A 113738-nucleotide genomic window follows, 5' to 3' on the forward strand; every position below is an offset into this window, starting at 1 on the left:
CTGGAGCGTCCATCGTCCGCACACCGTGACCGGTGTCGCCGTCGGCAACGCGATGAACATGGCGACGACTCTGGCCGTTTACGCCTCGATCTGTAAAGCCACGGGCCGACCTTTCGTGTTCCCGGGCTCCCGTGTGCAGTGGGACAGCCTGACCGACATGACCGATGCGCTGCAGCTGGCCCGCCAGCAACTGTGGGCCGCGACCACACCTGCAGCGGCCAATCAGGCGTTCAACATCACCAACGGCGATGTGTTCCGCTGGAGCTGGATGTGGGGACAGATCGCCGAATACTTCGGCTTGCAGCCAGCCGATTTCCCGAGCGAGCCAGCCCCGCTGGAAACGCAGATGGCCAACGATCAAGCAATCTGGGATGACATTGTTCGCGAGCATCAGCTCAAGGAAAGTGACATCAACCGCTTGATTTCGCCATGGCACAGCGATGCCGATCTCGGCCGTCCGATTGAAGTAGTCACTGACATGTCGAAGAGCCGCAAACTGGGCTTCACGGCATTTCAGGCCAGTGACGATGCGTTCTTCGACGTGTTTGAAAAGCTGCGTCGTGACCGCCTGATTCCCTGAAGCTGCTCACGCTCTCGTGCCAATGCTCGCATTGGCACGAGAGCTGGCACTTTCTACGGGTAACGCAAGCACAACAAAAAAGGGCCAACCTTTCGGTTGACCCTTTTTTTACCGCCCAGCAGAGCGGATTTTGTTTGGTAGGCGCGATTGGACTCGAACCAACGACCCCCACCATGTCAAGGAGAGGAGCAATACCCCCAAGCCCATACAGGCTATGGCCTTGAGAGAACGCCCATTCACATCATGAGGCGTCAACATGGCTAACATCCGCTCCCTACCATCAGGCAACTGGAACGCTCAGGTCAGATTGAAAGGGAAACCCCCTCAGTCGAAGACATTTTCTACACAGGCTGAGGCTCAGGCATGGGCTGACAAGCTTGAGGCTGTCATCAAAGACCATAAGCACCACACCATCTTCACATTGGGCATGACCTACTGTGACTCCCACCTCAAGGGCAAGGGTTCCTACACCCATGCTGTCCAGATAGTTGAGCAACTAGCTCACGCCTTCCCTCAGTCAATTCATGACATAACCCCCAAGCTAGTGAACGATTTCAAACTGATGCGCTTACAGACCGTCAAGGCAGCCACATGCAGACATCAACTAGCGTTCCTCTCTCGGTTCTTCAAGTACGCTAAACGTGGCTTGCTGATAGACATACCTAACCCTGTCTGTGATATCACCCTACCTAAGGAAGGTCTGAAGTAGGCAGACTTTTTAACCCTCCCGTTGCTTCAAAGTTTCAAAAAACGTCGTTTCAATCGAAAATCAGACCTTTGCCTCGCCCAACTCCTCTTTTTTCTTCGGACAAGCGCTTTTTAGCGTCAATTGTCCACATTACAGGCGCACCTCTCCTGTATTCAGCAGTCGTTTTCGCATCATCCACAGATTGGACAGAGCAAATAGCGTGGTCTGCTGCGCAGTGTTTTTCAGCAGGCCTCGGAAGCGTACTTTCGTATAACCAAACTGGCGTTTGATCACTCGAAACGGATGCTCAACCTTGGCGCGCAGTTGAGCTTTCGCGTATTCGATTTTGCGACGCATGCGCCCGATCAGACTTTCCTTTGCATGCTTTTTATAACTGCTGGGCCGCGCTGCAATCGACCATATCATTTGGCGATTTTGATGCTCGGGACGCTTTTCGACACCGGTGTAGCCCGCGTCGCCAGAGACGTAAGTTTCTTCTCCGTGCAGTAACTGGTCGACCTGAGTTACGTCAGCTACATTCGCCGCCGTGCCCACCACGCTATGCACCAAACCGGATTCGGCATCGACACCGATGTGCGCTTTCATCCCGAAGAAATATTGATTTCCTTTCTTCGTCTGGTGCATTTCAGGGTCACGTTTTCCGTCCTCGTTCTTGGTCGAACTCGCCGCATGGATGATCGTTGCATCGACCACGGTGCCCTGGCGCAGCAACAAACCACGGTCGCCCAAATAGCCATTGATGACCTGCAAAATCCCACCGGCCAGCTCATGTTTCTCCAGCAGTCGGCGGAAATTGAGGATCGTGGTTTCGTCCGGAATCCGATCCAGGTGCAGTCCTGCAAACTGTCGCAGAATTGTGGTTTCGTAGAGCGATTCTTCCATGGCCGGATCGCTGTAGCCGAACCAGTTTTGCATCAGATGAACCCGCAACATCGCCATCAACGGATAGGCAGGGCGACCACCTTCGCCCTTTGGATAGTGTGGCTCGATCAGTTTGACCAAGCCATTCCAGGGCACGACCTGATCCATCTCGATCAGGAAGCGTTCACGGCGGGTTTGTTTGCGTTTGCCAGCGTATTCGGCGTCAGCGAAGGACATCTGCTTCATCGGGACTCAACCGTTCAGTGCTTGGGACTGGCGTATTTCACCAGATTTGGAAGTCTTTTTCAGAGTTTCCTTAAGAGAAACTGGGAAACCTTAACGTCAGCAAGCTGACAGATACTACTCTCTTCTTAGCACACTAAGTAAGACACCATCCTTAGACTACCATCTATCGATGGACCTTCCTTAAAAGCAAAAGCAACGTCAGCGTAGCTGACAAGAGCACGCATAAAAGAGAGAATCAAAAGCGGACTACCAACCAGTATGTATCGCTCTTGATCTTTCTTTATTGCGTATGCCACTACGTGGCGTGCTCTTGCTTCTGCTGTCACGCAGTGACTCCTGCTGAAAGCCCACTACTATACTCACACACTTAAAGAGAACAACATGAACATTCAAGAAGAACACAAACAGCAATACGTAGAAGCTTACTCACACATTGAGCTAGCCAAGACACTTGGAGTTAGTCTAGCCCTGCTAGATAACCATGCAGAAAACCAAGGATGGAAAGAGGAGCATCGACTCTACTGGTTTGACAAGTCACTTGAGCCATTGAAGTATGCGCTTAACGAAGGAAGCATACCAGCTGTCAAGGAACTGCTTAAGATTGCTGGCGTAACCAGACCAGTGGGCAGACCAAAGAAACAAGACATTGAAGGCCATCTAGCTAAAGAAGCCAAAGTGACCGAGGAATGGGAAGCTGACTTCCGAAGACTGACCCTAGTGTCACCAAACTGAGAGAATTATTTATTAAAAGAGGTGGGGTGCATTACCTCCTCAGACCTACGACCACTTCTCTAGCCAGCAGCCCCCTTATTTTCTTATGACTTCCACATCAGTCACAATCAGCTCGACATTCTTGAGTAAAGCCCTCACCTGTCGGACCTCGTTTATCGCACCAGACAACGAGACCGTCTCAAAATCTTGCTCAACGGACGCATTCAGTGAGGCTTCTTTGCTGACAGCAAATGCCCTGTCCGAATAGCATGCAGACTTCGTTTCCAAAGGTAATAACACCAGAGGGAACCGGTAATCTCTACCCGACAGAATGTTAGTGCTGTTGCCGTTTCTCCATGCCTCCAAACTTATAATCACACTGCTTACACGACTCAAGGTGTAATTAGAAACAATGATGGCTATAGGGGAATCAGGACTGCACCCATTTCCTCCGCCCAGAGAGGCATGCACCTGCACACCTGATACTCCGTAGGCAGTCACAGCTACAACGCCACCCCCAGCTAATAACATCAACCCCAACCGGCGCGCCTTCAGCTTCATTCGGAACCCCGCACATCTAAAAGCTTCAGACTCTTGGCCTTCACAAAAAGCAAGACCCTGCGCCATCGTAATTTTTAATGTCGCATTGCACCACTTTGAATTTAGCACTTTCAGTAAGTGCCTGAGGGCCGATTGCCTGCTCTATGCATACCAGCCCTGCGAACAGAAACTTGCATGAATCATGTGCGATCAGCTCCAAAGGAACGCCCATTTTTTTCAGGTGATACAGCTTCATCAGATGCAACTGACATCCCCCTTCCTCCATAGCGCTATGGTATAAGCTCGGGCGAATCTCCATAAGCCTCGCTACCTTGTTCCCCACTCTCCTTCCCTGCCACGTCCAGTACATAACTGTTACGACATTCCTGATCATGTGCACGCTCTCGTCAGCGATTGAATACTGCAAGATGACTTTAGCTATGGTGCTAGCCAAGCGCCAGCATTTCTACCAGAAATTCCTGACCAGCAATGCATAAGAAAGGACAGCCCCTAACCCCCTGCCTACCCCTCTCGCCTTGATGGCCCCACGCACACAGAAATTGGCCCTTGCCTTGAGCGTCAAGAAAATTCCACAGAGGGGTTGGGTAGCGTCCAGCCCACAGCAGGCACGTAGCTCAGTTGGTTAGAAGCTTGCCATTGTGAGGCCACGAACAATGAGCACCACCTTAACAAGAAGGTGATCAGGCTATACAGATCAGTAGGTTAGCTATGGTCGTTCACATTTACTCGTGTGAATGCCAGTGTGAATGCTTGTGTGAACGACGATTTGAACGAGAACGGACGTTCCCATTGCGGTGTGTGAACGATGCCTATAGATTGTGAACGTTTTCTCAAGAAACAAAAAAGGGGAACCCTTTCGGATTCCCCCTCTCGACCGCCCAGCAGAGCGGATTTTGTTTGGTAGGCGCGATTGGACTCGAACCAACGACCCCCACCATGTCAAGGTGGTGCTCTAACCAACTGAGCTACGTGCCTGCTGTGGGTCGGCATTCTACGGATATTCGATTGCCTGTCAAACGCTTTTTTGCAGTAACTCTCTGAATACGTGAATTTTTTAAGGCTCCTGCCAGTGATCACGCGACATCGGATTCCTTTCGCCTTACCGGTACGCTGATCGTGCGGCCTTCTTGTGTTCACCCACCTTTTGAAACCTTACCTAGCACATTTACCAGTATCACTCATCATCCAGCCCCAATAACGCTTGCTAGCGTCATAGGCGTCGACCTATGCATCACTCAGGAGAAAAAATCATGGACGATGACGTGGCCGCACTGGTGGTTGATAACGGGTCAGGCCCGGTTCAAAGCGACAATGAAAGCAACGCTGCCTCCGAAGACGGGCCCGCTATCACGAATCGCTATGCAAGGCTGAGAAGTGACGGAATCGTCATTATGATTCAAGACATCCTGGGCCCGCCCCCGACGCCGGACTGGAAACTATGCAAGGCAGATACAAAGCCAGCCAGAGACTCGCCGAGCGGGTCGGATTTGAGTACGAAGGCACGCTTAGACAGGATCGTATGAGCATTCAGGGAGGACTGCGCAACACGCGCGTTTACTCGATCATTGGCAAAACAAAAAAGGGCCAGCCTCTCGGCTGACCCTTTTGATACCGCCCAGCAGAGCGGATTTTGTCTGGTAGGCGCGATTGGACTCGAACCAACGACCCCCACCATGTCAAGGTGGTGCTCTAACCAACTGAGCTACGTGCCTGCTGTGGGTCGGCATTCTACGGATATGCGAATACCTGTCAATCTGTTTTTTTGCTAACCCTATGAAATACAGCGTTTTTTGCCAAACTACAGGCAACGACTCTTTTCGCCTGCTGCTGGCAGAGCTTTTATATCTCGGGTACGATTGCCGCCATCGTCAAGAATATTAAACGGAGTCTCAGGATGGCAAACACGCCCTACCCGCAGTCCTTCTATGCGGCTTCAGCCAATGCTGCCCCGGAACGTCCCGCGCTGCAGGGCGAAGTCGAAACTGACGTGTGTGTCATCGGAGCCGGTTACACAGGCTTGTCCAGCGCGCTGTTCCTGCTGGAAAACGGATTTCGGGTCACGGTGCTGGAAGCGGCCAAGGTCGGCTTCGGCGCATCAGGCCGTAATGGCGGGCAGATCGTCAACAGCTACAGCCGCGACATCGATGTCATCGAGCGAACCGTGGGGCCACGCCAGGCGCAGTTGCTCGGGCAGATGGCCTTCGAAGGCGCATCCATCATTCGCGATAGGGTTTCCCGTTACGGCATTCAGTGCGACCTGAAAGATGGTGGTGTATTCGCAGCGCTGACCAGCAAGCAACTGGCGCATCTCGAAGCCCAGCAGCGGCTCTGGGAGCGCTATGGGCACACCGGCCTCGAGTTGATGGACAAGCGCCGGATCAATGAAGTCGTGGCTTGTGATCAGTACATCGGCGGGTTGCTGGATATGACCGGTGGACATATTCATCCCCTCAACCTGGCGCTGGGTGAAGCGGCGGCCGTTGAAACACTGGGTGGCACTATCTACGAGCAATCAGCGGCCATTCGTATCGAGCGCGGGGCAAACCCTGTGGTGCATACGGCGCAAGGCAGGGTCCGGGCCAAGTTCATTATCGTGGCCGGCAATGCCTACCTGGGCAATCTGGTCCCGGAGCTGACGGCCAAGTCGATGCCGTGCGGCACTCAGGTCATCACCACCGAGCCGTTGAGCGATGAACTGGCCAAGACACTTCTGCCGCAGGATTACTGCGTCGAAGACTGTAATTACCTGCTGGATTACTACCGCCTCAGCGCCGACAAGCGCCTGATCTTCGGCGGCGGCGTGGTGTACGGTGCCAGAGATCCTGCCAATATCGAAGCCATCATCCGGCCGAAAATGCTCAAGGCGTTCCCGCAGCTCAAGAACGTGAAGATCGACTACGCGTGGACCGGCAACTTCCTGCTGACCCTGTCTCGTCTGCCCCAGGTCGGACGACTGGGCGACAACATCTATTACTCGCAGGGCTGCAGCGGACACGGTGTGACCTACACCCACCTGGCCGGTAAGGTACTGGCCGAGGCGCTGCGCGGTCAGGCAGAGCGCTTCGATGCATTCGCCGACCTGCCCCACTACCCGTTCCCCGGCGGACAGCTGCTGCGCACCCCGCTGACCGCGCTGGGCGCATGGTATTACAGCCTGCGTGACCGACTCGGCTTCTAGATTTGCTGAACGTAAAACGGCACCTTCTCGGTGCCGTTTTTGTTCCTGCCGCGTTGATTTCATTTAACGCCGCGTGCCAACGTTCTTTTCGCCTCGCCCGCCGCCTGCTCCTGTCCTGATGTCGATAACGCTTCGGCCGCCTGCAGCCAGCGCTGCGCATCGACATTGGCCGGCAACTGACGGGGCGACTGAATCAGCACCGCCCAACTGCCCGAGTCCTTCCAGGCCGACGCGAAGCTGCTGAAACTCATTGAATAGCGACGATCCATGCCTGCGTTGAGCAGCACGGTCTCCTTGATGCGGTTATAGCCGATCAACACCGCATAACGCGGCCCTTTCCACAGCGCAGAGCCCTGGGCAAAACGCAGCATGACCGGATAACCCGCCGAGACCTGAGTCAGCAGGTCCTGTAATTGGCCATCAAGCGGGTAAACCATGAACCCGTATTCACGCGCGACTTTCTGCATGTTCTGTTCGAGCCGGTCCTCGGCGCCCGGCAGTTGCAGCGGCTTGTCGAGCAAACCGGGCGTTGTCTGCACCTGCTGGTTGGCCAGCATGCTAGCCAGCACCATCGGGCCGCTTTGATAGGCATTACCCCGAAAGAACGGAATCGACGTCAGCTCGACCCGGTCCGGAAGGCGTTTCATCTCCGGCGTAACCATCGACGAACAACCAGCAAGGCCCGTCAGCAAGGCCGCAATCAACCATGAACGCAGTGCACCGGCAGTACCGGTATTGAAAGAAACCGACAGCATGTTCACTCACTTCAACTGTTATCGGGCAACCCGCGACCCGACCTGAGCACCGATGATAGAGCCGACCGGGTTCCGGGTATAGCCGCGCGCAGCACCCCGGTCAGCGGAATGGCGAAAATAATTCATAGCCCGATGCCACTGGTCAATTAACCGAAACATGCCCCGTACTAGACTGTCAGTTATCAAGACCGCAACAAAAAGCAGGAATGTGGAGGCACTTATGAGCCTGGAATTGACAATCGTGATGCTGATCGCCTCTTGGCTTGCCGTTGCCAGTGCGATGCTGTGGGGGGTGATGCGCGTATCCCGTCGCCATCACCAGCCACGCAGTGTCGAGTCGCGCGTGGCAAAGCGGCCAGTCCTTGCAAAACATCTCAAGGCTCCCGCTGTAGCAGCCAACTGACTTACAAGGGCGTGAGCAGCGTTTAGCTGATCTGCCCTCATCAGCGTATTTGCCAGCACCTTTTTTACAGTTTCGCCAGCTATCAGTGCGTGGACACCTGAGTAGCGGCTTTCTTGCGTCTTGCCCTGCGTACCAGCATGTTCAAGGCTTCAACGGCTGCCGAGAAGGCCATGGCCGCATAGATATAACCCTTGGGCACATGGGCGCCGAAACCTTCGGCGATCAGCGTCATACCGATCATGATCAGGAAGCCCAGGGCCAGCATGACCACCGTCGGGTTGTCGTTGATGAACTTGGCCAGCGGGTTGGCGGCGACAAGCATCACCACCACAGCAGAGATGACCGCGATGACCATGATCGGCAGGTGCTCGGTCATCCCCACGGCAGTGATGATACTGTCGATGGAGAACACCAGGTCCAGCATCAGGATCTGCACGATAGCCGCGCTCATGCTCAGCGCCACCACCGAACCCAGGGCTTTCTCTTCCTCGGTCTTGACGTCCATGCTGTGGTGAATTTCCGTCGTTGCCTTCCAGACCAGGAACAGGCCACCGGCAATCAGGATCATGTCTTTCCATGAGAACGCCTGACCGAATACCTCGAAGACCGGCTCTGTCAGTTGCACGATGTACGCAACGGTACTGAGCAGACCCAGACGCATCACCAGCGCCATGCCGATACCCAGCTTGCGAGCCTTCTCGCGCTGATGTTCAGGCAGCTTGTTAGTGAGAATCGAGATGAAAATCAGGTTATCGATGCCCAGTACAACTTCCATCACCACCAGTGTCGCCAGCGCGATCCAGGCGGCCGGACTTGTTGCGAGTTCCAATAGGTATTCCATAGATCACTGCCCTGCCTGCGCCAATAGTTATAAGTCAGATTTCTTTATCAGACGTGTTTTCGGTTTCAGCCGAGTTTGGTGGTGGCTCCTGCAACGAAAGTTCCTGCCTGGCCTCGTCCAGTGCCTGGGTCGCGGCTTTATGGGTGTCATCGACCACCTGTTTTGCACTGTCGGCGGCGGCGTTCACCACCTGCTTGGTGGAAGACTCTAGCTGATCGCATCCCGCCACTACCAGCAGCGAACCGCTCAGTAATACAGCGTAAAGGGCTTTGTTCATGGGCTCCTCGGTCGGTGAAGCCGGGCGGCCTGTTCAGCCCGGCATTGGAGCGGATTCTAGACATCTTGAAACATAAGGAAAATTCGATTTTATAAGGCATATACTTCGGTTTTACCGAATCGGCAGAAAATATGCTCAATTACCGCCAGCTTCACTACTTCTGGGTCGTGGCCAAGACCGGCAGCATCGTGCGCGCCTGTGAACAGTTGAATCTGACCGCGCAGACCGTCAGCGGGCAGATCAGTCTGCTGGAGGCGTCACTGGGGGTCGATCTGTTTCAGCGCGTCGGTCGGCAACTGGAAATGACCGAAGCAGGTCGCCTCGCCCTGCCCTACGCCGAACAAATGTTTCAGTTGGGCAATGACCTGGAAAACCTGCTGCGTTCGCAACCGGATGAACAGCAATTGCTGTTGCGCATTGGGGTGGCCGACGTCGTGCCCAAGTCGATTGTCTACCGCCTGATCGCCCCGACCATGACGCTGGAAGAGTCAATCCGCATCACCTGTCGCGAGGACAAGCTGGAACGACTGCTGGCAGACCTGGCCATTCAGCGTCTCGACCTGGTGATTTCCGATAGCCCCATGCCGCCGCATCTGGACATCAAGGGGTATAGCCAGAAGCTGGGCGAATGCGGGGTCAGTTTTTTCGCCACGCGTGAAATGGCGGAGCGTATCGGGACGGATTTTCCGCAGTGCATGCATGGCGCACCGCTGCTGATTCCAGGCCAGGAAACCGTGGTTCGAGGCCGACTGATGCGCTGGTTTGCCGAACAGAGCATTCAGCCGCGCATCATTGGCGAATTCGATGACAGCGCGCTGATGAAGGCGTTCGGCAAATCCGGCAGCGGCGTGTTCGTGGCGCCCAGCGTGATCGCCGACGAAGTGCAGAACCAGTATGGCGTACAAGTGGTTGGCCATACTGACGCGGTGACCGAATCGTTCTACGCCATTACCGTGGAGCGCAAGGTCAGGCACCCCGGCGTTGTCGCCATCGCCGAAAGTGCTCGGAACCAGCTGTTTACCGATGCAGGCTAAGCCGGGAGCGGCCCCGGATCACGCTTGATCAACAACAGCGCCAGCACAAGCGCCAGCACAATGATGCCCGCAGCGGCAAAACCGACGTTGCCCAGCCCCAGGTGATCAATGACCCTGCCGCCAATCACCGCGCCGATGCCAATGCCAAGGTTGGCGCCGGCGATGTTCAGTGATGCCGCGAATGCAGGTGCTTGTGGCGCTGCCTTGATCAGCCGCACATGACTGACCAGAAACAAGGCCGCCTGGGTAATGCCCCAAACGGCAAGCGCGAGTGGCAAGGCCACCACCGAATGAATGCTCGGCACCACCGCGACCATGCCGACGACCATGAAAGCGCAGAACACCAGGCTGGCAATCAACGGATGGCGGTCGACCATGCGCCCGCCCAGCGAGTTGCCCAGCAAGCCGACAGTGCCAAAGCCCATCAGACACCAGCCCACCAGAGCGCCGTCGAAACCGGCAAGACGCTCGAGCATGTCCGCCAGGTAGGTATAGGCCGTGAACATGCCGCTGAACACCAGCACCGAGAGCAGCACGTGCCCCTGCATCATCCGGCTGCGCAAGATGCCGAACTGTTCAAGGATCGAGACCGGGTTCGGCCGGGCAACCGTTTTCGGCAGATAGACCGTCAACAACAGTGCCTTGGCGAACGCCAGACCGGCCAGCACCAGAAAGGCCGTGCGCCAGCCGAACGCGTCGGAGATCAGGGTACCGATGGGGATGCCGAACACCGTGGCGCAAACGATGCCGAAACCGATCCTGGCAATCGCCCGCCCAGCAAACTGCGGACCGACAATGTCCACGGCGGTCTCGCTGGCCAGCGCCCAGAACACCGGCAAGCCCAACGCGGGAATCAGCCGGGCGATACCCATCACGGCGATATTGGGCGCCAGCGCCGCCAGCATATTTGCAAAGCCGAACAGTACCAGGATGCTGACAAAAAGGCGCTTGCGCTCGAAGCGCGAAAAGTAGGCGGTCAGAAAGGGACCAAAGGCGGCGACGGTGAACGCGAACAACGTCACCAGCAGCCCGGCCTGCGAGACCGTGACATTCAGGTCGCGGGCAACGGCTGGCAAAAGGCCAACGATAACGAATTCTGTAGTCAGCACGGTGAACCCGGCGGCTGACAGCAGAAGGATGGGCAACAACATGAATACTCCAGAACAACATCAATACAGCCCGCTGCAACAGCGCGGCCTGCGGGAGGAAAATTAAAGCGGCTTGAAGATGAGTGTCACGCCAATGCTGCGCATTGGCGTGCATTTCGTGAGGTTCTGCGTCGAAACTTCTCAATCCGGCAAGGCAGTGACTAAACAGTGCATCCTGTACGACCCGAAGCTCACGCCAAAGCTCAGTGAAAGCGTAACGAACTGCACCCACACGCTGAGCACGCGTCGGTGTAAACCAGTCCGCTTTTTATTCTGGCCGAAGGCCGTGGGAGCGGGCCTGCTCGCGAAGAGGCCGGTACAGCCCTCAGGAAAGAGGGCGCTCGATGCATCGACTTCGTGAGCAATACGGACGCCGCCCCGGTCACTCCAACGCCCTTCGGGCAGAAGCCTGTAAGCCCTTTATTCCGGGCGTTTTAGAACTTGCCCATGAAATCACGCTTGCCGATTTCAACGCCGTTGTGGCGCAGCAGATCGTAGGCAGTCGTGACGTGAAAGAAGAACTGCGGCAAGGCGTAGCTGAGCAGATAGGCCTGACCGTTCAGGCGCTTTTCCTTTTCAGTGCCGGGACGCAGGACGATTTCGATGCCTTCCTTGCCGTCGACCTGGTCAGGGGTGATGCTGCCGATGAACGCGAGTGTCTTGGCAAGCAGAGCCTGCAACTCGGCAAAGGTGGTTTCGGTGTCATCGTATTGCGGGATCTCGACGCCTGCCAGGCGCGCGGAAGCACCCTTGGCAAAATCGACAGCGATCTGCACCTGACGGGTGAACGGCAGCATATCCGGGAACAGACGTGCCTGTAGCAGGGCTGGCGGCTGAATTTTCTTCTCGGTCGCGTAGGCTTCGGCTTTGGTCAGAACGTCGCTCAGCGCGTTGAGCATTTGCTGAAAGACAGGAATGGAAGCGGCGTACAGGGAAATAGACATGACATATCCTGATTGAGAAAGGCGCAATTATAGACCCACATGACGCCAAACGCCGTGACACTTTTCAGCGCCCCTGCAGATCCGTGCAGCAGACACTGGCAATAATGTCCGCCACGCCCTACGCTGATCCACCGCCATCACTCAGGGAAGCGCCATGTCCATCGAATCGTCCTCCACCGAATCCTCCCCGAATGCCGAGGCGTTACAACTCAACGGCGTTGAAGTGCGCATTCTGGGCTGCCTGATCGAGAAACAGGCGACCAACCCGGAAACCTATCCGCTGACCCTCAATGCACTGGTGATTGCCTGCAACCAGAAGACCAGTCGTGACCCGGTCATGAACCTCACCCAGGGTCAGGTCGGCCAGAGCCTGCGAGCCCTGGAAGGCCGCGGTCTGTCACGGCTGATCATGGGCAGTCGCGCCGATCGCTGGGAACACAGGGTCGACAAGGGGCTCGAGCTGGTCCCGGCGCAGGTGATACTCACTGGCCTGTTGCTGCTGCGCGGGCCACAGACCGTCAACGAGCTGCTGACCCGCAGCAACCGCATGCACGACTTCGAGGACAGCGAGCAGGTCGTGCACCAGCTGGAACGTCTGATCGCCAGAGGTCTGGCGATGCTCGTGCCGCGCCAGTCGGGCCAGCGCGAAGACCGTTACATGCACCTGCTGGGCGACCCGGAATCCCTGCAGGAGCTGCTTGCCGCCCGCCAGCACGCACCGGAGCGACCTTCGGCAAGTCCGGCGGCCAACTCGCGTATCGATGAGCTGGAGGCACGGGTCGCGGCCCTTGAAGAACGACTGGCCAGACTGGAGCACGCCGAGGAGTAACGCGCCCTGCCCGACCTGCCGGCTAGCCGGCTCTGGCGAAGGCTGCCACCTGCTGATACTGCTCGTCGGTCGGGCGCACCCCGGTATAGAGCACAAACTGCTCCAGTGCCTGGATCGCCGCCACTTCATCACCACTCACCACACGCTTGCCCAGGCGGCGTGCAGCCTGGATCAGCGGCGTGTCGGCCGGGGTAGCCACCACATCGAAAACCGTTTCAGCGGCGTCGATGGCTTGCAGGTCAAACGACAGCTCGTCAGCTTGCGCGCCCTGCATCCCTAATGGAGTGACATTGACCAGCAAGGGTGGCCGCGCGCTGCCCAGCTCCGCTTGCCAGCGAAAGCCGCACGCCTCTGCGAGACGCCGGCCGGCCTGCTCGTTACGGGCCACGATCAGCCCCTCGGTGAAACCCGCATCACGCAGCGCGAACGCGACTGCCTTGGCCATTCCCCCGCTTCCACGCAGGGCAAACGCGCTGCGCGACACCGCATGGCTCTCCATCAGTTGAGCGACAGCGATGTAATCGGTGTTGAACGCCTTCAGATGCCCGTCGGTGTTGACGATGGTATTGATCGACTGGATAGCGGCAGCCGAGGCGTCCAGTTCGTCGACCAGCTCGATGCAGGCCTCCTTGAAGGGCATCGAAACTGCGCTGCCACGAATCCCCAGCGAGCGTATGCCGGCCACGGCGGCGGCGAGGTCTTTGGGGGCGAAAGTCTTGTAATAGAAGTTCAAGCCCAACTGCTGATAAAGATGATTATGGAAACGCACACCAAAGTTGCCGGGACGGGCGGCCATGGACATGCACAATAATGTCTCCCTGTTAGCAGTGACGGACATCGGGTGTTTCCTCCAGACGGTAATGGCTTGAATCTTCGATAGAAGCGTATGCTACGCACCAGCGAGCGCGAGGACATATGCGGCACACCTTACATAAAATTTACTCAGCACTTTCGCAGATTCTTACAATTTCGGTGTCATAGTGTTATCCCGTGGCAGTGCTTGAGAGTGATGCAGGCGCGCGACAACGGGTTGAGAGCGAGGAACAGTCATGATTCGTCAAATCCCCAAGATCGCCTTGTTTGTAGGTGCCCTGGCCCTTGCTGGCCAGGCGAATGCTGACCGTGGCTGGGGTGGCCCTGCCGTGGTAGGTGCTATCGTTGGCGCTGCCGTTGTCGGGGCGGCGGTATCTTCAGGTCGCGACAGAACGGTGTACGTCGAGCGCGAGCCGGTATACGTGCAACAGCAGCCGGTCTATTACGCGCCGCCACCGGTCTATTACCAGCCGGCCCCGGTCTATCAGGTTGTGGAGCGCTACCCACCGCCTCCACCGCCAGGCTACTACCACCGTTACGGGCCACCGCCAGGCCCCGGCTATTACTACGGTCCGCCACGCGGCCGCTGGTAACAGAACAAAAAACCCGCCTTTTCAGGCGGGTTTTTCGTTGCTGTGCTCACATAATTGGCTGCCAATGCAATGCGCCAAACCCTCGTTGTTATCAATGACCACTATTGAGAGCGTCGATTTCTGACTTGCCCGCCTGCCCTCTACAGTAGCGCCATGGATTGAGGAGGCACTTATGACCAAGGTACACATCATGTCCGTCGTCGGTAGCGCAGTTCCAGCCCCGCTCAGAGAGCGCGGCCTGTTGGCCTGCTGGTACCTGATTCAGGATGGCGAACCCGTCAGCGGCCCGCTCGCGTCATTGCCTGTTGCAGAGGCCCTGTCGCGGCAACTGCAGTGTCAGCCCCTCAACAGCTGACTTCTTCTGCAAACCTCGTGCGTTGCTCCGCACATCCCTTGCCCGCCTCTTCGATGGCGGGCTTTTTTTGCCATGGAAAAAGCCGGTGACCAGACTCAGCCGCGCTCGGCCATGGCCGCGTTGACCTGACAGCGATGGGCCAGTTTCTGCAGGCGTTTCTCCAGCGCCATTAACACCACACGATCGGTACGCCCACTGTCGAGTTCATCGATCAGGTCATTGGCGACCTGACGCAATTCGTAAGCCAGCACCACGCGGTCATCGTTGAGGTCCTGTTTATGCGACTCGAACAGGCGATGCAGGTAATCCTGCAAGGTGTATTTCAGGCTATGCCGGTCACTGGCGCGCAGATGGGTCAGGTTGAGGCTGATACGGCCCTGCAGTTCGCTCAGCTCGCCGCACAGGTACTGCATGCGCCGCGCGTAACCCACTTCCCGGTCACGTATCTGCCTGTGCGCCAGTTCCGCTTCCTGCTTGCGCTGGATGGCCGGTACTGCCACAGCGGCCATCAGCCCGACGATCAGACCGATCGCCTGCATCCAGCCGGCCCAGTCACTCGGACGTGAGGTAAAGCCGACACCCAGCAGCAGAATGACGATCAATGAAGCGCTGATCACCAGTACTGCGTAATCCTTGCTGACAAACCCCTTGAGCATTGCATGACTCCTGAATCGGTGACCTGAATGGCATGGAATGCTAATCGGTGCGGGCCTTGCGCACCACGAATATTCAATTCAGATGTGGTTTTTGGCAGGTTCCAGAGCAGAAAGCGACTTAACAGCAACTTAATGAATGACCGATTGCGTCATTTATTGCGCAAACGCCCACCCCAGCCCATCGACATACAGCAAAGTCTGCTCATAAAATGCAGCGTTTTGACGCGATCCCTTCCATTTACCACCTTTTATCGAGTGAGCCTTGCTCTTGAAAATCCGTCTGTCTCTTTTGGGCCTATTATTTGTACTTACCGGCCCGGTGCTTTCTACCCCTACGCTGGCAAATGAACCCGCCGTTCTGAACCGTGATCCTTCCAACCTGCACCTTGCCTCGGGCAGCGCAATGGTCATCGACCTGCAGACCGACAAGGTGCTGTATTCCAGCAACCCGGATGTGATCGTGCCGATTGCCTCGGTCACCAAGCTGATGACCGCGATGGTCGTGCTGGATGCCAAGCAGCCGATGGACGAAGTCATTCCGGTGAACATTTCCCAGACACCGGAAATGAAAGGCGTCTTCTCTCGAGTCAAGCTCGGCAGTGAAATGAACCGTCGGGACATGTTGCTGATCACCCTGATGTCCTCGGAAAACCGCGCGGCGGCCAGCCTGGCGCACAGCTATCCGGGCGGCTATCCGGCGTTCATTCTGGCGATGAACGCCAAGGCCAAGGCGCTGGGCATGAAGCACACGGCCTACGTCGAACCCACCGGCCTGTCGGTGTACAACGTGTCGACCGCGCGCGACCTCACCAAGCTGGTGATGGCAGCGCGCAAATACCCGCTGCTCAGTGAACTGAGCACCACCGAGCAGAAGACCGTGACCTTCCGCAAACCGACCTACACCCTCGGTTTCAGCAACACCGATCATCTGGTGCGCAAGGATAACTGGGACATCAAGCTGACCAAGACCGGCTTTACCAATCAGGCCGGTCATTGCCTGGTGCTGCTGACCAGCATGGCCAACCGCCCGGTTTCAGTGGTGATTCTCGATGCGTTCGGCAAGTACACGCACTTTGCCGACGCCAGCCGCATACGCAAGTGGATGGAGACCGGTCAGAGCGGCCCAGCGCCCGAAGTGGCCCTGCAGTACAAGAAAGAAAAGAATCTGGTCATGAGACAGACCGGTATTCAAGCCAGAGACTGAGTCACGCTGGCAACGAAAAACGGTCGCGATGCTTGCACATCGCGACCGTTTTTTATTTCCTCGAGCGACACTCAGTTGTATTGAGTGACCAGCTTGGTATTCAGGTAGGCCTCAATGGCCTCGGTGCCGCCTTCGGAACCGTAACCGGAATCCTTGATCCCGCCGAACGGTACTTCCGGCAAGCCGATGCCCTGATGATTGATCGACAGCATCCCCGCTTCGATAAAGGTACTCAGCGCTTGCGCAGTCTTCATCGACGTGGTGAAGGCATAGGATGCCAGCCCGAACGGCACGCGGTTTGACTCGGCAATCGCCTCCTCTAGCGTGTCGAAAGGCACCAGCAACGCGACAGGGCCGAAAGGCTCCTCATTCATGATGCGCATCTGCGGCTTCAGGCCACTCAACACGGTCGGCTCGAAGAAATAGCCCGCCCCCTCGACAGCCTTGCCACCGGCAGACAGCGTCGCGCCACCACGCACCGCGTCATCGATCAGATCGACCAGCGCAGGAATACGTCGATCATTGGCCACAGGGCCCATGGTGGTGCCCGCCTCCAGACCGTTACCCACCTTGATTTCGCGAGTCAGGCCAACGAATTTCTCGGTGAACGCGTCGAGTACCTTGCGCTGCACCAGAATCCTGGTCGGCGACACGCAGACCTGCCCGGCGTTACGGAACTTGGCGGTGGCCAGCACGCGAGCGGCGAGGTCGATATCCGCATCATCGAACACCAGCGCCGGTGCATGACCACCCAGTTCCATGGTTGCCCGCTTCATGTGCTTGCCAGCCAATGCGGCCAGTTGCTTGCCGACCGGCGTAGAGCCAGTGAACGTGACCTTGCGAATGACCGGATGCGGAATCAGGTAGCCGGAGATTTCTGCCGGATCACCGTAGACCAGACCGATGACGCCAGCCGGCACACCGGCATCGGCGAAAGCGCGAATCAGCTCGGCAGGCGACGCTGGCGTTTCTTCCGGGGCCTTGACGATGATCGAGCAGCCCGCAGCCAGTGCCGAGGACAACTTGCGCACCACCTGGTTGATCGGGAAATTCCAGGGCGTGAACGCAGCGACCGGGCCGACCGGCTCCTTGATGACTTTCTGTTCGATGGACACGCCCCGCGACGGCACGAGACGACCATAACTGCGACGCCCTTCTTCGGCCAGCCAGTCGATGATGTCAGCCGCCGACAGGGTTTCCATGCGCGCTTCGGCCAAGGGCTTGCCCTGCTCCTGCGTCATGATTCGGGCGATGCCGTCCGCGCGCTCACGAATCAGGTTTGCCGCTTTCTGCATCAGCTTGTAGCGATCATAAGCCGAGGTGGCACGCCAGGTGGCACGCCAGGTGGCAAAGCCACGCTCGGCCGCCGCCAGAGCTTCGTCAAGGTCGGCGATACCGGCATGCGCCACAGTGCCCAGCGCCTCGCCCGTCGCCGGGTTGATGACTGACAACGTGCGATTGTCGCGGCTTGCGCGCCATTGACCATCGATATAAAGCTGTACGTCTGGATACATGAACAATTTCTCCATAAGTCGCTGAAAGGAACGGTGTGACCGACGGATCAGACTCGCTGATCAGCACCGGCCATCGGCAAAAATGACAAGCGCTACGGCTCGTCGATTTTGCGACGCGTCATGACGCGCGTCGACAGGCTCACAACACGTTTGAAGCCGGTGGTCTCATCGGCCTGCGCTATGCTGCACTTACGACGATACTTTACTTACATAGCCTGGACTCAAGTCACCAGTCAGGGATGACGTGATCATGAACGTACAGTCTGCCGCATTGCATCATCATACGCCCCGCCTGAGTGTCATTGAGCCACGCGGCCTGGAGATTCGCGCGATTGATTTTTGGCGCAACCAGGCCACGGACACGCCGGCAGTTCTTATAAACCGCGTGGCTCATGATGCTGCCGGGCATCCGGTCAACTGCTGGGATGCAAGGCTCTGGGAAAGCCAGGCTGCCGTCAATCTTGCCACTGTGTTTTCCCTGAGTGGTCAGGCGCTTCTCAGCGACAGTGTCGATGCCGGTTGGCGGCTGATGTTGGCCGGTGACAGCGGCGCGGTCGTGGCCGGATGGGATGGCCGTGGGACTGAGCGGAGCGTGCAGTATGACGCTCTACTCAGACCCGTTGCCATCATTGAAAACGGACGCTGCGTCGAGCGGCGGCAATACGGTGGTCCGGATACTCAGGGCCATAACCATTGCAACCAATGTATACGCCATGATGACCCGGCTGGTTCGCGAATGGATACCGAGTTCGCCCTGACGGGTGGCGTGCTTGAACAGACGCGGCATTTCCACTTCAATCCCGAAAATGTCGATTGGCCAGAACCGCTGGCAGAACGTGACGCCTTGCTCGAATCTGGTCCAGGCGCAACTACGCGCTGGGCACACAGTCCGCTTGGCGATGTCATCTCGCAGACGGACGCCCAGCGTAACGTCCAGACCTTTGCCCATACTGTGGCAGGTCATATTGAGGCCATTTCACTCAGCCTCTCCGGGCAGACAAAGCGAGTTCTGGTTCACAGTATCGATTACGACGCTCAAGGCCACGTAACCTCGGAAACGGCTGGCAACGGCGTTGTGACCAAGGCGGTGCACGACGCCGCAGATGGCCGTCTGATTGAACTCAAAGGCACACGGGCAGATGGTCAACTGCTGCAACATCTGCTCTATGACTACGACCCGATGGGCAATGTCCTGCGTATCGAGGATCGCACCCAGCCGACACGGTGTTATGCCGGTCAGCGCATCGAGCCGGTGTCGACGTATCAATACGACACGCTGTATCAGTTGATCCAGGCTACCGGCACGGAGTCTGCGAAACTCAATCAAGGCCCTGTTTTTCCATCCTTCCAGGCTCCCCTCGACCTGACGCAGCTGGCCAATTACACGCAAACCTACCGCTATGATGCGAGCGGCAATCTGTTGCAACTGACCCACACGGGCAACCAGTCCCACTCGCGCACCCTGATCACTTCGCAAACCAACAATCGCAGCCTGCCGGTTATCAAAGATCGACCGCCGGATGAAGCGGCCATCGCTGCCGCGTTCGACGCCAATGGCAATCTGAATGAGTTGCAAGCCGGGCAAGCGATGAGCTGGGACTGGCGTAATCAGTTGCAGCAAGTGCGGCCGGTGGTTCGGGCAGCGGGTGACGACGACAAAGAGCGCTACATCTACGACGCCAGTGGGCAACGCCTGCGCAAAATCCATACGACCAAGGCGAAAGCCGTTGTCCACAGTGCCGAAGTGCGCTACTTACCAGGCCTGGAGGTGCACAGCAACAGCGCCACAGCCGAGACTTTGCACGTTATCGTCACCCAGGCCGGGCGCAACGAGGCTCGGGTATTGCACTGGCAGACGGGTCAACCCGAAGGACTTGAAAACGATCAGGTTCGCTACAGCTTCGCCGATCATCTGGGGTCCGGCACCCTGGAGCTGGATAACAACGCGCGCATCATCAGCCAGGAAAGTTACTACCCGTTTGGTGGTACCTCGTGGTGGGCAGGGCGCAGTACGGTTGAAGCCAGCTATAAAACCATTCGTTATTCCGGCAAGGAACGCGACGCGACGGGGCTGTACTACTACGGCCTGCGCTATTACGCGCCGTGGTTGCAGCGATGGATCAATCCGGACCCGGCGGGCACAGTGGACGGGATGAATCTGTATCGTTTTGTCAGGAATTCGCCTTTGCGGTTTGCCGATCAACAGGGGGCTGCTCCCTACGACGTACCTATTACAGTTGTCGTTGCAAAGGACCTTTCCGAGTTCGCGGCTGAGCAGCTATCCAAAATGTATGACGTTAGGGATGTTGCCGTTTCGTTATTGGAGTTCACGCGTTCCGAGCTGCTAAAAGCATCACCGAGGCGAGACGTAAACAAGGCTTTCGACGCAACCTTTGGCGCGCTGGATCCGAGCGCCCGCGCCGCTACGAGCATCGACGTGGAAGATTCGTTACGGCAGATGCAGGAGCTCATTGAGTCCATCGGCAGTCCAGACTCTGATCTGACGCTGTTTCTTTTTAACGGACCCGAGGACATTCTCGCATCGACTGATTTTCAAGGCGAGTTTCAGGAATCGGTCGAACGGATTGGGGTGTCAACCTCTCTTCTTGCCAACTACGATGTGCTGGAAGTTGCACGATCCCTTATTCACGAGACCTCCCATGTCCGCCTGAATACAGTGGATGCGTTTTATTATCTGACGGATGCCAGTAAGCGCCTCGTTAATGGAGCGGATGCCACACAGGTTAAGACGTGGTCAGGCGAGTTCCGAAAGTCGTTAAGAAAAATCTCGACGCATGGCCCCAGGGAAAACCGATTCGATCCAGCCAACTATATATTCGCCATGCAGGCGTTGACCGAGAATGCGCGCACCCGAGCAGAGCGAAAACAAGAGTTCTTGAGCAACACAACGACCCGAACTTCATTATTGCTGATGAATGCCGACACGCTTTCGTCGCTTGTCATGGCGACCGGACAGCCTGCCCGATATGCGCAGACACGGATGAATCAGTCTGGAAATTAGACAATCAATGGCAGTACCCGCTTGAGCAAATACAGAGTGTCATTGACGCCTGAAAAAACGGTGCCTGTTTGAGCACCGTTTCAACAAAAAAGGCGTTGTCGGGGTAATTACAGAATCGGCTTGCCGCCCGTCACTGCATAGCGCGAGCCGGAAATGTAACTGGCTTCGTCAGAGGCCAGCAGCACATAGATCGGCGAAACTTCCACCGGCTGCCCCGGGCGCCCCAGCGGTGTCTCGCTACCGAAGCTTTTCACATCTTCGTCGGTCATGGTCGCCGGGATCAACGGGGTCCAGATCGGACCTGGAGCAACGCTGTTCACGCGGATGCCCTTCTCGCCCAGCAACTGCGCCAGACCACCGGTGAAGTTGGCGATTGCGCCCTTGGTGGTTGCGTAGGCCAGCAACGTCGGCTTGGGCATGTCCGAATTGACCGAACTGGTATTGATGATCGAACCACCCCGCGGCATATGCGGAACCGCAGCCTTGCAGATGCGAAACATCGCCGTGATGTTGATATCGAAGGTTTTGACCCATTCTTCGTCGGAGATTTCGTCCAGCGTTTCATGCGTCATCTGGAACGCAGCGTTGTTGACCTGCACATCGATGCGACCAAACTCTGCAACGGTCTTGCTCACGATGTCTTCGCATTGCTGCTTCTGTGCCAGGTCGCCCGGCAACAGCAAACATTTACGGCCCGCCTCTTCGACCCAGCGCTTGGTTTCTTGCGCGTCTTCATGCTCGTTCAAGTAGGAGATCGCGACCTGCGCGCCTTCACGTGCAAAGGCGATCGCGACTGCGCGGCCGATGCCGCTGTCGGCGCCGGTGATCAGCGCGATCTTGCCCTGCAGACGTCCGGAGCCCTTGTAGCTTTTTTCACCGCAATCGGGATAGGGGTCCATCTTGCCCTGCATGCCTGGAACATCTTGTGGCTGGCTGGCAAATGGCGGCTTTGGGTATTCTTCGTTCATCTGAATAAATCTCGTTGAATAAAATGTTGTGACTGAAGTGCTGACGCCCTTGTCGATCGCCTATGGCAGATACGACAAGGGCTCTCAGGCAAGGCCTGGTCAACTGCGCTTATCACGCACCTGGCTTGAGCACGACCTTGGTCCAGCCTTCATCACGCGCATCGAAGTGCTTGTAGGCGTCAGGGCCTTCTTCAAGTTTCAGGCGATGGGAAATGATCTGCGACGGCTTGGCGCGACCGTGGTGTATTAGCTCGGCAAGGCGACGGTTGTAAGCCTTGACGTTGGCCTGGCCGGTGCGGATCTGCTGGCCCTTGAACCAGAACGAACCGAAGTCGAAGGCCATCTTGCCTTCCTTCGCGAGGTCGCTTTTGGCGCCCGGATCCTGCGGCACGAAAACGCCCACGACGCCGATTCCACCTGTCGCCTTGGTCGAGGCAACGAGATTGTTCATGGTGACGTGGTTGGCCTCGTAACCATGACGGTCGCAGCACTGATAACCGACGCACTCACAGCCACGGTCGGTGCCTTTGCCATCGGTCAGATTGAGGATCTGATCCACTGCGCCCTGCTCCAGCGAGTTGATCGGCGTCGCGCCCATCTTCGCCGCGAGTGCCAGACGATCTGGATGGTTGTCGACCACGAACACCTGCGACGCGCCCTTGATCATCGCCGAGTGGGCAGCCATCAGGCCGACCGGACCGGCACCATAGATGGCAACGCTTTCGCCAGGCAGCAGCCCGGCCAGTTCGGTGGCATGCCAACCGGTAGGAAAGATGTCCGAGAGCATGACGTAATCCTCTTCACGCTCGGCGGCATCTTCGGGCAACAGCAGACAGTTGAAGTCGGCATACGGCACACGCAACAGCTCGGCCTGGCCACCTTCATGATCGCCCATGTCAGCAAAGCCGTAAGCCGCACCCGCGCTGCCCGGGTTGGCAGTCAGGCAATAACCGGTCAGGCCCTTCTCACAGTTTTCGCAAAAGCCGCAGCCAATATTGAACGGCAGGCACACCCAATCGCCCACTTTGATGCGGTCGACGCCGGCGCCGACTTCGATCACCTGGCCGAGGTTCTCATGGCCGAAAATGCGCCCGGTCTCGAAAGACGTGCGGCCTTCGTACATGTGCAGGTCCGAGCCACAGATATTGGTGGAGGTCACTCGGACAAGAGCATCTGTTGGCTTCTGGATCTTCGCATCCGGTACGTTTTTGACACTGACGTCACGCGGACCGCCATAGACGATAGCTTTCATGTTCTGAGTCTCCTTGGGTGAAAAATTCGACATGGCCTTTTATGGCTCACCGAATATCTGTCACGACCAGAAGACGCCTGTTCAAAGCGATTGCCTTCGTACCTGACGAATGGTCATTGATGAACGCGTGTCAACGCTGCGCGCTCGCAGTGATTCGGGCAAATGAGGCGAGTCCCGGCCCCTGTATTCACTGCAAAGAAAGCATTTGCACGCACGATCTTATGGTATACCATCAGACGAAATACAAAAGCACTCGCTCCGGGAGTCGTTCATGAGTTTTGAAATTCGCAAGATCGTCACGTACACCGAAGAAACCTTTATCGAGGGCGGCAAGGCCGTCGACAAGCCGGTCACCATGATCGGGCTGGCGGCCGTGATCAAGAACCCTTGGCTGGGCCGTGGTTTCGTCGAAGACCTGAAACCGGAGATTCGCGCCAACTGCTCCGCACTGGGCGAGTTGATGGTCAAGCGCCTCACCGATGCGATTGGCGGCGCGCAGAACATCGAGGCCTACGGCAAGGCTGCAGTGGTCGGGGCGGAAGGCGAAATCGAACACGCTTCGGCCGTGATCCACACCCTGCGCTTTGGCAATCATTACCGTGAGGCCGTCAAGGCCAAGAGCTACCTGAGCTTCACCAACAAACGCGGCGGCCCAGGTACGTCGATCCAGATTCCGATGATGCACAAGGACGATGAAGGGCTGCGCTCGCACTACATCACCCTGGAAATGCACATCGAAGATTCGCCGCGTGCCGACGAAATCATCGTAGTCCTTGGTGCCGCCAACGGTGGACGCCTGCACCCACGAATCGGCAATCGCTATATAGACCTGGAAGAGCTGGCGGCCGAAAAAGCCCAGTAAATCATGAGGGGCTCGTCGCCCGATCACCTTTGTCATCTGCGCAGGAGCGATCCATGATTCAGCTCACCGCTGAACACACCCCGGCGGGTACCAGCTATCTGGCTACCGGCCAAGGTCACCCCGTGGTGTTGATTCACGGGGTGGGCCTTAACAAGGAAATGTGGGGCGGCCAGATCGTCGGGCTGGCCACGCAATATCAGGTCATCGCCTACGACATGCTGGGCCACGGTGCCAGCCCTCGCCCCCACCCGGATACGGGCCTGCCGGGCTATGCCGAACAACTGCACGAGCTGCTGACGCACTTGCAACTGCCGCAGGCGGCGGTCGTCGGTTTCTCGATGGGCGGACTGGTGGCGCGTGCGTTTGCGCTGGAGTTCCCCCAGCACCTGTCGGGGCTGGTGGTGCTCAACAGCGTCTTCAATCGCAGCGCGGAACAGCGTGCCAGCGTCATTGCGCGCACCACTCAGGCTGCCGAGCATGGCCCGGACGCCAATGCGGGCGAAGCGCTGTCACGCTGGTTCAGCCGCGAGTATCAGGCGGCCAGCCCGGCCCAGATTGCGGCCATTCGGCACAACCTGGCCAGCAACGATCCGCAGGGTTACCTGACCACGTACAAGCTGTTCGCCACTCAGGATATGTACCGCGCCGAAGATCTGGGCGATATTCGCGCACCGACGTTGATCGCCACGGGCGAACTTGACCCGGGATCGACGCCCGAAATGGCCCGCGAAATGGCCGCGCGCATCCCTGGTGCCGATGTCGCGATATTGCCCGATCAGCGTCATATGATGCCGGTTGAATCGCCACGTCTGGTCAACCAGGTATTGCTTGGTTTCTTCGAAAAGATCGGCCTCGACAAACCGGCGTCCGCTCACCATTCGATCAAGGGGATTGTTGCATGAGCCTTACCCGCTTTCAGATGTGCATCGACGGTCAATGGGTCGATGCGTTGTCCGGCAAGACCTTCGACAGCCTCGATCCGGCGCTGGCCGAACCCTGGGCGCAACTGCCGGATGCTGACGAAGCTGACGTCGAACGGGCCGTTCAGGCCGCCCAGAAAGCCTTCGAGGGTCAGGCCTGGCGCGGCCTGACGGCCACGGCACGCGGCAAGCTGCTGCGTAAACTGGGCGACCTGATTGCCGAAAACAAGGAGCAACTGGCACAGCTGGAAAGCCGCGACAACGGCAAACTGATTCGCGAAACCCGCGGGCAGGTCGGCTATCTGCCCGAATTCTTTCATTACACCGCAGGGCTGGCTGACAAACTCGAAGGCGGCACCCTGCCCCTCGACAAGCCCGACCTGTTCGCCTACACCGTGCACGAACCGATGGGCGTAGTGGCCGGGATCATACCCTGGAACAGCCCGCTGTACCTGACCGCCATCAAGCTGGCCCCGGCACTGGCGGCAGGCAACACCATTGTCCTCAAACCCTCGGAATACGCCTCGGCCACCGTGCTTGAGCTGGCGCGTCTGGCACTTGAAGCCGGCATTCCACCGGGCGTGGTCAACGTCATCACCGGTTACGGTCCGACCACTGGCGCGGCCCTCACCCGGCACCCGCTGGTGCGCAAGATAGCCTTCACCGGTGGCGCGGCTACGGCGCGTCATGTGGTGCGCAGCAGCGCGGAGAACTTCGCCAAACTGTCGCTGGAACTGGGCGGAAAATCACCCAACATCATCTTCGCCGACGCCGATCTGGACAGCGCCATCAATGGCGCCGTCGCCGGCATCTATGCGGCGTCCGGGCAAAGCTGTGTTTCCGGCTCGCGATTGCTGGTGCAGGACGAAATCTACGACGAGTTCGTCGAACGCCTGGCAGAGCGCGCCAGTCGTATCCGCATCGGCAATCCGCAGGATGAAGGCACCGAAATGGGTCCGATGGCCACCGCTCAGCAACTGGCCGTGGTAGAAGGCCTGGTGGCCGACGCGCTGGCCGAAGGTGCACGCCTGCGTCTGGGCGGCAAGCGACCGACGCTGGACAGCAAAGGCTGGTTCTACGAACCTACGCTGTTCGAGTGCGATCACAATTCGATGAAGATCATGCAGGAAGAAGTATTCGGCCCGGTGGCATCGGTGATTCGTTTCAAGGACGAAGCCGAAGCGCTGGCCATCGCCAACGACTCCCAGTTTGGTCTCGCCGCCGGAATATGGACCCGCGACCTTGGCCGGGCACACCGTCTGGCGCGGGATATTCGCTCAGGTATCATCTGGGTCAATACGTATCGAGCCGTGTCGGCCATGGCGCCCATCGGCGGTTTCAAAAATAGCGGCTACGGTCGTGAGAGCGGGATAGACTCCGTGCTGGCCTACACCGAACTGAAAACGGTGTGGATCAACCTTTCGCAGGCGCCCATGCCTGATCCATTTGTCATGCGTTAACGAGGCCGCTGCGATGATAGAACCCGGTATTTACAAAGAAGTCATGGCGTCATTCCCTTCGGGCGTGACCATCGTCACCACCCTCGACCCTGAGGGCAACCTGTTCGGTATTACTGCCAGCGCATTCAGTGCGCTGTCCATCGACCCGGCCCTGGTGCTGTTCTGCCCTAACTATGAATCGGACACTTACCCGGTGTTGCGTGACAGCAAAAAATTCGCGATTCACCTGCTGTCTGCCGACCAGCAGACAGAAGCCTATGCCTTCGCCAGCAAGGGCAAGGACAAGACCAAGGGCATCGAGTGGCAGTTGAGCGAGCTGGGCAACCCGCTGCTGAGCAAGGCCACGGCGATCATCGAGTGTGAGCTGTGGCGGGAATACGACGGCGGCGATCACGCGATCATTGTCGGCGAGGTGAAAAATCTGATCCTGCCCGCGACACCGGTCACGCCGATGGTCTATCACCGGGGCAAGATGGGTGCACTGCCAGCCATCGTCTGAGGTAGCTCAGGGCAGTCTTGGTGGTTGCAGGCACGGGCGTGATAAACTCGGCCGCGACCCGGGTTCATCCATCCGGGCCATGCAGCAGCCCGCGCGGTTTGTGGGTTGCCGACATGAGCGAGACGTTATTTCCAGTCACGTTTTTACTTTGACAGCCCCATTCCGAGCACACCCGATGAAACGCCTGCCTCTCGACGACACCTTCAAGGTCAACCGCAACCCCGTCACACTGCGCGAGATCGTGCTGGACAAGCTGCGCAGCGCAATCATGAACTTTCAACTGCTGCCGGGCGATCGTCTGGTCGAGCGTGATCTATGTGACCGCCTCGGGGTAAGCCGCACGTCGGTTCGCGAAGCACTGCGCCACCTGGAATCCGAAGGCCTGGTGGAGTTCGCCGATGCCAAGGGCCCGCGTGTTGCAATCATCACGCTGGCTGATGCCTGCGATATCTACGAACTACGCTGCGTGCTGGAAGGCCTGATCGTTCAACTGTTTACCCTGCGGGCCAAGCCCAAGGACATTCGCGCTCTGGAAAAAGCCCTGGAGGAAAATCGTCAGGCGCTCAAGGAAGGCGAACTGCAGCAGGTGATCGACTCGGTCCAGGGTTTCTACGATGTATTGCTGGAAGGCTCGGGCAACCATGTGGCCGCGACCCAGCTACGCCAGTTGCAGGCGCGCATCAGCTACCTGCGCGCCACCTCGGTATCCCAGGAAAATCGCCGCGGTGCCAGCAACAAGGAAATGGAGCTCATGGTCGAAGCGATCAAGAGCGGCGACCCGCTGGCCGCGCACCAGGCGTCGGTCGATCACGTACGCAACGCCGCACGTGTGGCGCTGGAATACCTCAAATCCAAGCAGGACGAAGACAGCAAAGTCCGTGACATCATCGCCCCCGTTGCGCTGAAAGAACCTCGCATAGGTCGCTGAAATGGCCACACCGCGCTTCTGTCCTCAATGCGGTAGCGCTGATCTGGCTCAGCGTGTCCCGTCTGGCGATACGCACGTGCGGCTGGTCTGTGGCGGCTGTCAGTATATTCACTACATCAACCCGAAGATCATCGCGGGTTGCATCATCGAGCAGGAAGGCAAGTACCTGCTTTGCCAGCGCGCCATCCCGCCGCGCCCGGGCACCTGGACACTGCCTGCCGGTTTCATGGAAAGCGGCGAAACCACCGAGCAGGCAGCGCTGCGTGAAGTCTGGGAAGAAACCGGTGTACGCGCCGAGATCCTTTCGCCCTACTCTATCTTCAGCGTGCCGCGCATCAGCGAAGTCTACATTGTGTTCCGCGCCATCGCGCTGGAGGTGACCGGCCAGTTCGGCCCGGAAACCCTGGATTACAGATTCTTCGCCCCCGAAGACATCCCGTGGGACAGCATCTATTACCCCGCCATCCGCCAGATACTGGAACGCTATATCGAAGAACGTCAGGCGGGTGTCTACGGTATTTATATCGGTAACGACGACACCGGCAAGGTGCACTTTATCCGGTGAATGCCTGAAGCTTTCAGCTCGCAACTGAACGCTTAAAACTGCCCCTCGACGATCACGATCTCGGCCTTCGAAGCACCCTGCCTGTGGCTCATCGCATGCTGGTACTCGGGCGACCGATAACAGGCCAGCGCCTTCTCGTAGGATTCAAATTCGATAATCACCGTGCGCTGCGGCGTATCACGCCCTTCGAGCGCCTCGGAACGCCCGCCGCGCGCGAGGAACCTGCCACCAAACAGCTCGAAAGCCGCGGGGGCGCGCTGGGTGTATTCGCTGTACTGCTGAGGGTCGGTCACATCAACGTGTGCAATCCAATAGGCTTTCATCGCGATCTCACTGTTTCATTGATAGGCAATCTGTGAAATATTCTGTCTTATGGTATACCACGATTCATCCACCCATAAAACCGGGAAACTGACTATGGCGTTCGATCGCATCGAAGACATCATCGAAGACTACCGCCAGGGCAAGATGGTGTTGCTGGTCGACGACGAAGACCGGGAAAACGAAGGCGATCTGCTATTGGCTGCCGATTGCTGTTCACCACAGGCCATCAGCTTCATGGCCCGCGAAGCGCGCGGTCTGATCTGCCTGACGCTGACCGACGAACACTGCCAGCGTCTGGGCCTGGAACAGATGGTACCCAGCAACGGCAGCGTATTCGCCACCGCGTTCACGGTGTCCATCGAAGCGACCACAGGTGTGACCACCGGCATCAGCGCGGCAGATCGTGCGCGTACCGTTCAGGCTGCCGTCAACCCGCACGCAGTACCGGAAGATCTGGTGCAGCCGGGCCATATCTTTCCATTGCGCGCGCGTGACGGCGGCGTCCTGACCCGTGCCGGGCATACCGAAGCGGGCTGCGACCTGGCCCGGCTGGCCGGTTTCACGCCAGCGTCGGTCATCGTTGAAGTCATGAATGATGACGGCAGCATGGCCAGAAGACCTGACCTGGAAGTGTTTGCCAAAAAGCACGGCATCCGCATCGGCACCATCGCCGACCTGATCCATTACCGCCTGAGCACCGAACACACCATCGTCAGGATTGGCGAGCGCGAACTGCCGACCGTGCACGGCGCCTTCCGTCTGTTCAGCTACGAAGACCGCATCGAAGGTGGCGTGCACATGGCCATGGTGATGGGCGACATCCGCCGTGACGCCGCCACGCTGGTGCGCGTGCATGTTGTCGACCCGCTGCGCGACCTGGTCGGTGCCGAATACAACGGCCCCGCCAACTGGACGCTTTGGGCCGCCCTGCAACGTATCGCTGAAGAAGGTCACGGCGTGGTGGTGGTGCTCGCCAATCACGAATCCTCCCAAGCGCTGCTGGAGCGCATTCCACAGCTCACCCAGCCGCCACGCCAATACACGCGCTCGCAATCACGTATTTATTCCGAGGTCGGTACGGGCGCACAGATCTTGCAGGATCTGGGCGTCGGCAAGCTGCGCCACCTCGGCCCGCCACTGAAATACGCAGGGTTGACTGGCTACGATCTGGAAGTGATTGAAAATATTCCGTTTCCCGGCTGACCAGGCAAACGCTTGGCGCGCGAGCCTGATAATCCACCGCCTTTAACCGAAGGCGCTGACCAAAAAAGCCACCGTGAAGGCGTTTTGACAGGGCAAAACGCTTGCAGAAAGTTTGGAATACCATAATATGACATTCCATAAATACAAGATCTGGTCAGACGCGCCCGGCGAGGGACAGCACTAATAACAGCACCTGACCTGTACAAGGTTTCAAGGCCCATTGGACCTACTGCTCCCGATTACGCGGGCAAGAAAAGCCCGCTCAAAACACAACAAATGAGGGCGTAAAAATGGTGTTGAACAAACGTGCAACAGCAGTCCTGGCCGCTGGCGTGCTGGCTTTCTCGAGTGTCGCCGCTATTGCCGCCGAGAGCGTCAACTTCGTGAGTTGGGGCGGCTCCACGCAGGACTTTCAGAAGGAGGCCTGGGCGGCGCCGTTCAGCAAGGCCAGCGGCATCACCGTCGTGCAGGACGGTCCTACCGACTACGGCAAACTCAAGGCCATGGTCGAAAGCGGTAACGTGCAGTGGGACGTTGTCGATGTCGAAGCCGACTTCGCCCTGCGCGCCGCCAGTGAAGGCCTGCTGGAGCCTCTGGACTTCACCGCCATCAAACGCGACGAGATCGACAAACGCTTCGTGACTGACCACGGCGCCGGTTCGTTCTTCTTCTCCTTCGTGCTCGGCTACAACGAAAGCAAAGTCGGCGGTAAGGCGCCTGGTGACTGGGCCGCGATGTTCGACACCAAGACCTACCCTGGCAAGCGCGCGCTGTACAAGTGGCCAAGCCCCGGCGTGCTGGAACTGGCTCTGCTGGCCGATGGTGTAGCGCCTGACAAGCTTTACCCGCTGGACCTCGACCGCGCCTTCAAGAAACTCGACACCATCAAGAAGGACATCGTCTGGTGGGGCGGCGGTGCGCAGTCCCAGCAACTGCTGGCTTCCGGCGAAGTGTCGATGGGGCAGATGTGGAACGGCCGGGTCTACGCCCTGCAGCAGGATGGCGCGCCGGTGGGCGTGAGCTGGAAACAGAATCTGGTCATGGCTGACTTTCTGGTCGTACCCAAGGGCGCAAAGAACAAGGACGCTTCGATGAAATTCATCGCCAATGCAACCAGTGCCAAAGGCCAGGCGGACTTCTCCAATCTCAGTGCCTATGCCCCGGTCAATACCCAGAGCGTTGCGCGCCTGGACTCTACGCTGGCACCTAACCTGCCGACCGCGCACGTTGCCGATCAAATCACTCTCGACTTCGCATACTGGGCCAAGAACGGCGCTGATATTGCGACACGGTGGAACGAATGGCTGGTCAAGTAAAAATGACAGCGGTTGCTCCTCGTCAATCCATGCCGGCCGGGGGTGCTTCCAGCACCGCTGGCACGGCCAGCCAGAAGGCGCCGGGCATGCAGGCATCCCCTTCCCTCGCACAGCGCTGGCGTGGCAGCCGCAATCTGCTTCCGGCGCTGATCTTCCTTGGACTGTTCTTCTTCGCGCCGCTGATTGCCCTGCTGCTGCGGGGCGTGCTGGAACCGGTGCCGGGCCTTGGCAACTATGAGCAACTGTTTGCCAACTCGGCCTACTCGCGGGTGCTGCTCAATACCTTTTCCGTAGCCGGTCTGGTGACGCTGTTCAGCCTGCTGCTGGGCTTCCCGCTCGCCTGGGTGATCACCCTGGTGCCGCGCGGCTGGGGACGCTGGATTCTGAATATCGTGCTGTTGTCGATGTGGACCAGCCTGCTGGCCCGTACCTATTCGTGGCTGGTGCTGTTGCAGGCCTCAGGGGTCGTCAACAAGGCCTTGATGGCCATGGGCATCATCGATCAACCGCTGGAAATGGTGCACAACCTGACCGGTGTGGTGATCGGCATGAGCTACATCATGATTCCGTTCATCGTCCTGCCGCTGCAGGCGACCATGCAAGCCATCGACCCCATGGTGCTGCAGGCGGGTTCGATCTGCGGCGCCAGCCCATGGAGCAATTTCTTCAGAGTGTTCCTGCCACTGTGCCGTCCGGGGCTGTTTTCCGGAGGCCTGATGGTGTTTGTCATGTCGCTCGGTTATTACGTCACCCCGGCGCTGCTCGGCGGCGCGCAGAACATGATGCTGCCCGAATTCATCGTCCAGCAGGTGCAGTCGTTCCTCAACTGGGGGCTGGCCAGTGCCGCCGCTGCGTTGCTGGTGCTGATCACGCTGGTGCTGTTCTACTTCTACCTGAAGCTCCAGCCGGAATCACCGGTCGGCGCCAGCAATGCGAGGTAAACCGCCATGCTCCTGACACCCAATGCCATGAGCCCCGGCTTGCGTACGGGCCTGTACCTGACCACCGCCCTGATCGCGCTGTTCCTGTTGCTGCCGATCCTGTTCATCGTCCTGCTGTCGTTCGGTTCGTCGCAGTGGCTGGTGTTTCCGCCGCCCGGCTGGACGCTGAAGTGGTATCAGCAGTTTTTTTCCAACCCGGACTGGATGGCCGCGGCCATGTCCAGCTTCAAGGTCGCGATCCTGACCACCCTCGCCTCGGTGGCACTGGGCCTGCCCACTGCATTCGCACTGGTGCGTGGCCGGTTTCCGGGGCGTGACCTGCTGTACGGCGTCTTCACACTGCCGATGATCGTGCCGCTGGTGATCATCGCCGTCGCGGTCTACGCGCTGTTTCTCAAGCTCGGCTACACCGGCACGCTGTTTTCCTTCGTCGTCAGCCATGTGATCGTTGCCTTGCCGTTCACCATCATCTCGATCATCAATTCGTTGAAGCTGTTCGACCAGTCCATCGAGGATGCAGCAGTCATCTGCGGTGCCTCACGCTTGCAGGCGATCTACAAGGTGACCTTTCCCGGCATCCGCCCGGGCATGATGGCCGGTGCGCTGTTCGCGTTCCTGGTGTCGTGGGACGAGGTGGTCTTGAGCGTGATGATGGCAAGCCCTACCCTGCAAACCCTTCCCGTGAAAATGTGGACCACCCTGCGTCAGGACCTGACGCCAGTCATCGCCGTCGCCTCAACGCTGCTGATCGCCCTGTCGGTGCTGATCATGTTCATCGCCGCGACCCTGCGTCGCCGCAACGAAGCCAGGAGTACTTCATGAGTGCCGTGATCAAAGACCCCGCCCATCAGCGACAGAACACACTCGTCAGCCTGTGTAATCTGAACAAGCACTACGGAAGTTTCGCCGCCGTCGACGACATTTCCCTGGACATCCAGGACGGCGAATTCCTGACCTTCCTGGGCTCCAGCGGCTCGGGAAAAAGCACCACGCTGTCGATGCTCGCCGGCTTCGAAACGCCCAGCTCGGGCGAGATTCTGGTGGGCGGCAAATCGCTGGTGAATGTGCCGCCGCACAAGCGTGACATCGGCATGGTGTTCCAGCGCTACTCGCTGTTCCCGCACCTGTCAGTCCGCGACAACATTGCCTTCCCGCTGGCGATCCGCAAGATGCCTGCGGCCGAACGCGAGAAGAAAGTCGATGCGATGCTCAAGCTGGTTCAGCTGGAAGCCTTCGCTCATCGTCGCCCGTCGCAACTGTCAGGCGGCCAGCAGCAACGGGTCGCCATCGCCAGGGCGCTGGTTTACGAGCCGCGCATCCTGCTGATGGACGAGCCTCTGGGCGCACTGGACAAGAAGCTGCGCGAAGACTTGCAGGACGAACTGCGTCAGTTGCATCGCCGGCTGGGTATCACCATCGTTTACGTGACCCATGATCAGGAAGAAGCCATGCGCCTGTCACAGCGCATCGCCATTTTCAGCCATGGCAAGATCGTCGGTCTGGGCTCGGGCTATGACCTGTACCAGGATCCACCGAATGCCTTCGTCGCCTCGTTTCTCGGCAACTCGAACTTCCTCAGGCTCAAGGCTCAGGGCAATGCCGTGGCGACGTTCGAGGGCAGCACACTGGCGATTCGCCTGACCGCAGGGCTGAAGACCGATCAGGACGTGCTGCTGATGGTGCGCCCGGAGAAAGCCCAGGCGCTGAGCGTGTCCCAGGCTGAGGCCATGCCACTCGAAGCAGGCTGGAACGAGGTGAGCGCCACGGTCCATGAAGTGCTGTTCCTTGGCGAGAGCCAGACGTGCTCGGTAGTCACTGCCGGAGGCACTGCCATGACGGTCAAGGCGCTTTCCGCGAACGGCATGTCGCTCAAGGCCGGCGACCCGGTGCGCGTGCGCTGGGCCGCCGCAGACGCATGCATCTACACCGAGTGGACCGAAAGCGACCTGAACAAGGCGGCTGGCACCCACTGACAGTGCGTGGCGTGTCTCAGTGGTTGACCGGCGAAGGATGCAGGGCAAGGTAGTCGCGCAGAAACTCCACCGTGACGCGGACCTTGGCCGAACTCATCAGCGGCGAGGTATGCACCGCCCAGATGTCTGCATCCTGACGGTAATCCGGCAACACCTGAACCAGCCGGCCCTCGGCCAGGTCAGTGCGCACATCCCACAGCGAACGCAGCAATACCCCGCGTCCGTCCAGGCACCACTGGCGGGCGATTTCGCCGTGGTTGGTGGACAGGCTGCCGGTCACCTTGACGGTTTCGGCACCTTGCGGCCCGTTGAGGTGCCAGATGCCGAACGGCCGGTCGCGCTCCTTGATCACCAGGCAATCGTGATTGGCCAGTTCGCCAAGATTGAGCGGCGTGCCATGAAGGTTGAGGTAGCCGGGGCTCGCGCACAGAACCCGCCAGTTGCTGGCCAGATGCCTGGCGCGCAAGTGCGGAGCGATTTCGTTGCCGACGCGGATATCCAGATCGACGCCCTCCTCGATCAGATCGACCAGCCGGTCCTGAATGTCCAGACGGATATCCAGCTTCGGATAACGCGCGGCCAGTTCCGACAACGCCGGCGCGACGAAACGACGGCCAAAGCCCTGGCTGCTGACCACGCGCAACAAGCCACTCGGTTCGCCATGCAGTGCCGCCACTTGGTCGCCCATCTGCTGCACTGAGTCGAGCATACCCCTGGCCCACTCGTAGACGCGCTCGCCATCTTCGGTAATCGACACCTGCCGGGTCGAGCGGTGCAGCAACACCACGCCCATGCCCTGCTCCAGCAAACGGATGCGCTTGCTGACGTAGGCAGCGGACATGCCCAGCTCATCCGCAGCCCCGACGAAGCTTGAGCGCCGGGCCACATGAACGAACACATTCAAATCATCAAGACTGGGGTATTTATTCACGATTCGTGTTTTCTCAGTCCATTAATAAGCTGATTATCTTTGTATCGTGTGCTTATAGCATGAATGGCCTGTGCAACTCATTCATCGCACACCCGTAATGGATCGATTCAGAGAGAGCGCCACCATGAACAACAAGAAACTGCGTATCGCTGCCCTCGCCGGTGACGGCATCGGCCTGGAAGTGCTGCCCGAAGGGGTACGTGTGGTGCAGGCCGCTGCCGCGCGGCACGGGCTGGACCTGGAGTTCGAATACTTCGAATGGGCCAGCTGCGATTACTACCTGAAGCACGGCAAGATGATGCCGGACGACTGGTTCGAACAGCTCGAAGGCTTTGACTCGATCTTCTTCGGCGCCGTCGGCTGGCCGGAAAAGGTGCCGGATCACATCTCACTGTGGGGCTCGCTGCTCAAGTTTCGTCGCGAATTCGACCAGTACGCGAATATCCGTCCGGTGCGGCTGTTTCCAGGAGTGCCCTGCCCGCTGGCCCATCGTAAACCGGGCGACATCGACTTTGTCGTGGTCCGGGAAAACACCGAAGGTGAATACTCGTCGCTGGGCGGGATCATGTTCGAAAATACCGACAACGAATTCGTGTTGCAGGAATCGGTGTTCACCCGTCGCGGCGTCGACCGCATTCTCAAATTCGCCTTCGAGATGGCCAGCAAACGCGAGCGCAAGCACGTTACCTCGGCGACCAAATCCAACGGCATGGCCATCAGCATGCCGTATTGGGACAAGCGCACCGAAGCGATGGCCAGCCAGTACCCCGGCATCAGTTGGGACAAGCAACACATCGACATTCTCTGTGCACGTTTCGTGCTGCAACCCGAGCGCTTCGACGTGGTGGTGGCGTCCAACCTGTTCGGCGACATCCTCAGCGACCTCGGCCCGGCCTGCGCAGGCACCATCGGCATCGCGCCTTCAGCCAATCTCAACCCCGAGCGTCACTTCCCGTCGCTGTTCGAACCGGTTCACGGCTCGGCCCCGGACATCTTCGGCCAGAACATCGCCAACCCGATCGCCATGATCTGGTCGGGTGCGCTCATGCTCGAATTCCTCGGCCGGGGCGATCAACGCTTCACCGCGGCCCATGACGAAATCATCACCGCCATCGAGCAAGTGATCGCCAACGGCGACGTCACGCCGGATCTGGGCGGCACGCTTTCGACTCAACGAGTCGGTGCGGCGATTGCCGAGCGGGTTTGTGCAGGCCGTTAAACGCTCGCTGGCTCGTTGCGCTGTTCCAGCAACTCGACGAAGCGAGTCAGGCTGCGTGACACCGTGCCGCGGCGCCAGATCAGCCAGGTCTGCAGGTAGCGAAACTTCTCGGACAGCGGCCAGATACTGACCGTGGCGCAGCCGGGCATGCTTTCCAGCATGCTGCGCGGCATCAGCGCCAGCCCGGCACCGGCGCTGACGCAGGCGAGCATGCCGTGGTAGGACTCCATTTCATGGATCTTGCCCGGCACTGCCGCATCATCGGTGAACCAGCGTTCAAAGTGATGGCGGTACGAGCAGTTGGCACGAAACGCATAGATACTCTCTCCGCTGACATCCCGCCCGCGCTTGACCGGCGCATGATTGAGCGGCGCGATGATGACCATTTCCTCTTCGAAGACCGGCACGCCATCAAGCGATGGATGCTGCACTGGCCCGTCGACGAACGCAGCGACCAGTCGACCGGCCAGCACGCCGTCGATCATGGTTCCGGACGGGCCTGTGGACAGGTCCAGCTCGACCTTGGCGTTCTGCTGGTTGTAGGCGGCCAGCAGCGCAGGAATCCTGACTGCAGCCGTGCTTTCCAGCGAGCCCAGTGCAAAAGGCCCCTGTGGCTCCTCACCGGAAACGGCGGAACGCGCTTCCTGCACCAGATCCAGGATGCGTCGCGTGTAGTCGAGAAAATTCCAGCCTGCGGGAGACAGACGCAAGCGGTGCTTCTCGCGAATGAACAGGTCGACGCCCAGATCCTGCTCCAGTTGCTTGATGCGCGTGGTCAGGTTCGAGGGCACCCGGTGGATGTGCTGCGCGGCGGCGCTGATGCTGCCGTGTTCAGCCACCGCCTTGAAGATCTCCAACTGAACCAGATCCATATCATTCTCCAAACATGAACGTTACGCTCATTATTATTCAGTTTTACAAAGCATTGCACGCCTATATTCTGGCCCCACTTCCACCTCAACAGGATGGCGCAATGACTACTGTCACCAGCAACACCCATGCAATCTCGATCAACCCTGCCACCGGCGAGCAGATCGGCCACTATGCCTTCGAATCCGCCGCCGCGCTGGATCAAAGCCTGTCGCGCGCGGCGGCCGGTTTTGCCGGCTGGAAACGCACTTCGATTCAGCAACGTGCGCAACTGATCATCGCCATGGGTCAGGCCCTGCGTGATGACGTCGACAACATTGCACGCATGATCAGTCAGGAAATGGGCAAGCCCGTCGCTCAGGCCCGAGGCGAGGTCGAAAAATGCGCGCAGCTGTGCGACTGGTACGCGGCACAAGGCCCGGCGATGCTGGTGGCCGAAGCAACTCAGGTCGAGAATGACAAGGCGCGGATCGAGTACCGTCCGCTGGGCCCGATTCTCGCAGTGATGCCATGGAATTTCCCGATCTGGCAAGTGCTGCGCGGCGCGATTCCGACCCTGCTGGCCGGCAATACTTACGTGCTCAAGCACGCGCCCAACGTAATGGGCTGCGCTTACCTGATGCTCGACGCGTTCAAGCGTGCCGGTTTTCCGGAGGGTGTGTTCGAGGTCATCAACGTGACCCCGGAAGGCGTTTCAAGCGCCATTGCCGACCCGCGCATCGCAGCCGTCACCCTGACCGGCAGCGTGCGTGCTGGCCAGGCCATCGGTGCCCAGGCCGGTGCGGCTCTGAAGAAGTGCGTGCTGGAACTGGGCGGTTCCGACCCGTTCATCGTGCTCAATGACGCGGACCTGGATCAGGCGGTGAAGGCGGCGGTGATTGGCCGCTTCCAGAACACCGGGCAGGTCTGTGCAGCGGCCAAGCGCCTGATCATCGAGCAAGGCGTGGTCGAGGAGTTCACCCGCAGGTTCGTCGAGCAAACGCGTCAACTGGTGACAGGCGATCCTCTTTCCAGCGAAACCTACATTGGCCCCATGGCGCGCTTCGATCTGCGCGACGAGCTGGATGCCCAAGTGCAGGACACGCTCGCCGAAGGCGCCACGCTGTTGCTGGGCGGCAAAAAGGCTGAAGGCCAGGGCAATTATTATCAGCCGACCGTGCTCGGTAACGTCACCGATAAGATGACTTCGTTCCGGCAGGAGTTGTTCGGCCCGGTAGCGTCGATCATCACCGCCAGAGACGCGCAGCACGCGCTGGAGCTGGCCAATGACAGTGACTTCGGCCTGACCGCGACGGTTTATACGCGCGACCTGCAGCTGGCCGAGCGCATGACCGAGGAACTGGAAACCGGCGGTGTGTTCATCAATGGCTACAGCGCTTCAGACCCGCGCGTGACCTTCGGCGGCGTGAAGAAAAGCGGCTTTGGCCGTGAGCTGTCGCACTTCGGTGTACGCGAATTCTGCAATGCGCAAACCGTGTGGCGGGATCGTCACTGAGGGTTCAGCAGGTACACAGCCGTTACGGGAGTGACCGGGGCGGCCATCTGCGTTGCTCGCGAAGGCCGCTGAATGTCTGCTGATCAGTCAGTCCGCCTTCGCGAGCAAGCTCGCTCCCACGGAGGCGGTGTGTGCTTGCTCATGAAAAGGCTGGTGCAGCCGCTGACTATTTGCGGAGCAGTCAGTCCGCATTCGCGAGCAAGCTTGCTCCCACGGGAACGATGAGTGTGCTTGTGTGGGAGTGAGCTTGCTCACGAAGAGGCCTTTACGGCCAGTGGAGATCGTCAGGGCCAGACATCGCGATCATTCCTCGCCCGTTTCCACCACCGCAGGCTCACCAATCGTGTAGAAATGCCCGCCCGCGACGTAATGCAGGCTGCGCCATTTCGGGTCGGCCTTTTCGAATTCCCAGTGTCCGTCGTTGAACACACGGGTATCGGCCCAGGCACCCACCACTTCACCAATGAACAGGTCATAGGTCTGTTGATTGTGCGGCTCGGGAATGACCTTGCAGATCAGCCACGCCGAGCAGCCTGCGACCAGCGGCGAGTCGTGGCCGTCGATGCGGAACAGGTCCACATTGGCCTTGTCCAGCTTGTCCGGGGTAAAGACCTTGCTCTGGGTGCCGACGTCGAAGGTCATCTGCAATTGATCCAGATTGGGCACCTGCAGGGCAAAGTAGCCACTCTTCTCAACCAGCTCGCGGGTCTTGGTCATCTTGTCGATGACCAGCGTCACTTTCGGCGGCGAAAAGTCCAGTGCACAGGCCCAGGCCGCAGCCATGACGTTATGCGTGCCCTCGTGGCTGGAGGAGACCAGCACGGTCGGGCCGTGGTTGAGCAAACGGTAGGCTTTTTCCAGATCGACAGGACGAATATGATTGTCCACTTGAAACCCTCGAAAACATGATTCGTGCCGCTACCGGCAAGGCAGCGAAATAAGGCATTGTGCGTGCATCAGCAGAACTGCAGGCTGCGACGGGCAAGCCGCGGGCGCCCTCTCCTTTCACCCACTCATAAGGTTTCGGATTGAGCAGCATAGACAGCCAGATCCCAGAAGTGTTCGCCCTGGTCCTTGCAGCGGGGCGCAGCAGACGCTTTGCCGGTGACAAACGGCAGGCGCTTCTGCCTTGCGGGCGGACCCTGCTCACGGCAAGCCTGGAAAACGCGCAAAACGCATTCGGCAAAACGGCGGTGGTAGTGCGCCCTGATGACCAGGCGGATGCGCTGGGGATTGCCTCGAACGTCACGATCATCCGCAGCGAACAGGCCGAACTGGGAATGGGCCACAGCCTGGCGAGCGCCGTTGCGGCAGTGATGGACTCCTTTGCCGATGCGGTTGCCATTGTTCTCGCGGACATGCCCTGGATACAGCCGCAGACCCTGCATGACCTGGCCAGAATGGCCGATTCCCAGCGCATCGTCCTGCCCATGCACAAGGGCCAGCGCGGCCACCCGGTGATTATTGGCCGCCGGTTCTGGCCAGCGCTGCTCAAGCTGGAAGGCGATCAGGGCGCGAAAGCCCTGATCATCGATAACCCCGAGGCATGTGACGTACTGCACTGCGATGACCTTGGCATCCTGCGTGACGCCGACACCCCGTCAGCGCTGGCAGAAGCCTGCCGGCAACACCTTACACCTCGGCACGACTGACACCGTTGGCCACCCGCAGGATATCGGCCATTACCGCAATGGCGATCTCGGAAGGGGTCTTGCTGCCCAGGTTCAGGCCGATGGGCGCGTGAATCCGGTCCAGGACCTGAGCGTCCAGCCCGCCAATCCGCCCCAGACGCTCCAGACGTTTGCTGCTGGTGCGCATCGAACCCATCGCGCCTATGTAAAACGCCTCGGTACGGACCGCCTCAAGCATGCTCAGATCGTCCAGCTTCGGATCATGCGTCAGAGCAAGAACGGCCGTCGAACTGTGGCAGCCGCCCTCGGCAATGAACACCGCAGGCAGCACGCCACGCACCTCGACACCCGGCATCGAGAACCCGGAAGTGACCTCGACACGAGGGTCACAAACGATCACCTCATACCCCATCGCAACGGCAAAACTGGCGCAGAACTCCGCCACCGGCGACAGTCCGGCGAGCAGCACGCGATACACCGCACCCATGCGGATGCTGATCCGCTCACCGTCGACCTGTACGCGTGACTCGCCCATCGTCGCAGGCCCGATCTCCCTCTGCACGCCGCCCAGTTGCACCTGCCTGCTGACCAGCTCGCGACCGGCCAGCGCCTGCTCGATGGCCGCCAGATGAGCATCGGCTTCAGGGCCGGGTGCAATGAACTCGATCAACACATCCAGCACACCACCGCACGGCAAGGCCCGCGTCGGCGCGAAGCCGCCGTCGCCGTAACGAACCACCTGATTGACCGGCTCGAACTGGCTGGCAGCAACGCGCTCGAGAAAATCCTCTTCCACGCAGCCACCTGACAGAGAGCCGCGATGCTCGCCGCTGCCCAGCGCCACCAGCATCGCCCCCGGCCCGCGCGGGGCCGAGCCGAATGTGGAAAGAACCGTACACAGCCAGACGGCCTTGCCGCCGGCCAGCCAGTCGCGCGCCTGTTGTACAACCTGCAAATCAAGTTGTTTCATGACTACAACCCTGCCATCAGTTTTTCCTTGCTGATCGGCAGGCTGCGTACCCGTTTGCCCGTCGCGTGATACACCGCATTGGCCACTGCCGCCGCCAGCCCGGTCACACCAATCTCGCCGATACCACGTGCGCCGAATTCACCCAGGTTGTAATCCGGATAATCGAGCAGCAGGACGTCGATGTCCGGCTGATCCGCATGCACCGGCACAACGTACTCGGCATAGTTGTTATTGACCGGCATGCCGCTGCGCGGATCGTATTCACCGGCCTCGAACAAGGCCATACCGATGCCCATCACAATTGCGCCTTCCACCTGATTGCGTGCTGCCAGCGGGTTGACCACTTTGCCCACGTCAATGGCACTGACCACCCGCGAGACGCGCAGGCTGGAAATGCCCGGATCCCAGCGCACCTCGACAAAATGCACACCGAACGAGCGGAACGAGTACTTGCCCGCTTCAGGCATGCCGCTCTGGAAAGTGCCCTCGGCACGCGACAGGCGCTGACCGTTCAGCACATCGACGAAGCTCGCACGCTGCTCACCCATGACCAGTTGACCGTTCTCGACCTTGATCGATTCGGCGTCCTGTCCGGCGAACACTGCATCCTTGCTGACGGCGTACTGGCGCAGCTTCTGCAACGCTTCGCGGGTGGCACCGGCAATCGCCGGCATGACGCTGGCGGTGACCCAAGAGCCGCCGGATACCGGGCCTGCCGGGAACGACGAACTGCCCAGTTCCACCTCGACGCGCTCCATGGGAATGCCGGTCAACTGGCTGACGGTCTGCGCGACGATGGTGTAAGTGCCGGTGCCGATGTCCTGCAAGCCGCACTGAGCCAGGGCCGTGCCATCGGAACGCAGAATGACCCGCGCATCGGTAGGCACCTGATAGGCTTCCCAATTGCAGGCGCCCATGCCGTAACCAATGATTTCATCGCCTTCGCGCATCGAACCGACTTCAGCCTTGCGCGCCTGCCAGCCAAACCGTTCGGCGGCCTTGTCGATGGCTTCAGGCAAGTGATTACTGGACCACGGCAGGCCCGCGCTCTGATCCTTGTCAGAGAGGTTCAGCTTGCGGAATGCCAGAGGGTCCATGCCACTGGCCAGGGCCATTTCATCAATGGCCGACTCCAGTGCAAACAGGCCCGGGGCCGCGCCCGGCGCGCGCATGGAGGTCGGCGTGCCGCGGTTGATGGGGCTGATCTTGTGGCTGACCAGCACGTTATCGCAGGCATACAGGCTTTTGGTCACGCCACCGCAGTTTTCGGTGTAGTCATCGAGCATCGAGGTGTTGTTGAACGACTCGTGACGAATCGATACCAGCTTGCCGCTCGCATCGGTGGCCAGACGCAGGCGCTGGCGAGTTTCCGGGCGGTGCCCCACCGTGGTGAACATCTGCGCACGCGGCAGCACTAGCTGCACCGGTCGCCCGGTGACTTTCGCAGCGGCGCACGCTGCGACCGAATGCGGCCACGGCCACAGCTTGCCGCCAAAGCCCGAGCCTATGAAGGGCGCGCGTACTTCCACCCGGTCGGGGGAAAGGTCAAAGACGTTGGCCAGCAGGTTGCGGTGGTTGACCACGCCCTGGGTGCTTTCATAGACAAACAGCTTGCCGTCCTGCCACCACGCAGTGCTGGCGTGCATTTCCATCGGGTTGTGCACTTCGACCGGCGTGGTGTAGGTCTGATCGACTTTCACTTTTGCACCGTCGAAGGCGCTGTCCGGATTACCCCGATTGTGCCCTGCGCCGCCATCGCGGGCGCCGTTGACGCGCATACCTTCGTCAAGGTCCTTGACCGCTGGACGCTCGTCATAATCAACCGTCACGCGATAGGCCGCCGCCCTCGCCTGCTCGAAGCTTTCGGCCACCACCAGAGCGACAAACTGGCCAGGGTAATAGACCCGGTCATCCTCGAACGGCAGGCGATGCTCGTCGGCCTTGCTGGCCGAAAGCATCTTGGCGAAGCTCAGCTTGGTGTTCGGAGTACGGTGCAACGAGGGGAAGTTGTCGTGGTGAAAGATATCGACCACGCCAGGCATCGCCTTGGCCTGCTGATCCTTTATCGCCACCACGCGCCCGTTGGCGATGGTGCTGTAGACGCCATAGGCGTAAAGCATCTTGCCCATCGGATGGTCCGCGGCATAGCGCGCCTGACCACTGACTTTCTTGCCGCCGTCGATACGACGCTGCGGCACACCAATGATGTTTTCACTCATGAGAAATTCCTAGGCCGTGAGGTCACGAAGGTTGCGGACGATGACCTGCTGTCCCAGCGGGATCTTGAAGGCGTTGTGTTCATAGCCCCGCGAGCCCTTCATCGCTAACGCTGCGACCTGCGCAAAGGTATCCAGGTCGGCACGCTGACCGATCAGCGCACGTTCGGCGTCCAGGGCACGCCACGGCTTGGTGCCCACGCCGCCCAGTGCAATGCGCGCATCGGTAATGCGCTTGCCGTCCATCACTAGAATCACGGCGCTGGACGCCAGGGCGAACTGGTACGAAGTACGGTCGCGCAGCTTCAGATAAGACGAGCGGCTGCCTGACAGCGGGGCGTCGAGTGTCACATGGGTAATGAGCTCATGGGGCGCCAGCGCGTGTTCGCGCTCTGGCGTATCACCAGGCAGCAAATGAAAGTCAGCGAACGGGATATCCCGCGAGCCATTGGCGCCCTGAACGGTAACCTGCCCGCCGATGGCCGCCATGCCGACACACATGTCTGACGGATGCGTGGCAATGCAGTGCTCGCTGGTGCCCAGCACTGCGTGCACACTTCGGTTCATCCCGCCGATGGCTGCACACCCGGAGCCCGGCTGGCGCTTGTTACAGGCTGAAATACCATCGCGAAAATACGGGCAGCGCACACGCTGCATGAGATTGCCGGCGGTGGTCGCCTTGTTGCGCAATTGAGTCGACGCACCGGCAAGGATCGCTTCGGACAGAACCGGGTAGCGCTGCTGCACCAGCGGGTGGCTCGCCAGGTCGGTATTGCTGACCAGCGCGCCGATGCGCAGACGGCCATCCGGCAGCGACTCGACCTGCTTCAACGCCAGATGGTTGATGTCCACCAGCTGCTGCGGTTGCATCACGTCGAGCTTGACCAGATCCAGCAGCGTGGTGCCACCAGCCAGATAGAAGCGTTGCCCCTCACCGGACGCTGTGCTGAAAGCCTGCGCGGGCGAAGCGGCACGAGCGTAGTCGAAAGTTCGCATCAGGCGGCACCTCCCATTTTCGAGCGCGCGGATTGCACGGCAGACAGAATGTTCTTGTAAGCGCCGCAACGGCAGATATTGCCGCTCATGGCTTCTCTGACGCTGGCGTCGTCGGACGGAATGTTCGGGTCCTTGAGAATCGCGACCGCGCTCATGATCTGTCCGGAGGTGCAATAACCACACTGGTAGGCGTCGTGTTCCCAGAACGCTTCCTGTACCGGGTGCAGCTTGCCGTCCTCTGCCAGCCCTTCGATGGTGGTAATGCTGTCGCCCTGATGCTGAACGGTGATCGACAGACAGGAGTTGATCGCCAGGCCGTTGACCAGCAGCGTGCAGGCGCCGCACTGGCCGTGGTCACAGCCCTTCTTGGTGCCGGTCAGTTGCAGGCGGTCACGCAGCACATCGAGCAGAACGGCATTGGCCGGCACGTTCAGGGTATGAACCTGGCCATTGACCTTCAACTGGATGCGCTGCTCACCCGCTGCGGGCGCGTCACTGTCTTCGACCACGGGGGCCGCAGGTTCCAAAGGCGCCGCCTGCAGCAGGCCGTCGGAGGGGATCCAGGTAGACAGCGTGGCCGCAGCAATGCCGGAGGCACCGAACTTCAGAAAGTTTCGGCGTGAGGGCTGCACGGCGCTGCTGTCGACAGCAGTTTCCTTGTGCTTCTTGGGTTCGGTCATCAGGATCACTCGGTAATAGCCGGCGCTGCTGTAAAGCGCCGGGCGTTATGGTGTGGTCAGCGGCCCGCGCGTACTCCTGCTCACTGACGTGCTGCCTTTATTTTCAGGGGGTAATCAAAGCCAAAACGCTATCACCCGTTATAAGTGTTTAACTGGTCTGCGCTTCTAAAGTTCCAACTGTTTGACGGACGTCTGTATCCGAACATTGCGACCACACGCATGGCAGCCGTATACGGACCCTAACAGGAGGTCGAAGCGCTGATTAGTCAGGCAGATCCACACGCTGTTATGAGCCTGGCTCATGAATGCCAACGGCCGCATGAGCGCACTTTTCGGGGAGAGTTTCAGATCGAGTGAGGGCCATGTCCGCCTGACGGCTAAAGACCCAGGCGAAAAAGCCGATACAGATAGGCAGTGGAAGGCTGTGAAGTGTCTAAATCAACGCATTCATAGCCAATTTGATGATGGCACCTCGCAACCGGGGGGGCACATTATGCGAAAATACCGCGTCTTTGCCGGTATGCCACCGAGAGTGTGTCGCAGCACGCGTACATAAAATTGCGCGTCGAGCGTGCCTCCATTCTCCGATGCGGCGTCTCAGACTCCGTGAACAGGCTGACCAGGTGTGTCTTCGCAAGTCGCTCAGGGGCAAGACCCTCGGGCATCGCAGCGCACCAACAGAGCAAATGTCACTCATGACGCTGAATCCAATGATGATAAGAAGTCAGCGCAGCAGGACATAAATTGAGGTCTCGAGCGGTATTATATTGGCCTTGTATGTCCACCTCTAGTCCCTGTGGGTGCGAGTGTTTGTCGCAGGCTTCAATGCATGTGACGAGCCGTTTCCCAGGAGTAGTCGGCGGATGGCGTTTATCAGATGGATGACAGAATGTTTAAAAAAGTGAACACGGCCCTCCTGGGTCTGGCCATTTCCATGGGCCTGATGCCCGTGCAGGCGGCTGAAACCAAGAAAGTCGACGTACTGCTCGTCGGCGGCGGCATCATGAGTGCCACCCTCGCCGTCTGGCTCAACGAGCTGGAGCCGAGCTGGTCGATGGAAATGGTCGAGCGTCTCGACGGCGTCGCCGAAGAAAGCTCCAACGGCTGGAACAACGCCGGTACAGGTCACTCGGCCCTCGCCGAACTGAACTACACCCCTGAAGACAAGAACGGCAACGTCGACATCTCCAAGGCCATCGAGATCAACGAAGCGTTCCAGATCTCCCGTCAGTTCTGGTCCTGGCAGGTCAAGACCGGCGTCCTGAAAGACCCGCGCTCGTTCATCAACTCCACGCCGCACATGAGCTTCGTGTGGGGCGACAACAACATCCAGTTCCTGCGCAAGCGTTACGCAGCATTGCAAGCCAGCCCGTTGTTCAGCGGCATGCAGTACTCCGAAGACCACGAGCAGATCAAGAAGTGGGTCCCGTTGATGATGGAAGGTCGTGACCCGGCGCAGAAGCTGGCCGTGACCTGGAGCCCGATCGGCACCGACGTCAACTTCGGCGAGATCACCCGCCAGTTCGTCGCCAATCTGAAAGCCAAGCAGAATTTCAATCTGCAGTTGTCGAGCGAAGTCGAAGACATCAATCACAACGACGACGGCACCTGGCGCGTCAAGTACAAGAACCTGAAAGACGGTACTGTCACCGAGACCGACACCAAGTTCCTGTTCATCGGTGCCGGCGGTGCGGCCCTGCATCTGCTGCAGGAATCCGGTATTCCTGAAGCCAAGGAATACGGCGGCTTCCCGGTCGGCGGTTCGTGGCTTGTCACTGACAACCAGACCCTGGCCATGCAGCATATGGGCAAGGCCTACGGTATCGCGTCGACTGGCGCGCCACCCATGTCGGTTCCGCACCTGGACACCCGTGTTCTGGATGGCAAGCGCGTGATCCTGTTTGGCCCATTCGCAACCTTCTCGACCAAGTTCCTGAAAAACGGTTCCTATTTCGACCTGCTGACCAGCACCACCACGCATAACGTGTGGCCAATGACTCGCGTCGGTATCGAACAGTACCCGCTGATCGAATACCTCGCCGGTCAGGTGATGATGTCTGACGACGATCGCTTCGCTGCCCTGCAGCAGTACTTCCCGAACGCCAAGAAAGAAGACTGGCGCCTGATGCAAGCCGGTCAGCGCGTACAGATCATCAAGCGTGACGAAGAGAAAGGCGGCGTCCTGAAGCTGGGTACCGAAATCGTTGCTTCCAAGGACGGCAGCATTGCCGGCCTGCTGGGTGCTTCGCCAGGTGCCTCGACTGCAGCGCCGATCATGCTGGGCGTGCTTGAGAAAGTCTTCAAGGACAAGGTAGCGACTCCGGAATGGCAGGCAAAACTGCACCAGATCGTGCCTAGCTACGGCACCAAGCTGAACAACAATCCGGACCGTGTTGCCGAGGAATGGGCTTACACATCCGAAGTTCTGCAGCTGACACCGCCACCACCGGTGAACAAGACAGGTAATGCTCCAACACCTGCACCTGCTGCCCAGCCAGCGAAAAGCAATCCAGCCAGTGACATGGCGCTCTAAGGCTTTCACAGCTTGAGCAAAGCCCCGCCAGACCTTGTCTGGCGGGGCTTTTTTTTTCACGCCGTTGCGCGGGCAATCCCTGCCCACACGAAAACAGGTCGAACTCTTCGCGTCGTTCGTTCCTCCAACCAGAACGACACACACCGAGGAACTGCAATGAGCACGCATACCGACAAGCCTTCCAGCCACACGCCTGAACAGTCCGCGCCGACGACAGACCAGTCCGGCAAGCCGGTCGATGTGGTGCACAAGGACATTGCACAGGAGAATCCCGCCACCGAAGGCGTGGATAAGGTCATCACCCCGACTTCCATCAAGGAAAAAGAGCAGGATGCCGAAACGCTTCGTGCTAAAAACCGTGAGCTTGAGCGCAAGCTGAATGGCCAGGGCTGATTGCCCAAGCGGGCCTGTAGCAACCCAGTATTTGCCGATAATTCGCTAAAAAACGGCAGGCAGGGCCTAAAAGGCCCACACCTGCCAACTTGCAGGCATTTCCCCGCCATCGTCAGTTAAAGCTACGCGTCCAACGGGCACCTGTTATGGTGACCCACTTCCTTCCATCTCTGGCTTGTATCAGCAGAGCGCGTCATCCAGGTCTCCACGCCGCACTTTCGCGGCAACCCCGCATTTTCTTGCGCTGTCCATCCGGGCCGCTGGCCGCCCAAATTCCCGCTGCGGCCGACAAAAAACATCTGAATCGCGTTCAGCCTCGAACGACTGCACTTCGTATCAAGCAGCGGCTGGCTGTTCCCGGTTGAAAAACCCTATGGAAGGAAACAGGCGGTTGCAACCACCGTAAAAGTTGGCCTGCGCTTGATACACCGCAACATCGAGCGAGAACTCAAAGGCCAGGCCGACATTCAGCTCGCCCTCACAGGGATCATCTGGTCAATGCTGATTCCCTGGCCAGACAAACCGGAAAGCCACTTATGAGCTCAGAATCGGAAGACCAGACCTCGCTCCCCAAAGTATTGTTGGTAGAAGACGAGACCATGCTCGCCATGTTGATGGAGATGATGCTCGATGACCTGGGTTTCGCGACCGCCTACCACGCAAGCACGCTGAACGAAGGCATTGAATATGCGCGTAACGGCGAGTACGACCTGGCCATCCTGGATATCAACATTATCGGCGGAGACTCGTTCCCGATAGCCGCTGCTATTGCCGATCGCGGCATACCCTTCATGTTTTGCTCGGGGTACGGGCGGCTGGGGATACCTGACGCGTGGCTCGACCGGCGATGCGTCGCCAAACCGTTCAGTGCCGAGCAACTGAGCCAGGCTTTGAGTGAGCTGTTTGAGACCTGACTCGCTACGTCGATCGGCGTCAGAAAGCAGGCCGGGGCGCTCCGGCCTGACCACTCCGATTATGAAGCGATGGTGGTTTCTTCCGGCCCCGGCCACTCGCTGTCCGGCACGTCCATGAGGGTGCCGTTCTTGACTCCATCGATCTCGTACTGGGTCAGGTAGTCCCTGAGGTGATCGGAAAACCGGTCGACACGGGTCTCCTGTTTGCCCTCCTCGATCATACCGGGAATCAGCAGCGCCACAGCGCCCACCCCGGCGGCGGCCAGTCCCAAAGTGCCGGCCAGCAACGGCAAGGCGCGCACCACACTGCCCGTTAACTGCAGGACGCCTGCTGCGCCCTCTGCCGCTGATGCCAGACCAGCCATCGCGCCCAGGGACCCGGCCGTGATGCTCATACCGCCGGCGACCAGCTCGCCTCTCCTGATCGATTTCACACCGTCAAAGATGCCATAGGCCCCTGCGGCCACTCCGGCCAGGCCACCCAGCCCTTTGGCAGCGTTTTCCAGTTTCGACAGGTTGGTGGTTATTTCCTTGTAGATGTCAGGCTCGAGCATATCCTTGATGTCCTTGAACATCGTGGTGACATTCTTGACGCCGCCCTCGGTCAGCAAGGTAGCGCTTTGCACCGAACCTGTGGTGATGTCGACGATCTGCCGATCAGTCAGCGCCCCCGCGCCATTTGCCCCCTTGGCGATGGTGATGCCGGCCATGAACAGACCGCTGACACCATGTAGGACTCCGGCACCGGAAGCAGCCTTGATCGAAGAGTTGTCACTGAACAGGCCCAGTTCGGAAATGGACTTGGTGCCCTGACGCAACAGATCCCAATTCCCTCGGAATACGCCCAGAATCTGGTCGGACGTGGCCGGCTTGCCGTCGGCATTGGTCAGCAACTCGGGGTTGCTTTCACTGATCTGGTCGATCAGCGACCTGACTTTCGCTTCGTCCAGTGTATCGCCGCCATCCTTGCCAAAAGCCTTCTTCAGATCCTCGAAACTGGCGTCCTTGAAGACGTTGTTCTGGGCAATGGCGGTGTAGTTTTCAGTCAGCTTGTCGTCGTATTTCCCTGTGAACTCAGGGTTCAGCGCAGCGTTATACATCGCCACTTCCATGCTGAACTGGCTGGTTGCCACTTCGAAGCTTTCAGTCTTCAACAACTCGTTGAGTCGCTCGCCCGAGACCAGCGTTTTCTCGTAGAACGATTCGAAATCCTTATTGTGCGCCGACTGTTGCACGGCCTTTTGAATTTCACCCGGATCACTCAAACCCAGAGATTCCTGAACGCTTTGAGCCGAGCTGTAGAACCGGGCCAGAGCCGTCTGCTGATCGGTCTTGCCGTCCTTGGTGTTGGCGTCCCACAGCTTGTCGAGGGCCTTGCCGGTCTTGATGTCATTGTCGTAAGTGCCTTGCAAGGCGCTTTTCAGCGCGTCGCTGCCCTCCAGCACCTTGCTCAATTCGCTGGTCGCATTGTCGTTGTAGAACGTGACCACCTCGGGGTCCTTTTCGAGCAACGAGATATGCTCGTTGACGTCATCGAGCAGCTTTTGCGGATCGGGATGACTGCCTACGTTGTTGGCAATCTGCACCTGAGACTTGTCGTCCTTCCACATGCCCGCACCGCTGCCCTCGACAATCAGGCTCTGGGCCGCCTTGAGTTCCTGCAGGACTGCGGCCTTCTGCTCTGCGGTGTAGTTCTGCGGATGCTCGAACACATCCTTGTCGAGCGCGTCGGTGTTGACCTTGTTGAGCAGCGTGCCCACGGCACCGACGTCTTTTGGCGCGCTATTCTTGAGGAAAGCCTGAATGTCACCGCGGCTGGCCTTGCCATCGGTGCCTTGCTCGAGCGGGCTTTTGGCATTATCGAGCAGCGCAAAGGCGCCGGGTTGCGACCAGAAGTCCAGCGCCTCCCTGACCTCCTTGTCGAGCTGCGGATGCGTGTCCCGGTAGGTCGCCAGCGCCTCGGCGGTCAGGTCCGCAGAACCGGTCTTGCCCTTGATCGCGTCATGGTTCTCGTCGAGGATTGCCGCGTAGCGGGCGATTTGCTTCGAGGCCTCATCCGCATCGGGGCTGGCTTTCAGAAAGTCTTTGTAACTGCTGATGTCTTCGGTCTTTTTCAGCGCCGGCAGTGCATCGAAGCCCAGTTTGCCGAAGTCCTGCAAGCGTCCAGCCTCGGTGCCATGCTTCGCTTCGGCGCCTTTTGTGAAGCCGTCGACTCGACTGTTGAACGCATCCCCGCCAGACTGAATCTCACCCTTCTCGTTGTACATCGTCACCCGGTCGAGCACCTGAACCGCGCGAAAGGCAGCATTGGCGTCCTTTTCGAAATCTCCGACGCGTTCCTTGAGCATGTCCTTGACGCCGCTCTGATTGCCGAGATCCCTGAGCAACGGATTGGCGTCGATGATCTCTTGTGCCGAGCGCGTGTCGTCCTTGGGCAGCTCCCACAGAAAGCCCAGTTTTTCGGCCTGTTCGCGGGCCTGGGTGTTGTCGCCAGCCGCCGAAATATTGCTCAATTGACCCGAGAGGCTGGAGAAACCGTGCTTGCCAAAATCCTACAGACGACCGGCTTCGGTGCCGTTACGGGCTTCGCCGCTTTTGGTGAAACCATTGATCCTGCCGTTGGCCACGTCACTGCCGACAATTCGTCCTCCACTGCTATCGAACTGTTCGATATGGGCCAGCACCTGAGTCGCTCGATAGGCTGCATCTGCGTCGGTATCGAAGTCGCCGACCTGCTCTTTGAGCATGTCCCTGACGTCACTCTGATTGCCCAGGTTTTTGAGCAAAGGGTCACCGTCGACGATACTTCTGGCGTCCCTTTCATCGCCCTTCGGCCGCTCCCACTGAATCCCGAGCTGCTCGGCCTGTTCGCGAACCGCAGGGTCATCGGCTGGCGATCTGATTTCGTGCAGTTTGCCCTTGAGGCTCGAGAAACCGTCCTTGCCGAAATCCTTCAGACGACCGGCCTCCGTGCCGTGCCGGGCATCGCTGCTGCTGGTGTAGCCGTCGATACGATTGTTACCGATGTCCTTGCCGGCCAGACGGTCACCGTTGGCGTCGAAGGTTTCAATGTGTTCGAGCAATTGCACGGCTCGAAACGCGGCACTTGAGTCCTTGGTGTAGTCACCGACCTGAGCAATCAGGTTTTCCCTGGCTTCCCCCCGGTCACCTCGCCCGCCGAGGTTTTTCAGCAGCGGGCTATCGTCGATGATCTGCTGAGCGGAGCGTTTGTCATCGGCAGGCAGTTGCCACTCGATACCCACCTCACGTGATTGCTGTACCGCCTGTTCCCAGGCTTTGGCATCGGTAGGATCGGTGGGTTTTTCAGTGCTGATCTTGCTAACAGTCGTCATTGTTATTTCCTTCCATTGGCCACCCGACATTCCATGGCGTTACAACGCCGCTCGTGCAGGCAGCGCGCGCCGCTACGGATTGGTCTGGTGCGAGACGGGCCTTTGCAGGCAGAGGCACGGAGCCTGGATAACTGTCAGGCGTCCGCTATCAATTACGATTAGAAAGACTTTGCATTACGCCGCGCAACTTGCCGTACACCAGACGACCGGATACGGCGCAGGAAAGAGGCGAACTTATCGTGCGCGGCTCAGCGTCTGAAGTAACAGGGCATCTTCGATTGCCGCACCGCTGGCCGTGTTATCGAATATGCACCATGTTTCGACGCCCTCTTCCACCGACGCCAGCGCCTGCCGACCCAGAAACTCCAGCCGTTGAGGGCCGTAGGCACTGTGGTAAATCTTCGGTGAGCCGTGCAGCCGCCAGTAGCGGGCGCCTGGCCATCCGCCAGGAACATGGCCCGCGCTGATCGGCGAAGGATCGGCTGCGACTCGTGCAATACGCTGATCGACCAGAAGTGCCTCGGCCTGGCACCAGGATTCATGACGCGGCTCAAGAACAAGTGTGCCGCTGTAACGACTGCGCAGCACTTTAAAAAAGCGTTCTGCGACATCCGGAATATAGTCAAGAGAAGGCGGTAGTTGAATAAGCAGGCAACCCAGTTTTTCACCCAGCTCACTGCACTGGGAAAGAAACACATCCAGTAACACTTCAGTATCCTGCAACCGTTGATCATGAGTAATCAGTTTGGGGATCTTTACCGAAAAGCGAAAATCGTCAGGCACCGACTGTGCCCAGCGCCTGTAAGTCTGCGGACGGTGTGTCCTGTAGAACGAACTATTGATTTCAACGGTGTTGAAGCGTGACGAATAACGTTGCAAATGAGTTCCGGCAGCGGAAAATTCAGCACAGTGCTCGCGCCCCAGACTCCAGCCCGCACAGCCTGTACGCAATAATAACGGGGTGTTCAATACAGCACCTTGCCGGCTTCACGCATGAATATCTCCACAGTCTTGGGGCCAATGCCGTTGAAGGCTGCCAGACGTTTCTCGAAGTCTGCGCGGTCTTCGCTCGCCTCGTGGAGATTGCCGATCGTGCCCGCGTAGTCAGCGTTGAGCCCGGCACACAGCGCCAGCAGTCTATCGGCCGTGGACTCGTCATAGCGCACGTAACGCGCTTCGCCGAGCATGCTGACCACCTCGCGATGGGTGCATTGGCCCAGTTTGCGCGGCGTGTCGCGGTCATGCTTTTCGATGATGACCCGGTACGCCTCACAGGCGATGGCCGACTGAATTCGCTTGCCCATCAGAAAACTTGCAATGAGCCACTTGAACAAGGCTTTTTCCCGGTCCTTGTCAAAGTCGATATGCAACTCTGCAGCATTGACGGTTCGATTCATGAGGTTCTCTGCAAGTGGACATACCGGTCGCATTAGTTCTGCAACCGTCATCTAAACGACCGTTCGGGCAAATGGCGTGTTGACAAAAAATCGTTACAAGTCGACCAACGGTAAACGGAGTGGCGGCTAACTGATGTCAATTAACGTGGGCGCGATTTGTGCATCGATCTCATAACAGTCATCTCATGTCACTAGACTTTCCGCTTTCCGGGCAGTCAACGCGTTAAATCAGGCATGCGGTCAGGCATTGGTGCACACCCGGTAACACGGAGTGTCCGCTCAGTTACAACTGATCTGCCGGAGGTCAACGGACGCTGGCAGATAAACGGAACACTCATCACCACACGGACACAGATCGGGACCTTCATGCTCCTGCACGGTGCGGCGGCGCAGTTATTACTTCTGACACAGGTCTAAGCATGGATTTCGAAGCAAGCGGCCAGAACGAAATGGCCATTCAGGAAACAGGTGAGGCGTCGCGCAGCAACGAGGCCATTCACTTTGGCCCGTTCACCCTGCTTCCACGCGAATATTTGCTGCTCAAGGATTCACAGCCGGTGCCACTGGGCAGCCGCGCAATGGCATTGCTGGTCGCTTTTGCCACTCGGCCAGGCGAACTGCTGGAGAAAGCCGAACTGCTGGCACTGGCACGGCCAAGAGCGGTGGTCGAAGAATGCAACCTGCGTGCGCAAATCGTTGCCCTGCGCAGGGCACTGGATGCCGACGAGAATTACATTGTCACTGTGCCGGGCCGTGGCTACCGATTCGTCGCGCCGGTCAGTGTGCAGCAGGCGGTCCGCCACGAACCTGCGCCAGCGGACACACTCGCCAGCGTAAGCGTGCCGGTAATCAACCGTCAGGTGCTTGGGCGTGACGAACTGATAGAGCAACTGTCGGAACTGACACTCTCCCGGCGTCTGTTGACCCTGAGCGGCCCGGGCGGCGTCGGCAAAACGACCGTTGCGCAGGCACTGGCTGACAGTCTGGCCGCGCAATCGGGCCTCAGCACCGCGTTCGTCGACCTGACGCCGGTCAACGGCACGCAACCGATATTGGGCAGAATCGCCTCCGCACTGGGGCTTAGCGCCGAAAACGAACAACCGTTGCACGACATACCGCCATCGCTGGTCGGTCGCCCGCAATTGCTGGTGCTCGATAACTGCGAGCATGTGCTCGACGAAACCGCCGCTGCCGTCGAAGCGTTGCTGGCCAATGCACCGCTATGCTGCATCGTGGTGACCAGTCGCGAACCGCTGCGTGCGCAGGGCGAATGGGTGCATGAACTCGGCCCGCTGCAAGTGCCTGATGAGCACGAAGTGCTCACTGCCGCGCAGGCCATGGGCTATTCCGGGGTGGCGCTCTTCGTGACCCGTGCCAGAGAGCAGGACCCCGAGTTTGCCTTCAATGACGGTGACGCCGGAACGGTCGCCGCCATCTGCCGCAAACTCGACGGTAATCCACTGGCCATCGAACTGGCTGCTGCACGCGCCAGGACCTTCGGTATTCATGACCTGGTCGGCCTACTGGACGGCAGTTTTCGACTGCAGATGACCGGCCTTCGCACCGCCTTGCCACGCCAGCGCTCGCTGAGTGCCAAGCTGGACTGGACCTACGGAATGCTCACCGGGCACGAGCAGGCGTTGCTGCGCCAGCTGTCGATATTCAACGGTTCATTCACCATTGACGGGGTCATGGCGATCGTCAACATCGGTTTGCCGGACGTGCGGATGACATTGCCGATGCTCGAAAGCCTGCTGGAAAAATCGCTGCTCGGCCCCTTCGATCACAGCCAGGGCAAGCGCTTCAGGCTGCTGGAAACGACACGTCTCTACGCCCACGAAAAACTGGTGCAGTTCGATGATGTACCACGCCTGTGCCGCGCTCACGCTCAATGGGCACTGACCCTTCTGGAACAAGGCAAACAGGATCTCGAACAAATGCCCCAGGAGCTCTGGACCCAGCGTTACGGTATAGAGATCGACACCATTCGAGCGGCCCTCACCTGGGCGTTCTCGGCCGAGGGCGACCGCCAGCTGGGGGTCGAACTGACGCTGTGCAGTTCGCCATTGTGGCTGCGGCTGTCGCTGGTGCGCGAATATCAGGACTGGGTAAACCACGGCCTGCCCCGGCAGGTGGAAGAGGCACACATGGATCGTCGGCAGCGCATGCGTCTGCTGACCATGTCCGGCAGCATTCTGATGCTGACCTACGGTGCGGGACAGAAAATGCGCGAAGTCTGGCAGCAGGTCGGTGAAGATGCCGAAGCGCTGGACGACTCCGAATACCGCCTGCGGGCGCTGTGGGGCAAGTGGAACGACCACACCTGCAGCAACAAGCATCTGCAGGGTACGCAGGTCGCCTCGCAATTTCTGGCACTGGGCAAGGATTACCGCATTGCTGACTGCCAGTTGCTGGGCAGACGCATGCGCGCCACCAGCGCGTTCTATATGGGCGATATGAAGACGGCGCGTCAGGCCATCGAAGAAGCACTTGGCGCCCCGCGCTCGCCGTCCTCACACATTATCGACATGCACTTCGACCAGCGTATTGCAGCGCAGTCGCTGCGGGCCCAGGTTCAGTTGCTGATCGGCAATACCGGCCAGGCGATGGTCGCCCTGGAAACCAATGTGCAACAGGCTATTGCACTGAGTCATCCTGCAACCTTGTGGTACACGCTGGCGATCAGTGCGATCCCGGCGACGCTGATTGCCGGTACGCTGCACAAGACGCGGCATTTCCTCAAGCTGCTCAAACAGAGCAGCGAACGTCAGCCCCTGCATGTCTGGCGCCAGCTGACCAGTTGCTATGAAAGCATTCTGGCGATTCGCGAAGGCGATGCCGCAACGGGTGTGCCGCTATTAGGAGAAGCCCTGCAGCAGTTGCGCAACCATGTGGAAACGCCGCTGCATGCGATGCTGCACACCGAGTACGCATCAGGTCTGGCGGCACTCAGACTCGAACCTCTGGCACTGGAAATTCTCGATGAGCTTCATATCGGCGCGGTAGAAAATCATGACCGCTGGTATTTGCCGGAGATCATGCGGGTCAAGGCCCAACTGATGCTCGACCAGCCGCATGACTACTCGCTTGAGGATGTACGCATGATGCTTGCTCAGGCACTGGACACGGCACGTGAGGACGGTACGCATTTCTGGGCATGGCGCATCAACACCGACCTCAACCGTCTGAAGGTGGTGCGCGGCACACCGGCAACCCGCTACAGTCCGATGGTGCACTGAATACACGAGGCTTGCCCCGGAGGTCAGCGTTGGCCTGTAGTTTCAAGCCGGGCACAGAATGTCCAGAACATGTTCACCGAGGCGTGAGGAGCGACAGCGCTGTCACCGTGCAGCGCGCCAGAGACGTGCGGGGTGGCTGACATCAGATCAGCCGCTGGGCCACCAATGCATCCGCTACCGCCTGGAAGGTGTTTTCCGGCACCGGGTCGCCCGCCACGCTTCGCTTTGCAATCGACTCGGCAAGACTTGCGTCGGGCCACAGAGCAATGCCCAGTGGCGCGGCGTCGGCCAGCAATGCGGCGGACTCGTGCTGTGCGGCGCGACAGACGACTATCGGCACTGGCGTTTCGCCGCGAACATAACGCACGCCCACCACCCAGCCGCCAGCATCGCCAATCATCAATGAAGCCCGCGCCAACCCGAGCTTGGTCGCCAGGGCCTGCATTTCGCGCCGTTGGCGCTGACGTTCGCGTTTGATCATCGGGTCGCCGTCGACGTCCTTGCGTTCGCGTTTCTGCTCGCTGTGGCTCATTTTCATTTCTCGACCAAACAGCCAGCGCTGCATCAGCACATCCACTGCACCAACCAGCAGAAACGCAGCCAGCACGGTGAACACCAGCGGTTTGAGGACCAGATAAAACGTCGATTCAATGCAGCCCTCACCACAGCGCGACGACTCCATCAGCGCTTGCAGGGCCTGACGACCGACCACATAGAACGCCAGCCCCAGCAGTACCACCTTGACCAGCCCCTTAAGAAACTCAATCAGGTTGCGCATCGCAAAAATGCGTTTGAATCCCTCGGCAGGGTTGATGCGTTTGATGTCCGGCTGAATGGGCTCCACCGAAAACACCACCCCACGCATCGTCACGATGTTGGTCAGAATCACCGCCGCGACCGTTACCGCCACCACTGGCAAGGTAATGCCGATGACGATCTGCTCGGCATGATCGAGCAGCCGCGGCCAGACATCGTTGAAGGGCTCGATGTAAATCAATGCCGCGAGATCAATCAAGGCCTCGACCTGCGCACGCGCCTTGGGCAGCAGCACCGAAATACACAACGTACACAACAGAATGACCATGCCGGAGACCAGGTCCTGGCTTTTTGCGACCTGACCCTTCTTGCGCGCATCGCGCAGCTTCTTGTCCGTGGCCGGCTGGCTTTTCTCCTCGCTGGATTCGCCCATCAGCCGCCCTCGACCGCGAGCGCCTTGAGCACCTCGATGGTGCCTCGGAACTGTGCCAGTTGATCGATCATCACCGGGATCAGAAAGCCGATGTAGACCACCATCAACACCGAGAAAAACAGATTCTTGACCGGTAATGACAGGTCAAAAATATGCAGACTGGGGGCCATGCGTGACAGATAGGCCAGCATCAGATCCGTGATCAGCATGGCGATCAGCAGCGGCGCGACCATCAACACACCGATGCGCATCACCTGATCGAGAATCGCCAGAATCGACGTCAACGCCGCGCTGCTGAACAGCGGTGTAAATTCGGTCACCGGCCAGAGTTGATAGCTGTGGTAATAGCCGTCCACCATCAGGATGAAGCCGCCGGACATGAAAAACAGCGTGATCAGCATAACGGTGAGCAAGGTCGCCATCACGCTCGCCTCCCCCTGTCCAAGCGGGTCGACCAGTTGTTCCATGGTCGACCCACGCTGCAGGTCGATCAGCTCGCCTGCCACCTCGGCGGCCCAGAACGGGATGCCGAACAACAGCCCGATCAGCAACCCGATCAGCAATTCCTTGATCATCAACCCAGCCAGAAAGAATCCGCTGTGCTCGGGCATGGAGGTGAACGCGGAGAAAACGGGAAGGATCATCGGCACCGAGATGGCGACCGCCACGCAACCCCGAATCATGCCGGTCAGGCCCAAACGGTTGAATGCCGGCGTGATGATCACCACACCCATGGCCCGCGACGCAGCCAGCGATGTCGAACTGATCACCGGGTAGGCAACTTCGATGAACGCGTTGGTCAGATCAGCGCCCATGGCTGTTCAACGCGTCCACAGCGGAAAATTGTCCAGCACCTGATTACCCAGCTCGGCCACCTGCCCTGCCAGCAACGGCCCGACGAATACGATGACCAGCAGCACGCCTACCAGCTTGACCACTTGCGGCAAGGTCTGGTCCTGAATCTGGGTCAGCGCCTGCAGCAGTCCCACGCCCAATCCCACCACAATCGCCACGATCAGCGCAGGTGCGGACAGCAGCAGCACAGTCATCAGCGCCTGATTCATCAGCGAAAGAAATACGTCCTGGCCCATGACTTCAGCCCCCGTAGCTTAAAATCAGCCCGTGCATCAGGCGTGACCAGCCACTGAGGGCCACGAACAGGAATATCTTCAGCGGAATTGAAATCAACGTGGGCGAAACCATCGACATACCCATGGCCATCAAGACATTGGACACCAGCAGATCAACGACCAGAAACGGGATGTACAGTAAAAAGCCGATTTCAAAGGCCCGAGTCAGTTCGGAGCTGACGAATGCCGGGATCAGCACCACCAGATCATCATCGCGCAGGTCAGCACGTGCCTCCGGTGACCAGATGGTTTCGGTCGCCTGCACGAAAAACCCGCGCTCGCTTTCGTTGGCGAACTTCGACAGATGTGCCTGCAAGGGCGGCCGCAAGGCGCTGCCCAATTCCTCGAGCTGCTGAACGTTCTGCAGACTCAGATCGCGGCCCTGCACCTGCCGATACATGTCGCCGATCAGCGGCGTGGTGACGTAGACCGACAGGATCAGCGCGATGCCGTAAAGCACCAGGTTCGGTGGTGTCTGCTGTACGCCCAGTGCGTTGCGGATCAGGAACAGCACCACGGATATTTTCATGAAACCGGTCAGGGTCACCACGGCCAGGGGAATCAGTCCGATGGTGGCAACGACCAGAATGATCTCGATCAAATTCGGCTGGTAACCGTTCATGAGCCGCTGAAGCCAAGCAGGCGCACGCCCAGACCGTCGCCGATGATCACCAGTTCACCACGACCGATACGGCGACCGTTGACCATCAGGTCCACTTCGTCATGCGCCTGGCTGGTAAAGGGCAGAACGCTGCCAGGGGCCATTTCGCGCAGCTGCGCAAGGGTCAGCTCCATGCTGCCCAACTGGCAGATCAGGGTCAGCGGCAAATCGTCCAGCGAGGCATCCAGATCGGCATCGGTGCTCATTTCACTCATCGGGTCATTCCTGTCAAAGGGATACGGAGAAAATGCAGGGCTGCCGGGACGCAACGCGCCTTGCCAGACCAGCGTGTCGCCCTGGCGTCTGACGACGGTCTGGCAGTGACGCCCCAGGCGCAGCAGCACCTGCGCATCGGCCAGGGTGTCGAGCATCACTACATCGCCCGGTAACAGGCTGCGCAGTTCGGCGTGAGTCAATGGCGCCTGCCCGGCTTCGATGCTCAACGCCAGACGCAAGCCTTGCAGCGGGTCACGCGTGACCGCGCAGTGCTGCTCAAGCAGCGCGCTCACCCGCTGGGCGCTGGCGGCGTCGAAATGGATTTTCAACGCCTGAGCCGGCTGATCGCCGGCGCGCACCTCGACGGCGACCTGCAGGCCCTTATGCGGTTGGTCGGGCGTGCATGGCACTACGCGCAGAGATTCGCCCAACAGCCCTTCCAGCGGCTCGATCAAGCTCAACCAGGCCTGTTCCAGCAGCAATGTGTCAGCGTCGGTTTCGATTGCTGCACCGGGCTGCCAGCCCAACCCCGAGAGCTCAAGCAGCCGCAGCGGGATATTCAGTTCGATCCGATGCTCGCCGAGCGCGATGGCCACACGCACCGGCTGCCGGCACTCGCCACTCGCGCTGGCCCAAAGCACCTGCACCGCTTGCCCGCCCAGCAGCACCGGCCAATGCTTCAGGGCGCGGTGCAGCCGGTTGTGCAGGTACAGTGCCTCACTGTCGAACTGCGCCAATCGCGCCTTGAGCACCTCGCGGCACGACGGATCGGCAGCAATCGGGCCGGCATACATCGTCATGGCTCGGTTCCTGATATCTGGGCAGATGTCACAGCGGTTGCAGCGGCACTGCCAGGCGCTGCTGGCTGATCGGCTTCGTCACGCTGTTCGGCCAGACGTGCATCACTTCGCACGCGCTGCTCCACCAGGCTTTGCCAGGCTTTGGTTTTCTGTTGCTGCTCCCTGTGAACGTGCCTGAGGCGCTCGCGGGCCTGCTCTTCGGTCTCAAGCGTCAGGGCCACGGCATCAGCATCGGCCTGCAACGCCACACGTTCATCATCCAGTTGCTGCAAGCGCTCCTGGGTCGCTCGCCAGGCGCTGACCGAAAGCCCCTCACTGAACCGGCCATATGCCTGCTCGGCTTCCCGAACGAGCTTTTCCCGGTGCAGACGCAAGGCTTCACGGGCCTGATCGAGCTCGCTGTTGGCCTCACGGCAGCGTTCACGTTGTGCAGCAAGACGCGCTGTGGCGCGCTGCTCACGCAGCACGCGCAGGGCCTGCAAGCTGTGCAAGTCAGCCGTTTTCATAAATCTTTCCCATGGCAAATGCCGTTCGGCATCGAAAGAGAACATGCATGCGATCAGTCATCACAGCGAGATGTACAAGGGGTGAGCAATCAACGTTCGAATTCATGCCAGCACCTTGCGCATCTGCATCAAGGTCAGTTCCAGACTGTCATGCTCGGTGGCGGGCTGACGCAGAAAGGCCTCAATGTCTGCGTGCCGGGCAATCGCCTCATCGGCCAGCGGGTCGCTGCCGGCCGCGTATTCACCCACCTGAATCAACAGCTCGATCTCCTGGCGCCGGGCGATGAGCTCGCGCATCCGCGATGCCAGTTGCCGGTGTTCTGTTGTCGCGATGTGGTCCATCAGGCGGCTTCGACTGCGCAGTACGTCGATTGCCGGAAAATGATCACGCTGTGCCAGATCGGCGCTCAGCACGATGTGGCCGTCGAGAATGGAACGGGTTTCCTCAGCCACCGGGTCCATGCTCGCATCACCTTCGGTCAGCACGGTATACAGCGCCGTAATGCTGCCTGATGGTCCAGGCCCGGCGCGCTCCAGCAGACGCGGCAACGCCGAGAAAAACGACGGCGGATAACCGCGCCGGGTCGGCGGCTCACCCACCGCCAGACCGAGCTCACGCTGAGCACGGGCAAATCGGGTCAGGCTGTCCATCAGCAGCAGCACGCTCCGGCCCTGGTCGCGATGATATTCAGCCTGGGTGGTCGCCACGTAGGCCGCCCTGACCCGCTCGGCGGCAGGCCGATCCGAGGTGGCAACCACGGCAACCGTGCGCGCCCGCGCCGTGGCATCCAGCTGCCCCTCCAACAGTTCACGCACTTCACGCCCGCGCTCGCCGATCAGGCCGATGACAATCACATCGACATTGCTGTTACGCACGATACTGGCCAGCAGTGAGGACTTGCCCACCCCTGGCTCGCCAAAAATACCCATGCGTTGTCCCTGCGCCAGGGTCAACAGGCTGTCGATGGCACGTACCCCAAGCGAAAGTGCCTTGACGATGCGCTGACGACTGAACGGCGCGGGTGGCTCGGCATGCAAGGGGTAACGCTGCAAACCGCTGGCAACCACCGGTGCAGGACCGTCGAGAAACTCGCCCATCGGGCTGATGACCCGGCCCAGCAAGGCGTCGCCGACCTGCACGCCCAGCGCCTGGCCGGTAGCGATGATCTGGGTACGGGTCGACAACCCTTCCATGGAGCCGATCGGCGACAGAATCGCGTCATCCTCATCGAACCCGATCACTTCGGCCGACAGCTCTCGTCCGTTTCCAGGGTCGCGCAACATGCACAGCTCGCCAATCCGTACCCCGGCCACACTGGCGCGCAACAACACGCCGCGAATGCTGCGCAAGGTGCCGCGCATCGGTCTGGGCTGGGCGAGCTGCAAGCGCCGCTGAAGACCGGGCAGCAGCCTGATCAGGGCCTCATTCAAGAAGCATCCCCTTCTGCCAACGGCAACAGCGCACGCCGCAGGTTGTCCAGTTGCGCGTCCAGCCCGAGTTCAACAGAGCCCGCCGGGCTACCCAGCCGCGCTTGACCGGCTGCCAGCTGATCGTCACCGACGACACTCAGCGACTTCAGTGCCGGCGGCGCCTCGTGGGCCAGCCGTCGACGCAACGCTTCGACGTCGGCACGCGGCACATACAGCGTCAGCGCCTGATCCTGACGAAACGCCGACAGTGCCTCTGCGGTGCAGCGCAGCAGGCGTTCGTGGTCATCCAGTTCGCCCAGCACCTGGCGGGCAATCCCCAGCGCCAGTTCAGCCAGCGAGCTTTCCAGCCCCGCCAGGTAACGCTCGACCTCGGCGCTGGTCTTTGCCAGCAACGCCGCGACCTGCTCGGCGCCGTCCTGACGGGCGCGCTCGAAACCTTCGGCGCGGGCCTGCTCCAGCCATTGCGCACTGTTTTCGCGAACCGACCGCGCCTCCTGATGAGCGGCCTCGACGAACGCGTAGCCGTCGATCCAGCGGGCCGCTTCGGCAGCGCGCACGATCCGTGAAGCGGGTCGGGTCGGCAGATCACTCATGGTCGTCGCTCCCGGTCAGCAGGCGGGCAACGGTTCGCACCACGGCCACCTGTCGTTCATCGCCTGGCTGAGGCTGATTTTGCGCAATGTCCAGACGCAGGCGCAGCCAGGCTTGCAATTCGATGGGTTGGGCCTCGAGCCAGGCGGCCACGCAGCGCGCACCATCGCGATCGATGGCCTGGACGAGTTCGACCGGTGTGCGCAGCAGGTTGGCGGCCCCGGCCAGTTGGCGCTGAGCGAGTGCCAGTGAAAAAGCATCGTCACCCAGAAATTGACGGTACTCGCTGACCACGTCACCACGAATTTCCCGACTCAGCGTGGCGGCATGCCAGACCGCGCCACACAAGCGCGGCAAACGTGCAAAATCTTCGTCGGTCAACAACAGAACAGCCAGGTCACTCTGCCCTGGCTGTTCCAGTTGCGGCAGTGGTTGCAGCTTGAAATGCGCATTCAACAGCTGCTCGAAGCGTGTAGCAAAGCGCGACGAATTGCGCAGTGAAGCCAGCGTGGCAGGATCGACATCGCGTTGCAGGCATTCGGCCAGCCAGCGTTCGCGGACAAACGTCAAAGGCCGCTCGACGAGTGCCTGCCACTGCTCGGTCAGCGCAGCATTCATGGTGCATCACTCAAGACATAGGTGCCCTCGACCCGGCGACGTTGCCAGAACTGACGACTCAGCAATCCGGCAAGCACCAGCGCGATCAGCAACAGGCTGCCGAACAGCCAGCGCGCCGCCGGAACATCATCCTCCAGCATCCACAGCCCGAAGAAGCTCGCCAGTTGCGGCTGCGCGCCGGCCTTGTCGGGGAGCGCTGCCTTGATGGCCGTCACCGATACACCGTCGTAGCCCAGCCCGGAAATACCATTGGCGACCAGGGTCTTGATCTGCGGTATCAGCACGTTGATGTCGGTGCGCGGGTCGTAGCGCACCAGCACCGAGGCCGAAGACGGCGAAATCACTCGCTTGAGCAGGTCATTGTCCGGCAGCACGACATGCACCCGCGCGGACAGAATGCCGTCGATCTGCGAAACCGTGTGTGACAACTCTTCACTGAGCGCATAGACCATCTGGGCGCGCTCCTGTACTGGCGAGGACACCAGGCCATTGCCCTTGAACACCTCGCCCATGTTGGAGAAGCTCTGCCCCGGCAAGCCTGCATCGTCCAGTGCTGCCATGGCCTCGGCGAAGCGCTTTTCGTCGACCATGACCTTGAGCTGGCCGTTGTCCTGCACCTTGCGCGACGCCGGTATGCCGTCGCGCAGCAACACAGCCAGCATGGCATTGGCTTCTCGCTCGCCAAGGTTGGTGTAGAGATCGATGTCGCAGGCCTGCAACAGGCTGGCAAGCGTGGCCACGATCAGCAGGCGCAGGACACGGCAGCGTTTGGACATGATTCATTGACCTTTGAGAAGGGTGTTGGCGGAGCCGGATATCTGGGTCGCCCCGCGCACCACCATCTGGGTTTCGATGGAGTAGTCGAACATCCGCCCCAACGACTGCACGATCTGATCGACCTGCGGCCCACCGACTTTGCCGGTCGTCTGAGCAGCGCTCGCGGCAGTTGTTGGCGGCTGACTGGCCGCCTGCGGCGCGCTGCCCTGGGTCAAGGCGTCGGCACGCTGGGAGAACTGCCGAGAGCGGTCGATAAAGCCGTCCAGCCGCTCCATCAGGTTGGTGCCGATCTGATGCGGGCTGGCGCCCTGCGGCATCCCCTTGGACGCCTCGGCCATGTGTTCGAAGAGGTTCTGCGAAGCCTGCGGCCCCGCGCCTCCTCCCGGCGACGGCAAGGCAGCCGCCGCCGGTGACGCAGCTAGATTCACAGACATGGTCGTACCCTATTCGGAGTCGTCATCGGACTGGGCTTCGTTCAGCATTTCCTGAGCTCGCGGCATGATGATGAACTGCCCGCCGATGGTGACGGCCTGAGTGATCAGCGCGTCGTTGAACTCACTGTCGCTGGAGGCCTGTTCGGCGTTCTCGACGGCGGCGTTGAAACGCGATTCCTGACTGGAAACATTGACGTCGACATTGCTATCTACGGAGTTGACGGACATGGGTAGTGCTCCTTTTGGGGTTACTGACGGTCGGTGGCGACTTGAGTGACGACACCGCCTCGAAACACCCGCACACCGCGTTCGCGCACCACGGGTGCGGCCTCGGCGACAGGTTGACGATCCACATGCTGCTGAATCTGCGCCAGATAAGCTGGCGGTCCGGACACGAACAGACTGTCGTTATCCGGGCTGACGCGACTGGACATCGGCTGGCCGGAGACCTGCAAGCGGGCCAGATAGTCCTGCAACTCTTGCAGCCGGGTGCCCTGCAGGTCGAAAACCCGCGTACCGACCTCATCAGCGCCCGCGATGTGCAGAACGTTACCGTCGAAGTACCAGCTCAACTGATTGGCATCGCACAGGCGGCCAAGAAACTCTCCAGCCGTTTCGCCGCGTACCGTACCGCGGGCGTTGCCGCGCACCTTGTCGGAGAACACCACGATCAGGTCGAGGTTCTGCGCGAACTCGGTGAGTGCACCGCGAATATCCTGGTCGACCAACACATAGGCATAAGGCTCTGCGAACCACTCGGGTTCGCGCTCCGACGCCGCGTTCAACGCACCGGGCAGTGAGCACAGCAGAATCACCAACAGCCGTAGCGCGATGCGCCACTCAGCCTTGAACAACGGCATGGCGCCCTCCCTGCCGGTTGCGGCGCTGCCTCGAACGCTGGCCCGCAGCGACGCGAAAAACCATGCTCAAAAAACGGTCGCAATTCAGCGCCGGGGCTATAAACTGGCGCTCGCCCGCGAAGACCGTCGACGGCTGAATAGCCTCGCCCCGTCCCCTTTCACAAGAGCCCTGTCCATGCCACCTCGTTCCATCTCCACGTTGTTGTTGCTCGGCTGCCTGACCCTGACGGCGTGCACGACCCAGCCCAAGACCGATGCCAGTTACGAGCGCTTCATGCAACTGGCCGCCGACCTGGAAAAACGCGGCGACTCGACGACGGCTGCGTCGTTCTACCAGCGCGCCACGCAACAGCCTGAAGCCGGCGTCGAATCGTGGCGTAAACTCGGTGCCGCACTGCTTGCCAGCAACGACACGCGCGGCGCGGAGCGCGCCTATCAACGTGCGCTGGAGCTCAAGGCCGATGACCCTGACGCCTTGTTGGGCCTGGGCACCGCGCAGTTGCGTCAGGGCAAGCTGCAACGCGCCGTCACCGTACTCAATCAGGCCGCGACTGCCCTGCAGCAGCCGCAGGCGTGGAACCGACTGGGCATCGCCTACATTCTCAGCGGTGAGGCCGACAAGTCCCAGAACGCCTTCAATACCAGCCTTCGTCTGGCACCGAACGATCTGGACACCCGCTGCAACCTGGCCCTTGCCTATGTGCTGGGTGACGACAATAAAAAGGCCCTGGAAACCATTGACCGCGTTAGCCAGTCGCCGCTGGCGCAACCCCGCCACCAGCGCAATCAATTGCTGGTGATGGTGCTCGCCGGTAAAGAGAAAGACCTCAAAAGCATGACCTTCGACGACATTCCCAAGGCCGAACGCAGCAAACTGATCGCCGAGGCTCGACGTATAAAGGCAATACCCGACCGTGCCGAACAGGCACGCGAATTGGGTCTGGTCGACGCTCGCTGAAATCATCGCGCCTCCCGAGTGTCGGTGTTGGCCTGCTGCTCCGCCTGACGGCGGCGCAGTTCTTCGCGGTCATAGCCATCGATGTACACCTGCGCGGCCCGCCCCACCGGGGCTGCCATCACCGGGCCGGTGCTACGGCCCTGCACCACGTCCGAGCGCTGCTCGACCATCTGCAACAGAATCAGATTGCTGGCGCAGCCCGGCGGCAGCAGCGGCTGAAAATCTTCCCCTACGCCAATGTCGTCCTGCGCAGCGGGCTGCATGCAGGCATCCGGCACCAGCTCCACGCGACCATCGGCGCGGGTCACCGCCGTGTAACCCGGCGAATAGCTGACCGGGTCAAGGTGAGTCTTGCAGCCTGCCAGCAGGCATAGCGTCATCAGAATCGGCAGGCGTGGCATGCTTGAAATGAGGTTCATGGCCGGTTCCTGTCAGTTCATGTAAAAGCCGAACGCGCCGCCACTGCGCGGTCCGGCCGCTGCGGTGCTGGCTGCGCGCTGCTTGTCCAACGGGGTGGCGGCCACACGCTCCTTGACCGGTTCGACCAGATAAGGGGTGATCAGAATCACCAGTTCGGTCTCGTTGCGCTGAAAGCGTTTGGAGCGAAACAGACTGCCAAGAATCGGCATGTCGCCAAGCATCGGTACCTTGTCCATGTCCTGACTGCTCTCGCGCTGGAACAGCCCGGCAATGGCGAATGTCTGGCCGCTGCCGACTTCCACGCGGGTGTCGGCACGTCGCACACGGAACGAAGGCACCTGGTAGCCATTGACGTCCAGCGTGGTGGTGCTCATCAGGCTGCTGACTTCAGGACGTACTTGCAGGGCAATACGGCCGTTGGGCAGCAGCGTCGGGCTGAACAACAGCGAGACGCCGTAAGGCTTGTATTCGATACCGACCACTTCACGGTTGACGGGCACCGGTACAGCCACTTCACCCCCCGCCAGAAAGCTCGCCGTCTGCCCGGTCATCGCCGTGATGTTCGGCTCTGCCAGCACCTCAAGCACACCATTGTTTTGCAACGCCTCAAGCATCGCATCGATGTTGACGTTACCCGAGGTGAGCCCGGCGCTGATGACGTTTGACGCGCCGCTTGCGGCATCGGCAGCCAGGCTGCCACCGGTCAGCAGGCCAAACGAAAAGGTGCCGTTATTGAACAGCGCATTCCAGTTCACCCCATAGCGCAGCAGTTCGGAGCGTGAAACTTCAGCGAAACGTACACGGATGTTGACCTGTGCCGAGCCTGCGTAAGTGGCGCTGTTGACCGTCGACTGAAAGTTCTGGCCCTCGGTGCTCAGCAAGGCATTCAGGTCGGTCGCTTCACCGACATCCTGGACGGCGCCGCTGGCGATCACACGGCTGCCGCTGGCATTGATGCGCGCCTGACTCTGCGGGTGAAGCGCCTTGAGCGGGCGGCTCACCGCTGCTGTGCCGCTGCTCACGGCGAGGCTCAGGGTCGCGGTTTCCCGACCCTCGCTGTCCAGCGCGATCAGGCTGGTCTGCCCGGCTGTTTTGCCGAACACGTAAATCACACCGGGCGATACCACCTGCAGGTCGGCAATGCCTGGCTCTGCGACCATGACCGAGTCCACCGGTGCCGAGAAATGCAGAACCCGGCCTTCGCCAATCGCCAGATCAACGGTGCCCTTGGCGCCTTTGGCGATGGTTTCGGCATTCGCACCGCCAGCGATGAGCAAGGCACTGAGCGCCAGAAACAACAGACGAATTACAGAAGCGGAACGGATCATGAGGCAGTCGCCAGAGAGGTGGCCGCGTCAGCCTTGGGGGCCGGGCGCGCAGTGATATCGGTCAGGCTGACAGTGCCGACCGCTTGAAGGTTGTATTCGCTGGCCAGCTCGCGATACGACAGCACAGGCAACTGCAGCTCGCCACGCAGGATGATGCGGCGCAGGCCGCGACGCAGCTCGGGGTGTACCAGCAATACCGTCGACTCATCTTCGGGCAGCACAGCGCACAGGCGCCGCAATTGTCCAAGTACGGTCCGCCCAATGTCATCGGGCAGCGCGTCACGATTTCTGTCCTGGCGGCCCAACGCGGTACGCAATTTTTCTTCGAGGGCAGGGGCCAGCACAAATGCGCTGATCACCCGGTTGCGATCGGCATACTGGTGGCTGACCTGACGCGCCAGCGCTGCGCGCAGATGTTCAGTCAGACGCCCAGCGTCGGCTTCGCGACCGCCCCACTCCACCATCGCCTCCAGCAATCCACGGCGGTTGCGTATTGACACACCTTCGGCAACCAGCAACCGCAATACTTCGGCAATACGTTGCAGGGGCAGGATGCGTAACGCCTCCTTGACCAGTTCTGCGTACTTGCCTTCAAGCTGCTCCAGCATCACGCGGGTTTCCTGAATACCCAGGAAATCTGCAGCATAGCGACGCAAGGTGCGCTCCAGCGTGGCGCGCAGGATTTCGTCGGCGAACAGAAAGCCGATGCCCGCCTCCTGCAACTGATCGGCATGCTCGCGATCTACCCAACGACCGGGACGCGAACTGATCGGCGAAGGGGCTTCGAAGGGCTCCACGGAGATAAGTTGTGCATGCAGCGGATCATCCTGTAGCAGCAGCGACGTGGCACTGAATTCACCTTCGCAGACCGGTACGCCCTCCAGCTCGACCTGAAAGCGATCTGCCGCCATTGAGCGATCCAGATAGACGTCCGGCACCGGCACCTCGACTCCCAGATCCGTGCGAATGTCGTGACACATGGCTTCGATGCGCTGGCGCAACGGCTGCAGGGGTGCCGCCTCGGCCAACCCTGCCCCGATACTCAACAGTACCTGGGTGTCGCGGGGACGCTCGGCATCCTCCTGCACGACGACCGGCTCGGGTTCAGTCGCCGACAGTTGCTCAGGTTGCTCGAGCTGTGCAGTGGGAAGGCTGGCCCGATGCTGACGACGCCAGAGGAAAAATGCGCTGCCGCCAAGCAGTGCCGCCAGCACTACGAATACCGGCATGGGAAATCCGGGCAGCAGCCCGACGCCAAGCAGAATCAATGCGGTCAGCCCCAGCGCCCGATGGCTGGCCCCCAATTGCCTGACGATTTCGGTGCCCAGGTCGCGCTCTTCGCCATCGCTGTTGACCCGCGTGACCACGGTGCCTGCAGCCACCGAAATCAACAACGCCGGGATCTGCGCGATCAGACCATCGCCGACGGTCAGCAGCGAATAAGTATGCGCCGCCTCGGCGAATGGCATACCCCGCTGAACCATGCCGATCATCATGCCGCCCAGCAGATTGACGAACAGGATCACCAGCCCGGCAATGGCATCGCCCTTGACGAATTTCATGGCACCGTCCATGGCCCCGAACATCTGGCTTTCCCGCTCCAGGCGCGAACGACGGCGCCTGGCTTCGGCCTGATCGATGTCACCGTTGCGCAGATCGTTGTCGATGCTCATCTGCTTGCCCGGCATTGCATCGAGGGTAAACCGTGCAGCGACTTCGGCGACCCGCTCGGCGCCTTTGGTGATGACCACGAATTGCGCCACGGTAATGATCAGAAACACCACCAGCCCGACCACGACCTGACCTGCGATCACAAAGTCGCCGAACGCCTTGACGATATGACCGGCATTGCCATCCAGCAGGATCAGACGTGTCGTGGTGATCGACAGCGAAAGACGAAACAGGGTGCTGAGCAGGATCAGCGGTGGCAATGCCGAAAATTCCACCGAATGATTGATGTAAAACGCGACGATCAGAATCAACAGGCTGAGCGCAATGTTCAGAGCAATCAGCACATCCACCAGGTAGGTGGGCAGCGGTATGATCATCATTGCGATGGCCATGAGCATGAACGCTACGATGATCACATCGGTGCGTTTCGAGGCAATTTCGGCCAGTCGGTTGAGGCGGTTCATGAGGGTCATTGCGCGGCCCTCCGGGCATCCAGATAACGTCTGAAACACTGACGTGCTTCGTCCCTGCGACCGGCCTTCCATAGTGCCCGGCTACGCAACAAAAGCAGGGACGGACTTTCGCCCTGCTGCTCGACCAGACGGTCCAGTGCAGCGAGGGCCCTGTCAGCATCTCCACTGTCAGTGAATGCCAGAGCCAGACTGTGCAATAGCGCGGTGTCGGTCGGCGCCAGCTGGATGGCAATCAGCAACATCACCAGTGCCCGCTGCGGCTGACCGCTGCGGCGGTACAGATTACCGAGCCCGGTCAACAACTCGACACATTCGCGGTCCTGGGCTGCACTCATGGCTGCACCTCGGCGCGTTGCTGTTCAAGCAAGAGACGCAATTCGATTTCCTCTCGAATCACCTCTTCAGCCAACTCGCGGATTTCAGGTTCTGCATCCAGCGCGGGCAGCACTTCATCAAGCACGTAGTGCAATACTTGCAGCGAGCGCGCCGGGCCAAACAATGGCGCGGCGACACCAGCGGCCTGCTCGGTCTGTTCAAGCTCGCCACGCAGTGAGCGACGGACCTTGCGCTCGCGTTGATCCAGCAGCGCTTCGAATCGCGTGCCTTGTCTGGGCTGCGTCGGCGCGACGCGCTCGACAGCTGGCAAGGACTCTGGAGAAGTCGGGGTGATGGGTCGCAGGTCGACTTTCATAATGTGAAGGCAAACCGTTCCTGACCACGCACCAGACGTACCTGATCACCTTCGATACTTTCCAGCATCCAGTCGTCCGCCAGTATCGCGCCGGGATAGACGCGCTTGCCATGCTCGTCGATGACATACGGATTGCGTCCGAACCAGACGGCTTGCAGGCGCACACGTGGTGTCGCAACCGCCGCGCTCACCTGAACATTGGGGGTCAGGACGATGCGCTGACCAAAGCGGCTGTCGAAACCGCGCTGAACCTTTAACCAGCTGCTTTTAAGATCGGCGGGATAGCTGCCTGCCACACTCAGCTGACCATCCTGCTCGTGGACGCGCAATTGACCAAGCCTGGCGTCGCGCAGTGCTTGATCCAGCCAGGTCCGGGCTTCGGCCAGCGTCGGCGCAGATACATTGACAGGCGCTGCAGGCATACCGACGGCACCGCGATGCGACACAGCCTCTGGCGGCGCACGAAACGCAAATGCAGTGGCGCATGTCACCAGCAGCAACAGCGCGCCCAACACGGGCAACTTGAATGCGTGCAGTTTACGCGGCTCAACGGACGAGGCTTTTGCAGGTCGAGTACTGCGCAAGCGCAGACGGCTTTGTCCAAGCGTCAGTTCGACGGGCAACCCGAGTCGCTGCCCATGCCCCTCGGGGATAAGCAGACTCTTGCCGAGCGCATCCATTGCGGTTACGTCGCCGCCCATCGCTTCAATGGCAACGAGTTCTTCGGAAAACCGCAGGCGCGCATGCTGCGCAGCGATACCGGCATCGCCCAGCACAAGGTCAGCCGTGGCGGCACTGCCGATTGTATAGAGCGGCCTGTCGAGCGTCAGAGCAACGCCCTGGTGCAAGCCGTGGAGAATTTCGAGCAATGCCACGCCATTATTCTGCTCGGCAGCGTCTGGCGTTGCGCTCAATGAAATCAGGGCTGTCATGATCGAGTCACCACAGTGTGATCTACCGGAAACGGCACGTCAGAGCCGGGTAAAGCTGTCGATCGAAAGACGTGGTGCAAATCGTGCAAGAAGCGAGTGTGGGCGGCAGCGCCGCCGCCCACACCACGACATCAGTTCTGAGGACGTTGCTTGGTAGCGTCCAGCTCTGCCTTCTTGGCAGTGGAGATTTCAGTGATCTTGGCCGATTTCTCGATAGCCATGTCAAAGGTAGCGGACATCTTTTCGATTGCCGCGTCCGAATTGCCGGAGCTTACTGGTGCAGTCTCACTCATGTTGTTTCTCCTTGCTTCGAGGGGGAAGTTTCAACTGCCGAGAGGCAGAGCAATATGCCATCACCGAACAGTGAACCCGGGACTGTTACTTGATGATCCCAGCAAGCAATGCGTTCACTGTTCCGCCAGATCAATACTACGCAAGGCGAATTATCGGATGCTGTGAAAAGTTGTGAAATTGCGTTTTCACAACCCGTTAAAACAATTAACTAACAATGATATCAAAATGATATTTATTACTGTCTTATTTCTGGAGAGATTAAGTTTTCAGGTATCAGCCACGCCACAGATACTGTGCTGCGTGGCCTCCAGGCGTACGAACTGATACTCGGCAGGCGTGTGAAACGTTGTGAAAACGCAGGCATTGATCTTCCTTATCGCCCGCCAAGTGTTAGTGTCTGCTCAGTAAGTTCACTGACCGGACATTCGTAAAACGAGAACCCGTTCAAACTATAGAAGTGTGCACTCGTTTTAACCATGCCCTGTGCAATGTGTTTGAAACTTCAGTGTCGCCAACGTGTATTGCCTGACTTTCAAGGCTGCTGCGCAACACATGGCGATTTTAGCGAGCGGCTGAAGTACATCTTGTTCAACGGCCAATCGCATCTACTGTCCACACCAGGAGTTACCCGCCATGTCGACGTCAACGGTCAGCCCGACACCCGCCCCCAGCCCTGCCCCCAGTGGTAACGCGAATATCCGCTTCAATCAGGTGCTGCAATCGAGCAACCGCAGCAGCACCTATCGTCCGGCAAGCGCGACCGAGAAAGCGCCTGCGCTGGGCGATTATGCGTCCATAGAAAAGCCGGGCACTGTCGCCGCCGATACGATTCGCTATGTGACAGAGAAAGGTGATCACGTACTGGTTTACCGGTCCACCAGCCCGGCGCTCTACCAGCAAGTGGTAGCGGATCAGCCCAGGCTCGCCGGCTTCAAGACCAGCGTGACGCAGGGCTACAAGCCGGCTGCGGCGGGTGCCGAGGCGCCATCGAACCTGGGTGGCTACCTGCGCATCGGGGCACCGGATGAAATGGGGCCGGGCCTGATTCGCTATGAGGCCGCCGACGGCAGCAAGATCATGGTGGCGCAACAAGACAACCCGGAACTGTTCAAGCAGGTCGCATCGGACTTCAAATCCCTTTCCGGCATAAACAGCAGCCAGCAGGAGGGCTATCGGGCGGCCGGCGCGGATGAAAAAATCCCCGCAAAACTGGGCGATTTCGCAGAAGTCGGTCCGGTCGACGAGGTCGGACCGGGGGTGATGCGCTATGTTGACCGCGATGGCAACAAAGTTGTGGTGTCCGAGCGCGATAACCCCGAACTGTATGCTGCCGCCAAGGATGCCTACAACTCGCTGACGGGGCTGAGCAAAAGCGAGTCGGAAGGTTACCGTCGCGCGGGCGACAATGAAGTCTGGCCGCCCGTGTTCGGCACCACCGTCGGCCCGCTGAACGAGGCTGGCCCTGGCACCATTCGCTATGAACACAACGGCGAAAAAGTGGTGGTCGCCCGTGATGACAATCCCGGCCTGTTCAAGTTTTTGACGGGACTGCAAAGCGTCGTTTCAGACCCCGAAAAACGCGCAGCGCTGGAAAAGGCGGTCAATGAAGGACAACTCCTTGCCGACGGCAACACGCCTTTACCGAGCCTTAACGACATCACCGAATTCAACTGGATACCCGGCCAGGAAGGCAGCCAGATCAGCTACAAGAATCAGAGCGGCGAAGTGATTGTCGTGACCCAGGCACTGACACCCGATCTGTTCGACAAGGTCACCACGCTCAAGGACGCTTGGGACAAGATCAACAGCAGCCGCGAAGAAGGCTACACGTTGGCAGGCCCCAACGATTTTCTGAAAAACCAGGACATCACCATCGGTTCGCCAGACGAGCTGGGTTCGGGGCTGATCCGCTTCGAGAACGACGACGGCAAGTTCATCGTCTCCAAGGACGCCAGCCCCCAGCTGTATGACGACGTGGTGCAGAAATGGAATGAGCTGGGCACCGGCAATATCAGTGAAACCCGCAGTCGGCATAACCTGCCCGGTGCGTCCGAAGTTGACCTCTTAGGTCAGAAAACCGGTGTGAAGGCTGACAAGGATGACGAAAAATCCGAAGAACTGAATGTGGGTGAGCTGGCGACCAAGGAGCTGCTCGACCAATACCGCGAAGGCGTAAAAAACGGTGATATCCCCAAGGACGATCCGCGCGCCAAGCTGGTCCGGGCCATCGAAGCGCAGGCCGCCTACGACAATGGCCGCGGCCTGACCGGCTACGAGGAGGCACAAGGTGCATTCGGCGGCACATGGCGAGAGTTCGACAGCAAGCAGACTCAGCTGAGCTCGGCGGACATGCACGACATCATTGACGGTGGCAAGCTGCAGGAGCAACTGACTACGCTGTTCTCCGACCCTACGGTGCAGCAGGACTACCAGAGCAAGCTGACCGATGCCGTGAACAAGGTGCCCAACAAGGACGAGATCAAGCAAAAACTGCTGGACCTCACCGCGAGCCCCGACTACGTACTTTACCTCAAGGACTTGCAGAAACAGGGGCTCGGCCAGGAAGCACAAAAGGACCTGAGCGACACGTTGTCCTCACTGGCACTGGTCGATCCCGAAGCCGCCAGCAAGGCAGCGCAGTCCATCCAGGCCGACGGATTGACCAGCGACCTCAATGACCTGGTGGCCGACCCTTCGAAAATCAGTGACGAAAACAACGCCCTCGCCACCAAGGATCTGTTCGGCCTGCTCAAGGCAGAACTCAAAGGCTTTCTGGTGGACATGCCGCGCTTCCTGCAGCCGACGTTCGAGAAATTCATCGAGGAAGGCGTCGTGGGCAACGCCAAACCTGCTGATATCGCCAAGGCGCTGAAGGAAGTGGGCGATGCTTATCAGAAAAATGGCAAAGTCAGTGAGGCCGACATAAAGACTGCCCTGTCCAAGCCTTATATTCCGGTCGCCGATCGCGGCAAGCTGGGCGAGATTTTCAACACGCTGAACAGCAAGGGTGTCATGGGCTCCGTCGCGGCTGGCGTGTCTTTGTTCTCGGCCATTTATCAAATGGTCGGGAATGGCGGCAAGCTCGGCGAGACACCGCTCCAGCGCCTGGCCATCGCCAAGGACTTCCTCAGCTTTGCCGGTGGCGCCAGCCATTTTGTGCGCCTGGCCGACAAGGTGGGTGACCTGATGGGCAAAGGCGGCCTGGTTGATTTACTCGGGCTGGACAAGACCGTGCCGGAAATCTGGGGCAAGCAGGACATGAAACCGCCGAAGGTTGAAGTCAGCCCCAGCGGTCTTTCTGCGGCACGGCTCGACGAGATCCGCAACGCACTGGACATCCCTGATGACACGCGGATGGCCGTTATCGGTGACCTGACCGGTAGCGCTGAAAGCGAACGCACCGCAATGCAAGGCATCTCTCAGCGACTGGACAGCGAGACCAAGTTGAAGCCGGGGATGGCCAGCAAGATTGCCGGTTCGGTGGTCAAGGTTCTCGGTCCGGCGACAGATCTGGCCGGCGGTTTCGCCGACATCGTGCTGGGAGCGTTTACCATCAGGGACGGTGTCAAATCCGGTGACAAACTGGCTCAGGCCGCAGGCGGTCTGCAAATTGCGGGCGGCGCGTTCGGCGCTTCAGCCGGCGTGTTGGGCACCGCCGCACTGGTGGGTGCAGGAGGCGCAGCGGCCACAGCCCTGGCCGGACCTTTCTTTCTGGTCGGGGTGGTGGTTGCGGTGGTAGGCGGAGTCATTGGCTACTTCGTGGACCACAACAAAAAGCAGAAAGCCTCCGAAAAGGAAAATGACTGGTATCGCGACCTGGCCGCTGACGGCCTGTTGCAGGCTGACTGGGGTGACAAGGTCGAGTACGCCCACTATTCGATCCATCACTACAGGGAGCGCGAAGCACCGGAAGACGACAGCCTGTTTCGTTTCCAGAGTGCCGAATGGAAGCATTTCGACGAGACGCCACAAGAGGACGGTTCATCGAGCAACCGCCTGGATGGCGAGTTGCATGTGGAATACGGCGAGACGCATAAATCACCGGATCAACAGCAGCGTGAAGATTTGAGAAACGCGCCCCGCTGGACTGGCCCGAAAATCTGAGTTTCCTCTGCGCAAACGACTCCAGGGCCGCCATCAGACGGCTCTGGAGTCAGGCGCTCTGCGGGACGATCAAAGCTTGCCGATCTCTCCGGTCGCCTCGCCAATGGTCGCCAGCGTGGCCTCAATATCATCGATTGCCTGTTCAAGCCCGACGAACGATTGCTGGATAGCTTCGCGGGTGTCTACCGTCTGCTGCCCCCTTAAACGCTCAACACGCTCCAGTTCACTGAGCTGCAGGTTACGCACCTCCGCCCTTAACGTTTGCAGTGTCTTCCAGACCAAACGGAACTGTTGCTGGCTGTCATGTCCCACCTTCGTATCCTCTGTCGATCGGCTCAAGTGCAAGGTTGAGACAGCCTGCAAACCGAATGCTCCACTTTATTGCGCGCTGTGGAACTGAAACCGCCGCCGGTCAGGCTTGATGTCCATCGGTTTGAATTTACCTCCGTTATCAGGATCACTTTTTCATGCCTGTACCGATTGCTGTCGCTGCCAGATCCTGAATGACGCTTGCTTGCGTACTGTAGAAAGCAGCGTCGCTGACGGTCTACGCTCGAACGAGCCAATGAACAGACCAACGCTTACCCTCTTTGGCCTTTAGCCTTGTGTAGCGTCAATGAAAAGGAATTTTCTACCATGGCCACTCCCGACACCTCATCACTGCGCCGGGCGATCACCGCTCCCATGTTGACCCTGTTCATCCTCGGCGACGTGCTGGGTGCTGGCGTTTATGCATTGGCAGGCACGATAGCCGGACGCGTCGGCGGAGCCATCTGGGCACCCTTGCTGATTGCCCTGTGCTTTGCCTTGCTGACCGCAGCGTCCTACGCCGAACTGGTGACCAAATACCCGCGTGCGGGCGGTGCCGCGGTGTACGCCGAAAAAGCCTTCGGCAAGCCGCTGCTCTCGTTTCTGGTCGGCTTCTCCATGGTCGCGGCTGGCGTTACCAGCGCTGCCGGGCTGGCCGTGGCGTTTGCCGGCGACTACTTTCAGGCGCTGCTCGACTGGCCTGCGCAGTGGGTCTGTGTAGCATTTCTGGTCATCGTCGGCCTGCTCAACGCACGCGGTATCAAGGAATCGCTTTCAGCCAATCTGGTCATGACAGTCATCGAGCTGAGCGGCTTGCTGATGGTCATCGCTGCGGCAGTGTGGTTCGTCAGTCAAGGGCAAGGCGTGCCGCAACGCGTGTTTGAACTGGACAGCGCATCCCCCGCCACAGCGATTCTCGGTGCCTCATTGCTGGCGTTCTATTCGTTCGTAGGGTTTGAAACTTCGGCCAATCTTGCCGAAGAGATCAAGGATGTGCGCAAGGTCTATCCACGCGCCCTATTCGGTGCACTGCTGGCTGCCGGCGCGGTGTACATGCTGGTTGGCGTGGGCGCAGCGATGGTCCTGCCGGTCGAGCAACTCAAGGATTCCCAAGCACCACTGATGGACGTAGTGAGTGCCTCGGGGCTCGGCATACCTGCGCCCTGGTTTGCGGTCATTGCGCTGATTGCGGTGGCCAACGGCGCGCTGCTGACCATGATCATGGCCAGCCGACTGACCTTCGGCATGGCCCGCGAAGGACTGTTACCTGCAGTGATGGGTTCGGTGCTGCCCAAGCGCCGCACGCCGGGGCTGGCAATTCTGGCGACCACGCTGGTGGCCATTGCCCTGTCCTTCACCAGCACCCTGACCATCCTCGCCGAAACAGTCGTGCTGTTACTGCTCTTCGTATTTCTCAGCGTGAACATCGCCGTGCTGGTACTCAAGCGCGACAAGGTCGACGCCGGGCACTTTCAGGTCCACTGGGTTATCCCGCTGCTGGGCATTCTTTCGTGCCTGTTGCTGCTCACTCAGCAAGGTCCGGAAACCTGGCTGCGGGCAGGCATCATGCTGGCGGTCGGTGCAGCGCTTTACGGACTGACCCGGCTGGGCAGCTCGGCGCTGGCGCCGCATTCTCGCTGAAACGCGGAAAGAATGGATTCAGACCGCACGCACGGGCGGTTTGCTATTTCAACTACCGCGGTAGTTACACTTTGGGCGGTTGATGAAGCGCAGTACGGGACTGAATCCGGCATGAAAGGGACGCTGATTCATGAGAACCAGCGCCCGGACAATTTAGCGCCGCTTCATCCGATCGATGATCACCGCCAGCAACAGGATCGTGCCGCGAATCACGTACTGGTAGAAGGTGTCGATGTTCTTGAGGTTCATCGCATTTTCGATAATCGCCAGAATCAGCACCCCGGCGATCACATGCCGGATCATGCCGATGCCGCCGCTCAGCGAAACCCCGCCCAGTACGCAGGCAGAAATGATCGTCAGCTCGAAGCCCTGCCCGATCATCGGCTGACCCGAGGTCATGCGCGAGGCCAGCACCACGCCTGCCAGTGCCCCGACCAGGCCGTGGACGGCGAAGATGATGATTTTGGTACGGTCTACGTGTACACCTGCCAGCAGCGCAGCTTCCTGATTGCCGCCGATGGCCATGGTGTTGCGCCCGTAAGTGGTGTAATTGAGCAGCCAGCCGAAGAATATGAAGCAGGCGATGGTGATCAGAATCGGTACCGGCACGCCGTACACCTGGCCATTGCCAAAGATGAAGAAATCCTCGTTGGAAACGCCTACAGCCTTGCCGTTGGAGAAAATGTACGCCAGGCCGCGCACGATCTGCATCGTTGCCAGGGTCGTGATCAGGGCGTTGATGCGCAGCTTGGCAATCACGATGCCGTTGATCAGGCCCACCACCAGTCCGAGCGCCAGAGCTGCCGAGACGCCCAGAAACACACTGTCGGTGTCGCGGATGACGATACTGGCGATCACACCGGAACAGGCCAGCACCGAGCCGACCGAAAGGTCGAAGTGCCCGGACGCCAGGCAGAAGAGCATGGTGCAGGCAGCGATGCCCACTGTGGAAATCGCCAGGCCCAGACCCCGCATGTTGAGCGGCGACATGAAGTTGTCGATGAACACGGCACACAAAATGAAGATTCCCACGGCAGCCAGGAGCATCACCCAGTCATCGGCGAAACGACGCAGGTTCATGCCCTGACGGGGAGCCTGCAGGCTGGATTCGGTAGACATACGCACCTCTTTTTTATTGTTCATGGTCAGGGACCGATTGTCAGCCGCGCGTGCGAGGCAGAGCCAATTGCAGAAGTCGCGACTCGTCAGCCTCGTCGCGATTGAGTTCACCGGTGATTGCGCCTTCGCTCATCACCAGAATGCGGTCTGAAATGCCCATCACTTCCATCAGATCGCTGGAGACCACAATCACCGCGATACCGTCTGCGGCCAGGTTGTGGATGATCTCGTAAATCTCGGACTTGGCCCCGACGTCGATCCCGCGAGTCGGCTCGTCCAGCAGCAGGACTTTCATGGGCATCGACAGCCAGCGACCAAGAATCGCTTTCTGTTGATTGCCGCCAGAGAGGTACATGATCTGCTGCTCGGGCGATGGCGTCTTGACGTTCATCGACTTGATCTGGCTGCGTGCGTTGTCACGCTCCCAACTGCCCTGAATCAGGCAACCGAGATTCACGTGCCGGGGGCGCGCACCGATGTTGATGTTCTCCGCGACGCTGGACAGCGGCACGATGCCTTCTTTCTTGCGGTCCTCCGGGCAGAGCAGAATTCCGGCCTCGATGGCATCACGCGGTGACTTGTGTGTCAGCGGTTTGCCGTCCAGTTGCAGGCTGCCTGCAGAGCTGCGGGTAAGCCCCGAGAGCAGCCGGAACAGCTCGGTACGCCCGGCGCCGACCAGGCCGAAAAAGCCCAACACTTCGCCCTTCTGCACGGCAAAGGTGACCGGCTCATGCAGGCCCGGCCCCAGCAGGCCGGTGACGCGCAGACTTGGCCCCTGATGCTGACGCGGACGGTAGTTGTAGATGTTCTGGATATCGCGCCCGACCATACAGGTCACCAGTCGGTCGTGATCAAGATCAGCCATCTGTTCGAAGGTTTTTACAAAACGGCCGTCCTTGAACACCGTCACCGCATCACAGACACGGAAGATTTCTTCCATGCGATGCGACACGTAAAGAATCACTCGGCCCTCGTCGCGCAGGCGCACGATGATCGCCATCAGTCGGTCGATCTCGCGCGCCGACAGGCTGCTGGTGGGCTCGTCGAAGGCAATGACGTGGGCATTGCGCGACATGGCCTTGGCGATCTCGACCAATTGCCGCTGCCCCAGCGAAAGATCGCCCAGACGTGTGCGTGGGTCTATCTCGTCAGCCAGGCCCTTGAGCAGCTCGCTGGCCCGGCGGTACATCGCACCGCGATTGATCAGACCGAAGCGATTGGGCATGTGCCCGAGCAGCAGGTTCTCGGCAACGGTCATTTCCGGCACCAGATGCAGCTCCTGGTGAATCACCGCCACGCCAGCCGCGATGCTCTCGGCGGTGGACTTGAACTGGTAGCTCTGCTCGCCGATCTGCAAGGCGCCGCTGTTGGGCTGATAAGAGCCGCCGAGAATTTTCAGCAGCGTGGATTTACCGGCACCGTTTTCACCCATCAATGCATGGACGCTGCCGGGGCGCGCTTCGAAACTGATGTCCGAAAGCGCCTTGACGCCGGGGAAGACCTTGCCGATGCCGTTGAAGCGCAAGGCACCGCCTGCGGCGTATTGCTCGATAGCCTGTTGCATTAACCAATCTCCTCGCACGTGTGAGGGGCCTGAACATCAGGCCCCTCGTTCAGCTCACTTCCACAGACCACGCTCGGTCAGTATTTCCTGGAAGTTGGTGCGCTTGATCAGTGTCACGTCGTCCAGAGCGGTGTACTTGGGTGGTTCTGTGCCCTTGGTGGTCCACTCGTAAACATGCAACGCAGTGTCATAACCCTCTTTGCCAGGGTTCGGCAACATAGAGCCAAAGAAGCCGCTTTTTTTCTTCTTAAGTTCGTCGATCGCATCGGTGCCGTTGATACCGATCCCGATCACGTTATCCGCTTCAAAGCCATTGGTAGAAGTCGCACGTACCCCACCCAATACGGTGTTGTCGTTCATACCGCCGATGATCAGCCTTTTGGCATCGCCTGGAAGTTTTGGCAGCGCCGAGTTGGTGGCGTCCATGCTGCCTGGCACATCTAGGGTTTTCTGTGCGGTGAAGACAATATGGTCCTTCGGCAGGCCGGCTTCCTCAAGTGACTTCACCGAACCATCCGTGCGTTTCTTGCCGGTATCCAGCTCGTTATAAGTGTTGATGATCGCGTAGGTGCCTTTCCAGCCATCCTCGTCCCACTTGCGATTTTTCGCTTCCTTGGCCATTTCGACGCCCTGCTTCTGACCTACTTCAAAGGCAGCCATGCCCAGGTAAGGCACGTCCTCCATGAAGTTACCCTTGGCGTCGACAAAGCGATCATCCACGGCCATGACTTTCAATCCCAGCGCTTTGGCCTTGGCCACAATCGCAGGGCCGAGCGACACGTCAGGCGGGCAGATCACGAAGCCCTTGGCACCGTTGGCGGCGAGGTTATCGATAGCGGTCAGGGTCTTTTCACCATCTGGCACGGCAATCTTGATGACGGTAAAGCCATGCTCCTTGCCGGCTTTTTCGGCACCCGCCCATTCGGCCTGGAACCACGGTTCTTCAGCCTGCTTGACCAGAAAGCCGATTTTGACTTCTTCGGCAGCGGAGGTGATGCCACTCATGCCCAGAATGGCGGTAGTGACGGCGACACAGCACAGGGAACGAATCCCGTGACGACTCAACATAGCTAGCTCCTTATTTTTATTGAATAGCTACAACGTTCAGCGAGGTGGCGGTCGAGAACGCGAATGCGTCCGAAACCGGTCAAATAGTCATACCATATAACGGGTGACCGCTATGTAACCGAATGTCACCCTTGCATCTACCATCACGCTGCCGTCAAAAAAGACGGCGGCGCGATACGCTTATCAACCGGCGAAACGCTGACACGGCGTGCCCTTGACGCCGATCTGCGCCATCAGCAGCGCGCCATCGAAACGACCCTGTGCATCGGCAGGTGCGGCACTGGTGACGTACAACGTTTCCAGGTCAGGACCGCCGAATACACAACTGGTGGGATGGCTGACCGGCAGCTCCACAACCCGGTCAACACTGCCATCCGGGGCAAAACGGATCAGGCAATTGCCACCCCAGCGCGCATTCCAGACATACCCTTCGGCATCCATCGCCGAGCCGTCGGGTGAGCCTCGATCATGTTTTGCAGCCCATACCTTGCGTGGCCCCAAAGCACCGTCTGCGAGCACCGGATAGTGATAAATGACGTCGTCCAGCGTATCGGCGCTGTACAGCACGCTACCCTCGTCATTCCACAACAGGGTGTTGACGATGCCCTGCCCGTCCAGCAAACGGGTCACGCGAGCATCAGGTTCAACGCGGAACAACCCGCCTGAACGACGCACTAGAGGTACGTCGCCGCCCTCGGCATCGATGTTGTTCTGCATGCTGCCAAGCCAAAGGTGGCCGCGCGCATCGCACCGCGCCTCGTTGGCGCGATTGCCAGGTGTGGGGTCTGCCACGCAGAACGGCACTAAAGAAGTCTTGTCGGAGTCCAGGTCCAAGCGATAAACGCCGCTGGCCAGTGTCACCAGTGCATCACCCTGCTCGGTCGGAATAAATGCAGAAACCGGCTCCGGCATGCGCCATTGGCGGATCTGCCCGGCGACCAGCCGACACGCCAGGAACCCGGAAATGTCGACCCAGTACAAAGCCTGCTCCTCGGCATCCCAGAAGGAGCCTTCGGCCAGCTTGAAACGGTGCTCGGAAACGGGCAGCCAGTTCATGAAAAATGTCCTTTGTTATTGTTGTAAAGGCACTTTTGGATGTTTGTGTCGCTGTCTTGTCCAACCTCTGCCTGCGCTGACCCGTTGCACGGATTTCAGGCTGCATGGCAAAAAAAACCGGCAGAGCGGCTAAGGTGAGTCACGAGCCTTCAGCGACGATGGCACTACTAAATAGTATTACAATTTATTTTTCAAGCTCCATTTTATAGGCTATACATCCATGCATCGGCTTGAATACGATCAAATAGTCTTACCAATAACAATAAAAGCAGGCAGATCAGATGAAAAAACATGCGCTCCTCAGCACCCTTGGACTGTCCTTGATGATCAGCACCCTGACCGCACAGGCCGCCGCACTCTCCAGCGAACACAGTGCGTTCGGCCAACTGCCCGACGGCTCTGCCGTCGAAAAATACACCCTGCGCAACAGTCACGGCGTGCAGGCCAGCATCATCACCTACGGCGCGACGCTGCAATCGCTGCTGGTACCTGACAAGGCCGGAAAGGTCGAAGACATCGTCCTGGGTTTTGACGATGTTCAGGGCTATCAGAACAACGGTACGGTTTATTTCGGCGCGACCATCGGCCGCTTCGGCAACCGCCTGGCAGGCGGCAAATTCAGTCTGGATGGCAAAACCTATCAGGTCCCGCTCAACGACAAGACCAACGCGCTGCACGGCGGCACACAGGGTTTTGACAAGCGCTTGTGGAAGGCAGAAGAAACCAGGACCGGTGATTCGGTTGGCGTGAAGCTGACCTACCTGTCGCCGGACGGCGAGATGGGTTTTCCAGGAGCCCTGCTGACTGAAGTGACCTACAGCCTGAATGAAAAAAACGAGCTGAAGATCGACTACCGCGCTACCACCGACAAACCGACGGTGCTGAACCTGACCAACCATAGTTATTTCAATCTGGCCGGCGCGGGCAGTGGTGATGTGCTCAAACAGGTCGCCACCCTCCACGCCTCGCACTACACCCCGGTCAACGACAAGCTGATCCCGACCGGAGAACTGCCTGCTGTCGCCGGCACGCCCATGGACTTCCTCAAGCCCACCGCGTTCGGCAAACACATCAAGGATGATCATCAACAGTTGAAATACGCCGAACCCAAGCAAGGCGGGTTTGATTTCAACTGGGTGCTCGACACCAAGGGTGACGTGAAGAAACTGGCCGCCGAGGTCAGCGACCCGCAATCAGGCCGCCGACTGCAGCTGTTCACCACAGAGCCCGGCGTGCAGCTGTACACCGGTAACTTCCTGGATGGCAGCATTCACGGCAAGGCTGGCAAGGTCTACCCGCACTGGGGCGCCTTTACTCTGGAAACGCAGCATTACCCCGATGCGCCCAACCAGCCGAAATTCCCCAGCACCCGACTGGATCCTGGCAAGGCGTACACCCAGACCACTGTGTTCAAATTCCTCAACGACTGAAGCGTTGAGCTGCCCGGCGCCTGCAATCAGGATGCCGGGCAGTTCAGGCTCACTGATTGCGCTTCATTGCCGCAGTCAGGGTATCGACGTTGTAACGGAACATCTTCGCGTAGGTTGACGCCGGGCCGTCGGCTGGCGACAGGGATTCCACGTACAGTTCACCCCCTGGTTGAGCGCCACTGGCTTCGGCTATCTGCTTGACCAGACGCGGGTCGCTGGAGTTTTCGAAGAAGTAGGCACTGACATGTTCGGTCTTGATCTGACGGATCAGTTTCGAAACATCGGCAGCCGACGCCTCAGATTCGGTAGACAAGCCCAGCGGCGACAGGAAGTTCACCCCGTAGGCATCGCCGAAGTAGCCGAACGCGTCATGAGAGGTGAGGATCTTGCGTCTGGCAGCCGGAATCGAACGGATCTGATCACGTGCATAGCTATCCAGCTGCTGCAACTCGACGATGTAGCGATCACCATTGGCCTGATACACGCTGGCCCCTTCCGGATCGGCTTTCTTCAGCGCTGCGATGATGTTGCGCACATAAATCACGCCATTGGCCGCGCTGTTCCAGGCATGCGGGTCGACAATGCGCTTGCCGTCCTCATCCATGCTGCGGGTCTTGATGCCCTCGGACAGTACCACCGGCTGCCCCTTGTAACCTGAAGCCTTGATGAGACGATCCATCCAGCCCTCAAGATGCAGGCCGCTGACAAATACAAGATCGGCATTTTTCAGCGCCTGGGCGTCACTCGGTGTGGGCTCGTAAACGTGTGGATCGCCGTTCGGACCGATCAGCGATTTGACGTGCACACGGTCACCGCCGACCGTACTGACCATGTCGGCAATGACTGTGAACGAGGCAACGGCTTCCAGCGGTTTGGCCTGGGCCAGGCTGGCGAATGCCGACAGCGCCAGTGCAGCCAGGGAACTCAACATCATCAATCGTTTCATGACGTACCTTTTTCAGTGAGCCAGGTGAGGTTTGGGGAACAGCCGACGCACGATGCCCGTGCGCCCGAACAACAGGGAGATGCCGTAGAACGCACTGGCCGTCAGCACGATGGCCGGCCCCGAGGCGACGCCAAGGTGGTAGGAAACGATCAGCCCGATCAGCCCGGACAAGGTCGCCAGCAGCGTCGAAATCACCATCAGGCCACTCAGCGAGTGGGTCCAGAAACGTGCCGCGGTTGCCGGCAGCATCATCATGCCCACGGCCATCAAGGTGCCCAGCGCCTGAAAGCCTGCGACCAGGTTGAGCACCACCAGCAGCAGAAACAGAACGTGGTACAGCGAGCCGCGCCCGCCGACCGCACGCAGAAAGCCCGGATCGAAGCACTCCAGTACCAGTGCGCGATAGATGATCGCCAGCAGAATCAGGGTGAAGGAGGCAATGCTGCCGACCATGTAAATAGCGGTGTCATCGATGGCCAGAATGGTGCCGAACAGCACATGCAGCAGATCGACGCTGGAACCGTGCAGCGAGACAATCAGCACCCCGGCGGCCAGCGAGGTCAGATAGAAGCTGGCAAAGCTGGCGTCTTCGCGTAGCGAGGTCAGTCGACTCACCAGACCGGACAGCAAAGCCACTGCCAGCCCGGCGATCAGGCCGCCGAAGCCCATTGCCGGCAACGACAGCCCGGCGACCATAAAGCCCACCGCTGCGCCCGGCAGCACAGCATGGCTCATCGCATCGCCCACCAGGCTCATGCGCCGCAACATCAACAGCACGCCGACCGGCCCCGAGCCGATGCCCAGTGCCAGACACGCCACCAGTGCACGGCGCATGAAACCGAATTCGATAAAAGGCTCGACCACCAGGCTATAGAGCATCATGCGTCGTCGTCCTCGGCATCACACAGCAAGGCATCCGGGCTCCAGTACTCGGCCATGTTGCGCGCCTTGCGCAGGTTGGCAACGCTGAGCACCTGGGCTGTCTCGCCCCAGGCGATGGCTTCGCGAGCCATCAGCAAGGTTTGCGGAAAGTGCTGACGAACCTGTTCGATATCGTGCAGTACGGCAATCACCGTACGCCCCTGCCCGTGCCAGGCGCGAACCAGCCGTAATAGATCACGCGTGGTGCGCGCGTCGATGGCGGTGAACGGTTCATCCAGGAGGATCACCGAGGCGTCCTGCAACAACAGTCGGGCGAACAGCACCCGCTGAAACTGACCCGACGACAGCGAGCCCACGCTACGCCCTTCAAACCCCTCGAGGCCGACGGTCATCAGCGCCTCGCCGGTCAGACGCGCATGATTGCGAGTCAGACTGCGAAACGGGCCGATGCTGTGCCAGGCGCCCATCGACACCGTATCGGCGACGCTCAACGGAAAGCTGCGATCGATTTCCGCAGCCTGCGGCAGATAGCCAATCGTGCGGGTTGCCAGACGCCCCCGATCGACGCGTCCCTGAGCAGGCTTCATGGTGCCGGCGATGGCTTTGATCAGCGTCGATTTACCGGCGCCGTTGGGCCCGACGATAGCCGTCAGACTACCGGCTTCGAAGCGCCCGCTGATGTGGTGCACTGCAGGGCGGCGCTCGTACGCCACCGTGAGGTTTTCCAGAGCGATGGCCGCACTCATGGAACTGCCACCGACCAGCCAATCGCCAGCCAGAGCAATATCAGTATCGCCAGGGAAAACAGGACCCGCTTCCAGGCCGACTGGGCCATCACGGAGCCTGCTATCGAAGCGCTTGCTGTCGAAGCGTCAGAAGAATTTTTCAAGTAAAAGTAACCTGCAACTATTTGTTACAGTATTACATACCAAACACGTATGTGTTATTAAATAACATTCATGCTGGCACCTTGCTTTCCACTCATGCAGATCAAAGCCTGCGTGAATCCGATTCGGCATCGCCTCGCAGAACTCCGCCGTGCGGTACTTGTGACACCGCGCGCGCCCCTATACTGTATATACAAACAGTCAAGGGGCACTTCATGCAGCTTATCGACAAGCTCAGCATTCTGGCAGACGCCGCCAAGTACGATGCGTCGTGCGCCAGCAGTGGAGCACCCAAGCGCAGCTCGCAGGACAAGTCCGGGCTCGGCTCTACCAATGGCATGGGCATCTGCCACAGCTACACGCCAGATGGGCGTTGCGTGTCGCTGCTGAAAATCCTGCTGACCAACTTCTGTCTTTACGACTGCCAGTACTGCGTCAACCGCCGCTCCAGCGATGTGCCACGTGCGCGCTTCAGTCCCGAAGAAGTGGTCACCCTGACGCTGGACTTCTATCGCCGCAATTGCGTGAGCGGGCTGTTTTTGAGTTCCGGGATCATTCGCTCTGCGGACTACACCATGGAGCAACTGGTCGAAGTTGCCCGGCTGTTGCGCGAGGTACATGAGTTTCGCGGCTACATCCACCTCAAAACCATCCCTGACGCCGATCCGGCGCTGATCGAAAAGGCCGGCCGCTATGCCGACCGTCTCAGCGTCAACATCGAACTGCCGACCGACCTGAGCCTGCAGACCCTCGCCCCGGAAAAAGACGTCGCCTCGATCAAGCAAGCCATGCAGACGATCTACACCGGCGAGCAGACGGTGCGCAACGAGCCTCGCTCGCCGCGCTTTGCGCCTGCCGGGCAGAGCACGCAGATGATTGTCGGTGCCGATGCCACCGACGACAGCACCATCCTGCACAGCGCGCAGTCGCTGTACAGCAACTTCAAGCTGCGCCGGGTCTACTACTCTGCGTTCAGCCCGATACCCAACAGCCCCAACAGCGTGCCCCTGGCGGCACCGCCGTTGATGCGCGAGCATCGCCTGTATCAGGCTGATTTTCTGCTGCGCGGATATGGCTTCACTGCCGGTGAACTGCTCGACGGTCCCGGTGATCTGGCGCTGGACATTGACCCAAAACTGGCCTGGGCACTGGGCAACCGGCAAGTATTTCCACTGGACCTGAACCAGGCCGACCCGGCACTCATCGCCAGGGTGCCGGGTATTGGCATCCGCACCACGCAGCGGCTGGTCGAGCTGCGCAGACAGCGTCGCATCCGCTATGAAGACCTGACCCGCATGCGCTGCATACTGGCAAAGGCCAAGCCGTTCATCATTACCAGTGATTACCATCCGCCGCATGCGGAAACCACCAGCGAGTTCCTGCATCACCAGTTGCGCGACCGGCCTCAGCCTCAGCAAATGGGGCTGTGGGGATGATCTGCCTCGACTGCGACGACCTGTTCGATACCTGGCGGCAACAGGCTCGCTGGCTGTTGAGCCATGAAATCGATCCCAGCCAGGTCAGCTGGAAGTCGCCGGATGCCGCCGACCTGTTCGGCAGCGAAGAAGAGTATCCCAGGGAGGCCGGGCCTTTTCAGGCAAGGGTTCCGCTGGAGCTGGTGCAGTTGCTGGAAAGCGCTTCGCGTTACCGGGGCGATCAGCGCTGGAGCCTGCTGTACGAAGTGCTGTGGCGCGTGACTCACGGCGACCGCACAGCGATGATGGCCGGCGACAAGCTCGGCAGTGAATTGCATCGTCGCCTGAAATCGGTAAGGCGCGAGGCCCATCATCTGCATGCGTTCCTGCGATTTGTCGCGCTGCCGTCCGTGGCTGACGACGAAGCCCTGATGCGCCCGCAGTACGTGGCCTGGCACGAACCGGCCCACGATATTCTGCTCAGTGCCAGCGAGCATTTCATCGGCCGCATGGGTCAGCACCGCTGGATGATCGCCACGCCTCAGGACGGCGTGTATTACGACGGCCAGCAATTGATTCATGAACGACGCTGCCCGACTGCCTGGCAGACCATGGCCAGGCAGGTGGAAGACCCGCATGGTGAACTGTGGCTGACCTACTACAGCCACATCTTCAACCCTGCGCGCCTGAACCCCAAGGTCATGGAAGGCCACTTCCCTTCGCGCTTCTGGAAAAACCTGCCGGAAGGCCCGCTGATTCCGGCCCTCATCACCCAGGCCCGCACCGGCAAGCAGCGTGACGGCCAGGCCAGCGACATCGCCGCCAGACGCGGCAAGAAAATTGCGCTGAAGGATTGAGAGCGAGAGGCAAAGGCATCCTCAGGATCGAACGCAGAGCGTCCGGAAAGCCATGCCCACGCGGAGCACTCGGCATAGCGGTCCGCTGCCGGGCCTTCTTCCAGAAACCAGCGATTGAACCAACCTCTGCGTCGGCGGCTCACAGCTGTGGCAGCCGCGACGTGGCCTGCACCCCAGATGATAAGGTGACCAGTCGCAAGAGCCACCCGAGGTTCAAACATGCTCGACAGCCCAACCCGACATCTGCTCGACACGCTATGCCAGGCGATGGCCGACAAACCGTTTCTGGTGGTAACCGGCGCTGGCATCAGCACCGCATCCGGCATACCGGACTACCGCGACAAGGACGGCGTGCGGCGCGGCAAGCAGCCGATGATGTATCAGGAATTTCTCGGCAACCCCGCAGCGCGCCAGCGCTACTGGGCACGTGCGATGCTCGGCTGGCCGCGGATCCGCGCGGCACAGGCCAATGCCGCGCATCGAGGTCTGGCTGCTCTGCAGGCTGAAAACGCTATCACAGGACTGATCACCCAGAATGTCGATGCACTGCACACGCAGGCCGGAAGCCGGGACGTCATCGAACTGCACGGCAGCCTGCACCGGGTGCTGTGCCTGGATTGCCAGCAGCGCAGCGACCGGGCAACCATTCAAGAGCAGATGCTGGAGCAAAACCCTTATCTGATCGGCGTCCACGCGACACAGGCGCCGGACGGCGACACCCTGCTCGACCCGGCTTTGGAGTCCAGCTTCAAGGTGCCTCTCTGCCCGCACTGTGAAGGCGACAGGCTCAAGCCGGACGTCGTGTTCTTCGGTGAAAACGTCGCCGCGCAGACCGCTGCCAAAGCAATGCAGAGTGTCGAAGAGGCTGAAGGTCTGCTGGTGGTCGGCACGTCACTGATGGCCTGGTCGGCATTCCGCCTGTGCAAGGCGATGGCCGAACAGGGCAAGCCGGTCATCGCCATCAACCATGGCAAGACCCGGGCCGACGAATTGCTTGAAATGAAAATCCAGGCGTCCTGCGAGCAGGTATTACCGTGGCTCGCCGAGCAGCTGGTTTCGCGTTAAAACAGCCCCAACTGCCCACCGATCAGGGTGCTGAAATCGTCGTCAACGAACGGCAGGATGGCATCTGCCAGCGGTTGCAACTGACGAGTCACGTAGTGATCGTAGTCGATCGGGGCGTGGCGAATTTCCAGCGGCTCCGGCCCGGCGGTGGTCATTACGTAGCTGATCCAGCCGCCACTTTGGTACTGACGCGGTCGCCCCTGCTGGTCGTTGTATTCGTCGGCCAGCCGCGCGGCGCGTACATGGGGCGGCACATTACGCTGGTAGTCATCGAGCTTGCGACGCAGCCGCTTGCGGTAGATCAACAGGTCATCCAGCTCGCCTGACAGGGTGCGCTGCACATAGTCACGCACGTAATCCTGATACGGCTGACGCTTGAAGATCCGCAGATACAGTTCCTGCTGAAACTGCTGAGCCAGTGGCGACCAGTCGGTGCGTACGGTTTCGAGGCCCTTGTAGACCATCTCTTCGGACCCGTCAGCGCGGGTCACCAGACCGGCATAGCGCTTCTTGCTGCCCTCCTCAGCACCGCGCACGGTGGGCATCAGGAAGCGCCGAAAATGCGTTTCGTATTGCAGCTCAAGGGCGCTGTGCAAACCGTACTCGGCGTGCAAGTGCTCGCGCCACCACTGGTTGACCTGCTGCACCAGCGCCTTGCCGATGCTTGCCGCCTCTTCCTGTCCATGAGGGCGGCCCAGCCAGACAAAGGTCGAGTCAGTATCGCCATAGATCACGGTGTAGCCCTGCGCCTGAATGAGGTCGCGGGTCTTGAGCATGATTTCATGCCCGCGCAGGGTGATCGATGAAGCCAGGCGCGGATCGAAAAAGCGGCAGCCGCTCGAACCCAACACACCGTAGAAGGCATTCATGATGATTTTCAGCGCCTGGGACAAGGGCGCGTTCTGCTCGCGCTTGGCGGCTTCCCGACCTTGCCACACGCGCTCGACGATGGCTGGCAGGCTGTGACGTGTGCGTGAAAAGCGCGCACCGCGAAAGCCTGGCACCGACTCGCTGTCCGCCGGATGCCGCAGGCCTTCGATCAAGCCCACCGGATCAATCAGAAAGGTACGAATGATCGACGGGTAAAGGCTTTTGTAGTCCAGCACCAGCACCGACTCGTACAGCCCTGGCTGGGAATCCATGACAAAACCGCCAGGGCTGGCCTCCGGCAGGCGCTCGCCCAGGTTGGGCGCAACGAAACCCTGACGATGCATCAGCGGGATATACAAATGGCAGAAAGCGGCAACCGAACCGCCGCTGCGGTCGGCAGGCAGACCGGTGACCGTGGCGCGCTCAAGCAGAAAGGTCAGCAGTTGCGTCTTGGCAAAGATGCGCGTGACCAGTTCGCAGTCCTTGATGTTGTAACGCGCCAGCGCCGGCTTGTCCTCGGCGAACATGCGGTTGATTTCATCCATGCGCTGATAAGGCGTGTCGATGGCCTTGCCCTCGCCCAGCAGGGTCTGCGCGACGTATTCAAGACTGAATGACGGAAAACTCCAGGTCGCCGAGCGCAATGCCTCGATGCCGTCGATAATCAGCCGCCCGCTCACCTCGGCAAAAAAATGGTTGTTGCGACTGCCATGCTCACGCCAGCCCATCGCTTCACCGCCACGTCCGAGCCTTAACGGCACTTGCAGGCGCTGGGCATGCTCATGCAGCACGCGCAAATCGAACTGGATGACGTTCCAGCCGATAATCGCGTCAGGGTCGTGCAGCGCCAGCCAGTCGTTGAGACGTTCCAGCAACTGCGCGCGGGTATCGCAATAGTCGAGCTGAAAATCCAGCGCCTCGTCGCCACCATTGGCCGGCCCCAGCATGTAGACCTGGCGTTGCCCACAGCCCTCCAGTGCAATCGAATACAGCTCGCCGCGTGCCGTGGTTTCGATATCCAGTGAGACCAGTTTCAGGTTGGGACGGTAATCGGGCGATGGCCTGATCTGCGCGTCACAAAGCACGCCATCGGCATCCAGCGTGCCGCCAAACTGCACAGGCGCAGTGATAAAGCGCTCCATCAGGTAGCGCTCGGGCGGGCGAATGTCCGCTTCGTAGACGTCCACGTTGCCTCTGCGCAGCAGCTTTTCGATGTTCATCAACTGGCGGTGCTGCTGACAATACACACCCAGCACCGGGCGATGACGGAAATCACAGAGTTCCAGCGGGCGCAGCTCTACGCCACGTTCGGTGCGCAATAACGATCGGGCGCGCTCACCCTGCTCGGCAGGAATAAAGGCGACAGAAGGCTGGCAAGGCAGACGGATATGGCGCGGACCCTGATCGGTGGCCAACCAGAAGTCGACCTCGGTCCCGGCGGGCGTGTCTTGCCAGTGCCGACTCAGGATAAAGCCCTGCTGTACATCCAACGCTGTTACCTCGACCGCCCGGTGAAACAATTGATTCTACTTGGCTATGAAGCTAAAGGCGCGTCTGGCAGGCGAATTAGCGGCACATTGAGGGCGTGGATAATTGATTCCTCCTATTCCCGTGATCTTTATTTACTGCTTGCTCGATGCTGCGCGCTGGATGATTCTGTAGTGGTTCCGGCAATGCACTACAGCCAGCCAGGTCCCGATCGCGGAGAGCCCCATGAAAACTGTCGCCCAGCTACTGAAATTGAAAGACCTGCAGAACCAGCAAGTGCATACCATTGGCCCGGATCAGATGGTGCTCGACGCACTCAGGTTAATGGCTGAAAAGAACATCGGTGCGCTGCCGGTGGTCGAGGGCAACGAAGTGGTGGGCGTCATCAGTGAGCGCGACTACGCGCGCAAGGTGGTCCTCAAGGGGCGCTCGTCGGTGGGTACACCAGTGAGGGACATCATGAGCAGCAAAGTGATTACTGTCGACTCGCAGCGCAGCGTCGAGGCGTGCATGGGCATCATGACCGACAGCCATCTGCGCCACCTGCCAGTCGTTGATGGCGGGCAGTTGCTGGGCCTGCTGTCCATCGGTGACCTGGTGAAGGAAGCCATTGCAGAGCAGGCGAGTCTTATCAAGCAGCTCGAGCAGTACATTCGCGGCGAATGACCTGAGCAGCGCGTCAGGCGCAGCGCGCGATTGCCGCGCGCTACGCCATTCACTCAGTCGTCCAGCGTCTTGCCGGGCGCCCCGCCCTTGACCGGTTTGCCCGGTTTTTCGACAGGCGCGGGCTTGGCTGGCGGCTCTGGAGCAGGCGCCACGGCTTCCTGCTCGCGCATCGGCATCTGGTCGATAGTGGCAAAGATCTCTTTGAGGTCTATGGATTCTGACTTCCCGATAGTTTTATCGATCTTTTTCTCGCCGTCCTTGCCCACCAGAATGACCTTGGTACCGACGCCTGCGCCCAGCTTCAATTCACGAATCAAGGCCATGGTCGACTGCGGGTCCATGCTTTTGCCGTCACGTTCGCCGATAGTATTCACCACCGTGAACAGCACCATATTGCGCTCCGTGAAATCTTTATGATTGGCAGGTTCCTTCAGCGCGTCCTTGAGGTGACCCAGCGCCGGATCAGCCGGGCTGGGTGCGATGATGATCAAGGGACGCGACTTGCCGCGCTCCTGTGCCAAAGGGCCGTCGCTGTCGGCAGCAAGCGCTGTACCGGCAGCGACAAGCAGGGTGGCGAGGGTCAGGGACCGGATTAACATGGTGGGCTCCTTTCAAATCCATTGGGTAGCCATCGCGTACAGACCGACACGATGCTGGTCTGTTCTACCGCATATGGGTCATCCCGGTACAGCCCGATGTAATCCTTTTCCTTAATCCGTTGCGTCAGGCAGAGCGTGCAAACGACCGATCACAGGCGCTGTCCAGGCTTGCCGTCAGGCGTTGGACAATCTGCGCCACTTCAGCGGCGTCCAGCACCAAGGGCGGCAACAGGCGAACGATTTTGCCCCGAGTGACATTGATCAGCAGGCCATGTTCCTCGGCTGCAATGCGTGTCAGTTCAGGTATGGCCTGGCGCAATTCGATACCGATCATCAAACCCTGGCCACGAACGTCCAGCACGTTCGGGTGAGCTCCTAGCGCATTGCGCAGCCCGTCCAGCAATTGCCGGCCTTGCAGTGCGGCGTTTTCCACCAGCGCCTGTTGTTCGATGATATCGATCACCGTGCAGCCGACCCGGCAGGCCAGCGGATTGCCGCCGAAGGTACTGCCGTGGCTGCCGGGCGTGAACAGTTGCGCCGCCCTGCCCCGCGCCAGGCAGGCACCGATCGGTATGCCGTTGCCGAGCCCCTTGGCCAGGGTCATGACGTCTGGAACGATGCCCTCATGCTGAAAGGCAAACCACTTGCCGGTCCGGCCCATGCCGGTCTGGATTTCGTCGAGCATCAACAGCCAGTCACGCCGCGTGCACCGCTCTCTCAAGGCCTTGAGATACCCGGCCGGGGCCATCTGCGCGCCGCCCTCGCCTTGAATCGGCTCGACCAGCACGGCGCAGATCCGATGCCCATAGGTCGCGCAAATCTTGTCGAACGCCACCAGATCGCCAAATGGCACCTTGATGTAATCGCCCGGCAAGGTGCTGAAACCCAGACGCACAGCCGGCCCGTCACTGGCCGACAATGTGCCCAGGGTGCGGCCGTGAAAGGCGTTTTCCATGACCACGACCAGAGGCCGTTCGATGTACTTGTGCCAGCCATGCAGGCGCGCCAGCTTGAGCGCAGTCTCGTTGGCCTCGGCACCGGAATTGTTGAAAAACACTGCGTCCAGCCCCGACAGGGCCGTCAGTTTCTGCGCCAGGCGCTGCTGCCAGTCGACGGTGTACAGATTGGACGTGTGCAACAGCAGCCCCGCCTGATCACGAATCGCCTCGACCAGCAGCGGATGCGAGTGCCCCACATTGGTCACTGCCACGCCCGCCACGGCGTCGAGGTATTCGCGCCCGCTCCGGTCCCACAGACGTGTGCCCAGACCATGGGTGAAACTCAGGGCCAGAGGTTGGTAAGTGCTCATCAGGCAGGTGGCGGTCATAAGGCGAAGCTCCTTGGGTATGTTTCGGTTTTTGCAGTATCGTTAACCATCTCAAATGGATAAACAGCGAAATACTTCAATCATTTTAAAGCTGAGATTGATAATGGATTTGTTTTTGGCAATGCGGGTGTACGTGAAAGTGGTCGAGGCAGGCAGCCTGACGGCGGCTGCGCAAGCGTGTTCGATTTCCACCACCATGGTGGGCAATCACCTGCACGCACTGGAGGAGCGCCTGGGCGTCAGCCTGTTACAGCGCACCACACGTCGCCAGCGTCTGACAGAATTCGGTACCGCGTATTACGAGCGTTGTCTGGAAGTACTGGGGTTGGTGGCCCAGTCCGAGCAACTGGCCGAGCAGGCCCAGGGGGATCCCACGGGTACACTGCGCATCACCGCGCCGCTGACATTCGGCTCGGAGGTGCTGGCACCTGCGCTCGTCGAATTCTCGCGGCGCTTTCCCGAGGTCAAGCTCGATCTGGTGCTGACCAATCAGCGTCTGGATATGATCGACAATGGATTTGACGTCGCCATTCGCCTGGGCAACATTCCAGAATCATCGCCACTGATCGCGCGCGCCTTGCAGGACTACACCTTGACCATCTGCGCCGCGCCGGACTATCTGGCCCGCAACGGCACGCCGATCCATCCAGCGGAACTTCGTGGGCATAACTGCCTGGCGTTCGCCTATCCGGCGGGAGACGAATGGCGCACGGCCGGTACGCAGTGGCGTATGACCGGCGCCGAAGGCGAAGTGCTGGTGGACGTGAGCGGTTCGATGGTTGCCAACACTTCCGCCGCTCTTTATCAGGCGGCTCGGGCAGGCCTGGGGGTAGTGATGCTTCCGGATGCGCTGGTGCAGCGAGACCTGCAGGAGGGCCGGCTGATTGCACTGTTCCCCGACTACCATTTGCCCAGACGACCGACGACCCTGCTGTATGTGCAGGACCGTTATCGATTGCCCAAGCTGAGAAGTTTTGTGGAGTATGCGACGGGGCTCTGGGGACGGTAAGAAGTTACCGCCGGAGGGTCACCGGGTCGACTCCGGCGCGCAGCCTTTATGGTGCGCGCCGGGGTTTACCGGGAATGAACGTCAGACCCGGAATCGACTGACCAGGCTTTGCAGATGCACGCCCAGACGAGCGAGCTCTACGCTCGATGCAGCGGTCTCTTCACTCGCAGAAGCCGTCTGCTCGGAGATGTCTCGCACATTCAGAACACTGCGATTGATCTCTTCGGCAACGGCGCTCTGCTCTTCGGCGGCTGCGGCGATCTGATGGTTCATCGTCTCGATCGTCGAGATCGCCTGAGTCATGTTATTGATGGAAACACCCGCGTTGCGCGTCAGCTCGACACTGTTTGCAGTCAGCGCCTGGCTGTTGTCAAGGATGGTTGCTACCTGCGCCGTGCGGGTATGCAGGCCGCTGATCAATGCCGCGATCTCTTCGGTCGACGTCTGCGTGCGCTGGGCCAGACTTCTCACTTCGTCAGCCACCACCGCGAAACCCCGGCCTGCTTCGCCCGCACGCGCCGCTTCGATGGCAGCGTTGAGAGCCAGCAGATTGGTCTGCTCGGCAACGGCCTTGATGACATCGAGTACGCCACCAATCTTGTTGCTTTCGTTCTTGAGCTCGTCCATCGCGGACTTGGAGTGAGTAACTTCGGTCGCGAGCTTCTCGATCTGCGCTACAGCCTTAGAAACCACGCCGTCGCCTTCGCGAGCTTCTTTGGAGGCGTTGACCGCAGCATGTGACGCCTGCTCTGCGTTGCGTGCGACTTCCTGAACGGTCGCAGACATTTCGTGCATCGCAGTGGCGACCTGATCGGTTTCGTTCTTCTGACTGTTGACGCCGGCGCTGGTCTGCTCGGTGACAGCCGACAACTGCTCGGCGGCACTGGCGATTTGTGTCACGCCATCGCGCAGGCCACCAATCAGCTCGCGCAGGTTGCCGGTCATGCGCATCATACTGCCCTGCAACTGACCCAATTCATCCTTGCGGGTGACCAGTTGGTTGTTCGTCAGATCACCGTCAGCAACACGTTCGGCCAGTTTCAGTGTTTCACGCAGCGGGCCTACGATAAGGTTGGTAATAACCCATGCTGCCAGGGCGCTCATGATCAACGCTGCAATCAGCCAGACAGAGAGCAGCATCTTGGCCTGGCTCACATCTTCCACTCTCAGGTTGACCTGATTCTCGGACAGTTTGTCAGCGCATTCAAACAGGATGCCGATGTCTTTAGTGATACCTGCCTGAGCCTGCTCAATCCTGGCCTGCGCCGCGGTGAACTGATTCAAGGTGTTCTGGTAGCTCAGCATAGAGTCCACAAGGTGCTTGATGATCGCCGACTGACCCTCGAAACCTTGCAGATTTCTGACAAACTCGATAACCGTGTTCATCGATGTTTCCGCTGGAGCACGGTTTTCCGATTTCAGCGAATAGGTGTAGCCACGCAAGTCGAAGCGCATTTTCTGGAACAGCGTCATCGCCTGCACGATGGCATCGCGCTGCGCGGGAGTACCATCATCGGATCGGGCAATAGCGTTCAGTTTTTGCAAATCGTCAGCGCCTGCATCGGCGTACTGGCCAAATACCGAACGGGTCGCCTCACGGGCAGCGGTTGCCTGCATGAGGTTGTCGTAGTGGATGCGGTAATCCTTCAAGGCATCTGCGGCAGTATTGACCAGCGGTGTATTCAACGGCGAGTCGAACACCTGCTGCGCGTACTTCACATGATTTTCGAGACTTTCGAGTGCTTTCAGCCAGTTGCTGGCGCGCTCGGCGTCATAATTGACCGAATAGGCCAATCGGGCTATGCGGACATCTCGCGTGAGCGCCCCCAGCTTACCGATATCGGAAATTCGCTCGCTTCGTTCACTCAGTGAAGTAATGCCTGTCCAGCCTGTCAGCGCAATCAGCACCGTCAGTACGATGACCAAAGCAAACCCGAGCACGAGCTTGGACCTTACCGAAATATTGCTCAGAGTATTTATCACAGGGAGTCGCTCTTTTGTTGGTCATCAGTGGAATGCAAGAGGCCTGTCCTTGCCATCTATCTATACAATTCACAAATGTCGGCAGCGCGGATTAAAACTTTAAAACTGGCGTCAATATTTCGCTTGAAAATAAATCCCTTGGGGCGTGGTTCACCCCGATGGCATTTCCATCCGAGTCAGTTAGCATGGGTCTTTACGCACATTTGGGTATTCTGGAGAAGTGCATGAGTCTGGAATTGATCGCCTCAAAAAGCAGCTTATTGACCATCGAGGAGCGCTCTGCAATTGCCGAGATCGAGGCCACGACCAATGTGCTGCGACTTGTTACCCGCCTGACAGGCATGCGCTTCGCCGGTATTGCCAAGTTTACCGATGCCGACTGGATCGCCTGCTCTGTCTATGACCCGACAGACCTGGGTATCGACGACGGCGACGTGTTCAAACTCGAAACCACGCTCTGCAACGAGTTTTGCGTCAACCCCGAAGCGCTGTTCGTGCCACAGATAAGCACGAACGGCCGGTACGCGAACCTGCCGGTGGTGAAACGCTACGCCATCGAGAGCTATGCCGGAGTGCCAATCTACCTTCCCGACGGACAACTGTATGGCGCGTTGTGCGCGCTGGACTCCAGCCCGACGCTGTTTGACGACCCCGATCTGTCGGAAACCCTGACCCTGTTCGCCCGCTTGATCGGGTGCATTTTCTTCGCCAACATCAACGAAGGCAGTTGACCCGGGCCTGCGCACTGAAGCAGCACTGTCGACTCACGGGCTGCCAGGCTGCTCTGCCAGCGCATACAGGGGCACGGACTCTAACAAGGCGCTGCTGAACTGGCCTTCGTCGAGTTGCAGGCGATATCGGGGCGGCACAGGTGTGACCGGGTGATCGCCGTCCAGCAAGGCTTCGGCAGGCAGATCAATCCCGAAATGAGGAAACGGCTCCTGAGCCACCCAACCACCTGCGGCCAGGACCAACAACAGAAAAATACCCGCAATGGGTTCTTTAGGTCTGCACATTCTCGTTTCTCCAATTCCGGCAAAACGATGTGGCTCACAATGAGCTACTCAGTATAAAAGCCAGGGCGGCGCCCTGCTCTCGCGGTCGGCGCATCAGGCGAAGGGCTCTTCGCCCTGCAACTTGGTACGGTGCATCATTCGCCCGCACTCAGGGTCATAGGCTTCCGCCCGATGCATGGTGCCGGTGTTGTCCCATATCACCAGGTCACCGACCTGCCATACATGGCTGTAACTGAACGCCTCGGACGTGGCCCATTCGCGAAGGCCGACCAGAATCCGCGCACTTTGCGCCAGGCCGACGCCAACGACCTGCTGCGCAGTGCAGCCCAGAATCAGCGACTTGCGGCCGGATCGGTGCTTCCAGACCAGCGGCAACTCCTTCTCGCCGATAGCCTGCATGGCCTCGAGCATCGCAAGGCCAGGCTCAGGATTGTAATAGAGTAACGATGCCCATGGCGCGTGAATTACTCGTAAGCTTTCGTAACGATGTTTATCAGCGCTGGATAACCCCTCGTACGCCGCGTAAGTGTTACAGAACCCCGTGTTGCCTCCCCACGTGGCGGGCACCTTGCAAGACAGCAACGATGCCAGAATGGGTGAATCACTGCTCGTACCGTCGATGTGCCAGTAGAGCGAGCCCTTTAGAAACTCCGCGCCTGCCGGGTTCTCTTTCACATCCAGGCTGATCCTGGTGATGTTCTGCCCATCGCCGGGTTCAGGACAGAACGTACCCAGCGTGCGGGTAAAGGCAATTTGCTCTGCATCGGAGAAATGAATCTGCGGGAACACCAACACCCCTCGCTGCTCCAGCAGCTCCCGGATCTCCCCAGCGAATCGACCCGACAGCAGTTCCTGCTTGCCGTTGAAAATACGCGCGCCGATACCTGGCTTGATGGGCTCCTGTGACAGCTGAACGAGCGAAGTGGCTAACATGGTGCGACCCTCTTCATAAGTGAACACAACGGTACACTTATGAAGAAATGGAAGCAATAGCCTGTTTTGGCGCGGGACGTTTTAAAGGGGATGCAGGTAATTGCCCAAGTGATCGTGCAGGAAGAAAGCGAGCAATACTCCGATAAGCATTGCCAGCAAATCCAGCGCTCTGGCCTTGCCCCATATCGGCGTGCGCTCCCGGAGTCGAAAATACCAAGGACCTGTACAGAGAATAAGACCCTGGCCAAGGAACCAGACAAGGGCAATGAAAAGCCCAGTGCTGAGAAGGCTATCGTTTCTGACAATCAGAGAACCTGTCGACTGACTCAAGGCAGCAAAATAAAGGCCGACCACCCCGATGACCGACATCGTCAGCCCAATGGGCCAGGCTGGAAAACCGCGACGCTGTACGTGCTTTTCAAGGTTCGACCGATCCCCCTCCAACAGCTCGATGGTTCTCGGCCATCCTGCAATACGCGCAAGCGTCAGTACATCATGGCCGTTGCTGTTGGTCGCCGCAGAATCTGCCCCCATGTACAAAAGCGTAGCGACGAAATTGCAATTACCGGCGAGGGTTTCGCGATGGATCATTTGCCAGCCCGAGTCGTCGTAGTCAGTGGCCAGACCCGGATCATCCCGAAGGCCCTCTTCCACGGCACCCTGTGCGTTCAGTCCCATCGGATGCTCAAGCCGCTCCAGCTCGTTCAAGGCACGTTTATCCGATGCACTGTCCAGTGCGCGAGAGAAGCAGACCGGTGACTTGCCCTCTGCTGCCGGAACAAGCATAACGGTCCCCGCCTCACCAAAGTCCAACCCCCACGCCTGGTCATGCTCGACGCGCTCGGCCGCAGACATGCCGGACCGCAGGGCATCGATAGTGAAACCGCCGAATACGCGACCGCCAAACACATAGACCCAGTCATTCAAGCGCTCCAGGGAAACCGACACAGGGTCCCCGACATTGATCAAACTCACCCACACAGGCTCATTCATAAGAATGCCCGAGAGGGTCAGGCCGTCGAAATCGATATCCGTGACCCACATGTTCTCAACCGATGGGCTGTCGGGATCGGCTGAGTCAGTCGTGAAGGACACCTTTACCGCAGCCAGGTCCAGCGCTTTCACAATTCGGCGACGCTCCCAGGACATCTCGCGCCAGAAGAATCTGAAGGTGCGCTGCGCACTGGCAACCGCGACACGAAAGTCCTCGCTTTCGCCTTCAACGCCGTAAATTTTTTGCTCCGTCATTGGCAGGGTCATTCCTTGTTTGATGAGTGCGAACAGAATGGCGGTGTCGCTGGCACTCATTCAATTCGGCTGTTTTAAATACATTACTTTTTGAGTCGCGGTGGCGTCGATCTCGATATTAGCTGCTTGCGGCGAGGATAATCCGCTGCCAAAGTGCCTCGAACGAACGCCTGATATGCAATTCAAGGAAAGAATCAACATGCACGCCCCTGCCCCGCAAATCCTCATCCAGCGCATGGCCGACATTCACCTCGAAGGTGTCACTGCACTCTATAACGAGCCTGCGGTGTGCCGTCAGGTGCTGCAAATGTCTTATCAGTCCATTGAAGTCTGGCGCAAACGCCTGGCTGCCAGTACCGAGCGACACGTGAAGCTGGTCGCACTCAACGGTAACGAGGTGATTGGCAGCATTGGCCTGGAGCAGTATTCGCGCAGTCGGCAAAGCCATGTCGGCGCTATCGGCATGGGCGTCGCATCGGCCTGGCAGAGCAAAGGCGTCGGCTCGAAGTTGCTGGCAACCGCACTGGACATCGCAGACAACTGGATGAACCTGCACCGGGTGGAACTGACCGTGTATGTCGACAACGAAGCGGCCCAGGGTCTGTATCGAAAATTCGGTTTCGAAACAGAGGGCCGGCTGCGCAACTACGCGGTGCGCGATGGCCTGTTCGTCGATGCCTTGAGCATGGCGCGGCTCAGATAAACCGTGTCCGTCAACACCGCGACTTGAGCGATGCGTCAAAGCATGCAAGGATCAGCCATGAATCAATTTCCCCAAAGCAACCGACATCACCACCACAGCCCGCTTCAAGGTGCTGCGGTTGCTTGTGCTCATCGATTGGCCAGATATAGATCCACGTTCTGACCCATCAGTGAAACCGACCAAGGCGCCCATGGCGCCTTTTTTATTGCCTGAAAAAACTGGAGATCATCACCCATGACCATGCTACGCGGAACCCGCATCGTGACCGGAACAGAAGCCGCAACCCTGCGTGACACAGAAAACCGTTTCCGGAGCTATCTTCATCGAAGCCGGAGCTGAGGAAGCCATAGTGCCGGCCTTATGGGGCCAGGACACCTTTATCGAAAAAGCCGGCGGCAGCGAAATTATCGGCCAGATGTGGGCCTTCGAGGACAAGGCCGGACGCCCCTGTTGCCTGATACCCGAAGCCACAGCGCTGTTTCAGGAACGCAGCGAAGCGCTGCTTGAGGGGCGACGCGAGGCACTGTTTTTCTACGTGGCACGCTGTTATCGCTACGAGCGGCCACAAGCCGGACGCTACCGCGAATTCACCCAGCTGGGGCTGGAAATCCTCAGCCCTTCACCGCAGCAGGCATTGCGGCGCAGCCAGGCCATCTGCACCGGTTTTCTGGATTCGCTGGGCCTGGACTATGAACTCAATACCGCCGTGAAACGGGGCCTGAGCTACTACCTGGAAGGCAACGGCTTCGAGGTGCGATGTTCACGCCTGGGCGCGCAGCAGCAAGTAGTTGGCGGCGGCGCCTATCGAGAGGGTGCCGGGTTTGGCATCGGGCTGGAGCGGCTGGTATTGGCGCTTGGGTGCGGCCAATAACGCGCATCCTGTAACTGGCCGTAGAAGCGCAACGCGTTACACTGCGCTTCTACCCTGTCCCCGACCCGAGGCCCCGTATGAAAGTTGGTGTGATTTCCGACACCCACGGACTGCTCCGTCCTGAAGCCATCGCTGCGCTACAGGGCTGCGCACAGATCATCCATGCCGGTGACATCGGCAGCCAGGACATCGTCGAGCAACTGACCGCCATCGCCCCACTACACATTGTGCGCGGCAACAACGACATGGATGCAGAATGGGCAACCCCCATTGCCGATCACTTGCGCTTCGACATCGACGGCTGGCAAGTCCTGCTGGTACACGACATCGCCGACGTTCCAGCGCTATTGGATGACCGCGTGAAACTGGTCGTGACCGGCCACTCACACAAACCCCTCATCGACTGGCGCGGCGACACGCTGTATCTGAACCCTGGCAGCGCCGGACGGCGGCGTTTCAAACTGCCGGTGACGCTGGCAATACTTGAAATGAATTCAGATGGGATGGAGCCGAGTCTGGTGCAGTTGGTCGACTGACAAACAGGGCTAACGCTGAGTATTTCTTCAGCAAGAAAACGGAGTTTCGAGCAATGATTATCGTCCCCACGCTCCGCGTGGGAATGCAGTTCGTGACGCTCCGCGTCACCCTGAACGCAAGACTCATCCCCGTGCCGATAAGCGCTCCAAATACCGATACAACACAGGACCTCTAGAGATCCTGCGACATCAGGTAATGCTCCTTGCCCCACGCCTCAATACGCCCCAACACCCGCCAACCGCGCTTGGCGTAAAACCTGTGCTGATCATGGGTATGCAGATACAACGTAGAGATACCGACAGCCCTTGCATGACTGCAAATACCGTCGATCAACTGCCCTGCAACGCCCCTGCCTCGCACTTCCGGTTTTACCAGAACACACGCCAGCCAAGGCCCCAGATCCGGACGTTCGGCCAGATCGTCGCTGGCCAGCGATGCACCGCCCAGCAACTCACCATACTCCATGGCAATCAGGCACTTCCAATGACCATTTGCCTTTCGTACAGAGGCCAGAAGTTTTTTTCATACCAACTGAATAATCTTTTCACTCCACTAGCCCACTCACAAGGCATTTACGTTTATCAAGCTAGCCCGCATTACCTCTACTATGCAGCTCGCATCCGACGCTTTGAAACCAGTTATTCTGCGCTAATGCTTCAAACAGTGCCGCCTTCCAAGAGTTTTTCCTATCTCGTCGCTCGACCCTAGCCACTCTGTCCAGATGATTGCGCCTTTCTTGAGGTGACCCAATATCTACCAAATACGCAGCTTGACTTGAAAGCTCTGATGCCGCTTCGATACCGAATCGCCAAGCAATTCTAAATTCACGAAATAATTGGACAGCCTAATCGCCAATTCGGGTGGCCAGTCTGCAGGTGGATTGACGCTGAAGGTAACTGATGCAGGTACAGTTTCTACGAGCTCAGCGTATAGCCAAGTTGTCGTCTCAAGAAGTTCAGGCTCGTAATAGGGATGTAAGACCTGATCTTCAGGACCTATTGCGGCAAAGCCCTTACCCTTGTTGCAGCTATAACAAGCAGGTGCCAAGTTTAACGACAACACCGAGAAAAGAGGATAAATAGACTTCGACATAAAGTGATCAAGTGTTTCAGCAGGTGCACAGGAGCAAAACGGACACTTTCCGGATGGTGCGAGCAGCATTATTTGGTCATAAAATTTCCGGGCGCTATTCGCTTTTTTTGAAAGCAGTGACGAGTACAAAGCAACCAACTCCCCTTTCGTTAGTTCACCAACGACAAGCTGACCGTCTTCCCCTCGAATACATCTCGAAAAAGTGTACAAAGTACTTTCTGAAGCATGAGAATGGTACGCTTCGAAAATTGCTAAAATATCGGAGCGTGCTGCGAAAAATTTGGCAGCTAATGCTTGGTCGGCTAGAGAACTGACGCACGCATCGAAAATGACTGACACCTCAATATCTGGCGGTGTAAGGCGTATCATATAAGATCACCTTCATCGGCGTCCCGAGTGGCGATTAGAGTACGCAATAAAGCCTGAGCTTCAACACCCAATTGATCTTCGTAAATGGCCATAATACTTTCAAAACTGCTACCTTCATCGACTGCATTTTGTAGTACCTCATGAAATCCGGACTTTGTAGCTTCCAGCCCAAATATTTCTCGAGTTAATACGCCTACATTCTCGCCAAAAGTCTCTCGTTCAGGACGATCAGTCCGACCTTCAGTACGTGAACGTGTGAGCTTCCAAACGCATGACCTAGGTACTTCTTGTACAATTACGGGAGAGTGAGACGCAATTATCGCAACACCGTTTCTATCTTGCAACAAATCCGATAGGGCTCTAGCAAAGGCAGAAAGAAGCGGTGGATGCAAATGACTCTCTGGCTCATCCATCAATACCAAAGTTTTCTCATCGATAGTGTCCACCAATTTTGTTATTGTAAGCAAAACTATTTTATGCCCAGAACTCATTAGTGACATTTGTTTAGCCGCAAACTGCTTTACCTCTTCTGCACTTGTACTTAGTAAGGCTTTTAGATCCATATCAGCAAAATTATTATCTGACTCTAGCCTAGAGATAGCTTCCCCCCATCTTTTCTTCTTATTTGGCTGACTAAAACAAGATTCCAAACTAATTATGTAATCATCAATTAGATCCTGCTCCGATTTCGGCGGTTCCGGAGCATCCCCCACTCGGTTTTTTTTCATACCAACGTAGAAATATGCAACCCCTTTACTCCTATCAGGCTGCTCCTTAGGCGGAATAAATGGGTCGAAAACGCTAAAAGAAACCGACACCACACTACTAAAATAATCTGATTCTAATGGAGTTAGCCCGCCTCCAAAATATCTCGTGTAAAAGCCCCATCTCTGCTCAGTAACTGGGGATATAATTGCGCTGATCATATTATTTAGCAATGTGGTCTTACCAACACCATTCCGTCCGATTAGAACGTGAATATTGGTCGATGGCTTTGACAGTGGAACAACCTCAAACTCAAGCTTTATTTGAGAATTTCTCTCATCTCCAGGATCAATATAGCTAAAATAAAACTCTGTAAGTTCTGCATGACCTTCTAGAACTCGTCTGAACTGCCCATGGATAACTGAAAGGCTTACACCTCGCATTAAAGAGCTTTTGAAAACCTTCTCCTCCTTGACTGATTCAAGCTTTTTATTATCGAAAACCACGTCTCCAAGAGAGGCCAACAATGAAAATCTGGCACTTTTATCAAAACAATCTGCGAGCGACTTATAATACTGGACATCTTGGCCTAAAGAGAACCAGTTATCTGGCAGGCTCGTAAAGCTCCGAGGTATACAATCCAATACCCATCCTGTAGGTTGATCTGTGTACCCTATCTTAACAGTACCCAACTCATGCTTAACGCCTTTAGCATCGTAAAGAGTCGTATCGAAAGATGTTTTAAAAGAATAATCATCCCAATTACTAGCTGAAAAATATATTGTGTTCGACGATGGAGCAACAATCCTTTTTCCATGCTCTAAAACGATAAAATTAATCACCATGAAATCCTTGTCTCCCTTGGTCCTTCTAAAAAATCCGTATAGTTTATCAGCCCCAGCCGTATCAGCGCTAAATTTAGAATTCGATACTGAGCTCAGTAATTACTAGCAAGACAATCAGGTTTTTTACTTCAAAGCGGTCCCTATCCCCTTCTGCCAGCATATGTGATTAAGCGATGCAAAACCGGACCGGCCATTGATTTATAAGGGTTTATGGATACGTCGTTGCAGTAGACTTCAGAAACGCGCCTTGCAAAAAAATAGTTTCATATCACGAACATTTGTGAGTACGACAAAACACAGACTAGACCTGACTTTTGCTGGCGTCCATACCCCCATCAATCTTTTTTAATCTTTAAAAGCTTTGCTAAATTTACCTGCATGCAGGGCCACCTCGCAAAAATACGCTCGATGCTATGAAATTTGTGACTCTGGACAGGCTACATGTATTAGGCATTGCCGTCGTTGAAGGCGTACTTGCAAGCTTTAACAACCATCGCCTTTATCGCAGCCATCAAGCTACTCAACTGGGAAAACCCCATCCACCACGAACAAAGCCTGCCATGGGGCGAGTACAACTTCGTCACTGTCGACCGCAAACGCTTGATGATCATCACGCACCGCACTGACATCACACTCGGCTTCGGAGCCCGATTCCAGCACGAGCTACTGTTCAACAAGTACCTGAATTTCCTCCACACCGTGCTCCCGTCCACGGCCGAGTTCACCGAAAAAGCCTGGAAGTGGTAGCACACCCACGCTAACGTACACGCCGGAATTCAAGCCCTACCCACCAAGGCCTCACCATGATCCAGATCCGCCCCATGACCCCGGAAGATTTCGAGCGCTTCTGGCCCACCTTTCAGGCTGTCGTCATCGCTCAGGAAACCTACGCCTACGACCCTGCCCTCACTCAGGAGCAGGCCCGCGATCTGTGGATGAAGGCGCCCTTGCACACGTTGATTGCCGAGGAAGATGGCCAACTGTTGGGCAGCTACTACCTGAAGGCTAACGCGGCAGGTCCGGGCAATCATGTCTGCAACTGTGGCTATATGGTGACGGACGCGGCACGGGGTCGTGGTGTGGCGCGGTTGATGTGCGAGCATTCGCAGCAACTGGCGCGCGACAACGGGTTCCTGGCGATGCAGTTCAATTCGGTGGTTGCCAGCAATGAGGTGGCGGTCGGGTTGTGGAGCAAGCTGGGGTTCGAGACGGTCGGACGGTTGCCCAAGGCTTATCGTCATGCCCGATTGGGCCTGGTGGATTGTCTGGTTATGTACAAGTGGCTGGCTGATGAGCCGGTGGCCAAAGAGCCTGCGCAGCCCAAGCTGATTGGCCGCAAGAATATTGAATCTGTGGTGTCGCGTCCGCGTCGAAAATAAGCATGACGCACACATGAAAACGGGGCCTGCTCAGCATGAGCAGGCCCCGTCTTGTATTACAGCTCGGTGCTTATTTGCCAGAACCCATATCGGGTTGTTTCTGCAGCAACACCCGAGTCACTCGACGCTCTTCCACGCCGACGACGTGCAGGTTCCAGCCCTGCCAGCTGAGGCTGTCGCCGGTAGACGGCAGGCGATCCAGCAGGCTCATGACCAGTCCGGCCAGGGTCTGATAATCCTCGGTCGCCTTGGCCTGGAAGCCCGTGCGCTCGCGAATCAGGCTCAGGTTCAAGGCTCCCGATACCACGAAGTCCTCGCCCTGCTCGACGATGTCCGGACCTTCCACTTCGCTGGCGTCAGGTAGCTGGCCAGCGATGGACTCGAGGATGTCGGTCATGCTCAACACACCAATGAAGTCACCAAACTCGTTGACCACAAAGGCGATGTGCGTCGATTCCTTGCGCATCTGCTCCAGGGCATTGAGGATGGTGAAGCTTTCCAGCAGGTTGACTGCCTTGCGCGACATCAGTTTCAAGTCGGGCTCGTTGCCGGACAACAGTTCCTTGAACAACTCTTTCTTGTGCACGAAACCCAGCGGCTCATCGATACCGCGCTCGCCAATCAGCGGCAGACGCGAGTAGGACGAGTGCATCAGTTTCAGACGGATCTTCTCGGCGCTGTCGTTCAGGTCGATACAGTCGACTTCCGCCCTCGGCGTCATCACCGTGCGAATCGGCCGCTCTGCCAGCTGCAGCACGCCGCTGATCATCACCCGCTCACGACGGTCGAACACCGGCTCGCTGCTTTCACCATCCAGCATGTCGGTGATTTCCTCATCGACGTCACCAGACTCCAGCTTGCGACCGCCCAACAGGCGCATCACCGCATGAGCCGCACGTTCGCGGCGCGGCAGGTGACCATGGGCCGACTTCTTGCTGCGCTTGCGGGCGATCTGGTTGAACACCTCGATGAGGATCGAGAAGCCGATGGCCGCATACAGATAGCCCTTGGGAATATGGAAACCCAGGCCTTCGGCGGTCAGGCTGAAACCGATCATCATCAGGAAGCCCAGACACAGCATGATCACCGTCGGGCGGCTGTTGACGAATTTGGTCAGCGGCTTGCTGGCAATCATCATCAGGCCGATGGAGAAGATCACCGCGATCATCATCACCGACAGGTGCTCGACCATGCCGACGGCGGTAATCACCGCATCCAGCGAGAACACGGCGTCCAGTACGACGATCTGCGCAACGATAGGCCAGAACAACGCATAGCCCGCATTACCGGCGCGCTGGGCGACATGCCCTTCCAGACGCTCGTGCAGTTCCATGGTGGCCTTGAACAGCAGGAACACACCACCAAACAGCATGATCAGGTCGCGACCGGAGAACGTCTTGCCGAATATTTCGAACAACGGCTCGGTCAGCGTCACCATCCACGAGATGCTCGCCAGCAGGCCAAGGCGCATGATCAACGCCAGCGACAGGCCAATGACGCGCGCCTTGTCGCGTTGTTCAGGGGGCAGTTTGTCGGCCAGGATGGCGATGAACACCAGGTTGTCGATGCCCAGCACCAGTTCCAGCACGATAAGGGTCAGCAGGCCAAGCCATGCCGTGGGATCAGCGATCCATTCCATGGTTTATGCAGCCTCACGATAAAAATGGCAGGGGTTGGTATGGGTCACTGTAGACCAGACGGCATGGCTAAACGTCAGGCATGGCGTTGCAGCGTCAGGACGCGAAGGTCTGCCGGAATCCATGCAGTGCAAGAGGTTAAGTGGAGAGACGTTCGAATGAAGCGGCCTGCTCGATAACAGTGAGATCACCGGCCAGCCATACGCGATGAAAGGAGGACAACTCGGAGGCTCCTGGAGGGTATTCATACAGTCCTGAAAATCAATACGGGCGCTGATCGTACAATACCCATAGATGTTTCGTACGTTGGGAAAGTATTACAAGACTTGACCACCGAGCGTGCTGCTTACCGAGCAGCAAATGAGCATGGGGCGACGTTTTGTCACACCTCAAGGCACTACCAGTTGTCTGACAACAGAATGGCGCGGGTAGATGCGCCAATCCATTTGTTTTAAAATTTTTCCATAACGTCAGGCATACGCAGTGCTTCCCGCGATCCTTATTCAACGTCGCCCTTCACTGCTCGCCTGAACAGAATCATAAAAAGAAAGCCCGTCATAGACGGGCTTTTTTCGTTTTCAGCTTTTGCATCCGATGCCCTCGACGGCATCCCGGCAACCCTTTTTCTTAACCTTTGAGGTGATTTACCCATGCTGCGCATCGTTGTTGTTCATTTGTTTCAGTGGCTCAAGCGTCTGTCGTCTGCGCTGTTCTTCCGCAGCGCAGAGGACAACTATTCGCGCAGCTTCACACGCGAAAACGATGACGAAGGCCGCTGGACGTTTGTTTCGATCGTCATCGTTCTGACCCTCAGCCTTTATTGCCTGGCTGGACTGGGTTACTACGCCAAGACCAATATCTGGGACGGCTTCACTCAAGAGCAGAAAGAGAACATCGCGCAGGCCATGGTGGTCAGCTCGCAGAATCTCTGACAGTTACTGGGTTCGACCAAACGGGGGAAGCGAAAGCTTCCCCCGTTTTTGTTTGACCGGCTTGTCAGGAGGCGGCTTTTCTGCGAGAAAGCCCGCTCGCGCCAATCACAGAGCGCGCTGCAACCGGAAGCATGGCAATGAGCAAAGAATTACAGATTACCGATCTGCACCCCGGCGAGGGCAAGGCAGCGGTAAAGGGTGCGCTGATCACCACGCATTACACCGGAACTCTGGAAGATGGCACGGTGTTCGATTCCTCACACGAGCGTGGCAAGCCGTTCCAATGCGTGATCGGTACCGGGCGCGTCATCAAGGGCTGGGACCAGGGCCTGATGGGCATGAAGGTCGGCGGCAAGCGTAAATTATTCGTCCCCGCCCACTTGGCCTACGGCGACAGAAGCATGGGCGCACACATCAAGCCCGGTGCCGACCTGACATTCGAAATAGAACTGCTGGAAGTGCTGACCCGCGACGATTGAGCAGCCTGCTTGCAGATCAGCCTGCATCGGCCGATACCCTGACGCACGGGCACACGCCTGATTGCTTGTTATCGCAGAAAAAGCCATGCTCCGGGTATGGAATTCAAGGTCTTGGCACAGGAACACGTATGGCGCTCAATAAGTCGACTCAGGAGCTGAAGCGACACCTGAAAGGGACAGCAACCAATCTGGAAAACACGGCGGAAGAAATTCTCAAACTCGCCTCACAAATGAACGATGTGGATGTCACCGCAGTGCTGCAGATGGTCAACCGTCTTTACAGCGACGCCGACCAGCTCAAAGCCTATGCTGATGAGGTCAAGGCCAAGCGGATCGTGCGCGCCAAGCCGCTGTAAATCGCTGCACCCGAGTTCAGACGCGCTTTCTTCGCTCCAGAGGGCCTTCGATGCTGCCACAGCCCGCCACTTCCAGCGTCAGCCCCAGGCACCTGAACATGCAGAAATGGCGTGGCCGGGTCGGCATGGGCCTGGTCGCTAGCCTGTCGGTTCTGGCCGGCATGACCGATGCCATCGGCTTCATGGCCACCGGCGATTTCGTTTCGTTCATGAGCGGCAACACCACCCGGCTTGCAGTCGCAATCAGTGATGGCGACCTGAGCGTGACGGTGCGTCTGACCCTCGCAATCCTTGCCTTCATTGCCGGCAACGCGCTGGGCGTGGTGGTTGCGCGCTTTGGCGGGCGACGTGCCCTGCCCTTGCTGCTGGGCATCGCTACGCTGCTGTGTGCGGCTGCCGCATGGCCGCTGGAAAGCAACATGCTCGCACTGATCTGGGCGATTCTGGCAATGGGCATGCTCAACGCCGCCGTCGAGCAGGTCAACGGGCTGCCGGTCGGCCTGACTTACGTGACCGGCGCGCTGTCGCGCTTCGGTCGTGGCCTGGGTCGCTGGATGCTGGGGGAACGCCGGGACGGCTGGCGCGTGCAACTGGTCCCCTGGGTCGGCATGTTCATCGGGGCCGTGATAGGCGCGCTACTCGAGCATCGTCTGGGGCTCAACGCCCTGTTGATCAGCGGCAGCCTGTCGGCGTTGCTGGGGCTGGTTTCGCTGAAAATTCCGCACCGCTGGCAACGTCAATACATGCCACGCTGAACCCTGCGATGCCCATCTGCTGAAATACGTTTACCATACGCCGCTTTTCCTGACCGATCTGCGCCATGACCCCTGAAGCACTCGCGATTCTGCAACAGCACCTGATCGACGCGTTGAACAACGTCCCGAATGAAACCCGCCGCCTGTTTCATGGCCGGGGCCGTATGTGGCCGGGGCTGGAGCACATCACTGTCGACTGGATGCAGGGCGTGGTGCTGGTCTCGGTGTTCAAGGAGCCTTTTGAATCCGAGCTGGCAGCATTGATGCAGCTGTTGCACGCGTTGATCGACACGCCCCAGTGGCAGCAGAGTCAGGCTCACACCTTGCTGCTGCA

General features: G+C 58.9%; 109 protein-coding genes, 2 tRNA genes and 5 pseudogenes (2 of these 116 cut by a window edge). 49 read left to right on the forward strand and 67 right to left on the reverse strand.

All coding sequences use genetic code 11. The features are described from left to right. Both PCPL58_RS16330 and PCPL58_RS16340 read left to right on the forward strand, forming a co-directional pair. On the forward strand, nt 1-580 hold the 3' portion of the coding sequence (locus PCPL58_RS16330) for an SDR family oxidoreductase (protein ID WP_065349921.1). The gene continues 482 nt to the left of window position 1, outside the view; the window shows 580 of its 1062 coding nt (coding positions 483-1062); its start codon lies beyond the left edge, outside the window; the stop codon is at nt 578-580. A gap of 256 nt (nt 581-836) precedes the next feature. Next, nucleotides 837-1274 (forward strand): annotated as a pseudogene (locus tag PCPL58_RS16340) (tyrosine-type recombinase/integrase); the annotation flags it as partial. 144 nt (nt 1275-1418) lie between these two features. Here the strand turns inward: PCPL58_RS16340 and PCPL58_RS16345 are convergent. Then, nucleotides 1419-2396, reverse strand: coding sequence for an IS5 family transposase (locus PCPL58_RS16345; protein WP_065348561.1), 978 nt, complete (start codon nt 2394-2396; stop codon nt 1419-1421). A gap of 381 nt (nt 2397-2777) precedes the next feature. Here PCPL58_RS16345 and PCPL58_RS16350 point away from each other — a divergent pair, with 381 nt between their 5' ends. Beyond that, nucleotides 2778-3128, forward strand: a complete 351-nt coding sequence (locus PCPL58_RS16350) for a hypothetical protein (protein ID WP_065349923.1) — start codon at nt 2778-2780, stop codon at nt 3126-3128. Between the two features lie 75 nt (nt 3129-3203). On the opposite strand, the gene PCPL58_RS16355 is transcribed toward PCPL58_RS16350, so the two are convergent. The 4 genes from PCPL58_RS16355 to PCPL58_RS16375 form a co-directional block, all read right to left on the reverse strand. Then, nucleotides 3204-3668, reverse strand: coding sequence for a hypothetical protein (locus PCPL58_RS16355; protein ID WP_065349924.1), 465 nt, complete (start codon nt 3666-3668; stop codon nt 3204-3206). Nucleotides 3669-3708: 40 nt separating this feature from the next. Continuing rightward, a complete protein-coding gene (locus tag PCPL58_RS16360; protein WP_232002807.1) occupies nt 3709-3966 on the reverse strand; it encodes a hypothetical protein in 258 nt (85 codons plus the stop codon). 600 nt (nt 3967-4566) lie between these two features. Further along, nucleotides 4567-4643, reverse strand: a tRNA-Val gene (locus PCPL58_RS16365). A 660-nt stretch (nt 4644-5303) separates the two neighbouring features. After that, a tRNA-Val gene (locus PCPL58_RS16375) sits at nt 5304-5380 on the reverse strand. A 182-nt stretch (nt 5381-5562) separates the two neighbouring features. On the opposite strand from PCPL58_RS16375, the gene PCPL58_RS16380 reads away from it, so the two are divergent. Then, the gene (locus PCPL58_RS16380; RefSeq protein WP_065349926.1) at nt 5563-6846 is read left to right on the forward strand and encodes an NAD(P)/FAD-dependent oxidoreductase; all 1284 of its coding nucleotides are present in this window, start codon (nt 5563-5565) and stop codon (nt 6844-6846) included. A 59-nt stretch (nt 6847-6905) separates the two neighbouring features. Here the strand turns inward: PCPL58_RS16380 and PCPL58_RS16385 are convergent, their stop codons facing one another. Continuing rightward, nucleotides 6906-7601 (reverse strand): hypothetical protein, encoded by a 696-nt coding sequence (locus tag PCPL58_RS16385; RefSeq protein WP_065349927.1) that lies wholly within the window; start codon nt 7599-7601, stop codon nt 6906-6908. Nucleotides 7602-7821: 220 nt separating this feature from the next. On the opposite strand from PCPL58_RS16385, the gene PCPL58_RS16390 reads away from it, so the two are divergent. Next, nucleotides 7822-8004, forward strand: a complete 183-nt coding sequence (locus PCPL58_RS16390) for a hypothetical protein (protein ID WP_044309624.1) — start codon at nt 7822-7824, stop codon at nt 8002-8004. Nucleotides 8005-8086: 82 nt separating this feature from the next. Here PCPL58_RS16390 and PCPL58_RS16395 read toward each other — a convergent pair whose 3' ends face one another. Next, nucleotides 8087-8845: a TerC family protein gene (locus PCPL58_RS16395; protein ID WP_003369306.1), complete on the reverse strand. Its 759-nt coding sequence runs from the start codon at nt 8843-8845 to the stop codon at nt 8087-8089. 34 nt (nt 8846-8879) lie between these two features. Beyond that, a complete protein-coding gene (locus PCPL58_RS16400; RefSeq protein ID WP_003369303.1) occupies nt 8880-9122 on the reverse strand; it encodes a hypothetical protein in 243 nt (80 codons plus the stop codon). A 131-nt stretch (nt 9123-9253) separates the two neighbouring features. On the opposite strand from PCPL58_RS16400, the gene nhaR reads away from it, so the two are divergent. Beyond that, on the forward strand, nt 9254-10156 hold the full coding sequence (nhaR, locus tag PCPL58_RS16405) for a transcriptional activator NhaR (RefSeq protein ID WP_003369301.1): 903 nt from the start codon (nt 9254-9256) through the stop codon (nt 10154-10156). Here nhaR and PCPL58_RS16410 read toward each other — a convergent pair. Together PCPL58_RS16410 and PCPL58_RS16415 are read right to left on the reverse strand one after the other, a co-directional pair. Next, on the reverse strand, nt 10153-11307 hold the full coding sequence (locus PCPL58_RS16410) for an MFS transporter (RefSeq protein WP_065349928.1): 1155 nt from the start codon (nt 11305-11307) through the stop codon (nt 10153-10155). The genes nhaR and PCPL58_RS16410 overlap by 4 nt on opposite strands. Before the next feature lie 431 nt (nt 11308-11738). Beyond that, nucleotides 11739-12248 carry a DUF1993 domain-containing protein gene (locus PCPL58_RS16415; protein WP_003369297.1) on the reverse strand — a complete coding sequence of 170 codons (510 nt, stop codon included), beginning with the start codon at nt 12246-12248 and terminating at the stop codon, nt 11739-11741. A 154-nt stretch (nt 12249-12402) separates the two neighbouring features. Between PCPL58_RS16415 and PCPL58_RS16420 the strand changes: the two genes are divergently transcribed. Next, entirely contained in the window at nt 12403-13077 is a 675-nt protein-coding gene (locus tag PCPL58_RS16420) for a YceH family protein (RefSeq protein ID WP_065349929.1), read from the forward strand. 22 nt (nt 13078-13099) lie between these two features. Here the strand turns inward: PCPL58_RS16420 and PCPL58_RS16425 are convergent, their stop codons facing one another. Further along, complete coding sequence (locus PCPL58_RS16425) at nt 13100-13915, reverse strand: shikimate 5-dehydrogenase (RefSeq protein WP_065349930.1); 816 nt, start codon at nt 13913-13915, stop codon at nt 13100-13102. 211 nt (nt 13916-14126) lie between these two features. Here PCPL58_RS16425 and PCPL58_RS16430 point away from each other — a divergent pair, with 211 nt between their 5' ends. After that, a complete protein-coding gene (locus PCPL58_RS16430; RefSeq protein ID WP_003410180.1) occupies nt 14127-14483 on the forward strand; it encodes a hypothetical protein in 357 nt (118 codons plus the stop codon). A gap of 172 nt (nt 14484-14655) precedes the next feature. Continuing rightward, nucleotides 14656-14838 carry a hypothetical protein gene (locus PCPL58_RS16435; RefSeq protein WP_003369289.1) on the forward strand — a complete coding sequence of 61 codons (183 nt, stop codon included), beginning with the start codon at nt 14656-14658 and terminating at the stop codon, nt 14836-14838. A 95-nt stretch (nt 14839-14933) separates the two neighbouring features. On the opposite strand, the gene PCPL58_RS16440 is transcribed toward PCPL58_RS16435, so the two are convergent. Continuing rightward, nucleotides 14934-15494 carry a hypothetical protein gene (locus PCPL58_RS16440; protein ID WP_065349931.1) on the reverse strand — a complete coding sequence of 187 codons (561 nt, stop codon included), beginning with the start codon at nt 15492-15494 and terminating at the stop codon, nt 14934-14936. A 268-nt stretch (nt 15495-15762) separates the two neighbouring features. Between PCPL58_RS16440 and pbpG the strand changes: the two genes are divergently transcribed. Further along, nucleotides 15763-16698, forward strand: a complete 936-nt coding sequence (gene pbpG, locus PCPL58_RS16445; RefSeq protein WP_032609595.1) for a D-alanyl-D-alanine endopeptidase — start codon at nt 15763-15765, stop codon at nt 16696-16698. A 71-nt stretch (nt 16699-16769) separates the two neighbouring features. Here the strand turns inward: pbpG and PCPL58_RS16450 are convergent, their stop codons facing one another. Then, nucleotides 16770-18212 carry an NAD-dependent succinate-semialdehyde dehydrogenase gene (locus PCPL58_RS16450; RefSeq protein WP_065349932.1) on the reverse strand — a complete coding sequence of 481 codons (1443 nt, stop codon included), beginning with the start codon at nt 18210-18212 and terminating at the stop codon, nt 16770-16772. Nucleotides 18213-18462: 250 nt separating this feature from the next. Between PCPL58_RS16450 and PCPL58_RS16455 the strand changes: the two genes are divergently transcribed. After that, entirely contained in the window at nt 18463-21234 is a 2772-nt protein-coding gene (locus tag PCPL58_RS16455) for an RHS repeat domain-containing protein (RefSeq protein ID WP_065349933.1), read from the forward strand. A 107-nt stretch (nt 21235-21341) separates the two neighbouring features. On the opposite strand, the gene PCPL58_RS16460 is transcribed toward PCPL58_RS16455, so the two are convergent. Together PCPL58_RS16460 and PCPL58_RS16465 are read right to left on the reverse strand one after the other, a co-directional pair. Next, entirely contained in the window at nt 21342-22202 is an 861-nt protein-coding gene (locus PCPL58_RS16460; protein ID WP_065349934.1) for an SDR family oxidoreductase, read from the reverse strand. Nucleotides 22203-22314: 112 nt separating this feature from the next. Continuing rightward, nucleotides 22315-23454, reverse strand: a complete 1140-nt coding sequence (locus PCPL58_RS16465; protein WP_065349935.1) for a glutathione-independent formaldehyde dehydrogenase — start codon at nt 23452-23454, stop codon at nt 22315-22317. A 271-nt stretch (nt 23455-23725) separates the two neighbouring features. Between PCPL58_RS16465 and PCPL58_RS16470 the strand changes: the two genes are divergently transcribed. The 6 genes from PCPL58_RS16470 (at nt 23726) to PCPL58_RS16495 (ending at nt 28688) form a co-directional block, all read left to right on the forward strand. Next, on the forward strand, nt 23726-24316 hold the full coding sequence (locus PCPL58_RS16470; RefSeq protein WP_065349936.1) for an amino acid synthesis family protein: 591 nt from the start codon (nt 23726-23728) through the stop codon (nt 24314-24316). A 53-nt stretch (nt 24317-24369) separates the two neighbouring features. After that, nucleotides 24370-25218: an alpha/beta fold hydrolase gene (locus PCPL58_RS16475; protein WP_065349937.1), complete on the forward strand. Its 849-nt coding sequence runs from the start codon at nt 24370-24372 to the stop codon at nt 25216-25218. Further along, complete coding sequence (locus PCPL58_RS16480; RefSeq protein WP_065349938.1) at nt 25215-26696, forward strand: aldehyde dehydrogenase; 1482 nt, start codon at nt 25215-25217, stop codon at nt 26694-26696. Before PCPL58_RS16475 ends, PCPL58_RS16480 begins: the two co-directional genes overlap by 4 nt. A 13-nt stretch (nt 26697-26709) precedes the next feature. Then, complete coding sequence (locus PCPL58_RS16485) at nt 26710-27195, forward strand: flavin reductase family protein (protein WP_044309617.1); 486 nt, start codon at nt 26710-26712, stop codon at nt 27193-27195. Between the two features lie 175 nt (nt 27196-27370). Beyond that, nucleotides 27371-28123 carry a GntR family transcriptional regulator gene (locus PCPL58_RS16490; RefSeq protein ID WP_003369267.1) on the forward strand — a complete coding sequence of 251 codons (753 nt, stop codon included), beginning with the start codon at nt 27371-27373 and terminating at the stop codon, nt 28121-28123. 1 nt (nt 28124) lies between these two features. Continuing rightward, nucleotides 28125-28688, forward strand: a complete 564-nt coding sequence (locus tag PCPL58_RS16495) for an NUDIX hydrolase (protein WP_003369265.1) — start codon at nt 28125-28127, stop codon at nt 28686-28688. Nucleotides 28689-28720: 32 nt separating this feature from the next. On the opposite strand, the gene PCPL58_RS16500 is transcribed toward PCPL58_RS16495, so the two are convergent. Beyond that, on the reverse strand, nt 28721-29011 hold the full coding sequence (locus PCPL58_RS16500; protein WP_003434186.1) for a DUF1330 domain-containing protein: 291 nt from the start codon (nt 29009-29011) through the stop codon (nt 28721-28723). Nucleotides 29012-29105: 94 nt separating this feature from the next. On the opposite strand from PCPL58_RS16500, the gene ribBA reads away from it, so the two are divergent. From ribBA to PCPL58_RS16525, 5 genes are all read left to right on the forward strand, one after another. Further along, the gene (gene ribBA, locus PCPL58_RS16505) at nt 29106-30215 is read left to right on the forward strand and encodes a bifunctional 3,4-dihydroxy-2-butanone-4-phosphate synthase/GTP cyclohydrolase II (RefSeq protein ID WP_058396995.1); all 1110 of its coding nucleotides are present in this window, start codon (nt 29106-29108) and stop codon (nt 30213-30215) included. A gap of 290 nt (nt 30216-30505) precedes the next feature. Next, nucleotides 30506-31531, forward strand: a complete 1026-nt coding sequence (locus PCPL58_RS16510) for an ABC transporter substrate-binding protein (RefSeq protein WP_065349939.1) — start codon at nt 30506-30508, stop codon at nt 31529-31531. Next, on the forward strand, nt 31516-32472 hold the full coding sequence (locus PCPL58_RS16515) for an ABC transporter permease (RefSeq protein WP_072366517.1): 957 nt from the start codon (nt 31516-31518) through the stop codon (nt 32470-32472). The genes PCPL58_RS16510 and PCPL58_RS16515 overlap by 16 nt, the downstream gene beginning before the upstream one ends. A 6-nt stretch (nt 32473-32478) precedes the next feature. Beyond that, on the forward strand, nt 32479-33294 hold the full coding sequence (locus PCPL58_RS16520; protein WP_003410149.1) for an ABC transporter permease: 816 nt from the start codon (nt 32479-32481) through the stop codon (nt 33292-33294). Beyond that, nucleotides 33291-34445 (forward strand): ABC transporter ATP-binding protein, encoded by a 1155-nt coding sequence (locus tag PCPL58_RS16525; RefSeq protein ID WP_065349940.1) that lies wholly within the window; start codon nt 33291-33293, stop codon nt 34443-34445. Before PCPL58_RS16520 ends, PCPL58_RS16525 begins: the two co-directional genes overlap by 4 nt. A 16-nt stretch (nt 34446-34461) precedes the next feature. On the opposite strand, the gene PCPL58_RS16530 is transcribed toward PCPL58_RS16525, so the two are convergent. Beyond that, complete coding sequence (locus PCPL58_RS16530; RefSeq protein WP_032609599.1) at nt 34462-35376, reverse strand: LysR substrate-binding domain-containing protein; 915 nt, start codon at nt 35374-35376, stop codon at nt 34462-34464. Between the two features lie 124 nt (nt 35377-35500). On the opposite strand from PCPL58_RS16530, the gene PCPL58_RS16535 reads away from it, so the two are divergent. Next, entirely contained in the window at nt 35501-36595 is a 1095-nt protein-coding gene (locus PCPL58_RS16535; protein WP_065351069.1) for a tartrate dehydrogenase, read from the forward strand. Here PCPL58_RS16535 and ptrR read toward each other — a convergent pair. Next, a complete protein-coding gene (gene ptrR / locus PCPL58_RS16540) occupies nt 36592-37467 on the reverse strand; it encodes a putrescine utilization regulator PtrR (protein ID WP_058416160.1) in 876 nt (291 codons plus the stop codon). The two genes, PCPL58_RS16535 and ptrR, sit on opposite strands and share 4 nt — an antisense overlap. Nucleotides 37468-37568: 101 nt before the next feature. On the opposite strand from ptrR, the gene PCPL58_RS16545 reads away from it, so the two are divergent. Further along, nucleotides 37569-38960 carry an aldehyde dehydrogenase family protein gene (locus PCPL58_RS16545; protein ID WP_065349941.1) on the forward strand — a complete coding sequence of 464 codons (1392 nt, stop codon included), beginning with the start codon at nt 37569-37571 and terminating at the stop codon, nt 38958-38960. A gap of 303 nt (nt 38961-39263) precedes the next feature. On the opposite strand, the gene PCPL58_RS16550 is transcribed toward PCPL58_RS16545, so the two are convergent. Then, nucleotides 39264-39848, reverse strand: a complete 585-nt coding sequence (locus PCPL58_RS16550) for a flavin reductase family protein (RefSeq protein ID WP_003369242.1) — start codon at nt 39846-39848, stop codon at nt 39264-39266. 140 nt (nt 39849-39988) lie between these two features. On the opposite strand from PCPL58_RS16550, the gene PCPL58_RS16555 reads away from it, so the two are divergent. Further along, nucleotides 39989-40612, forward strand: a complete 624-nt coding sequence (locus tag PCPL58_RS16555; RefSeq protein WP_065349942.1) for a nucleotidyltransferase family protein — start codon at nt 39989-39991, stop codon at nt 40610-40612. On the opposite strand, the gene PCPL58_RS16560 is transcribed toward PCPL58_RS16555, so the two are convergent. The 4 genes from PCPL58_RS16560 to PCPL58_RS16575 are packed head-to-tail and all read right to left on the reverse strand — an operon-like array spanning nt 40593 to nt 45453. Further along, entirely contained in the window at nt 40593-41561 is a 969-nt protein-coding gene (locus PCPL58_RS16560) for an XdhC family protein (protein ID WP_003434200.1), read from the reverse strand. The two genes, PCPL58_RS16555 and PCPL58_RS16560, sit on opposite strands and share 20 nt — an antisense overlap. A gap of 2 nt (nt 41562-41563) precedes the next feature. Then, nucleotides 41564-43780 (reverse strand): xanthine dehydrogenase family protein molybdopterin-binding subunit, encoded by a 2217-nt coding sequence (locus PCPL58_RS16565; protein ID WP_058397001.1) that lies wholly within the window; start codon nt 43778-43780, stop codon nt 41564-41566. Nucleotides 43781-43789: 9 nt separating this feature from the next. After that, nucleotides 43790-44773: an FAD binding domain-containing protein gene (locus tag PCPL58_RS16570; protein ID WP_003434207.1), complete on the reverse strand. Its 984-nt coding sequence runs from the start codon at nt 44771-44773 to the stop codon at nt 43790-43792. Further along, nucleotides 44773-45453, reverse strand: coding sequence for a (2Fe-2S)-binding protein (locus PCPL58_RS16575; RefSeq protein ID WP_065349943.1), 681 nt, complete (start codon nt 45451-45453; stop codon nt 44773-44775). Before PCPL58_RS16575 ends, PCPL58_RS16570 begins: the two co-directional genes overlap by 1 nt. Before the next feature lie 889 nt (nt 45454-46342). On the opposite strand from PCPL58_RS16575, the gene mqo reads away from it, so the two are divergent. The 3 genes from mqo (at nt 46343) to PCPL58_RS16590 (ending at nt 49293) form a co-directional block, all read left to right on the forward strand. Continuing rightward, nucleotides 46343-47986 carry a malate dehydrogenase (quinone) gene (gene mqo, locus PCPL58_RS16580; RefSeq protein ID WP_044309634.1) on the forward strand — a complete coding sequence of 548 codons (1644 nt, stop codon included), beginning with the start codon at nt 46343-46345 and terminating at the stop codon, nt 47984-47986. 156 nt (nt 47987-48142) lie between these two features. Then, nucleotides 48143-48379, forward strand: a complete 237-nt coding sequence (locus tag PCPL58_RS16585) for a hypothetical protein (RefSeq protein ID WP_065349944.1) — start codon at nt 48143-48145, stop codon at nt 48377-48379. A 536-nt stretch (nt 48380-48915) separates the two neighbouring features. After that, entirely contained in the window at nt 48916-49293 is a 378-nt protein-coding gene (locus PCPL58_RS16590) for a response regulator (protein WP_065349945.1), read from the forward strand. 59 nt (nt 49294-49352) lie between these two features. Here PCPL58_RS16590 and PCPL58_RS16595 read toward each other — a convergent pair. The 3 genes and pseudogenes from PCPL58_RS16595 to PCPL58_RS16610 form a co-directional block, all read right to left on the reverse strand. Next, nucleotides 49353-52646 (reverse strand): annotated as a pseudogene (locus PCPL58_RS16595) (type III effector HrpK domain-containing protein). Nucleotides 52647-52880: 234 nt separating this feature from the next. Further along, entirely contained in the window at nt 52881-53615 is a 735-nt protein-coding gene (locus PCPL58_RS16605) for a DUF72 domain-containing protein (RefSeq protein WP_065349947.1), read from the reverse strand. Continuing rightward, nucleotides 53612-54043, reverse strand: coding sequence for a hypothetical protein (locus PCPL58_RS16610; protein WP_044309602.1), 432 nt, complete (start codon nt 54041-54043; stop codon nt 53612-53614). Before PCPL58_RS16610 ends, PCPL58_RS16605 begins: the two co-directional genes overlap by 4 nt. Nucleotides 54044-54462: 419 nt before the next feature. Here PCPL58_RS16610 and PCPL58_RS16615 point away from each other — a divergent pair, with 419 nt between their 5' ends. Then, a complete protein-coding gene (locus tag PCPL58_RS16615; RefSeq protein WP_065349948.1) occupies nt 54463-57282 on the forward strand; it encodes an ATP-binding protein in 2820 nt (939 codons plus the stop codon). A gap of 142 nt (nt 57283-57424) precedes the next feature. Here the strand turns inward: PCPL58_RS16615 and PCPL58_RS16620 are convergent, their stop codons facing one another. From PCPL58_RS16620 to PCPL58_RS16680, 13 genes are all read right to left on the reverse strand, one after another. Next, nucleotides 57425-58471, reverse strand: coding sequence for an EscU/YscU/HrcU family type III secretion system export apparatus switch protein (locus PCPL58_RS16620; RefSeq protein WP_003434215.1), 1047 nt, complete (start codon nt 58469-58471; stop codon nt 57425-57427). Continuing rightward, nucleotides 58471-59286: a type III secretion system export apparatus subunit SctT gene (sctT, locus tag PCPL58_RS16625; RefSeq protein ID WP_003369214.1), complete on the reverse strand. Its 816-nt coding sequence runs from the start codon at nt 59284-59286 to the stop codon at nt 58471-58473. Before sctT ends, PCPL58_RS16620 begins: the two co-directional genes overlap by 1 nt. Nucleotides 59287-59292: 6 nt before the next feature. Further along, nucleotides 59293-59562 carry an EscS/YscS/HrcS family type III secretion system export apparatus protein gene (locus PCPL58_RS16630; protein ID WP_003369212.1) on the reverse strand — a complete coding sequence of 90 codons (270 nt, stop codon included), beginning with the start codon at nt 59560-59562 and terminating at the stop codon, nt 59293-59295. A 4-nt stretch (nt 59563-59566) separates the two neighbouring features. Beyond that, on the reverse strand, nt 59567-60223 hold the full coding sequence (gene sctR, locus PCPL58_RS16635; protein ID WP_003369210.1) for a type III secretion system export apparatus subunit SctR: 657 nt from the start codon (nt 60221-60223) through the stop codon (nt 59567-59569). After that, nucleotides 60220-61278, reverse strand: coding sequence for a type III secretion system cytoplasmic ring protein SctQ (sctQ, locus tag PCPL58_RS16640; protein ID WP_065349949.1), 1059 nt, complete (start codon nt 61276-61278; stop codon nt 60220-60222). The genes sctR and sctQ overlap by 4 nt, the downstream gene beginning before the upstream one ends. After that, the gene (locus tag PCPL58_RS16645; RefSeq protein WP_003369203.1) at nt 61275-61784 is read right to left on the reverse strand and encodes a hypothetical protein; all 510 of its coding nucleotides are present in this window, start codon (nt 61782-61784) and stop codon (nt 61275-61277) included. Before PCPL58_RS16645 ends, sctQ begins: the two co-directional genes overlap by 4 nt. A 102-nt stretch (nt 61785-61886) precedes the next feature. Continuing rightward, nucleotides 61887-63215, reverse strand: coding sequence for a FliI/YscN family ATPase (locus PCPL58_RS16650; protein WP_065349950.1), 1329 nt, complete (start codon nt 63213-63215; stop codon nt 61887-61889). Continuing rightward, on the reverse strand, nt 63212-63808 hold the full coding sequence (locus PCPL58_RS16655) for a FliH/SctL family protein (RefSeq protein WP_003369199.1): 597 nt from the start codon (nt 63806-63808) through the stop codon (nt 63212-63214). The genes PCPL58_RS16650 and PCPL58_RS16655 overlap by 4 nt, the downstream gene beginning before the upstream one ends. Next, entirely contained in the window at nt 63801-64424 is a 624-nt protein-coding gene (locus tag PCPL58_RS16660) for a type III secretion protein (RefSeq protein WP_065349951.1), read from the reverse strand. The genes PCPL58_RS16655 and PCPL58_RS16660 overlap by 8 nt, the downstream gene beginning before the upstream one ends. After that, a complete protein-coding gene (gene sctJ / locus PCPL58_RS16665) occupies nt 64421-65200 on the reverse strand; it encodes a type III secretion system inner membrane ring lipoprotein SctJ (protein ID WP_003434222.1) in 780 nt (259 codons plus the stop codon). The genes PCPL58_RS16660 and sctJ overlap by 4 nt, the downstream gene beginning before the upstream one ends. A gap of 3 nt (nt 65201-65203) precedes the next feature. Continuing rightward, nucleotides 65204-65635, reverse strand: a complete 432-nt coding sequence (locus PCPL58_RS16670) for a hypothetical protein (protein WP_058397008.1) — start codon at nt 65633-65635, stop codon at nt 65204-65206. A gap of 9 nt (nt 65636-65644) precedes the next feature. Then, entirely contained in the window at nt 65645-65863 is a 219-nt protein-coding gene (locus tag PCPL58_RS16675; RefSeq protein ID WP_003369190.1) for a hypothetical protein, read from the reverse strand. 20 nt (nt 65864-65883) lie between these two features. Beyond that, on the reverse strand, nt 65884-66495 hold the full coding sequence (locus tag PCPL58_RS16680; protein WP_003369189.1) for a hypothetical protein: 612 nt from the start codon (nt 66493-66495) through the stop codon (nt 65884-65886). A gap of 175 nt (nt 66496-66670) precedes the next feature. On the opposite strand from PCPL58_RS16680, the gene PCPL58_RS16685 reads away from it, so the two are divergent. Continuing rightward, a complete protein-coding gene (locus tag PCPL58_RS16685) occupies nt 66671-67453 on the forward strand; it encodes a tetratricopeptide repeat protein (protein WP_042930740.1) in 783 nt (260 codons plus the stop codon). A 2-nt stretch (nt 67454-67455) separates the two neighbouring features. Here PCPL58_RS16685 and PCPL58_RS16690 read toward each other — a convergent pair whose 3' ends face one another. The 7 genes from PCPL58_RS16690 to PCPL58_RS31545 all read right to left on the reverse strand — a co-directional run bounded on the left by PCPL58_RS16690 (nt 67456) and on the right by PCPL58_RS31545 (nt 73261). Next, a complete protein-coding gene (locus tag PCPL58_RS16690; RefSeq protein WP_003369187.1) occupies nt 67456-67872 on the reverse strand; it encodes a hypothetical protein in 417 nt (138 codons plus the stop codon). A 12-nt stretch (nt 67873-67884) separates the two neighbouring features. Continuing rightward, nucleotides 67885-69201, reverse strand: a complete 1317-nt coding sequence (locus PCPL58_RS16695) for a type II and III secretion system protein family protein (RefSeq protein WP_003369185.1) — start codon at nt 69199-69201, stop codon at nt 67885-67887. Next, nucleotides 69198-71345 (reverse strand): type III secretion system export apparatus subunit SctV, encoded by a 2148-nt coding sequence (gene sctV / locus PCPL58_RS16700; protein ID WP_065349952.1) that lies wholly within the window; start codon nt 71343-71345, stop codon nt 69198-69200. Before sctV ends, PCPL58_RS16695 begins: the two co-directional genes overlap by 4 nt. Further along, entirely contained in the window at nt 71342-71680 is a 339-nt protein-coding gene (sctY, locus tag PCPL58_RS16705) for a type III secretion apparatus assembly chaperone SctY (protein WP_003434227.1), read from the reverse strand. Before sctY ends, sctV begins: the two co-directional genes overlap by 4 nt. After that, nucleotides 71677-72036: a hypothetical protein gene (locus PCPL58_RS16710; protein WP_003434228.1), complete on the reverse strand. Its 360-nt coding sequence runs from the start codon at nt 72034-72036 to the stop codon at nt 71677-71679. The genes sctY and PCPL58_RS16710 overlap by 4 nt, the downstream gene beginning before the upstream one ends. Further along, complete coding sequence (locus PCPL58_RS16715; protein WP_065349953.1) at nt 72033-72968, reverse strand: SctD/MshK family protein; 936 nt, start codon at nt 72966-72968, stop codon at nt 72033-72035. The genes PCPL58_RS16710 and PCPL58_RS16715 overlap by 4 nt, the downstream gene beginning before the upstream one ends. 131 nt (nt 72969-73099) lie before the next feature. After that, nucleotides 73100-73261: a hypothetical protein gene (locus PCPL58_RS31545; RefSeq protein WP_003369172.1), complete on the reverse strand. Its 162-nt coding sequence runs from the start codon at nt 73259-73261 to the stop codon at nt 73100-73102. A 634-nt stretch (nt 73262-73895) separates the two neighbouring features. Between PCPL58_RS31545 and PCPL58_RS16720 the strand changes: the two genes are divergently transcribed. After that, complete coding sequence (locus tag PCPL58_RS16720; RefSeq protein WP_065349954.1) at nt 73896-77366, forward strand: hypothetical protein; 3471 nt, start codon at nt 73896-73898, stop codon at nt 77364-77366. Nucleotides 77367-77435: 69 nt separating this feature from the next. Here the strand turns inward: PCPL58_RS16720 and PCPL58_RS16725 are convergent, their stop codons facing one another. Beyond that, a complete protein-coding gene (locus tag PCPL58_RS16725) occupies nt 77436-77678 on the reverse strand; it encodes a hypothetical protein (protein ID WP_042930737.1) in 243 nt (80 codons plus the stop codon). A gap of 324 nt (nt 77679-78002) precedes the next feature. On the opposite strand from PCPL58_RS16725, the gene PCPL58_RS16730 reads away from it, so the two are divergent. Beyond that, complete coding sequence (locus PCPL58_RS16730; protein ID WP_065349955.1) at nt 78003-79316, forward strand: APC family permease; 1314 nt, start codon at nt 78003-78005, stop codon at nt 79314-79316. A gap of 153 nt (nt 79317-79469) precedes the next feature. Here the strand turns inward: PCPL58_RS16730 and araH are convergent, their stop codons facing one another. The 4 genes from araH to PCPL58_RS16750 all read right to left on the reverse strand — a co-directional run bounded on the left by araH (nt 79470) and on the right by PCPL58_RS16750 (nt 84123). Then, nucleotides 79470-80435: an L-arabinose ABC transporter permease AraH gene (gene araH / locus PCPL58_RS16735; RefSeq protein ID WP_003369163.1), complete on the reverse strand. Its 966-nt coding sequence runs from the start codon at nt 80433-80435 to the stop codon at nt 79470-79472. Between the two features lie 40 nt (nt 80436-80475). Continuing rightward, nucleotides 80476-81999 carry an L-arabinose ABC transporter ATP-binding protein AraG gene (araG, locus tag PCPL58_RS16740; protein WP_065349956.1) on the reverse strand — a complete coding sequence of 508 codons (1524 nt, stop codon included), beginning with the start codon at nt 81997-81999 and terminating at the stop codon, nt 80476-80478. Nucleotides 82000-82053: 54 nt separating this feature from the next. Further along, the gene (locus PCPL58_RS16745; RefSeq protein ID WP_065349957.1) at nt 82054-83067 is read right to left on the reverse strand and encodes a substrate-binding domain-containing protein; all 1014 of its coding nucleotides are present in this window, start codon (nt 83065-83067) and stop codon (nt 82054-82056) included. A 183-nt stretch (nt 83068-83250) separates the two neighbouring features. Continuing rightward, nucleotides 83251-84123, reverse strand: coding sequence for an SMP-30/gluconolactonase/LRE family protein (locus PCPL58_RS16750; RefSeq protein WP_060707687.1), 873 nt, complete (start codon nt 84121-84123; stop codon nt 83251-83253). 281 nt (nt 84124-84404) lie between these two features. Between PCPL58_RS16750 and PCPL58_RS16755 the strand changes: the two genes are divergently transcribed. Continuing rightward, entirely contained in the window at nt 84405-85553 is a 1149-nt protein-coding gene (locus PCPL58_RS16755; RefSeq protein ID WP_003434240.1) for an aldose epimerase family protein, read from the forward strand. Nucleotides 85554-85602: 49 nt separating this feature from the next. Here PCPL58_RS16755 and PCPL58_RS16760 read toward each other — a convergent pair whose 3' ends face one another. From PCPL58_RS16760 to PCPL58_RS30955, 4 genes are read right to left on the reverse strand one after another with little or no spacing between them, the layout of a single operon-like run. After that, nucleotides 85603-86499, reverse strand: a complete 897-nt coding sequence (locus tag PCPL58_RS16760; protein ID WP_054081516.1) for a metal ABC transporter substrate-binding protein — start codon at nt 86497-86499, stop codon at nt 85603-85605. A gap of 12 nt (nt 86500-86511) precedes the next feature. Next, a complete protein-coding gene (locus tag PCPL58_RS16765; RefSeq protein ID WP_065349958.1) occupies nt 86512-87381 on the reverse strand; it encodes a metal ABC transporter permease in 870 nt (289 codons plus the stop codon). Then, complete coding sequence (aztA, locus tag PCPL58_RS16770) at nt 87378-88127, reverse strand: zinc ABC transporter ATP-binding protein AztA (RefSeq protein WP_065349959.1); 750 nt, start codon at nt 88125-88127, stop codon at nt 87378-87380. The genes PCPL58_RS16765 and aztA overlap by 4 nt, the downstream gene beginning before the upstream one ends. Then, nucleotides 88124-88270: a hypothetical protein gene (locus PCPL58_RS30955; RefSeq protein WP_157893910.1), complete on the reverse strand. Its 147-nt coding sequence runs from the start codon at nt 88268-88270 to the stop codon at nt 88124-88126. Before PCPL58_RS30955 ends, aztA begins: the two co-directional genes overlap by 4 nt. Before the next feature lie 213 nt (nt 88271-88483). On the opposite strand from PCPL58_RS30955, the gene PCPL58_RS16775 reads away from it, so the two are divergent. The 3 genes from PCPL58_RS16775 (at nt 88484) to PCPL58_RS16785 (ending at nt 91605) form a co-directional block, all read left to right on the forward strand. Next, complete coding sequence (locus tag PCPL58_RS16775) at nt 88484-89704, forward strand: putative DNA modification/repair radical SAM protein (protein ID WP_003434243.1); 1221 nt, start codon at nt 88484-88486, stop codon at nt 89702-89704. Continuing rightward, the gene (locus tag PCPL58_RS16780) at nt 89701-90540 is read left to right on the forward strand and encodes a TIGR03915 family putative DNA repair protein (RefSeq protein WP_065349960.1); all 840 of its coding nucleotides are present in this window, start codon (nt 89701-89703) and stop codon (nt 90538-90540) included. Before PCPL58_RS16775 ends, PCPL58_RS16780 begins: the two co-directional genes overlap by 4 nt. Before the next feature lie 219 nt (nt 90541-90759). Further along, nucleotides 90760-91605: an NAD-dependent protein deacetylase gene (locus tag PCPL58_RS16785; protein WP_065349961.1), complete on the forward strand. Its 846-nt coding sequence runs from the start codon at nt 90760-90762 to the stop codon at nt 91603-91605. Here PCPL58_RS16785 and PCPL58_RS16790 read toward each other — a convergent pair. Further along, nucleotides 91602-93965 (reverse strand): DNA polymerase II, encoded by a 2364-nt coding sequence (locus PCPL58_RS16790; RefSeq protein WP_003434247.1) that lies wholly within the window; start codon nt 93963-93965, stop codon nt 91602-91604. The genes PCPL58_RS16785 and PCPL58_RS16790 overlap by 4 nt on opposite strands. A 223-nt stretch (nt 93966-94188) precedes the next feature. Here PCPL58_RS16790 and PCPL58_RS16795 point away from each other — a divergent pair, with 223 nt between their 5' ends. Beyond that, nucleotides 94189-94629 carry a CBS domain-containing protein gene (locus PCPL58_RS16795; protein WP_065349962.1) on the forward strand — a complete coding sequence of 147 codons (441 nt, stop codon included), beginning with the start codon at nt 94189-94191 and terminating at the stop codon, nt 94627-94629. A gap of 53 nt (nt 94630-94682) precedes the next feature. Here the strand turns inward: PCPL58_RS16795 and PCPL58_RS16800 are convergent, their stop codons facing one another. Continuing rightward, nucleotides 94683-95228 (reverse strand): DUF4174 domain-containing protein, encoded by a 546-nt coding sequence (locus PCPL58_RS16800; protein ID WP_044309587.1) that lies wholly within the window; start codon nt 95226-95228, stop codon nt 94683-94685. Nucleotides 95229-95352: 124 nt separating this feature from the next. After that, complete coding sequence (locus PCPL58_RS16805) at nt 95353-96555, reverse strand: aspartate aminotransferase family protein (RefSeq protein WP_065349963.1); 1203 nt, start codon at nt 96553-96555, stop codon at nt 95353-95355. A 103-nt stretch (nt 96556-96658) separates the two neighbouring features. Between PCPL58_RS16805 and PCPL58_RS16810 the strand changes: the two genes are divergently transcribed. Further along, on the forward strand, nt 96659-97564 hold the full coding sequence (locus tag PCPL58_RS16810; RefSeq protein WP_065349964.1) for a LysR family transcriptional regulator: 906 nt from the start codon (nt 96659-96661) through the stop codon (nt 97562-97564). Between the two features lie 81 nt (nt 97565-97645). Here PCPL58_RS16810 and PCPL58_RS32700 read toward each other — a convergent pair whose 3' ends face one another. After that, nucleotides 97646-98518: a methyl-accepting chemotaxis protein gene (locus tag PCPL58_RS32700; RefSeq protein WP_373633980.1), complete on the reverse strand. Its 873-nt coding sequence runs from the start codon at nt 98516-98518 to the stop codon at nt 97646-97648. Then, nucleotides 98501-99547: pseudogene (locus PCPL58_RS32705) on the reverse strand (methyl-accepting chemotaxis protein); the annotation flags it as partial. The pseudogene PCPL58_RS32705 and the gene PCPL58_RS32700, both read right to left, overlap by 18 nt. Nucleotides 99548-99771: 224 nt before the next feature. Here PCPL58_RS32705 and PCPL58_RS16820 point away from each other — a divergent pair. Then, complete coding sequence (locus PCPL58_RS16820) at nt 99772-100278, forward strand: GAF domain-containing protein (RefSeq protein ID WP_003434258.1); 507 nt, start codon at nt 99772-99774, stop codon at nt 100276-100278. A 33-nt stretch (nt 100279-100311) separates the two neighbouring features. On the opposite strand, the gene PCPL58_RS16825 is transcribed toward PCPL58_RS16820, so the two are convergent. The 3 genes from PCPL58_RS16825 to PCPL58_RS16835 form a co-directional block, all read right to left on the reverse strand. Further along, the gene (locus PCPL58_RS16825) at nt 100312-100563 is read right to left on the reverse strand and encodes a hypothetical protein (protein ID WP_065349965.1); all 252 of its coding nucleotides are present in this window, start codon (nt 100561-100563) and stop codon (nt 100312-100314) included. Between the two features lie 93 nt (nt 100564-100656). Continuing rightward, nucleotides 100657-101496, reverse strand: a complete 840-nt coding sequence (locus PCPL58_RS16830) for a TauD/TfdA dioxygenase family protein (protein WP_054081535.1) — start codon at nt 101494-101496, stop codon at nt 100657-100659. A gap of 81 nt (nt 101497-101577) precedes the next feature. Continuing rightward, nucleotides 101578-102804: a YegJ family protein gene (locus tag PCPL58_RS16835; RefSeq protein ID WP_065349966.1), complete on the reverse strand. Its 1227-nt coding sequence runs from the start codon at nt 102802-102804 to the stop codon at nt 101578-101580. Between the two features lie 139 nt (nt 102805-102943). Between PCPL58_RS16835 and PCPL58_RS16840 the strand changes: the two genes are divergently transcribed. From PCPL58_RS16840 to PCPL58_RS16850, 3 genes are all read left to right on the forward strand, one after another. Next, nucleotides 102944-103447 (forward strand): GNAT family N-acetyltransferase, encoded by a 504-nt coding sequence (locus PCPL58_RS16840; RefSeq protein ID WP_065351071.1) that lies wholly within the window; start codon nt 102944-102946, stop codon nt 103445-103447. A 289-nt stretch (nt 103448-103736) separates the two neighbouring features. Next, entirely contained in the window at nt 103737-104318 is a 582-nt protein-coding gene (locus tag PCPL58_RS16845; protein WP_065349967.1) for an ATP phosphoribosyltransferase regulatory subunit, read from the forward strand. Nucleotides 104319-104395: 77 nt separating this feature from the next. Then, complete coding sequence (locus tag PCPL58_RS16850) at nt 104396-104854, forward strand: metallophosphoesterase family protein (RefSeq protein WP_065349968.1); 459 nt, start codon at nt 104396-104398, stop codon at nt 104852-104854. Between the two features lie 172 nt (nt 104855-105026). On the opposite strand, the pseudogene PCPL58_RS16855 reads toward PCPL58_RS16850, so the two are convergent. The 3 genes and pseudogenes from PCPL58_RS16855 to PCPL58_RS16860 all read right to left on the reverse strand — a co-directional run. Beyond that, nucleotides 105027-105353: pseudogene (locus PCPL58_RS16855) on the reverse strand (GNAT family N-acetyltransferase); the annotation flags it as partial. A 255-nt stretch (nt 105354-105608) separates the two neighbouring features. Continuing rightward, nucleotides 105609-106316, reverse strand: a complete 708-nt coding sequence (locus PCPL58_RS29660; protein ID WP_162273818.1) for an HNH endonuclease — start codon at nt 106314-106316, stop codon at nt 105609-105611. Continuing rightward, nucleotides 106313-107866, reverse strand: a complete 1554-nt coding sequence (locus PCPL58_RS16860) for an AAA family ATPase (protein ID WP_065349969.1) — start codon at nt 107864-107866, stop codon at nt 106313-106315. The genes PCPL58_RS29660 and PCPL58_RS16860 overlap by 4 nt, the downstream gene beginning before the upstream one ends. 492 nt (nt 107867-108358) lie before the next feature. On the opposite strand from PCPL58_RS16860, the pseudogene PCPL58_RS16865 reads away from it, so the two are divergent. Further along, a pseudogene (locus PCPL58_RS16865) lies at nt 108359-108613 on the forward strand (permease); the annotation flags it as partial. Between the two features lie 56 nt (nt 108614-108669). Next, on the forward strand, nt 108670-109245 hold the full coding sequence (locus PCPL58_RS16870; protein WP_065349970.1) for a GNAT family N-acetyltransferase: 576 nt from the start codon (nt 108670-108672) through the stop codon (nt 109243-109245). A gap of 70 nt (nt 109246-109315) precedes the next feature. On the opposite strand, the gene PCPL58_RS16875 is transcribed toward PCPL58_RS16870, so the two are convergent. Beyond that, the gene (locus PCPL58_RS16875; RefSeq protein ID WP_065349971.1) at nt 109316-110884 is read right to left on the reverse strand and encodes a TerC family protein; all 1569 of its coding nucleotides are present in this window, start codon (nt 110882-110884) and stop codon (nt 109316-109318) included. Between the two features lie 648 nt (nt 110885-111532). Between PCPL58_RS16875 and PCPL58_RS16880 the strand changes: the two genes are divergently transcribed. The 5 genes from PCPL58_RS16880 to PCPL58_RS16900 form a co-directional block, all read left to right on the forward strand. Next, a complete protein-coding gene (locus tag PCPL58_RS16880; RefSeq protein ID WP_002553776.1) occupies nt 111533-111814 on the forward strand; it encodes a hypothetical protein in 282 nt (93 codons plus the stop codon). 137 nt (nt 111815-111951) lie between these two features. Then, nucleotides 111952-112293 (forward strand): FKBP-type peptidyl-prolyl cis-trans isomerase, encoded by a 342-nt coding sequence (locus PCPL58_RS16885; protein WP_003432857.1) that lies wholly within the window; start codon nt 111952-111954, stop codon nt 112291-112293. A 128-nt stretch (nt 112294-112421) separates the two neighbouring features. Next, the gene (locus tag PCPL58_RS16890; protein ID WP_003317903.1) at nt 112422-112649 is read left to right on the forward strand and encodes a hypothetical protein; all 228 of its coding nucleotides are present in this window, start codon (nt 112422-112424) and stop codon (nt 112647-112649) included. A 50-nt stretch (nt 112650-112699) separates the two neighbouring features. Beyond that, nucleotides 112700-113404 (forward strand): YoaK family protein, encoded by a 705-nt coding sequence (locus PCPL58_RS16895; protein WP_065349972.1) that lies wholly within the window; start codon nt 112700-112702, stop codon nt 113402-113404. A 65-nt stretch (nt 113405-113469) separates the two neighbouring features. Then, nucleotides 113470-113738: the 5' portion of a class I SAM-dependent methyltransferase gene (locus tag PCPL58_RS16900; protein ID WP_065349973.1), read on the forward strand. Its footprint extends 694 nt past the window's final position; 269 of the gene's 963 nt are visible here — the first part of the coding sequence; its start codon is at nt 113470-113472; its stop codon lies beyond the right edge, outside the window.

Source organism: Pseudomonas cerasi (genome assembly GCF_900074915.1).
GTDB lineage: Bacteria > Pseudomonadota > Gammaproteobacteria > Pseudomonadales > Pseudomonadaceae > Aquipseudomonas > Aquipseudomonas cerasi.

Excerpts from the sequence above, each read along its gene's own strand:
- PCPL58_RS16345 (WP_065348561.1), bottom strand. The coding sequence starts at position 2,396 with ATGAAGCAGATGTCCTTCGCTGACGCCGAATACGCTGGCAAACGCAAA.
- PCPL58_RS16350 (WP_065349923.1), top strand. The coding sequence starts at position 2,778 with ATGAACATTCAAGAAGAACACAAACAGCAATACGTAGAAGCTTACTCA.
- PCPL58_RS16355 (WP_065349924.1), bottom strand. The coding sequence starts at position 3,668 with ATGAAGCTGAAGGCGCGCCGGTTGGGGTTGATGTTATTAGCTGGGGGT.
- PCPL58_RS16360 (WP_232002807.1), bottom strand. The coding sequence starts at position 3,966 with ATGGAGATTCGCCCGAGCTTATACCATAGCGCTATGGAGGAAGGGGGA.
- PCPL58_RS16380 (WP_065349926.1), top strand. The coding sequence starts at position 5,563 with ATGGCAAACACGCCCTACCCGCAGTCCTTCTATGCGGCTTCAGCCAAT.
- PCPL58_RS16385 (WP_065349927.1), bottom strand. The coding sequence starts at position 7,601 with ATGCTGTCGGTTTCTTTCAATACCGGTACTGCCGGTGCACTGCGTTCA.
- PCPL58_RS16390 (WP_044309624.1), top strand. The coding sequence starts at position 7,822 with ATGAGCCTGGAATTGACAATCGTGATGCTGATCGCCTCTTGGCTTGCC.
- PCPL58_RS16395 (WP_003369306.1), bottom strand. The coding sequence starts at position 8,845 with ATGGAATACCTATTGGAACTCGCAACAAGTCCGGCCGCCTGGATCGCG.
- PCPL58_RS16400 (WP_003369303.1), bottom strand. The coding sequence starts at position 9,122 with ATGAACAAAGCCCTTTACGCTGTATTACTGAGCGGTTCGCTGCTGGTA.
- nhaR (WP_003369301.1), top strand. The coding sequence starts at position 9,254 with ATGCTCAATTACCGCCAGCTTCACTACTTCTGGGTCGTGGCCAAGACC.
- PCPL58_RS16410 (WP_065349928.1), bottom strand. The coding sequence starts at position 11,307 with ATGTTGTTGCCCATCCTTCTGCTGTCAGCCGCCGGGTTCACCGTGCTG.
- PCPL58_RS16415 (WP_003369297.1), bottom strand. The coding sequence starts at position 12,248 with ATGTCTATTTCCCTGTACGCCGCTTCCATTCCTGTCTTTCAGCAAATG.
- PCPL58_RS16420 (WP_065349929.1), top strand. The coding sequence starts at position 12,403 with ATGTCCATCGAATCGTCCTCCACCGAATCCTCCCCGAATGCCGAGGCG.
- PCPL58_RS16425 (WP_065349930.1), bottom strand. The coding sequence starts at position 13,915 with ATGTCCGTCACTGCTAACAGGGAGACATTATTGTGCATGTCCATGGCC.
- PCPL58_RS16430 (WP_003410180.1), top strand. The coding sequence starts at position 14,127 with ATGATTCGTCAAATCCCCAAGATCGCCTTGTTTGTAGGTGCCCTGGCC.
- PCPL58_RS16435 (WP_003369289.1), top strand. The coding sequence starts at position 14,656 with ATGACCAAGGTACACATCATGTCCGTCGTCGGTAGCGCAGTTCCAGCC.
- PCPL58_RS16440 (WP_065349931.1), bottom strand. The coding sequence starts at position 15,494 with ATGCTCAAGGGGTTTGTCAGCAAGGATTACGCAGTACTGGTGATCAGC.
- PCPL58_RS16450 (WP_065349932.1), bottom strand. The coding sequence starts at position 18,212 with ATGTATCCAGACGTACAGCTTTATATCGATGGTCAATGGCGCGCAAGC.
- PCPL58_RS16455 (WP_065349933.1), top strand. The coding sequence starts at position 18,463 with ATGAACGTACAGTCTGCCGCATTGCATCATCATACGCCCCGCCTGAGT.
- PCPL58_RS16460 (WP_065349934.1), bottom strand. The coding sequence starts at position 22,202 with ATGAACGAAGAATACCCAAAGCCGCCATTTGCCAGCCAGCCACAAGAT.
- PCPL58_RS16465 (WP_065349935.1), bottom strand. The coding sequence starts at position 23,454 with ATGAAAGCTATCGTCTATGGCGGTCCGCGTGACGTCAGTGTCAAAAAC.
- PCPL58_RS16470 (WP_065349936.1), top strand. The coding sequence starts at position 23,726 with ATGAGTTTTGAAATTCGCAAGATCGTCACGTACACCGAAGAAACCTTT.
- PCPL58_RS16475 (WP_065349937.1), top strand. The coding sequence starts at position 24,370 with ATGATTCAGCTCACCGCTGAACACACCCCGGCGGGTACCAGCTATCTG.
- PCPL58_RS16480 (WP_065349938.1), top strand. The coding sequence starts at position 25,215 with ATGAGCCTTACCCGCTTTCAGATGTGCATCGACGGTCAATGGGTCGAT.
- PCPL58_RS16485 (WP_044309617.1), top strand. The coding sequence starts at position 26,710 with ATGATAGAACCCGGTATTTACAAAGAAGTCATGGCGTCATTCCCTTCG.
- PCPL58_RS16490 (WP_003369267.1), top strand. The coding sequence starts at position 27,371 with ATGAAACGCCTGCCTCTCGACGACACCTTCAAGGTCAACCGCAACCCC.
- PCPL58_RS16495 (WP_003369265.1), top strand. The coding sequence starts at position 28,125 with ATGGCCACACCGCGCTTCTGTCCTCAATGCGGTAGCGCTGATCTGGCT.
- PCPL58_RS16500 (WP_003434186.1), bottom strand. The coding sequence starts at position 29,011 with ATGAAAGCCTATTGGATTGCACACGTTGATGTGACCGACCCTCAGCAG.
- ribBA (WP_058396995.1), top strand. The coding sequence starts at position 29,106 with ATGGCGTTCGATCGCATCGAAGACATCATCGAAGACTACCGCCAGGGC.
- PCPL58_RS16510 (WP_065349939.1), top strand. The coding sequence starts at position 30,506 with ATGGTGTTGAACAAACGTGCAACAGCAGTCCTGGCCGCTGGCGTGCTG.
- PCPL58_RS16515 (WP_072366517.1), top strand. The coding sequence starts at position 31,516 with ATGGCTGGTCAAGTAAAAATGACAGCGGTTGCTCCTCGTCAATCCATG.
- PCPL58_RS16520 (WP_003410149.1), top strand. The coding sequence starts at position 32,479 with ATGCTCCTGACACCCAATGCCATGAGCCCCGGCTTGCGTACGGGCCTG.
- PCPL58_RS16525 (WP_065349940.1), top strand. The coding sequence starts at position 33,291 with ATGAGTGCCGTGATCAAAGACCCCGCCCATCAGCGACAGAACACACTC.
- PCPL58_RS16535 (WP_065351069.1), top strand. The coding sequence starts at position 35,501 with ATGAACAACAAGAAACTGCGTATCGCTGCCCTCGCCGGTGACGGCATC.
- ptrR (WP_058416160.1), bottom strand. The coding sequence starts at position 37,467 with ATGGATCTGGTTCAGTTGGAGATCTTCAAGGCGGTGGCTGAACACGGC.
- PCPL58_RS16545 (WP_065349941.1), top strand. The coding sequence starts at position 37,569 with ATGACTACTGTCACCAGCAACACCCATGCAATCTCGATCAACCCTGCC.
- PCPL58_RS16560 (WP_003434200.1), bottom strand. The coding sequence starts at position 41,561 with ATGAAACAACTTGATTTGCAGGTTGTACAACAGGCGCGCGACTGGCTG.
- PCPL58_RS16565 (WP_058397001.1), bottom strand. The coding sequence starts at position 43,780 with ATGAGTGAAAACATCATTGGTGTGCCGCAGCGTCGTATCGACGGCGGC.
- PCPL58_RS16570 (WP_003434207.1), bottom strand. The coding sequence starts at position 44,773 with ATGCGAACTTTCGACTACGCTCGTGCCGCTTCGCCCGCGCAGGCTTTC.
- PCPL58_RS16575 (WP_065349943.1), bottom strand. The coding sequence starts at position 45,453 with ATGACCGAACCCAAGAAGCACAAGGAAACTGCTGTCGACAGCAGCGCC.
- mqo (WP_044309634.1), top strand. The coding sequence starts at position 46,343 with ATGTTTAAAAAAGTGAACACGGCCCTCCTGGGTCTGGCCATTTCCATG.
- PCPL58_RS16585 (WP_065349944.1), top strand. The coding sequence starts at position 48,143 with ATGAGCACGCATACCGACAAGCCTTCCAGCCACACGCCTGAACAGTCC.
- PCPL58_RS16590 (WP_065349945.1), top strand. The coding sequence starts at position 48,916 with ATGAGCTCAGAATCGGAAGACCAGACCTCGCTCCCCAAAGTATTGTTG.
- PCPL58_RS16610 (WP_044309602.1), bottom strand. The coding sequence starts at position 54,043 with ATGAATCGAACCGTCAATGCTGCAGAGTTGCATATCGACTTTGACAAG.
- PCPL58_RS16615 (WP_065349948.1), top strand. The coding sequence starts at position 54,463 with ATGGATTTCGAAGCAAGCGGCCAGAACGAAATGGCCATTCAGGAAACA.
- PCPL58_RS16620 (WP_003434215.1), bottom strand. The coding sequence starts at position 58,471 with ATGGGCGAATCCAGCGAGGAGAAAAGCCAGCCGGCCACGGACAAGAAG.
- sctT (WP_003369214.1), bottom strand. The coding sequence starts at position 59,286 with ATGGGCGCTGATCTGACCAACGCGTTCATCGAAGTTGCCTACCCGGTG.
- PCPL58_RS16630 (WP_003369212.1), bottom strand. The coding sequence starts at position 59,562 with ATGGGCCAGGACGTATTTCTTTCGCTGATGAATCAGGCGCTGATGACT.
- sctR (WP_003369210.1), bottom strand. The coding sequence starts at position 60,223 with ATGAACGGTTACCAGCCGAATTTGATCGAGATCATTCTGGTCGTTGCC.
- sctQ (WP_065349949.1), bottom strand. The coding sequence starts at position 61,278 with ATGACGATGTATGCCGGCCCGATTGCTGCCGATCCGTCGTGCCGCGAG.
- PCPL58_RS16645 (WP_003369203.1), bottom strand. The coding sequence starts at position 61,784 with ATGAAAACGGCTGACTTGCACAGCTTGCAGGCCCTGCGCGTGCTGCGT.
- PCPL58_RS16655 (WP_003369199.1), bottom strand. The coding sequence starts at position 63,808 with ATGAGTGATCTGCCGACCCGACCCGCTTCACGGATCGTGCGCGCTGCC.
- PCPL58_RS16660 (WP_065349951.1), bottom strand. The coding sequence starts at position 64,424 with ATGAATGCTGCGCTGACCGAGCAGTGGCAGGCACTCGTCGAGCGGCCT.
- sctJ (WP_003434222.1), bottom strand. The coding sequence starts at position 65,200 with ATGTCCAAACGCTGCCGTGTCCTGCGCCTGCTGATCGTGGCCACGCTT.
- PCPL58_RS16670 (WP_058397008.1), bottom strand. The coding sequence starts at position 65,635 with ATGTCTGTGAATCTAGCTGCGTCACCGGCGGCGGCTGCCTTGCCGTCG.
- PCPL58_RS16675 (WP_003369190.1), bottom strand. The coding sequence starts at position 65,863 with ATGTCCGTCAACTCCGTAGATAGCAATGTCGACGTCAATGTTTCCAGT.
- PCPL58_RS16680 (WP_003369189.1), bottom strand. The coding sequence starts at position 66,495 with ATGCCGTTGTTCAAGGCTGAGTGGCGCATCGCGCTACGGCTGTTGGTG.
- PCPL58_RS16685 (WP_042930740.1), top strand. The coding sequence starts at position 66,671 with ATGCCACCTCGTTCCATCTCCACGTTGTTGTTGCTCGGCTGCCTGACC.
- PCPL58_RS16690 (WP_003369187.1), bottom strand. The coding sequence starts at position 67,872 with ATGAACCTCATTTCAAGCATGCCACGCCTGCCGATTCTGATGACGCTA.
- PCPL58_RS16695 (WP_003369185.1), bottom strand. The coding sequence starts at position 69,201 with ATGATCCGTTCCGCTTCTGTAATTCGTCTGTTGTTTCTGGCGCTCAGT.
- sctV (WP_065349952.1), bottom strand. The coding sequence starts at position 71,345 with ATGACCCTCATGAACCGCCTCAACCGACTGGCCGAAATTGCCTCGAAA.
- sctY (WP_003434227.1), bottom strand. The coding sequence starts at position 71,680 with ATGAGTGCAGCCCAGGACCGCGAATGTGTCGAGTTGTTGACCGGGCTC.
- PCPL58_RS16710 (WP_003434228.1), bottom strand. The coding sequence starts at position 72,036 with ATGAAAGTCGACCTGCGACCCATCACCCCGACTTCTCCAGAGTCCTTG.
- PCPL58_RS16715 (WP_065349953.1), bottom strand. The coding sequence starts at position 72,968 with ATGACAGCCCTGATTTCATTGAGCGCAACGCCAGACGCTGCCGAGCAG.
- PCPL58_RS31545 (WP_003369172.1), bottom strand. The coding sequence starts at position 73,261 with ATGAGTGAGACTGCACCAGTAAGCTCCGGCAATTCGGACGCGGCAATC.
- PCPL58_RS16720 (WP_065349954.1), top strand. The coding sequence starts at position 73,896 with ATGTCGACGTCAACGGTCAGCCCGACACCCGCCCCCAGCCCTGCCCCC.
- PCPL58_RS16730 (WP_065349955.1), top strand. The coding sequence starts at position 78,003 with ATGGCCACTCCCGACACCTCATCACTGCGCCGGGCGATCACCGCTCCC.
- araH (WP_003369163.1), bottom strand. The coding sequence starts at position 80,435 with ATGTCTACCGAATCCAGCCTGCAGGCTCCCCGTCAGGGCATGAACCTG.
- araG (WP_065349956.1), bottom strand. The coding sequence starts at position 81,999 with ATGCAACAGGCTATCGAGCAATACGCCGCAGGCGGTGCCTTGCGCTTC.
- PCPL58_RS16745 (WP_065349957.1), bottom strand. The coding sequence starts at position 83,067 with ATGTTGAGTCGTCACGGGATTCGTTCCCTGTGCTGTGTCGCCGTCACT.
- PCPL58_RS16750 (WP_060707687.1), bottom strand. The coding sequence starts at position 84,123 with ATGAACTGGCTGCCCGTTTCCGAGCACCGTTTCAAGCTGGCCGAAGGC.
- PCPL58_RS16755 (WP_003434240.1), top strand. The coding sequence starts at position 84,405 with ATGAAAAAACATGCGCTCCTCAGCACCCTTGGACTGTCCTTGATGATC.
- PCPL58_RS16760 (WP_054081516.1), bottom strand. The coding sequence starts at position 86,499 with ATGAAACGATTGATGATGTTGAGTTCCCTGGCTGCACTGGCGCTGTCG.
- PCPL58_RS16765 (WP_065349958.1), bottom strand. The coding sequence starts at position 87,381 with ATGATGCTCTATAGCCTGGTGGTCGAGCCTTTTATCGAATTCGGTTTC.
- aztA (WP_065349959.1), bottom strand. The coding sequence starts at position 88,127 with ATGAGTGCGGCCATCGCTCTGGAAAACCTCACGGTGGCGTACGAGCGC.
- PCPL58_RS16775 (WP_003434243.1), top strand. The coding sequence starts at position 88,484 with ATGCAGCTTATCGACAAGCTCAGCATTCTGGCAGACGCCGCCAAGTAC.
- PCPL58_RS16780 (WP_065349960.1), top strand. The coding sequence starts at position 89,701 with ATGATCTGCCTCGACTGCGACGACCTGTTCGATACCTGGCGGCAACAG.
- PCPL58_RS16785 (WP_065349961.1), top strand. The coding sequence starts at position 90,760 with ATGCTCGACAGCCCAACCCGACATCTGCTCGACACGCTATGCCAGGCG.
- PCPL58_RS16795 (WP_065349962.1), top strand. The coding sequence starts at position 94,189 with ATGAAAACTGTCGCCCAGCTACTGAAATTGAAAGACCTGCAGAACCAG.
- PCPL58_RS16800 (WP_044309587.1), bottom strand. The coding sequence starts at position 95,228 with ATGTTAATCCGGTCCCTGACCCTCGCCACCCTGCTTGTCGCTGCCGGT.
- PCPL58_RS16805 (WP_065349963.1), bottom strand. The coding sequence starts at position 96,555 with ATGACCGCCACCTGCCTGATGAGCACTTACCAACCTCTGGCCCTGAGT.
- PCPL58_RS16810 (WP_065349964.1), top strand. The coding sequence starts at position 96,659 with ATGGATTTGTTTTTGGCAATGCGGGTGTACGTGAAAGTGGTCGAGGCA.
- PCPL58_RS32700 (WP_373633980.1), bottom strand. The coding sequence starts at position 98,518 with ATGATGCGCATGACCGGCAACCTGCGCGAGCTGATTGGTGGCCTGCGC.
- PCPL58_RS16820 (WP_003434258.1), top strand. The coding sequence starts at position 99,772 with ATGAGTCTGGAATTGATCGCCTCAAAAAGCAGCTTATTGACCATCGAG.
- PCPL58_RS16825 (WP_065349965.1), bottom strand. The coding sequence starts at position 100,563 with ATGTGCAGACCTAAAGAACCCATTGCGGGTATTTTTCTGTTGTTGGTC.
- PCPL58_RS16830 (WP_054081535.1), bottom strand. The coding sequence starts at position 101,496 with ATGTTAGCCACTTCGCTCGTTCAGCTGTCACAGGAGCCCATCAAGCCA.
- PCPL58_RS16835 (WP_065349966.1), bottom strand. The coding sequence starts at position 102,804 with ATGAGTGCCAGCGACACCGCCATTCTGTTCGCACTCATCAAACAAGGA.
- PCPL58_RS16840 (WP_065351071.1), top strand. The coding sequence starts at position 102,944 with ATGCACGCCCCTGCCCCGCAAATCCTCATCCAGCGCATGGCCGACATT.
- PCPL58_RS16850 (WP_065349968.1), top strand. The coding sequence starts at position 104,396 with ATGAAAGTTGGTGTGATTTCCGACACCCACGGACTGCTCCGTCCTGAA.
- PCPL58_RS29660 (WP_162273818.1), bottom strand. The coding sequence starts at position 106,316 with ATGATACGCCTTACACCGCCAGATATTGAGGTGTCAGTCATTTTCGAT.
- PCPL58_RS16860 (WP_065349969.1), bottom strand. The coding sequence starts at position 107,866 with ATGGTGATTAATTTTATCGTTTTAGAGCATGGAAAAAGGATTGTTGCT.
- PCPL58_RS16870 (WP_065349970.1), top strand. The coding sequence starts at position 108,670 with ATGATCCAGATCCGCCCCATGACCCCGGAAGATTTCGAGCGCTTCTGG.
- PCPL58_RS16875 (WP_065349971.1), bottom strand. The coding sequence starts at position 110,884 with ATGGAATGGATCGCTGATCCCACGGCATGGCTTGGCCTGCTGACCCTT.
- PCPL58_RS16880 (WP_002553776.1), top strand. The coding sequence starts at position 111,533 with ATGCTGCGCATCGTTGTTGTTCATTTGTTTCAGTGGCTCAAGCGTCTG.
- PCPL58_RS16885 (WP_003432857.1), top strand. The coding sequence starts at position 111,952 with ATGAGCAAAGAATTACAGATTACCGATCTGCACCCCGGCGAGGGCAAG.
- PCPL58_RS16890 (WP_003317903.1), top strand. The coding sequence starts at position 112,422 with ATGGCGCTCAATAAGTCGACTCAGGAGCTGAAGCGACACCTGAAAGGG.
- PCPL58_RS16895 (WP_065349972.1), top strand. The coding sequence starts at position 112,700 with ATGCTGCCACAGCCCGCCACTTCCAGCGTCAGCCCCAGGCACCTGAAC.